Genomic DNA, 113483 nt, shown 5'->3' with positions numbered 1-113483 from the left:
CTTGTCCCAACGTGCACGCGGCCGACGATCAGTCCGTCATGGAGACGAACGAGGCGCTGCCCTACCAGATACTGTCGACGCGCTCTTTCATGGGCGACATGCCGTATCGCATCGGCCCAAGCCAGCTTGCATGTCGGGAGAATCCCTATGGCAGATCGACGACTCCCAATCCTGACAATTCTCGCCTCTGCCTCAGCGCCATCGACCCGCGCCAACGCGGCATTTTCAATGCCGCATGGATGATCGCCTACGTCGCGGCATGCGCCCGAGGCGGGGTCGAGGCGGTGGCGTTCGGATCGCCCACCGGTCCCATGGGGCACATCCACCGAACAATGGATTTCCGGCAACCCTATTTCGACGACCGGCCAGAAGCGGTGATCTATCCAGGATTCCACGTGATCGCCGGCCTCGCTCGACTTTCGGGCCAACCGTTGCTGGAGGTCAACCTCTCGCCGCGAAGCAAGATCGAGGCAATTGCCGCAGATGAAGATGGCCGACCTGTTCTGTGGCTCGCCAATCTCACCGGCCGCACAGTAGAGGTCGCCCTCCCCGATCAATTTCGGAGCGACGCGAACATGGCCGTCCTAGACGCGGACTCCTTCGAGAATATCGCCGCCAGACCGAACTATCTGGACATCTCGGCACAAAGCATCCGCTCGGCCACGGTTGCACTGGACGCATACGCCGTAGCCAGAATTCGGAGAAACTGACCGGGGGGCCCTCAACATTCGGCGCGCCCTATTGGCGCGCCGAATCATTGCCATTCGTTATTCCGGCAGCTTGCGCACGGCCCCGTAGGCGGCGCTCGTCGCGAATGCAGCATAGGCTTTGAGGGCCGTCGTCACGTTTCGCTGCCGCTTGACCGCCGGGTTCCAGCCCGCCTCGTCCTGCGCGGCACGCCGGGTTTCCAACTCCGCATCGTCGACCAGGAGCTGGATCGTGCGGTTCGGAATGTCGATCTCGATCGTGTCCCCGTCGCGTACCAGGCCGATCAGGCCACCTTCGGCCGCTTCGGGCGAGACATGGCCGATCGAGAGGCCCGAGGTGCCGCCGGAGAAGCGGCCATCCGTCAGGAGCGCACAGAGCTTGCCCAGGCCTTTCGACTTCAGATAGCTCGTCGGATAGAGCATTTCCTGCATGCCCGGCCCGCCGCGCGGCCCCTCGTAGCGGATAACCACTACATCGCCGGCCTTCACCTCGTTGCCGAGGATCCCCTTCACCGCAGCGTCCTGACTTTCGAACACCCGCGCCGGGCCGGTGAACTTCAGGATCGACTCGTCGACGCCTGCCGTCTTCACCACGCAGCCGTCGAGCGCGAGATTGCCCTTCAGCACCGCAAGACCGCCATCCCTGGAGAAGGGGTGCTCGGCATCGCGGATAACGCCTGCCTCGCGATCGAGATCCAGCTCGTCCCAGCGGGCATCCTGGCTGAAGGCGACCTGTGTCGGCACACCGCCGGGCGCAGCCCGGAAGAACTCCCGCACCTTGTCGCTCTTTGTGCGGGAGATATCCCAATGATCGAGTGCTTCGCCGAGGGTCGCACTGTGCACGGTGGGCAGGTCCCGATTGAGGAGACCCGCTTTGTCGAGCTGGCCAAGGATCGCCATGATGCCCCCGGCCCGGTGCACGTCCTCCATATGGACATCGTTCTTGGCGGGCGCGACTTTGCAGAGGACCGGCACACGGCGCGACAGGCGGTCGATGTCGGCCATGGTGAAATCGACGCCCCCTTCCAGGGCGGCAGCAAGGATGTGGAGGACGGTATTGGTCGAGCCGCCCATGGCGATGTCGAGCGTCATGGCATTCTCGAACGCGGCCCTCGAGGCGATGACGCGCGGCAGCGCCGTTTCGTCATCCTGTTCGTAATAGCGCTGGGCCAGGTCGACGATCAGGTGACCTGCCTCGACGAAGAGCCGCTTGCGGTCGGCATGGGTGGCGAGCGTCGAACCATTGCCGGGCAGCGACAGGCCGAGGGCCTCGGTCAGACAGTTCATCGAGTTCGCGGTGAACATGCCCGAGCAGGAACCGCAGGTCGGGCAGGCCGAGCGCTCGATAATCTTGACGTCTTCATCGGAAACATTGTCGTCGGCAGCGGCCACCATCGCGTCGACCAGATCGAGCGCGTGGGTTTTCCCCTTGAGCACGACCTTGCCGGCTTCCATCGGCCCGCCCGAAACGAAGACCGTCGGAATGTTGAGGCGCAACGAAGCCATCAGCATGCCCGGCGTGATCTTGTCGCAATTCGAGATGCAGACCATGGCGTCGGCGCAATGCGCATTGACCATGTATTCGACGGAGTCTGCGATGAGCTCTCGCGACGGCAGCGAATAGAGCATGCCGTCGTGACCCATGGCGATGCCGTCATCGACCGCGATGGTATTGAACTCCTTGGCCACACCGCCTGCCTTCTCGATCTCGCGGGCAACCAACTGGCCGAGATCCTTGAGATGGACATGACCGGGAACGAACTCGGTGAAGGAATTCACCACCGCGATAATCGGCTTGCCGAAGTCAGAATCCTTCATGCCGGTGGCGCGCCAAAGGCCGCGGGCTCCCGCCATATTGCGACCGTGGGTGGTGGTTCTGGAACGATAGGCTGGCAAGTTCGGATCTCCGTCATGGCGGTACAGGCTGGCTTGGCCTACCCAATGCCCCATGGGCAAGCCAAGCACAAGGCTTCGCAACGTGGCTCAAACATTAGCGGCACCTTTGCGAAAGCGCCACCACAGCAGCACCGCGCAGGCCAGAGCCACACAGACAAGCGCCAGGGAGAGTTGCAACGCGACTTTCTCGCCGGCGGCTTCAATGACAGCGGCATAGACGACCGGAGCGAGCGCCGAGACGAAAAAACTTGGCGCCAGCAGCTTTCCGGACAGCGCGCCGTAGCTGGCCGGATCGAAGAGCACCAGCGGCTGCGTGCCCCGCGCGATCGTCATCAGCCCGTTGCCGGCGCCATAGGCCAGCGCAAAAATTGCCCCGGCTAGAACGCTTGCCCCGCTGAATTGACCGAAAAGGAAGGCTGTCGCTAGGCCGCCCCCTGCCACGATGCCAAGCGTAAGCTCGCTCACCCGGCTGCCGAAAAGCACCTCCCACAGCCGGGCGGCAGACTGACCGACCCCGCGGAGGGTCGAAAGCCAGACGGATAATCCCGCGCCCATACCGAGGCCGGCCATGATGCCGATCATGTGCGCCGACATGCCGGAGTTCAGGAAAGCCACGGCGGTTACGAGACCGACATAAAGGGCACCGGCGAGCACGCGTTCCATCCTGGTGGACGCCAAGGGCGGCCGCTGAACGGACGCGAACCGATCCGGCAGGTCAGTTTGGCGCCGGGCGGGAAGTGACCAGTGCAACGGAGCAGTCAGCAGCGCAAAACCTCCGTAGATCAGCAAAGCGTCCCGCCAGCCGAACGCCGAAGCCAGCGCATGGCCAATCGGCCAGAACGCCGTAGACGCGAGGCCTCCGAGCAGCGTGATCTGAGACATGGCCCGCCGCGCCGACCGGCCGCCGATCCAGGCCAGCGTGGCGAAAGCTGCTTCGTAGAGGGTCATGCGCATGGCAAGCCCGAGACAAGCCCAGGAAGCATTGTAGGTGAAGAGATCCCACGACCGGCTCAAACCGACACAAGCCAGCGCCATCAGCACGGAGCCCAGCGTCATCACCATTCGTCCGCCGTGGCGATCGATCAGGCGCCCGATGAAGCCGGAGGTCAGCCCCATGACCACCAGAGCGCCGGAAAGGCCGGAATAGGCGAGCGTGATCGACCAGCCGAAATCGGTGGCGATCCGCTGACCGAAGATACCGATCAGGTAGTAGGAGGTGCCCCAGCAGATAAGCTGAGCCGTGCCGAGGCGTATGACGAGGCCAGGCGCTATCATCGGGGAGTCCTGTCGCCAGGGCCTAGCACGCGCTGCATAAGCACCGTATCGAGCCAGCGGCCGTGTTTCCAGCCGACGGAGCGCAATGTGCCGACATGGGCGAAGCCCTGCCCCTCATGCAGCCGGATGGAGGAAAGATTGGACGAATCCCCGATTACCGCCACCATCTGGCGGAAGCCGCGCACTTCCGCTTCTGCGATCAACCCTGCGAGAAGAGCGCGGCCGACGCCCCTGCCCTGTCGGCGCGGATCGACATAGACGGAGTTCTCCACGGTAGCGCCATAGGCCGGTCGTGGACGATAGGAACCGGCATAGGCGTAGCCCACGATTTCCCCCGCGATTTCGGCCACGAGGTATGGAAAACCCGAGCCGACCAGCGTCTCGAAGCGCGCCGCCATTTCCTTCTCGTCAGGGGGATCCAGTTCGAAACTCGCGCAGCCATGGCGCACCGCATCGCCATAGATGGCTGTGATTGCCGCGATGTCCTTTTGCTCGCCGGGACGCAGCTCGCACTCTCCTATTGTGGCAATCACGATCGGCTCCGCTTTCGAGAATGAACCGATCCTGCGCCATCGCTTGATCAAATTGAAGATTATGCTTCTTATGCATCAGATAAGGGATTCTTTGATGAAGGATTTGAATCTCGGCCAGCTCCGAACCTTTGCCGATGTCGTTGAGCTGGGCAGTTTCTCGGCGGCAGCGGAGCGTGCCGGCATCAGCCAACCGGCTGTCAGCCTGCAGATACGCCAGCTGGAACGCCAGCTCGGCGTTCGTCTGGTCGAGCGCGTCGGCCGCCGGGCGCAAGCGACGCCTGCTGGCCACGACCTGCTCGCCCATGCGGCACGCATCCAGGAGGAGGTGGCAAGAGCCATCGAGGCAACCGTCCCCCACAGACGCGGCGCCGCAGGCCGCATCCGTATCGGCACAGGCGCCACGGCCTGCATCTACCTGCTGCCCCGCGTTCTCAAACAGCTCAAGGAGGATATGCCTGGGCTCGAGATCATTGTGCACACAGGGAACACGGCCGACGTGCTGAAACTGCTCGAGGCAAACCGCCTCGATGTAGCGCTCGTCACCCTGCCCGCTTCCGGGCGCGCCTTTGTGGTGGACGAGATCTATCGGGACGAACTCGTGGCGGTTGTTCCTGATGGCGAGGACGCACCCTCGCAGGCCGTGTCGCCGGCATTCATGGCCGGCAAGCCGCTGCTCCTTTACGAGAGCGGCGGCAATACGCGTCGCCTCGTCGACCGGTGGTTTCTGCGGGCCGGCTTTGCACCCAAACCGGCAATGGAACTGGGCAGCGTCGAAGCAATCAAGCAACTGGTCGGAGCAGGCCTCGGCTGGGCCATCCTGCCGAAACTCGCCGTCGATCGGGCTCCCCTGTCCGAGGAGATCGCGTGGCGATCGTTGTCGCCACGCCTTTCCCGCTCGCTCGCGATAATCATGCGTCGCGACAAGCATATGAGCCGTGGTATTCGCGAAATGGTTGCGGCGCTCAAGGGCGCAGCGAGGTAGCGGACGGGATCAGAATATCTCGGTCTTGGCGATGCGGATGCCGAAGCCTTCCAGCCCGACATAATGCCGCTCCCGCGAGGTGATGAGATTGATGGAGGAGATGCCGAGGTCCCTGAGGATCTGGGCGCCGAGGCCGATCTCCCGCCATTCGCTCTCGCGGCGCTTGGCCTCGTCGTGATCCTCCCTATCCGATGCCTGACGGCGGTTGCGCGCCTGATGGCCGACGCCCACCGATCCTTCGCGCAGATAAACGATCACGCCGCGCTTTTCCTCGCCCATCGACTTCATGATGGCGCGAAGCCGATCGTCGGTGCCGAAGACATCGTCCACGACGTTCTCCGGATGCAGGCGAACAGGCACATCGACACCGTCGCGGATGTCGCCGAACACGATCGCCAGATGATGCATGGTGTCCCAAGGCAGAGTGTAGGTAAAGGCCTTGGCCTTGCCGCCCGGGGTTTCCAAGTCGAAGCAGGCGATGCGTTCGATGAGCGTCTCCTGCCTCTGTCGATAGGCGATGAGATCTGCGACGGAAACCTGCTTCAGCCCGTTTTTCTCCGCGAAAGCCTGAACCTGTGGCCCGCGCATCACTGTACCGTCGTCATTGACCAGTTCGCAGATGACGCCGACCGGGGGCAGACCCGCCAGCTTGCAGAGGTCGACGGCCGCCTCCGTATGCCCCGAGCGCATCAGCACGCCGCCTTCGCGGGCCACGAGGGGGAAGATATGGCCGGGCCGCACGAAATCGGAAGCGCCGACATTGCCGTTGGCGAGATTGCGCACTGTCAGCGTGCGATCGTCGGCCGATATGCCTGTCGTCGTGCCGTGCTTGAAATCGACGCTGACGGTAAAGGCGGTCGAGTGCGGCGCATCATTGTCGGCCACCATCGGAGCGAGGTTCAGCCGCCTCGCATCATCCCGCGTCATCGGCGCACAGACGATGCCGGAGGTGTGACGGACGATGAAAGCCATCTTCTCGGGCGTGCAATGCACGGCCGCAACGATCAGATCCCCTTCGTTCTCGCGACCGTCGTCATCCATCACCACGACGATCTCACCGCGCTCGAAGGCACGCAGGGCCTCGACGATTTTCTTTTGATCGTATGCCATTGCTTCCTACCAGTCCAAAATGTCAGCCTAGACGCGTCCCGTCTGCCCGCGATGGCGCAGATAATGATCGGCTATGGCACAGGCAACCATGGCCTCCCCGATCGGCACCGCCCGAATACCGACGCAAGGATCGTGGCGTCCCTTGGTCATGACGTCGACATCGCTGCCCGACTTGTCGACCGACTTGCGTGGCGTGAGGATGGACGAGGTCGGCTTGACGGCGAAACGGGCGACGACAGGCTGGCCGGTAGAAATACCTCCCAAGATGCCGCCGGCATGATTCGAGAGAAAGAACGGCTTGCCGTCATTGCCCATCCGCATCTCGTCGGCATTCTGCTCCCCGGTAATGCGGGCGGCCTCGAAACCGTTGCCGATCTCGACGCCCTTCACGGCGTTGATCGACATCAGATTCGACGCAATATCCTGATCGAGCTTGCCGTAGATAGGCGCCCCAAGCCCTGCGGGCACGCCTTCCGCAACGATCTCGATCACTGCCCCCACCGAAGAGCCGGCCTTGCGAACGCCGTCGAGATACTCGGCGAAGGCCGTGACCGATCCGCGGTCCGGCGTGAAGAACGGGTTCTCGGCATCGCCGATGAAATCCCAGTCCCAATTGGCGCGATCGATCGACTTCTCGCCCATGGCAACGAGCGCGCCACGCACAACCATACCGGGCACGACCTTTCGCGCGATGGCACCGGCGGCGACACGGGCCGCGGTTTCACGCGCGGAGGAACGGCCACCGCCGCGATAGTCGCGCAAGCCATATTTCATGTCATAGGTGTAGTCAGCATGGCCAGGACGGTATTGCCGCGCGATCTCACCATAATCCTTCGAACGCTGGTCCACGTTTTCGATCAGCATGGAGATCGGCGTGCCGGTGGTCACGAGCGTGACGCCATCCTCCTCGGTGAGAAAGCCGGAGAGCAGCCTTACCTCGTCCGGTTCACGGCGCTGAGTGACAAAGCGCGACTGTCCCGGCCTCCGCCGATCAAGCTCGTCCTGAATATCTTTCAGGGTGAACCTTATGCCCGGCGGGCATCCATCCACCACGCAGCCCAGCGACGGCCCGTGGCTCTCACCCCAGGTCGTCACCCTGAAAAGATGACCGAACGTATTATGCGACATCGAAGCCTATCCTGCCGGGCGGCGCCGGTTTTTACGCCGCTTCTATTGGCGTTTTCAGGCTGGGTCAAATAGCGTTCCGCGCCGGGAAACCAGACATCGGCCGATCTGCACGACATGTCGGTAATTCCTTTTGAGTTGACAGGAATCCGCCTCGGCATGCTACGTGAGCCACGCCGATTGCTGCAGCGCAGCATGATAACTGAGACAATGCATATCGTAGCCTACGGAACGGGTCCGAGGCCAGCATTCGAAGCGTCCGCAGTGTGCAAGCACCTGAGACGCAACAGGAGCAGATTTGAAGAGATGCATGTTGTTGTCGAAAATACTGTGTGCCTCAACACCGGGGATGCAGCAATTCTCCTTGCGATCAAGAAAATTCTGGAAGCCGCCTACGGAGATGACATCAAGATCTATGTATTCGATAGCGATCCTGAAACTTCGTCTCAATTATACAAGCAATACCAGACTCTGAATTTCAGGAAGCTTCTTGCGGAATCCGTCTTCAAGCAGAAATACAAGGGGTTCCCACTGAAGAATCGCGTAAAGCGCCTTTACAATCGGACGGTCCTGCAATCCCTCGACATGCTCGGACGAGGCAATAATCTGCTCGCCAACCTCTTGCTCGACAAGGAGAGCCGCCAAGACATCGCACTCTACCAGAGCGCAGACGCGATCATAACGACGGGCGGAACCTATCTGGTCGAGAACTACAATCTAACCAAGCGGATCCTCCAGTTCCGGATCGATGAATTCCTGGGGAAGGCGCCAATTTTCTTCACACAGTCGCTGGGCCCCTTCGACAATTCATACAATCGCGAACATCTGACACGGATCTTCGGCAAAAGCCCGCTCATCCTGCTGCGCGACGACAAATCGGCGGGCCACATCGCCGACATAGTGGACGACAAGGCGAAATGCCACGTCGTGGCGGATTCCGTTTTTGCCCTGGCTGACACGTCACGCATCGAAAACATGCTGGCTTCGCCGACACCGCCTGCCGAGACCGGGCGGGTCGGCGTGTCCGTCCGGAACTGGAACTACGTCAAGGACGGCCAGGATGGCATGCGCCGTTACGTCGATGCCGTCAGGCAGATCGTCGTTTCTCTCGTGGAACAGGGCAAGCAGGTCACCTTCGTTTCGACCTGCCAGGGCGTTCCGGAATATGCCCACGATGATTCCAAGACGGCCGAGATCATCGCCTCGGAACTCGCCCCCGCCATTCGCGACAAGGTGACGATCGACGCCTCCTTCCATACGCCCGATGAACTGATGGATTTGGTCAAGGGTTTCGACTTCGTGGTGGCGACACGCATGCATATGATGATCATGTCGCTGTGCGTCGGCATACCCGTGCTGCCGATCGCCTACGAATTCAAGACCAAGGAACTCGCCGGCCGGATCGGGATTTCGGACGTGCTCATGGAGATCGACACGATTTCGGGTGACGAAGCCACGGCCAAACTGGCGCGGTTCACGCGGGATCTGGACCAGTTCCGACGAACCAGCCTGGAAGCTGTCCTGAGGGAAAACGCATCGGCAATGTCGTCCGTCGAGCTTCTTAAGAAGGCCCTTCACAGATAGGGAAGTGACGGCTACTCGATAGGCGTTCGGCGGGCCATCAATACGCCCTCTGCAAGTCCGGCGATCGCCAGCAGTTCGGAATCGCCATCGATCGCCCCGCTCATCATGATGCCGACCGGCAGACCCGAGCCCGAGAAGCCGCACGGTATGGTCACTGAAGGTTGGCCGGTCAGGTTGAAAACCGTCGCATTCTTGGAAGCGTGATGGTCGTACTCGTCCGGCCTGTCATCGAACAGGGCTGGCATTGTCGTCGCAGCGGGGGCGACGAGAACATCGCATTGCTCCATCAGCCTGCTCATGCGCGCACGAAGGAGAAGACGTTGATGACAGGCGCCGATATATTCGGCGGCCTTAATTCGGGACTTCCTTTCAAGCTTGGCCTGGAGTTCCTCGCTGAAGGCTTGGGGATTGGCCGCAAGGTCGTCGGCATGAAACGCGTAGGCTTCGGCGAACAGATCAGCCGATATGGCCAGGCTGCTTTCCAGCCCGGTGCTGTCGAGTTGTACAACGACGGCGCCTTGCGCCTCCAGCGCTTCGATCGCGCAGTCGACCAGATCCACGATCTCCGGATCGCCGTCGAAGAAGAAATCGCGAGCAATTCCGAGCCGCACGCCGGCAATCCCGCCCCGCCCTTGCACGGGCCACGAAAACTGCCGCCCGGACGAATATGGATCAGCTTCATCAGGCCCGGCTATCACCGCGGTGACGAGAGCGGCGCACTCGGCGCTGCGCGTTAACGGCCCAACATGATCCATGGTACGCACCAGCGGGAAGACACCCGCCGCACTGACCAGGCCGAAGCTTGGCTTGAAGCCGACCACGCCGCAACAATGGCCGGGATGACGGATCGAGCAAGCGGTGTCCGTGCCAAGGGCGGCAAAGGCAAGGCCCGCGGCAACCGCGACTGCCGAGCCGCCGCTTGAACCGCCGGGATCACGCCTCATGTCCCATGGATTGGCGATCCGGCCGAAAAAAGGATTTATCGAGGTCGTTCCGTAAGCGAGTTCGTGAGTTCCGGTCTTGCCAAGGATGACGGCTCCAGCCGCCCTCAGCTTCCCGACCACCGTCGCGTCCTGGTCAGGCATGAAATCACGATAGAGCGCCGAACCGCCGGTGGTTCGTAACCCCTTGGTCGCGATGTTGTCCTTGATCGCGACGGGCACGCCGTCCAAAGGTCCAAGCCACCGTCCGGCATGACGCCTCCGATCCGCGGCCTGCGCATCCGCGAGCGCCGCTTCGGCAGCTACGGTCACGTAGGCGTTGAGCTTGGGATTGAGCCGTTCAATGCGCTCCAGCAACCGTCTGGTGAGCTCCGTGGAGCCAAGCTCCCCGCTTCGCAGGAGCGCTGAAAGCTCCGCGATGCCGAGATAATGGGGATCCACGCTCTCCCCGCGCATCAGCGCAGCCAGTCGGCAAGGGACGGCCGATGACGCCCTGCACGCCCGGTCATGGCCTCGGCCGCGCACATCGAGTTGAGGACGGATTCTTGCGTCGCTTCCGCCGCGGCGCGGAAAAGCAAGTCGATGCGGCTTTCGTTCAGCATCTCGGTCACAACGAAGTCGTTGGTTTCGTCGTGATCGAAGGTCGTGGCCGTGTTGAAACCGACGGCGATGTCGCCGCTGCCATGCCCCCAGAAGGCGCCGAGTCGCGCCAAGCCAGCACCGCAGCGCAGCGTCACGCGCTTGAGCTGGCGGTGATCCATCGGGACGTCCGTCGCCAGGATGATGATAACCGACCCCTTTTCCTCGTCCTTTGCCTTCCCGGGATCGGGACGACGCCCGTCGGGCAGCACAAGGTCGCCGGCACGGCCGAAATTCGTGAGCGCCAGCACCCCAACACAGTGCGCGCGTCCGCCGAGTTCCAGCATCCTCGAAGCGGTGCCGATCCCGCCTTTAAAGCCGAAGCAGCTCATGCCGGTTCCAGCGCCGATGTTGCCCTGCTCCACCGCGCCGCCGCGGGCATCCGCCAGGGCCAGCCGCGCATGCTCCTCGGTGACGGCCATAGCCTGGATATCGCTCAACGGACCGTCGTTGCATTCACAGACCACAGGATTGACGGTGGCGGTCCGCCGGCCGATGTCGGGGTTGGCCGCGATGGCCTCACGGATCAGCGCATTCGCGCAGGCTCCAACGCTGAATGTGTTGGTCAGCAAGATCGGCGTTTCGAGCGTGCCCAACTCTTCAATCTGCATTAGACCCATGCTCTTTCCGAAGCCGTTGATCACCTCGCAAGCCGCGGCGACTTTCCGGCGGTAGAGATTGCCGGAATGCGGCACGATGGCGGTAACGCCTGTATTGATGTCGCCCTCACGTATGGTGTGATGCCCAACGGTCACACCCGGAACGTCGGTAACGGCGTTGTTCCCGCCAGTGGGCAGAATGCCGCAGACGATACCAAAATCCCGTGCGTTCACCGCTCGCCTCGCCTCTTTCCGGAACGACTCACAGGCGACCGGCCTCGATGATCCGTTTGAGGAACGCCTGGGTCCGCTCGCCCTGCGGCTTGCCGAAGATCTGCTCCGGCGGACCTTCTTCATAGACCACGCCGCCCTGCAGAAAACAGACCTTGTCGGCGACTTCGCGCGCAAAGCCCATTTCGTGGGTGGCAAGCACCATGGTCATTCCCTTGGCGGCGAGATCGCGGACAATGTCGAGGACTTCCGAAACCAGTTCCGGATCGAGAGCCGAGGTGATCTCATCCAGGAGCAGCAGCGTCGGATCCATCATCAAGGCGCGCACGATGGCGACGCGCTGCTGCTGGCCGCCGGAAAGACGGTCGGGATATTCATGGGCCTTGTGCTCGAGCCCAATGCGGGCGAGCAGCATCTTTGCTTTTTCCGCGGCCCCCCGCCGGGGCGTGCCCAGCACTTTGGTGGGACCCAGCGTGACATTCTCCAAGACGCTCATATGCGGGAAAAGGTTGTAGCCCTGAAACACGATGCCGATCTCGCGGCGCAATCCATCGAGATCGACCCCAGGCCCTGTGATACGGTCGCCATGCAGCCTGATCTCACCTTCGTTGATTGTCTCCAGCCGGTTGATGCAACGCAGGAGCGTCGACTTTCCGCAGCCGGACGGGCCGATCAGGCAGACGACCTGGTGCTCCTCGATGTCCAGCGACAGTCCCGCGAGGACCTCGACCGGTCCGTAGCGCTTGTACGCCTTGTCGATTTCGACCAGTGCCATCTCTTGGTTCCCGTCTAGGTCGAGCGCATGCGCTTGCGATCACGTTCGACAAGCCGGTCGACAAGCCTGGCCTGCGGGATCGTGATCAGGATGAACAGCAGAGCGACGGTGGTGACCGCCGACAGGTTGAAGTTGTTGCTCGCGATGATCTTCGACTGATTGAAGGCGTCGATGGTCCCGATGATGGCGACCAGCGCGGTATCCTTCTGCAAACTGATGAAGTTATTGAGGAGCGGTGGGATGATGCCGCGTATGGCTAAGGGAATGGTCACGTAGCGCATCGTCTTGAGATAGGACAGACCAAGGGAACGCGCAGCCGCGATCTGGCTTGGGTGCACGCCTTCGATGCCGGCGCGGTAGACCTCGGACGTATAGGCGCCGTAGGTCAGCGTCAGCGCTATGATGGCATAGGTGTTCGAGGAAAGGTCGCGAAGGATCGGAAGCCCGGTCAGGGGCAAACCGAACCCAATGAGATAAATAGTGATGATAGCCGGCAAGCCGCGGAAAAGATCTCCGTAGACGATGGCCAGCATTCGGATCGGCCTGCCCGCCTTCCCGGGCAAGGTCCTGGCTATCGCCACGACGAGAGACCACATCAGGATAAGCACGCCGGCGACGAAGAAGATGTAGATGTTCGTGCCGAAAGCCTTGAGAATCGTCCCTGCTGATCTGGAGATCAGACCGATATCGAAGAACGTCCTGCTTACGGCGGCATCATTGACCACCATGAACCACGCCAAGGCGCAGACGATGAACAACGCCACGGCATATGAAATGGCGCTCCAAGACGCATCGGATGCTTTGGCTCCCAGTTCGCGCCCGTCATAAATGGACGATGCCCTGCCGGCGCGAATCGAATGAGACATTGCGCGCAGCGCAACTGTCAGAACCAGCAGGGGCAGAATCGCCGCGACGATCGCGACAATCGTGACTGGCGCTGTCGACCAGCCCTCCGCCAGCACCAGTGCGCTGACATGACGGGCTGTCAGGGCCATCACCGAGAGGGTCAGGACTGCAATCGCCACTGCCGCCAGCGAGCGGCCTCGGTAGGTTCGGACCTGATTGCGAGCGCGCCAGTCACTGGCGCGCTCGCTCTTGGCTTCGAGAGCCGATACGGACATGGAGGACCTATCCTTGGATCACGGCTTCCAGAGGGGAACGGTGTCCGGTGATACGCCCCAAGACGGCAGGAGATAGGCAGCTTCGAGCTTCTTCAACGTGCCATCCGTTTTGAGCTCCGTAATGATCTGGTCGATGACGGGCCCGTTTTCGGATCCCTTCGGATAGATGCCGGCGGTCTGGCCGCCGGCTTCGTATTTACCGACGACGGCGAGTTTGCCGCCGGAATTGTGCACCTGCCCCAGGATGATGGACAGTTCGGTCATGATCGCATCGACCTTGCCGGCGACCAGCGCGGTGACCATCGAGGCCGTGTCGTCGAACACGTCGACCTTCTCGGCCTTGAGCGTCTCCTGCGCAAAAGGCACGAGGATAGTCCCCGCCTGCACGCCGATGCGGCCGGTCTTGACGCTCTCCTGGGTCACGGGCTTGTCGGCCCGTGCGGCCACGCCGTGGTCGGACGCCGCATATGGCACGGAGAAGTCGACCACCTTCTTGCGCGGCTCGGTGACGGAGATCAGCGCCAGGGCGATGTCGTAATCCTTGTTCTGGCCCGCCACGATCGAATCGAAGGAAGCGTTGACGAGCTTGACCTTTTCGAGACCGAGGCGATGGGCGATGTTGACGGCCATGCAGAATTCGTAGCCGTCCTTGATGCTTTCGGGCGTGTCACCGTTGAACTGACCGACCGCTGGCAGGTTGATGAGGACCGTGAACTGATCGGCTACTGCCGGCGTGATCTTGTGGCTCCCCTTCTCACCGGTAAGTGGACAATCGCCATAGCCTTCCGCAGCATTCGCCGCGCCTGCGGCAAAAACAACGGCGCTCGCCAGCAACGCGCCCTTGGTAAATCGCGCCATGATCCTGGAAATCAATTTAGTCCCCTTTCTCTGATTGGTAGTGTTTCTAACGAACCGGATCGGCGCTTTGCGCGGCCAGTTCCAGATACCTTTCCCGGAGGCGGGCCGTCACCGGTCCCGGCTTTCCGTCGCCGATCACGCGATCCGCTATCCTGATGACCGGCGTCACAAGGCTCGACGCGCTGGTGAGCATCGCCTCTTTCGCCTCCAGGGCTTCTTCGACGGTGAACAGCCGTTCCTCCATGCGGATTCCCAACTCCTCCACGATTGTCATTACGGCGCGCTTCGTGCAGCCCGGCAGAACTGAACGGGAGTTCGGTCGCGTCACCAGAACATCGTCCCTGGTGAGGATGAGTGCCGTCGAGGAAGCCCCCTCCGTGACGAAGCCGTCTTCAACCATCCAGGCTTCATGGAAACCCCGCGCCTTGGCCGACTTCTTGGCCAGGACCTGCGCAAGCAGCATGGTGGTCTTGATATCGCGGCGAGCCCAACGACTGTCCGGCACGATATCGACCGCGACGCCTTCCCTTTGGGACTTTGCATCGACCAGGTTCTTGTGTTGCGTGAAGGCGACGAGAGTCGGCTCGATATCGTCGACAAAAACGAAGTCCCGCTCCGCGACCCCGCGACTGATCTGGAGATAGACGACCCCCTGGTCGAGGGAGTTGCGTCTGATCAACTCATGCTGGACACCAATGATCCGTTCCCTCGGTATGGGCATGGGAATCGAGAGTTCGCCGACCGAGCGCTCCAGACGATCGAGATGAAGATCGTTGTCGACCAGCCTTCCATCGATGACGGCCGAGACTTCGTAAATGGCGTCGGCAAACAGAAATCCGCGATCGAAGACGGAAATCCTTGCCTCGTTCTCCGGGAGATAATCCCCGTTCACATAAATTATTCTGGTCAAGTCACGCCCCGAAACCGCTGACTCGCGGACGCTAGGAAATCTCCCCTGTCCCGTCCAATGCATTGTTTTTTCGACGTTATGCATATCTTTCATAACGCTGGTTGCGCCAAACGCGCCCAGATGGTTGATGACATCGACGACCCAGCGCGGCTGTAGAACCCGAGAGGCAGGTGATGGAATTGAAATGGCTCGAGGATTTTGCGGCCTTGGCGAATACGCTGAGCTTCTCACGAGCCGCTGAGGAGAGGCGCATAACCCAGTCGGCTTTCAGCCGCCGCATCAGGCAACTCGAAGCATGGCTGGGCGTGACGCTCGTCAGCCGCGCCACCTTTCCCGCAGAACTGACCAGAGAAGGCAAGGCATTCCTGCCGGTGGCGCAGGATGCGATCAGGAATTTCTACAGCACGCGCGAGGCGCTTCAGCCACCCAGGCCCCCGCAAAACAAGGTTCTGACCTTCTCCGCGCTCCACACGCTCACCGTGATTTTCTTCCCGCATTGGCTGCACGAGATGCGGGAAGAATTCGGCGAGTTTCATTCGCGGATGAGTCCCGACAAGGGCGGGATCGAGGACAACATCACCACGCTGGTGGACGGCGAAGCGGATTTTTTCCTCACCTATGCCCACCCTTCCGTCCCGCTCCTCCTCGACAGCTCGCGCTTCCCATACCTCGTGCTTGGGACCGAGCGGGTCATCCCGGTGTGCAGCCCGGCGCTCGGGGGATCGGCTCTCGATCACGCCATCAGGAGCGACACTCCTATTCCCTATCTCAGCTATGGAGACTTTTCCTTCTTCGGACAGGCGCTCGCGAAGCTGTTCACGAAGCGGCCATCCTTCAAACGCAAGGTCGTGCACGAGAACACGATCTCGATCGGCCTGAAGGCGATGATGATGGCCGGATGGGGGCTAGCCTGGCTGCCGGAGAGCCTGGTCAGGGAAGAACTGGACAGCGGCGTTCTCCGGCGGGCAGCACAGGACCCCGATTGGGTGCTGGAAGTCGAGATCCGGATCTACAGGCATGCGACCTCGGAGCATCCAAGCGTCGACGCATTCTGGCGGGCGGTCGGATCCCGACTTTCGCACAAGCCCGATCGGTGAGGCTTACGGGCCCATATAGAAAGTGAACGGTATCCCCGATTTTTCGTTGGGGGAAAAAGCGTGCGGCATCTTGGTGGAGATTCTTGCGTGCCAAAATTGACACATTGACCATATTACCTCTTGGTTCGTCGCCATCCTTGAAAGGATTGCCGTGCCCACGCACGGAGCAGAACGACAAGAGGGACCATCATGCGAAGCTTGTTTGGCGCGGTTGCCGCCGCCCTGATGATTACGACCGCCTGCTACGCAGCGGAGGCGGAGGGCCGCATCAAGTCTATCGACAAGGATGCCCAGACAATCACGCTGGACAATGGAAAGTCCTACAAGCTTCCCGGCGAGTTCGACGTGACCTCTCTCAAGGAGGGCATGGAAATCCTTATCGCCTATGACCAGGTCGGGGGAGAAAATCTCATCACCGACATGGAACTGCCCGAGTAGGTCGCTCCGTCGGGAGCATCAGACCCACTCCAACTCGCCTTTCTCGAGCCTCAGGATACGGTCCTGCGGCACGGCAAGCACGGCGGCTTTCTTCTGCGGCAGGTCGGCAGCCAGGCGGAAAACCGCCCGGAAAATGCCGCCATGCGTCACGCAAACGGTCGGCCTGGTTACGTCTGAAAGCCACGAGGATACCCGCTTCTTCAGCATCTCGTAGCTTTCCGCCGCGGCGCCGGGAGGCCGGAAGTTCCATTTGTCGACCGAGCGACGCGCCTTGGATCCGGGCTCACGCAGCTCAAGCTCATCATAGGTGAACCCTTGCCAGTCGCCGAAATGCAGCTCCAACAGGCGCGGGTCGGTTCTGTAGGCCTGGGGCTCAAGTCCCATCGCGGTCCGGATACGCTCCATCGTCTCGCGGGTTCGCCGCGAAGGGCTCGCCACGAAATCGAAATCAGCGGGATCGGAGATCAACCCCTTCAGCGTCTTGCCATTTTCGGTCGCCTGCGCCCGACCGGTCGGATTGATGTCGGTCTCCGCCTGCCCTTGCAGGCGGTTCTCGACGTTCCAATCCGTCTGTCCATGCCGTACGAAATAGATCAGCGGCAGGGTCGAGATCGATCGCATTGACACGGGCTGCCGGTGTCAGTCCTTGACCACCGAGATATCCGGAGCGTCGACAGCCTTCATGCCGACAACATGATAGCCCGAATCGACATGGTGCACCTCTCCGGTGACGCCACGAGACAAGTCGGACAGCAGGTAAAGGCCGGAATCGCCAACCTCCTCCAGCGCCACCGGGCGCTTCAACGGGGCATTGTATTCGTTCCAGCGCAAGATGTAGCGGAAGTCCCCGATGCCCGACGCGGCAAGCGTCTTGATGGGTCCGGCCGAAATCGCGTTGACGCGAATGTTCTTCCCGCCGAGATCGACCGCGAGATAGCGCACGCTTGCCTCGAGCGCAGCCTTGGCCACGCCCATGACATTGTAATGGGGCATCACCTTCTCGGCGCCGTAATAGGTCAAGGTCAGCAGCGAACCGCCGTCCGGCATCAGGGCCTCAGCGCGCTTGGCGATGGTGGTGAAGGAATAGACCGAGATATCCATTGTGCGCAGGAAGTTGTCGCGCGTGGTCTCGATATAGCGCCCGTCAAGCTCCTCCTTGTCGGAGAAAGCAATCGCGTGGACCAGGAAGTCGATCTTGCCCCATTTGCGGGCGACATCGTCGAACACGGCGTCAAGGCTCGCCATGTCCGTCACATCACAATGACCGGCGATATGCGCTCCAATCTCCGCCGCAAGCGGCTCGACGCGCTTCTTGAAAGCCTCGCCTTGATACGTGAGAGCGATTTCTGCGCCTTGCGCCGCGCAAGCCTTGGCAATCGCCCAGGCGATGGACCGATTATTGGCCACGCCGAGGATGAGGCCACGCTTGCCGGCCATCAGGCCATTTCCACCCGCCATTGAACATTCTCCGCGACCTGTGACTCCGCACAGCCTATTGCACAGGCCAACGGAGCCTTCAAGCACCAGCCGGCATGCTCACGGGGGAAGACCAGCCGCCGCCGTGCCGGCACGACGGCGCAGGCCTCAGGCCTTGGACCTCATCAAGGCTTCGAGCTCATGGTCGCCTTGCGGTAGCATGACCTGAACATGGGCATAAAGATCGCCATTGCCGGAAACCTTCTCCGGCAGGCCCCGGCCCTTGATGCGCAGCACCTTGTCCGAGCTGGACCATGCCGGGACGTTCACCGCCAGCCGGCCAGTCGGCGTTTCGACGGCAACCTTGGCTCCCAGCACGGCATCTCGCAGCGATACGGGCAGGTCGACGTGGAGATCGCGGCCCTCGGCCCGATAACGCGGATGCTTGCGGAACCGCACTTTCACGAGAGCATCCCCGGCCTCGCCCAATCCCTGTTCGCCCTGGCCTTTCAACCGTATCGTCTGACCATCCTCCACATAGTGGGGCAGCTTCACCGAGATCCTGCGGCCATCGGGCAGAACCGCCGCCACTTTGGCACCGGTCGCAGCCTCTTCGATGGATACGTCCATGGTCACGTTTATATCCCGGCCGGCGGGCGCGCGCCGGCCGCCCGTCCCCGCTCCCATGCCGGGGCCGCCGCGCTGGCCGAATCCCTGACCGAAAAGCTCGCTGAAGATGTCCTCGGCTCCGAACGCGTCGGCGCCCGGACCGCCGGAACGGAACTCGAAGCGCATGCCGCCAGGGCCCTGCCCGCCATGCTGCGCGCGCCGGAAAGCCGCGAACGGATCGCCATGCGCCCCGGCCTCAAAGCCCTGGAATCTCGGCTTGCCTTCGGCATCGATCTCGCCGCGATCGAAAGCGCCGCGATTTTTCTCGTCGCCGATAATCTCGTAAGCTTGGTTCGCTGCCGCAAAATTCTCCTTCGCCTTCGGATCGTCCGGATTCTGGTCCGGATGATACTTCTTGGCGAGCTTGCGATAGGCCGCCTTTATGTCTTTGGCCGAGGCGTTCTTGGCAACGCCCAGCACGTCATAGGGATCACGCATGCTTCTGCCTGCCGGTAAATTATGGAGTGCTCGGGACTTATATGCGGGTGGCTAGGAAGAAATTCCAGAGCAGCCCCTTGATCTTAGCGTGGTTCCCCGTGCCCGTGAACCACAGTCGTCAGGACTCGACGAAAGCAAGCATCCGCCACGAACCGTCGCCGGCGCGGCAGGCATCGCCGGCATAAAGCCTGACGCCGTTGAAGCTTTCTCGAGAGACACTGAACTTGCGGCATAGCAAGCCCTTGTTGTCGTACTCGACGAGGTTCGTGATGGCGCCGCGAGAACCCGTATCGACATTCGCCCAGGGAAGACCGTTGTCGCTGACGGCCGCAAGATCGGCCGACGATACGGCATTGCGGATGGTCGCCTCGTCGGAAACCCGCATCGCATCGGGCTGCGGACGCCCGTTGCCGGCCACGGAGCCGGTGGTCAGCGTATCGTCGACACCGGCCTTGTCGAGATCAAAACCGCCGGCACAGCCGGCCAGCGGCACGACGGCAAGACCGGCCAAGACAGCGTTCCGCGCGGCTTTGAACCAATAACCTGTCAGAGCCTGTCCTTGCGCTTCTCGCGACAATCGGCCATCTCCCGTTCCAGTCACACCATTGCGAGCGGAAACTATGAGCGACACCGGGTTAACAAGCGGTAATGACTTTACCACCGCCGAGGAACCGTTCCGTCTCTTCGCGACATGGCTGGAGGACGCAACCAAGAGCGAAATCAACGATCCGAACGGCGTCGCTCTAGCGACGGTCGATTCGGACGGCTTTCCCGATGTGCGAATGGTGCTTCTCAAGGGCTTCGACGAGGCCGGATTTGTGTTCTACACGAATTTCGAGAGCGCGAAGGGTCGAGAGATCCTCGGCAACATGAAGGCTGCCATGTGTTTCCACTGGAAATCCCTGCGTCGTCAAGTGCGCGTGCGCGGACCTGTTGAAATCGTCAGCGACGCCGAGGCCGACGCCTATTTCGCCAGCCGCCCGCGCGGCAGCCGCATCGGCGCCTGGGCGTCGAAACAGTCGCGGCCGCTGGAAAGCCGCTTCGCGCTGGAAAAGGCGGTCGCGGAATATACGGCGCGCTATGCCGTCGGCCAAATTCCCCGGCCACCTTATTGGTCGGGTTTCCGCATCGTTCCGAAGACGATCGAGTTCTGGCACGACCGCCCCTTCCGCCTGCACGACCGACTGCTCTTCACCCGGGATGAAGGCGGCAAGTGGGGAACGCAAAGGCTTTATCCTTAGTCCCGGTTCTCCGGGGCCCGTCGCACACTGAACTGCGCGCCCACGCCAGCGCAGCGATCGCTTGTCTGCTGAGCACGGCCGCCTTCATCAAAGGCGTTCCGCCGCTTGAGGCCACCGCTTCGGCAGAGCCGACGCTTCTGGGCGATTATCTGCACGTCCTGAACGATTTGGAGCCGAATACCTGTTCGGGGCAGCCGTTGGGGCGGATTTGCTCTAGTTTCGGGCGCTGAATCTGGCGCTGGATCATCTGGCGATCCTGCTCCCGATATTGACGCTGCTGGTTCTGGAAGCGCTCCCGACTTTCGATCCTGTTCAGCTCTTCCAGATCGTTCCAGCGGTGCTGTTGGATGATCGTGTTGCGGTCCCTGCCATCGAGGGTGGCGGCAATGGTAGGACCGACCGCGGCAACCGGCAGTGCCGCAACCAGCACAGCCGGTAGCATACGCACCATTCGACCGCTCATTCCCAAGCCTTTCGTTCCGGGATCATGCCCCTTCATATAGGAACGGAAGGCCTCGCCGTCATCGATATGGTGCGCAAAACGCGATCAGCCGGCGCTTTTCCTCGCCATGAAGGCCATGAAGGCAGCCCGCGCCTCGTCCGATTTCAGTCGGGCTGCGAAATGAGTACCCTCTTCCTTGATGCGGGCGATCAGCTCCGAACGGTCGCCGCGCATGAGATCGCGCGCGATCCGCAGGGCTTCCGGCGGCTTTGCGGCGATCTCCTCGGCTGCCTTGAGCACGGTCTGCTCGAGTTCGCTTTCATCCACCACAGCATAGATCAGCCCTGTCTCTTTCGCCTTTTCGGCCGAAAAGCCCTCCCCGAACGCGAGCAGCGCGAATGCCTGTTGTCGTCCGAGGATGGCCGGCGCAAGCAGGCTCGATCCGGCTTCGGGCACGAGACCCAGCTCGACGAAAGGTGTCCTGAAGACGGTCCGGGGCGTGGCGAAGGTCAGGTCGCAATGGAGGTTGAGCGTGGTGCCGATGCCTACGGCGATGCCATCGACGCCCGACAGGATCGGCTTTTGCGACCGTGCCAGCGCCATCAGAAAGTCGAACACCTCCGTGCCGCCTTCGCCGCCCTGGGCCACCGCCAGGAAATCGGCGAGATCGTTGCCGGAGGAAAAGGCGCCGGGCACCCCCAGGAAAACGCTTGCCCGGATGGACGGGTCGGAGTCCGCTTCGGTCAGCGCCGCGGCCATCGCGCCATACATGGCGCGGGTTATCGCGTTCTTCTTGTCCGGACGGTTCATGCGGATGATCTGCACGGCCGCATGCCGGTCGACGAGGACATGATCTATCACGTCTGCCCCTCCCGGCCTCATGCGACCAACGCTGCGCCGGCGGCAGCCAAGCTGTCGGCTCCGGAAACCGCGCGATCCTTGAGTGCCGATGTCTCCCCGGCGAGATTCTCAGCGAAGAAGCGGCAAAGGGCGATGCGGTCCGGCGAGCGGTCGGCGAGAGCCGACTGGACGAGATAGGTCCCGCCCGCTGCAAGGGCAAACAGCCTCAGATAGGGCGTCGCCCCTGCAAGCGCCGTTTCGCTGCGCCCTTCTTCGACCGCCGCTTGAAGAAAACGGGTCGTTTCGGCCAGGTCGTCCAGCGAGCGCTCGATACGGTCGGCCGACTGGCCGAAGCCCTCCGCATTGGACCGGCGGAGATTCTCGACGACAGTCCTAAGCTCGGCGATGTAGGCATGGACGTGCTCGCCGCCGGAGAGCGGCAGCTTGCGTATCACGAGATCGATAGCCTGGATGCCGTTCGTGCCTTCGTAGATTGGCGCGATCCGGGCGTCGCGCAGGAGGCTGGCCGCGCCGGTTTCCTCGATAAAGCCCATGCCGCCATGCACCTGGACACCGAGCGAGGCGACCTCGACCCCGACATCCGTGGAGAAGGCCTTCGCGATGGGGGTCAGGAGGCCGGCACGATCCTGCCAGTGGCGCCGCTGCTCGTCGTCGCCGACGCGGCCCATATCGATCGCGTGGGCGCAGGCGTAGGAAATCGTCCGCGCGATGCGGGTCAGCACCTGCATGGTCAAAAGATTGCGCTTCACATCCGCGTGGTGAACGATCGGCGCCATCCCCTCGCCGGTCCAGGACGGCGCCTTTCCCTGGCGCCGCTCATTCGCGTAGGCGATCGCCTTCTGCGTCGCCGTCTCAGCGACCGCGACGCCCTGCATGCCGACGGCAAGGCGGGCATTATTCATCATGGTGAACATGCAGGCGAGCCCCTTGTTCTCCTCGCCGATCAGCCAGCCGATGGCCCCCGGCTCCCCGCCCTTCGCGAAGCCATCGCCATAGATCATGGTGCAGGTCGGGGAAGCGTGGATGCCGAGCTTGTGCTCGATAGACGCACAGAACACGTCGTTCCGCTCGCCGAGGACGCCGTCGTCGCCGACGAAGAATTTCGGCACGAGGAACAGCGAAATGCCGCGCGTGCCCGCCGGCGCATCGGGCAGACGCGCCAGGACGAGGTGGACGATGTTGCCCGTGAAATCGTGCTCGCCATAGGTGATGAATATCTTCTGACCGAATATGCGATAGGTACCGTCGCCGACAGGTTCTGCGCGGGCGCGCAGCGCGGCGAGATCCGAACCGGCCTGCGGCTCGGTCAGGTTCATCGTTCCCATCCACTCGCCCGAGACGAGTTTCCCTAGATACTTCGCCTTGATCTCGTCGGAGGCGTGCTTCTCGATCGCCTCGACCGCGCCCATCGTCAAGGTCGGGCCGATGCCGAAGGCCATCGAGGCCGAATTCCACATTTCGAGCGCCGCGACGCCGAGCATCGTCGGCAAGCCCTGACCGCCGAATTCCTCGGGACCCGAAAGCGCGTTCCAGCCGCCGTCGATCCAGCGGCGATAGAGGTCCTTCCAGCCCGGCGGCATGGTCACTACGGCGTCCTTCAGCACCGCACCCTGCTCGTCCCCGATCTTATAAAGCGGCGCGACCTCCTCCGTGGCAAACCGCCCCGCCTCGCCCAGGATAGCGTCGACGAGGTCGTCACTGAGATCGCCGAGGGCGCCCGATTCCAGCGCGGTTCGCAGGCCGGCGACGTGTTTCAGAGTGAAGGCGATCTCGTCGACCGGTGCGCGATACATGGCTGACTCCCTTACGGCAGCGCGGAGGTCCGCGCATGCGGACTAAACCGTATTCCCGGTTCGACCGCTAGTGCCTTTTGACGTAAACGTCAAACATCCCCACTGGAGCGCGGCAGCCGCCTGACGATTGAGAACCTTGAGATCGGCGCCATCCTGATCCGCAAAGGAATTCTTAACCACGTTCCACCATCATCGTGGGCTTGCACGGCCCGTCACGGAGTCTCCCCGCCAGTCTCGGAACGACTTACGATCGGGACGCGCCGAATTTGATTCGCGGTTTCCATCGGCGTCGAATCGCGAACGCCGGCAATGGAGGGGAGTGTCGGGCAGGTGATGTCTTTCTCGACAGCGAGCTGGAGAGCCGGCGTCGTCGCCGCAGCAATCCTTTCGGTTCCCTTCTCTGCAATCGCAGACCAGTCGGAGTTTTCCGCGCCCTGGAAACGGGACGATCGCGCGCTCGTGATCGACGCTTATGAGTACAACGCTATCGACTGGAAGGCACTTGCCACTGACAAGCGGATCGTCGGCTTCATCGGCAAGGCATCGGACGGTCTGCCGGCGCCCTACTCCTGCACGGGCAACGAAACGGAGGTCCGTCTTTGCAAAGCGCTCTTCAAGCGTCATGCCGTGGCCCGCGAGCTTTTCCATACACGTCGCACGGTGGCCAAGTCGCTCGGCCTGAAATGGGGCGCCTACCATCTGGCGAGACCCGGCAATCCGATCGATCAGGCCAACAACTTCATCGATTTCGCGCAGCCCGAACCGGACGATCTTCTCGCCATAGACATCGAGGACAACGACCCGGAAAAATGGATGTCGCTGTCGGATGCCGAGGAATTCGTCCGGCATGTCAAGCGGCGCATTGGCCGATTCCCGATCCTCTACACCAATGGCACGACGGCGAAGTACATCGCCGACAATCGGAAGCTCTACCCGCTGCTTTCGCGCCTGCCGCTCTGGTATGCCCGTTACAAGCCGGAGATCGGCGAGCATTTCCCGAAAGGCAATTGGCAGAGCTACACGCTCTGGCAATTCGCCTCCCAAGCCAATTGCAATGACCGGAGCTGTCCCTATCGGGTGCCGGGCACCGATACCGACATCGACGTCAATGTCGCCTCGGTGAATGCCGAGCAGCTCCGAAACGCCTGGCCATTCGGAGGATTGCTCGACGTGCCGGTCGACTTGATCGCCAGCGTGCCGATCCCGATCGGCAGGGAGGCTGGATTGGCAGGGGACGTCACGCTCGCCTACGCTCCAGTCGAGAAGGCGCCGGCCGCGGAGGCCATCGAAGCCGTCCTCCATCCCGACAGTGAAGGGCAGGCATCCCTTTACGAGGCAGCGATGGTCGTGCCTCATGTGCAGCACTCACTGTTCCAGGCGCTGGCCGCCTATGTCGCCGGGCTGAAAAACGACGTGTTCGCCTGGTTCGGCGACGGGCCGCCTGCTCCGGTCGGGATCGACCCCATTACCACCGCCACTGTTCCGGGCAAGGCCGAATTGGACGAGACAGCCAGGCGCTAACTGGTACCTGCCTCGCGCGCGACTGCCTGCCAGCCGATGTCACGGCGGCAAAAACCCTCCGGCCAGTCGATCTTGTCCACGGCCGCGTACGCCCGGGCCTTGGCGTCGGTCACGTTTCGGCCAAGAGCCGTCACATTGAGCACGCGCCCGCCATTGGCGACTATATTGCCCGCAGCGACGGCCGTGCCGGCGTGGAATATTTCGACGCCGTTCGATGCCGCACTTTCCAGACCGCGGATCGCAGAGCCTTTCTTGGGCGTACCAGGATAACCCTCCGCGGCAACAACCACCGTCAATGCGGCTTCGTCGCGCCAACGGACCGACATGTGACCGAGCTGCCCCTCAGTGGCAGCCTTCATCAAGACGAGAATGTCATCCTTCAGCCGCATCATGAGAACCTGGCATTCGGGATCGCCGAACCGGACGTTGTATTCGATAAGCTTGGGCCCGTCGGCAGTGATCATCAGCCCGGCGAAAAGCGCGCCGGAGAAGGGCGCGCCCATTTCGGCCATGCCGCGCAAGGTCGGCTCGACAATCTCCTTCATCGTGCGCTCGATCAGGGCTTCCGTCATCACCGGAGCCGGCGAATAAGCGCCCATGCCACCGGTATTGGGTCCGGTATCGCCGTCGCCGACGCGCTTGTGGTCCTGCGCCGTGCCGAAAGGCAGCGCCGTCTTCCCGTCGCACAGGCAGAAGAAACTTGCCTCTTCGCCGGCCAGGAATTCCTCGACGACGACCTCCGCGCCGGCGCCGCCGAAAGCTCCGTCGAAACAGGCGTCGACCGCCTCGAGAGCCTCATCGAGCGTCGTCGCCACGGTCACGCCCTTGCCCGCGGCGAGCCCGTCGGCCTTCACTACGATCGGCGCGCCCTCGGCCCGGATATAGGCCTTTGCCGCTTCAGCCTCATCGAAACGGCGATAGGCGGCGGTCGGGATTCCGTATCGTGCGCAGAGATCCTTGGTGAAACCCTTGGAACCTTCGAGTTGCGCGGCCTTCGAGCTGCAGCCAAAGACAGAGATCCCATTGGCTTCCAGGCGATCCGCCAGTCCGGCGACGAGGGGCGCCTCCGGACCGACCACGACGAGATCGATCGCCTTCTCCTCGCAAAAAACCGCGACCGCCGCATGATCGTCGATCGGAAGTGCGACGCATTCCGCCTCCCGCGCTATGCCAGGATTGCCGGGCGCGGCATAAAGCTTTGTGAGAATCGGCGACGCCGCGATCTTCCAGGCCAGCGCGTGCTCGCGGCCACCCGACCCGATGAGGAGAACGTTCATGCAAGGAGCCTCGGCGCTCGTGGGATCCAAAGCCCTCCGCTATTGCCCGCCGGCCACGAGGTCAAGCCTGCCTAAACTCGTCAAACGATCACGATTATCTGCCGAGCGGGACGATCCGTCTTCTTGACGGCTGCGCTCGGCGCTGCCACTCCAGGACTATGGAAACCATCCAGTCGAGAACCACCCAGGGCCGTGTCGCCGATGCGCCGAGCGGCCATTGGGTCTACCGCGCCCTGCCCCGCTGGCTTTGGCCCTATGCCCAACTTGCCCGCTGGGACCGGCCGATCGGCTGGTGGCTGCTGCTTTGGCCCTGCTGGTGGTCGGCCGCACTGGCCGCCGTGAGCTTTGCCGCGCCGGGAGAACCTCTTACCACGCTGCTCCCGCCGCCCAGCCACATCGTTCTGTTCCTGATCGGTGCGATCGCCATGCGTGGCGCCGGCTGCACCTATAACGACCTGGTCGATCAGGGCATCGACATGAAGGTCGAGCGCACCCGTTCGCGCCCGCTCCCCTCAGGCCAGGTCACGCGCCACCAGGCATGGGCATTCCTGGTGATCCAGGCTTTGGCAGGCCTTGCCGTCCTCCTGCAGTTCAACGATTTCGCCATCCTGCTCGGCATCTCTTCGCTGGTCGTCGTCGCAGCCTATCCGTTCATGAAGCGGATCACCAACTGGCCGCAATTCGTGCTTGGACTTGCCTTTTCATGGGGGGCGCTGATGGGGTGGGCGGCGGCCTTCGCCGACCTCGATCCGCCTGCCCTCCTACTTTATTGCGGCTCGATCCTCTGGGTGATCGGCTACGACACCATCTACGCCCACCAGGACAAGGAGGACGACGCCATCGTCGGCGTCCGCTCCACGGCCAGGCTGTTCGGCGACAACACCAAGTATTGGCTCGTCGGCCTTTACGGCGGCGCGCTGGTGCTGTTCGCACTCGCTTATGCCGCCGCCGAGGCGCCGATGCCGGCGCTCGCCGGCCTCGTGGCCGCCGGTGCGCATATGGCGCGCCAGATCGCCGTGCTCGATATCGACGACCCCGACCAGTGCCTCAGGTTGTTCAAATCCAACAGCGTGGTGGGCTGGCTGATCTTCCTCGGCCTGATCGGCGGCGGGGTGTGGATGGCGGTCAAGCCGCTCCTTTGAAGCGGGATCGCTTCCGCCTCAGCGTCGGGCGATGATCTCCTCGCCCGCGACGACCAGCCGCAGCCCGAGATCACCGGATTTGCGGCGCGCCAGGAAACGAGGGCGCCGGTTGAAGGGGACGCGCCCTTTGCGGCGCTCCCGCACCGGCGCGGTCTTCACGCCCCCGAGCGATTCCTCCAGGGTCCGGGCCACGCCGTCCGCCTCGATCAGCAGCATCGGCAACCCGAAGGCTTCCGCCCAGGCGCGCCAGTCGGCGGCAACGTCGTCGAGATTATGGGCGACCAGCAAGGGCACGCAAAGCATCGGGTCGTTGTGAAAGAGCTCCAGCGTGACGGTGACATTGCCGTCGCCGTCCTCAATGGCACGGGCGGCCACGCCCCGGAACGCTTTCGACGGCAGGACGACCGTCGCCGGCAGGCCGCTCAGTTGCAGCGTCCGTCTCACGATGGCGCCGCGCTTGTCGACTGTGAAAGTGACGTCTCCGAAGTCGTCGCGCGTCGCGTAGCTCACCACTTGCGGCAAGCGGAATGGGTCGAGCCGCATGTTGCGGCCCGCCCAGACTGGCTTCAGTCCGGTCTGCATATGTGCCTTCCTGTTAATTCTGAGAGCCGGTATTTCCGGTTCCTCACGGGCCGGTTTTCCCGGCCTCGTTATGAGCAGGAAGGTAGCGCGGCATTCTTACCGCCGGGCTTAAGGAGTTCGGTTAAATTTTGCTGATCAAGGGAATGGTTATCGAAATCAAACCGACCACAATATCTTGGAAAGCTGTGTGAACAACAGCTTACCCGTTCGCTGGAGCGCCGCGCGTCCGTTCGGACGCGCAAAGGACGCTCTCTTTGAATCTACGCATCCTGCTTTGAGAAAATTTTCGGGCCGATGCTGTAGCCGTGGCGGCTCAGATCACTTTGCCGGGGTTCATGATCCCGGCGGGATCGAAGGCCGCCTTGACGCGGCGCATGAGGTCGATGGCAAGGGGTGGTGCGGTATCCAGCAATTCTTCGCGCTTCAGCCGGCCAATGCCGTGTTCGGCCGATATCGAGCCGCCATAGGCCCGCACGATGTCGTGCACCGCTTTATTCATCGGCCGGTAGAGCTTGAGGAAAGTCGCCGGGTCGGCGCCCGCCGGCTGCGAAACGTTGTAGTGCAGATTGCCATCCCCCATATGGCCGAAACACACCACACGCGCATCGGCCGAGACAGTGGCCACCGCCCGTCCAGCCTCCTCGATGAAAGCCGGAATCGACGCGACCGGCACGGAGATATCGTGTTTGATGGAAGCTCCTTCGGGACGCTGCGATTCCGAAAGGGATTCCCGCAGCCGCCAGAAGACCGACGCCTGGGCAAGGCTCGCGGCGATAACCGCGTCGCCGGCACAACCTGCCTCCAGGCCGTCGGACAGGATGTGCTCGATCAGGTCGCGAGCATCCTCGGCCGAACGGCCCGACGAGATCTCGACCAGCACGTACCAGGGCCATCCCTCGATCGGACGAACGACGCCCGGAATGTGTCGCGCGGAGAAATCCATCGCGATGTCGGCGACCAGTTCGAAGGCGGTCAGGCCCGTGCCGGCGCGGTCGGTGGCCAAGGTGAACAGGTTCAGCGCCGCCGATGGAGACTCGACGCCCACCCAGGCCACTTCCTGGCCCTTCGGCTTGGGAAAGAGCTTCAGCACCGCCGCCGTGATGACGCCGAGCGTGCCTTCGGCCCCGACGAAGAGGTTCTTCAGGTCGTAGCCGGTATTGTCCTTCTTCAGCTTCCTGAGATCGTCCAGCACTTCGCCCGTCGGCAGAACAACCTCTACCCCCAGGCAGAGCTCGCGCATGTTGCCATAGGCGAGCACGCCGGTGCCTCCTGCGTTGGAGGACAGATTCCCGCCGACCTGGCAGGAACCTTGGGATCCGAGCGAGAGCGGGAAAAGACGATCGGCGCCATCCGCCGTCTGCTGCAGCGTTTCGAGGATCACGCCTGCCTCGGCGGTGACGGTGTTGGACAAAGTGTCGATCTCGCGAATACGATTCAAGCGCGACAGCGACAAAACGATCTGCCGGCCCGAGCGGTCCGGCGTCTGCCCCCCGACAAGTCCGGTGTTGCCGCTTTGCGGCACAATCGCCGTGCGCGTTTCGGTCGCCAGCTTCAATATGCGGCTGACCTCGTCCACGGTTCCCGGCCGAAGCACCACCGGCGTCGTACCGTCCGACCAGAGTCCGCGGGGCTCCGTCAGGAACGGCATCACATCGACCGGATCGCGCAATGCGTGGTTCGGCCCCACGATTTCCACGAAACGGTCGAGGGTGACGGAATCGAAACCATCCATACCGAAAGCCTATGACCGCGCCAGCGGCATGTCACGCGGCGCAGCGGCGCGCGACAGCCGGTCATTGATCGCCTCCCCGAGCCCTTGCATCGGTATGGGCTCCACGGCAATCACCTTCGCTCCGCTGGCATCCAGCGCCTTCAAATAGGAGAAAAGGTTCGTCGCCGCCTCCCGAAGATCACCTCCATCGGAAAGGTTGAGAATGGCAAGCGCCTTGTCGGCATCCTTTGCGCGGATCGGTCCGAAGGCAAGCAGCGCCTCTCCGGGACCGACCTCGCCCGCACACAACCGAACAGCGGCGCCCGGCGCATAATGGGACGCCAGCATGCCCGGCGATTCGACATTACCCCTGCGGTGGCGGTCGACAGGGCGGCCAGCGACACGCTCGATCTCCTCCGCAGGGACGCCGCCGGGTCGAAGCAGCCGAAGCCCGCCATCCTCCACCTTCAGAATAGTCGATTCCAGTCCGACCGGTGTCGAGCCGGCATCGACGACCAACGGAATCTTCTCGCCGAGATCGGCCCGCACCGCCTCGGCGCTGGTCGCGCTGATCTTGCCGGAAGAATTGGCGCTCGGTGCGGCAAGCGGCCGACCCAGCGCCGCGATGAGACCAGCGCCGAAGCCGCGTGGCATGCGCAAGGCGATCGTCGAGAGCCCTGCCGTAGCCAAGGGATGGATGCCGGCATCGGGGCGGAGCGCCACGACAAGTGTCAGCGGCCCCGGCCAAAACGCTTCGGCGAGCTTTCGCGAGAGAGGATCGAAAATTCCGATGCTCTCTGCCATCGACATGTCGGCGACATGGGCGATCAGCGGGTTGAAACGCGGTCTCCCCTTGGCCTCGAAGATGCGCGCTACGGCAACGCCGTTGGTCGCGTCGCCCGCCAGGCCGTAAACCGTTTCGGTGGGAATGGCGATCACCTGGCCGGCGCGCAAGAGGGCGAGCGCAGGGTCCTGGGCATCCGTGGCCGGGAGGATCTCACATATGGTCATGTCGTCGTGGTGCTATCTTGCCAGCCGCCGGACGGCAAGTGCAGAGACGGCCGCATTGCTTTGAATTTGCTTAACGGTCACGCGATAAGCTCGCCGAATTGGCATAGCGACCGAGCGGCACGTCATGCGTTTTTCTGCGGCTGTTCTTCTCTTCTTTACGACAGGCAACGCCGGGGCCTCGTCCCTGGTCGCACTCGAACCGATGGAAGCCCGTGTCGGCCCATCCATGGTGGAGTTGGCCAATGGTGGACCAAGTCGCCCGAGCCGGTCGGTCATCGCATTGGACGAAGCCGTGCCGGCAGTCTCTCACGAAAAGCTGTCGGCCATCGGCAAGGACCCGGCTCCCGCGAGCAAGGCCCCTCTTGTCATCCGTGGCGGCATGACCGGCCAGGATCGATAGGTGATTCAGCCGGCGATCCTGGAGAAGTCCGCCACCTGATCGGTCGCCGCGCGGATGCGGGCGAGCAACGCAAGGCGATTGGCGCGCACCTCCAGATCCTCGTCATTCACGAGAACACGCTCAAAAAAAGTATCAACCGGTTCGCGCAACGCGCTAAGGGCGCGCATGGCGGCAGAAAAATCTTCATTTTGAATCGCTTGCCCGGCTTCCTTCTCAGCACGGTTCACCGCTTCGTGGAGGCTGACCTCGGCGTCGTCGCGTAGCAGCGCGGGGTCGACGGCCGGCGCGATGCGCGTCTCCTTCTTTTCCTCGGCGGCCAGGATGTTGGCCGCTCGCTTGGTGCCGGCCAAGAGATTTCTGCCGTCGTCAGTATCGAGGAAGGAGCCGAGCGCCTCGACCCGACGAACGATCATCAGCAGATCGTCATTGGCCGCGCCTGCCCCGCTGCTGGCGAGGACCGCGTCGATCAGATCATGCCGGGCGCCCTGGTCACGCAGATAAACCTTGAGCCGATCATGGAAGAAGGCCAGAAGGTCGCGAATGACGGGCTCGGCACGATCGGCAGCCTCCTGCCGGATCCGCTTCTCATAGCCGCCAAGTGCGTTGTCCAGGTCTTCCTCGCCATCGACATCGCCGGTTTCCAGCGCCTCCTGGCGTTCCTCGAAGCTGGCCAGGCTGTTCCGGATCTCCGGCTCGTTCAGGCCGGCAATGGTCTTGGCTGCGACGGACAGAAGCGAAAGCCGTCTCTCGCCGCCAACGAGAATGCGGATGACACCCAGCGCGGCACGGCGCAATGCATAGGGGTCTTTCGAGCCCGTCGGCTTCTCGTCGATCGACCAGAAACCGACCAGCGTGTCGAGCTTGTCAGCGAGCGCCACCGTGATCGATACGGGATCGGCCGGCACGCGGTCCGACGGGCCCTGAGGCTTGTAGTGCTCTTCGATGGCAGCCGCCACTGAAGGAAGTTCGCCCTGGAGAGCGGCGTATTTGCGGCCCATCGCGCCCTGCAACTCAGGGAACTCGCCGACGACCTCCGTCTGCAGATCCGCCTTGGCGAGCACAGCCGCACGCCGCGCAACTTCCGGAACGGCCCCGACGAGAGGAGCGATCTCACCCGCCAGTCGAACGATGCGCTCGACGCGATCGCCCTGGGTTCCGAGTTTTGCATGGAAGGTGACACCCAGATGATCGAGTCGCGCCATGCGCTGGTCGAGCGGCTTGTTGATATCGAGCCCGAATTTTTCCGCGGACATCCTCAGCGTCTCGAGATCCGGCAGATCGCCCTGGTCCGTCTGCCAGAAATAATGCGCATCCGAGAGGCGCGCCCGCACCACCTTGCCGTTGCCATGTGCGATTTCCTTGCCGCCGTCCTTGGCTTCAATATTCGCGGTAAGGATGAAGCGGTTGGAAAGGGCCGTGCCGTCGCCTCCGGCCGGCCGCGTCACGAAGCATTTCTGGTTGGCGCGGATTGTCAGCCGGATCACCTCGGAAGGAATTTCGAGAAAATCCTCCTCGAAGGCGCCCATCAGCACGACCGGCCACTCGACGAGACCGGAGACCTCATCAAGCAACGCCTCGTCTTCGAAGAGTTCGAGCCCGCTGGCGAAGGCGATGTTGCGGGCGTCCGCCAGGATGATCTCCTTGCGGCGCTCGGCGTCGACCACCACTTTCGCGGCCTCCAGCTTGGCGGCATAGTCGTCGAAGCGACGCACGGTGATCGGATCGGGCGCGTGGAAACGATGGCCGTAGGTGACATTGCCGGACCGGATGCCGTCGACTTCGAAATCAATCACCACGGGATCGGCGGTTTCCGGGCCGAAGGTGCAGACGATCGACTGGAGCGGCCGCACCCAGCGCAGCGAACCTGGTTTCGCGGAGGCAGGCCCCCAGCGCATGGACTTGGGCCAGGGGAAAGCGCGGATCACCTCGGGAAGAAGCCCTGCGATGATCTCCTCGGCGGCCCTGCCCGGCTTCGAAATATGGGCGACGTAAAAATCACCCTTCTTCGGATCGGAATGGACGTGCGCGTCCTCGATGGACGACAGGCCTGCGGCACGCAGGAAGCCCTGGATCGCCTGCTCCGGCGCCTTGACGCTCGGTCCCTTGCGCTCCTCGCGTATGTCCTTGGAGCGAGCCGTCAGCCCGCGGACGTCAAGCACCAGGCGGCGCGGAGTCCAGTATTCCCGCGCGGCCTCGTAGGTCAGGCCTGCTTCTACCAGGCCGTCCGTGACCATCTTGCGCAAATCGCCCGCCGCTTTCCTTTGCATGCGGGCCGGAATTTCCTCGGAACGGAGTTCGAGCAACAAATCCGGCATCAGCGTGTCTCCGCCCGCATGCTCTTCTTAGGTTTGCGCGTCCTCGCGCCCCCGGCGCTGCGGGCGCGCGGGCGGGCCGGAATTTCCTCGGAACGGAGTTCGAGCAACAAATCCGGCATCAGCGTGTCTCCGCCCGCATGTCAAACCCACCGGCCTCAGTTTGCAGGAAGGCCTCCCCGCATGCCTTGGCGAGATTGCGCACACGGAGGATATAACTCTGCCGCTCCGTCACCGAGATCACGCCGCGGGCATCGAGAAGGTTGAAGACGTGGCTCGCCTTGATGCATTGGTCATAGGCTGGGAAAACCATCTTATGATTGCCTGAACCCGCCGCTGCACCGGCCTCAAGCAACGCCTTGCATTCGGCTTCGGCATCGTCGAAGTGCCGTAAAAGCATGCCGGTATTGGCAAACTCGAAATTGTAGCGCGAATACTCTTGCTCGGCCTGCAGGAAGACTTCACCATAGGTCACCTTGCCGTCGCCCGAACCGCCGTTGAAATTCAGGTCGTAGACATTGTCGACGCCTTGCACATACATGGCGAGCCGCTCAAGACCGTAAGTCAGCTCGCCGGCGACCGGCGCGCATTCGATGCCGCAGACCTGCTGGAAATAGGTGAACTGCGAGACTTCCATGCCGTCGCACCAGCATTCCCAGCCGAGCCCCCAGGCACCAAGCGTCGGGCTTTCCCAATCGTCCTCGACAAAACGTATGTCGTGCAGCAGCGGGTCGATGCCGATCGCCGCCAGCGAGCCCAGATAGAGCTCCTGAAGGTTCGACGGATTGGGCTTCAGGATGACCTGGTATTGATAATAGTGCTGCAGGCGGTTGGGGTTCTCGCCGTAACGTCCGTCCTTGGGCCGTCTGGAGGGCTGCACATAGGCCGCGTTCCACTTGCGCGGCCCGAGCGCCCGCAAAGTCGTGGCAGGATGGAATGTTCCCGCACCGACCTCCATGTCATAGGGCTGCAGGATCACGCAGCCGTAGCGCGCCCAATAGTCATGGAGCGTGAGGATGAGCCCCTGGAAGGAATGCTTGGGGTCGAGATGGTCGGGCAAGGTCTTGTCGGCCACGGTTTGGTTCTCGGCGCGATGTTCGGAATATGCGGGCACGTGGTAAAGCGGCGACCCCCGAGCGTCAAGCCGAACGGGGATCACCGAACCAACGGAGGATGTCAGCCCATTTCGCCGGGAAGCCCTTGCGTAGCCATATCGTTCTCTCACAATCTGAAGCGACGATATCGGAGCCGACCATGCGCAACGCAACACGGACGATCCTCTTCAAGCGCTACACCGCCCGATGCGGCGCGGCCGTTCTGACGCTTCTCCTGGGGACTGGGCTGTCGGTCGCCGGCAATTTCCCGAGCGGCCAGGGCGACGGCTTCAACGAACGGGACGAAGTGACCGGCTACCTCTGCGTCACGCCAGGTTGCGACGTGCTGCGTCCGCCAGGCATTTCATGCATCTGCACCAAGGACAATCCATGGGAAAACAGGCTGAGCAAGCTAAGGCTCACCTGCCGCAAGAAGGAGCGGGGCCAGTGGGTGGCCTGCCCGGTGCAGCCGAAACACGGGAGATAGCGGGTAGGCGATGGGGACTCGGGCCAGTCGCCGTGCAAGCCCTATTTTCGCCGTTCGCTATTCGCTCAATTGGAAGGCGGCATTCTCAACGACTGGCCCGGCACGATCCGGCCGGGATCGCCGCGCAATTCCGGATTGAGGTTCAGGATTTCAAGGTAGCGATTGCCGTTGCCGAGCTTCTCGGCTGCGATCGACCATAGTGACTGACCGCGCTGGACCGTATAGGCGGCCGGAACAGCCTCCACAGCGGCCTGTGCCCTTGGAGCGGCCTCGCTTTTCTGACCGTCCTGCTCCGGTGCGGCCGGCTTCTGCTCGGTCTCCGGCTGCCTGGGCGGCGTCTTTTCGGCAGTCGCCGTATCCGGGAGCGCGGGCAAACCCTCCTTGAGCTTCTTCTCGACGCTTTCCAGAACATTGGGCTCAGGCTTCATGTCGCGTGCATGGCTCCACTGGAACGTCGCTTCCAGGCGACGTCCGACGCGCCAATAGGCATCCCCCAAGTGGTCGTTCAGCACCGGATCGTCCGGCTTCAGAGACACGGCGCGCTCGAGCTCGCGCACCGCATCGTCGAAACGGCCAAGACGATAATAGGCCCACCCCAGCGAATCGACGATGTAGCCGTCGCTCGGGCGCAGGTCGACGGCCTTGCGGATCAGTTCAAGCCCTTCGTCGAGGTTGATGTTCATGTCGACCCAGGAATAGCCGAGATAGTTCATCACCTGCGGCTGATCCGGGAAAAGCTCCAGGGCCTTGCGGAAATTGGGCTCCGCCTTCGGCCACTGCTTCAGGCGCTCATAGGCGATACCGCGCTGATAGAAGACGTTCCAGTTCTCCCGTTCCGGCTCGGCAAGCCGGGCCACGGCCTTGTCATAGATTTCAGCCGCGGATTTGAAGTCCTCCTTCGAAGCGTAGACGCCCCCCAGTGCCAGGTAGGCGCGCATATCGTCCGGCTCGGACTCGAGCAGAGCCTTCAAATGCACGATCGCTTCATCGTGGCGGCCGAGATCGGCAAGGTTGAGACCGAGCTGGAGTTCCGACACCCGCTTCATGGGCGAGCTGTCGGGAATGCGCCGGTAAAGGGCGATCGCCTGCTCGGCTTCCTGCTGCTGCTCTGCGACCGCGGCGAGCTGTAGAAGCACCTGATCGTTGTTGGGTTCGAGGGCCATCGCATATTGCAGGTAGAGCTTGACGAAAGCCTCCCCGCCACCGCGATTCAGCGCCGAGCCAAGGTTCAGCAATACTTCCGTGGAGCCGGCAGTGGGACCGTCCACCAGTTTCGGCACAGGCTTGCCTTGTTCAATGGCGTCGCGAAGTGCTGCGATCGGCAGACGCCCTTGCGCGAACTCGTCCGCCTTGTCGAGCACGCCGCGCGCCTTGTCCCTTTCGCCCTGACGCGCCAGGAACCCCGCATAGGCTTCCGCCGCACGCATCCAGGTTTCGGGCGCGGCACTTCCGGCCGACACATTGTCGAGCGCCTCGGCATAGGCAGCCTCGGCCTTGTCCTTGAGCCCGGCATTGTCGGCGATCAGCGCTCGATGGTAGGTCGTGAACAGTGTGTACCACTCCGGTCCCTTGAGCTGTTCCACATAGGAGAGCGCCTCGGAGGCGTTGCCGCCTCCCAGCTTGGCCCAGCCAGTCATCAGAGCGGTGATCAGGCGGTCGAGGTCGGATTCGAGCGCCAGCTTCAGCCAGGTCTCGGCTTTCGAATAGTCCTTCTTCCGGATGGAATCGACCGCCAACGCCAGCCGTGAGAAACGCTCGATCTCCGGCTCGGTCTTGAGCTTGTCCGCCAATGGGAGGGCCGCATCGAACTTACCTTGCGAGATGAGCGCCAGCATCAGGCTCTGCTGAAGCTGCTTGTTATCCGCATCAAACTCGAGCGCGCGGCGGTAATAGGCAATGGCGCCGTCGAGGTCGTTGTCGCTCTCAGCGACACGCGCGGCCAGGTAGGCGCCGGAGAGGGAACCTATTTGCACCGGCTCCGCGGATTCCTTCGCGCCGACGGGCTGGCTTGCCAGGATCGCCAGGCCCGCAATTCCTGCAAGCCATTTGCTGCGTGTCGATGGCATCAAACTTCCTTCCTGCCTCCTGAAGGGAAACCATACTCTACAGCATCGTGCCCGATTTTAGAATCGTCCGATGCTGCAGCCTCTTGCTTCGCATCGTGGCTGCCGAAAACCGGCGTCCACTTTTCGGCACGATGCTTGCGGCGGCATGTTCCCAAAGCATGGCCTTTTTGGGGTCGCGCTTCAATCCGCGCCGCTTTCACGTTCCGGTCAAAGCGCTGGCCATGGCTGCCGCCCGTTCCAAGCTCAATCGAGCGGCGCTCTGCATCCCGTGGTCAATTCACGCGACTGATGCAGAAATCGATGACATCGAGCAGCGCCACCTTCTGCGGGGAGGCGTCAAGCGGCGCGAGCGCGTCGCGAGCGATTTCCCCGAAATGGCGAGCGCGCCCTATGGTGTCGGCGATGGCTCCGTGGCGCTTCATCAGCCCGACCGCCTTTTCCAGCGCGGCGTCGTCCGTGGCATTGTCTTCGATCGCCGCCTTCCAGAAACCGCGCTCGGCCGCGCTCCCGCGGCGATAGCTCAGGATGACCGGCAATGTCACCTTGCCCTCGCGGAAATCATCACCGACATTCTTGCCGAGATCCTTGGAACTGCCTCCATAATCGAGCGCGTCGTCGATGAGTTGGAAAGCAAGTCCGAGATTCATGCCGTAGGAACGAAGAGCCGCCCGGTCGGCGCGGCCTGCCTTGGCGATCACCGGCCCAACCTCGGCAGCAGCCGAGAACAGCGCGGCCGTCTTGGCTTTGATCACGGCGAAGTGCTCGTCCTCCGTGGTCTCGAGATTCTTCGCGGCGGCGAGTTGCATGACCTCGCCCTCCGCGATCACGGAAGCCGCTGTGGAAAGGATGTCGAGGGCATCGAGCGAGCCGACGTCGACCATCATTCGGAAAGCCTGGCCGAGCAGGAAATCGCCGACCAGCACGCTGGCCTGGTTGCCCCAGATCGTGCGAGCGGTTTTCTTGCCCCGGCGCATGTCGCTTTCATCGACCACGTCGTCGTGAAGCAGCGTCGCCGTGTGCATGAACTCGACGCTGGTCGCCAGTTTTACATGGCCGTCGCCCGAATAGCCGAACATCTGGGCCGCCGCGAGTGTCACCATCGGCCTCAGCCGCTTGCCGCCCGACGAGATCAGGTGGTTGGCGATCTCCGGAATCATCTCGACATCCGAGCCGGCCTTGGAGAGGATCAGTTCATTGACACGCGCCATATCCGACGTCGTCAAACTGATCAGGCCTTCGATCGAGGCTGTTTCCCGCTTTCCGCTTCCGAGGTTGAGAACGACGCCCACCACGCACTCCATGTCCGACGCGCCGGCGCGCCTTCTTCCTAGGGGCATGATTCTAGCGGCAACGCAAGTCGCGGCAAGCGGCGAATTGGCGCGGCGGAGACCGTCCGGCGATTGCCTGTGCCGTGACGACCTGTCAATCTCCCTCACCCATGAGTAGTGAAAAACAGCCGCTACCAAGAGGTTGCCCCGATGAAAAAAAGCTGGCTCAGCAGGCTCTGGGAATCCTTTTCCGCCGTCGGTCTGCTGACCGGTACCCTGTTCTTCGCCGCCTCGCTCACGCCGAGTCTCGTGCCGCGAACCTTTGCGACGCAGGGGGTGCTTTCGGGATGCTCGCTGGCGGCGGGCTACGGCATCGGCGTCTTAGGCCTTTGGCTCTGGAACTACCTTCAGTTGCCGAAACCCGGCCCTCGCGTGGCCAGGGCCATCAGGCTCGGCGCGACCGGCCTCTTCGCGGTCGTCGCGATCGCATTCCTGTGGCGGGCCTCGGAGTGGCAGAACTCGATACGGCTCCTCATGGAACTCGAGCCTGTGGACAGCGCGCACCCGACCAAGGTCGGCCTGATAGCAATGCTTGTCTTCGTCGCGCTCATGGTCGTGGCACGCGCCTTTCAGCTCACTTTCAGGGTCTCGTCCAGGAACATTGGCCGTTTCGCTCCGAGGCCGGTCTCGAACCTTGTCGGCGTGGTGATTGCCGCGCTTCTGTTCTGGTCGATCGTCGACGGCGTGATTTTCCGCGCCGCCCTTCATATGGCCGACTCCTCCTTTCAGCAGCTCGATGCCCTGATCGAGGACGACACGAAGCAGCCGGCCGATCCGAGCAAGACCGGCAGCGCGGCATCGCTGTTGGACTGGAACGGGCTGGGCCGCGCAGGGCGGCAATTCGTGGCGACCGGCCCGACCCGAGCGGACATCGGCACCTTTCTCGGCCGCGATGCGCTCGAACCCATCCGCGTCTATGCCGGGTTGAATTCCGCCGAGACCGCGGATGAGCGCGCACGGCTTGCCCTCGACGAGTTGAAGCGCGTCGGCGGCTTCGACCGCTCCGTGCTCATCATTATCACGCCCACAGGCACCGGATGGGTCGATCCGGCCGCAATGGACACCGTCGAGTACCTGCTTGACGGCGATGTCGCCAGCGTCGCTCTCCAATACTCCTATCTCACGAGCTGGCTTTCGCTGCTTGTCGAACCCGACTATGGCCGCGATGCAGCTCACGCGCTTTTCCGCGAAGTTTACGGGTATTGGAGGCAGCTCCCACATGACCGCAGGCCGAAGCTCTATCTGCACGGGCTGAGCCTCGGCGCCTTGAATTCCGACATCTCAGCCGACCTTTTCGATGTGATCGGCGATCCCTTCCAGGGCGCCCTCTGGAGCGGCCCGCCGTTCCTGAGCAAGACGTGGGGTTCGGTCACAAGGGATCGCGACCCCGGTTCGCCGGTCTGGCTGCCGCGCTTTCGCGACGGGTCGATCATCCGCTTCACCGCCCAGGAGAATGCGCTCGCGATTCCGGGCGCTACCTGGGGCCCGATCCGGATCGTCTTTCTTCAATATGCAAGCGATGCGGTCACCTTCTTCGACCCCTTGTCCTTCTATCGCGCGCCGGCCTGGATGGCAGAGCCGCGCGGGCCAGACGTTTCGCCGCAATTGACATGGTATCCGGTCGTGACCTTCCTGCAGATCCTGCTCGACATGGCGATGGCTACGACCACGCCGATGGGATACGGCCACGTCTATGCACCCGAGCACTATATCGACGCCTGGGTCGAGGTGCTGGGCGTCACCGACTGGCCTGCGGAGGAGATCGCCCGCCTGAAGACATCTTTCAAACAATAGCCGAATCTGGCGCAGCTTCGCTCTCCCGTTTACAGGGGGGCTACAAACTGCGACTGTCGCGCCCATGATCGAGCTCATCCGCACCAACGACGCCGTCGTCATCTCATTCGTGGAAGCGCTGATGCGCGATGCCGGCATCGCCTATTTCGTCGCCGACCAGAATATGAGCGTGCTCGACGGATCGATCGGCATCCTGCCGCGACGGATCATGATCGACGAGGAAGATGCCGAGACGGCACGGCGTATCCTTACGGACGCGGGCATCGCCCATGAGATCCGGAGCGCCTGACGTCGCTGATGCCCGTCGCCTTCACGATCGACGCCTTCCATCGCGGCAATTTCTGGCTGGTGCAGCCAGACGGCAAAGGACATCGCGCCGGCATGGACGCCATGATGCTGGCAGCCGCCGTTCCCTCGAATTTTTCCGGTCGTCTGGCGGATTTCGGCGCTGGCGCGGGCGCGGCTGGCCTCGCGGTCGCATCGCGCTGCGATCAATCCAAGGTCGTTCTCGTCGAACGGTCGCCGGAAATGGCCGACTTCGCCGAACGTTCGCTGGCCTATTCCGGCAATGCCCATCTCGCCGATCGCGTGTCGGTGCTCGTCGCCGACGTCGCCCTTTCAGGACGCGAACGGGTGGCGGCCGGCCTGGCGGATTCGTCCTTCGACTACGCGATCATGAATCCGCCTTTTAACGCACGTCATGACCGCAAGACCCCGGACACGCTGAAGCAACAGGCCCATGTCATGGAAGACGGCCTGTTCGGCCAATGGATCCGCAGCGCGGCCGCCGTGGTCCGGCCGCGCGGCGGGCTTGCCGTCATCGCCAGGCCGCAATCGCTTCAGGCGATCCTCGACGCGCTCGTCGGGAGGTTCGGCAATGCCGAGGTCGTGCCCGTCCACGCGCGAGCCGACACGGCGGCCATCCGCATTATCATACGAGCGGTTCGAGCCTCCCGGGCCGGGCTCACGCTCTGCCCGCCACTGATCCTGCATGAAGCGGGAAACGACCTTTTTTCGCCACGGGCCGATGAAATCAACAACGGGCGGGCGTCGCTTTTCGCCGATTAACCGAACCTGGAAGATGCCACGGCATTGCGCGACGCGGCTGAATTCCTACATCGATGCCAGAAATGATCGGAGAACCCACCCTGTGAGACGCCTGTTCAACCGCCTCCTGCCGAAATCCATGCGATCGGAGGCGATAACCATTCCGGTTATCCGCCTGCAGGGATCGATCATGGCCGGCGGCGGCCAGTTCCGGCAGAACCTGTCACTTGCCTCGACGGCAGGGCTGATCGAGAAGGCGTTTTCCTTCGGCGACGCGCCAGCGGTTGCGATTTCCATCAATTCTCCCGGCGGCTCGCCTGTGCAGTCGCGCCTCATCTACAAGCGCATCCGCGACCTCGCGGCGGAGAAGAACAAAAACGTTCTTGTATTCGTCGAAGACGTGGCGGCGTCCGGCGGCTACATGATCGCGCTCGCCGGCGACGAGATCATTGCCGACCCCTCCTCCATCGTCGGATCGATCGGGGTGGTTTCCGGCACTTTCGGCTTCACCGACCTCATCAAGAAGATCGGCGTCGAGCGCCGCGTCCATACGGCCGGCAAGAACAAGGTGACCAACGACCCCTTTCAGCCGGAGAAGCCCGAGGATGTCGAGCGGCTGAAGGTGCTGATGGAAGAGATGCACGGCACCTTCATCGACATGGTCCGGGAGCGCCGTGCCGGCAAGCTCTCGGACGATCCCGACCTGTTCACCGGCCTGTTCTGGTCGGGCAAGAAGGGTATGGAGCTCGGTCTGGTCGATGCGCTCGGCGACATGCGAACCGTCCTGAAGGATCGCTACGGCCCGAAGACCCAGCTCAAGCTCATCAGCGCTCCGCGCGGCCTTTTCGGCCGCCGGCTCAGTCTTTTCGGCGCTCTCGGCGCCCCTTCGCCGGCCGACATGGCCGGTGCGCTGGTGGACAATGTGGTCGAAGCGGCAAAAGACCGCGCGCTGTGGGGCCGTTTCGGGCTTTGAACTGGAGCCCGAAGACGGCTAGACTTGATTGGGACGCATGCTGGCCGGCAATGCCGGTCGCGAAGGAAGGAGCTCGGACATGCCACAGTTCATCTTCTTCGTTCTGATCGGCATCCTGGCCTATATCGGCTACCGCTCGTTCCTCCGCGAGGCCGAGCGCGTCACGGCCAAGGTGCGCCGAGCTGAAAAGCAGGCCGCCACCGGCGCGACCGGAACGCTCGTCAAAGATCCCAAGACCGGCGAATACAGGCTCGCCAAGGACTGACGCCTCCAACGTGGTTTCAGCTTCGATCGCGCGGGACGCGCCCGCCAAGGTCAATCTCGCTCTCCATGTGACCGGCCGGCGCGCCGACGGCTTTCACGAACTCGAAAGCCTGGTCGTCTTCACCCGTTTCGGAGACCGGATTTCGGTTGCCACGGACGACGCCGATTCCGTCGCCCTGTCCGGTCGTTTCGCCGGAGCCGTGCCAAACGACGGCGACAATCTCGTAGCCCGGGCGCGCGACCTGTTGCGCGCCACTTTGCGCCGTGACGGCCCCGTATTTATCGCTCTGGAAAAGAACCTGCCGGTCGCCTCCGGTATCGGGGGCGGCTCGAGCGACGCGGCTGCTACCTTGTCGGCTCTTGCAAGCCTCTGGGGAGCGGTGGCCCAAGATCAGATTTTTCGGATCGCCGGAGAACTGGGCGCGGACGTGCCGATGTGTCTTGCCGCGAGGCCTCTCCTGGCCCGTGGCATCGGCCACGATATCGAGCCTGTGGCGAGGTTTCCCGCGCTCGCAATGGTTCTCGTCAATCCCGGTATCGCCGTTTCGACGCCCGCCGTCTTCCGCGCCTTGGCTTCGCGCGAAAACCCGCCGCTTCCGGCGCTTCCCGAGGATCCTGATTTCAGCGCGGTGATTTCGTGGCTGGGCACGACCCGCAACGACCTGCAGGTGGCGGCAGCGAGCACAGCACCAATGATCGGCACGGTGCTCGACGTGCTGGCAGACAGCGGTGCTGCCTTCGTGCGAATGTCGGGCTCCGGTGCTACATGTTTCGGAATCTTCGAAACCGATGACGCCGCTTCGCGCGCCGCTGCCGCGATCAATAAGGAACGGCCGTCCTGGTTCGTGGTAGCGACAAGGAGTACGGCCTCGGGAGAAAGCTTCGATGGTTGAGAATGTCCGCCCCTTCATTCCAGTCAGGATCGCGGTGCTGACAGTATCGGACACCCGTACCCTTGCCGACGACAAGTCCGGTCAGACACTAGCCGATCGCGTCAGGGAAGCCGGTCATATCCTGTCGGACCGCCGGATCGTTCCGGACGACAAGGAAGAGATCCGGTCCTGTGTGCTCTCCTGGTCCAAGGATCCGGGGATCGACGTGGTCATCACCACGGGCGGAACCGGCTTCACGGGTCGCGACGTCACGCCCGAGGCGCTCGAGCCGATCTTCGAGAAGCGCATGGATGGCTTCTCCCAGGTTTTTCACGGCATCTCTTACGACAAGATCGGAACATCGACGATCCAGTCGCGCGCCACCGGTGGCGTCGTCAACGCGACCTTCGTCTTCGTGCTGCCCGGATCGCCGGGCGCCTGCAAGGATGCTTGGGACGGTATCCTCAAGGCCCAACTCGACTATCGGCATATGCCATGCAATTTCGTGGAGATCATGCCGCGGCTCGATGAGCATCTGAAACGCGGCGGCGAAAAGACAGCTTAAGGAAACCGGCTACCCTCGTCTTTTCGGGAGGGCGACAGATATCTCTCCCTCCAGGCGCTTCGCGGAGAGCCCTCGCGCGAGCGAACCGGCGTCTCGGGCCCTGCTCGCCAATGCCGCTGCTTGTCTCTTGGTGATCACCAGGCCACAGGCCAATGGCCGATCGCGCCGGAAGAGGCGCGACAGGAACGATGGTCCCGCCCCTCGCGATCTCGAGAACCGGGCGGCCGTAGTCGATGTCGCCATGTGCTCCATCGCGGCTTCTGTCCATCCGTCGGCGAGTTTCGCCCCAGGCTCGATCAAAAGAAGCCAATCGCCTTTCGCCTGGCGTATCCCCGCGGCTATGCCGCCGCTCGCGACAAAATGGCAACCGGCATGTTCCGCCACTCGATCCGTCTGGTCTGACGAACCCTGATCACAGACGATCACTTCGCGCACGACACCCTCGACCGCACCTGAAACCAGCGAGCCCAGCGTCCTCGCCAGCCCTTCCTCGTCGTTCCTCGTTTCGATCAGCACGCTCAGCATACCGGCGCAATAGCGGAAAGACGGGCGCAGAGCCAGATGGACGAGCTCGACCGCAAACGTTCGCAAACTGAAAGTTCTTGATTTGTTCTCATTTGCCGAATAGGAATAATTTCATGAGTATCGCGATTCGACGGAGCGCCGAAAGGCCGTGGGAAAAGGCGAAAGTGGAACAGATCGCCCGCGCTGACATTGCAGCCTTCGGAACAGGAAGGGCTGAAATGGCGAATGCAGTGATCGAGGAAAGCGGCATCCGCGTCAGACCGGAGCGCAATCGTGGCCGCTCGGCGGGGATCAATCCGTCGGGCCGCTTCGAGCCGCTCAGCCGTGATGTCTTCGACGACGGCTGGAATTCCATCGAAGAACTACCGCCGTTCAAGACGGAAGTACAGGTCGAGAAGCCGCGCACGATCATCACGCGCAATGAATCGCCCGACATCTCCTTCGATCGATCAATCAATCCCTACCGCGGCTGTGAGCATGGCTGCGTCTACTGCTTCGCGCGGCCTACCCACGCTTATATGGGGCTTTCGCCGGGGCTCGACTTCGAATCGAAGCTGTTCGCCAAGCCCGACGCCGCGCGGCTGCTCGAGCGCGAGCTTGCCAAGGACGGATACCAGCCCCGCACCATCGCGATCGGCACCAATACGGATCCCTATCAACCGATCGAAAAGCAATACCGCATCATGCGCGAGGTGCTTGAAGTCCTCGAAGCACGCAAGCACCCCGTCGGCATCGTCACCAAGTCGGCGCTCGTCACCCGCGATATCGATATCCTGTCGCGCATGGCGGAACAGGGCCTTTGCAAAGTCGCGCTCTCGGTGACGACACTCGACCGCATGCTCGCCCGCACGATGGAGCCGCGCGCATCCACGCCGACGAAGCGACTGGAAGCCATCAAGCAACTCAGCGAAGCCGGGATCCCTGCTTCCGTTATGGTCGCACCGATCATACCCGGGCTGAACGATCCGGAGATCGAGCGTATCCTCGATGCGGCGCGGGCCGCCGGTGCGCGAAGCGCGGGTTACGTCATCCTGCGGCTGCCGCTGGAGGTGAGCCCGATTTTCAAGGACTGGCTGCTGCGGCACTATCCGGACAAGTATCGACATGTCATGTCGCTGATCCGCTCCATGCGGGACGGCAAGGATTACGATTCAGAGTGGGGCAAGCGGATGAAAGGCAGCGGCCCCTATGCATGGCAGATCGGCCGCCGCTTCGAGATCGCCGCGCGCAGGCTTGGTCTCAACGCCGAGCGTTCGCCGCTCAGGACGGATCTCTTCATCAAGCCCAAGAAGGAAGGCGAGCAGCTGATGCTGCTCTGACGACTTCACTCGCATTCGCAGTCCCGTCTGGCTCCCCTCCCCAGCCGACGGTGCCCTCCCCGACCCGCCGCAAGACGTCCGGGAGGGCTTGCGGAGAATCGGAGCCGATGCGAGCATCGCCGTATTATGGCTCGCCCGCGTTCCGATTCTCCGCTTCTTTTCGAAATCGCCGAAAAGCCCGACTTCTCGATCGAGAGGCGGGCTTTGGCATCCGGCGAATGGCCGGTGGCGGGTCTCGACGAGGCCGGGCGCGGTCCGCTGGCCGGGCCTGTCGTGGCGGCCGCCGTCATCCTCGATCCCGATCGCATCCCCGATGGTCTTGACGATTCCAAGCGTTTGACGGCGCTTCAGCGTGATCAGCTTTTCGACAACATCCTGGCGACGGCCCTTGCCGTATCGCTGTCGTCGATCGCAGCCTCCGGGATCGACCGCATCAACATATTGAGAGCAAGCCTTGAAGCGATGCGCCGCGCGCTGGCCGGATTGAGCGTGACGCCCAGGCTCGCACTCGCCGACGGGCGCGACGTTCCGCCGGGTCTGTGCTGTCCCGGCCGAGCGCTCGTCAAGGGCGACCAGCGCTCGCAGTCCATTGCCGCCGCCTCGATCGTCGCGAAGGTCACGCGCGACCGAATGATGGAACGTTGCGGTCTAGCCGACCAGCGTTATGGATTCGAGGCGCATATGGGCTACGCCACCGAACGCCATCGCGAAGCGATCGTGCTCCACGGGCCGATTGCTCGTTGGCATCGCGTGTCGTTCGCGCCCTTCAAGGAGGGGATCCAAGAAAGCGTTCAAGCCGTTTTTCCCTCTCCGGCGGAATAGAACTGGTGCAACCCGTGCCGGTCCTGGGTTAGTATCGCGCGAACCTCCGGTAAGGGCGACAAGGCATGTCCGATACCCGCCGTAAGCTGACCACCATTTTTTCCGCCGACGTCCAAGGCTACTCCAGACTGATGGAGGCGGACGAAGAGGGTACCCTTTCCACGCTCAAGCGCTACAGGGACGCCATGGCACGGCTGATCGAAGCCCATGGCGGACGGGTCATCAATACCTGGGGCGACGGCCTGCTCGCGGAGTTCCCGAGCGTGGTCGAGGCGGTGCGCGCGGCCATAGACGTGCAGAACGAATTGGCGGGCTACAATGCGAACCGTGCCGCCGAGGCGCGCATGATGTTCCGCATCGGCATCAATCTCGGCGACGTGATGGTCGAGGGCGACGATATCTATGGCGACGGCGTCAACATCGCCGCGCGCCTCCAGGCCTCGGCGGCTCCCGGTGGGGTCGTGATCTCGAATACGGTCTATGACCAGGTTCGCAACAAGCTTGCCGTCGGCTTCGAATTCCTAGGGCAACTTCCTGTCAAGAATATCGAGGAGGGCGTGCCGAGCTATGCCGTGCGCATCGGCGAGCAGAGCGAGCGCCCCGAGCAGCCGAGCCAGCAATGGGGTCGTCAGCCTCCGGTCCAGGAAGCGTCCCAGGCGCGCGCGCCCATGCCTCCGGCGTCTATGCCATGGGGATCACGCAACAGAACTCTCGGTATCCTGGGGGTGGTCGCGCTGGGCCTCATCGCCATCAACCTTCTCTCCTGGGAGGGCGAGTTCTGGGCACGATGGCCCGCCTTCGTCTTGGCTGTGACAGCCGCCTCACTATGGCTTCGCGCCAACAGCCACTTCGACCGAACCATCACCATGCTGGCGCTGGCCGGACTCACGGTCATAGGGATCAATCTCCTCTCCTGGCATGGGGAATTCTGGGCGCGGTGGCCCCTGCTCGGCCTGGCGATCGCCGCCGGCATCCGCTGGGCGATGCGCCAACGGGCCAGTGAGGGCGGACGCTGATAGACCGCTCCGCGCTTAATTTCCGAAAAGCCAGCGCCGCCCCACCCCCCTCTGCCCTGCCGGGCATCTCCTCCGCAAGGGGGATTGGCTGTCAGGCATGTTCTTGCCAATCGTCGACGCCATGAAGAGGGTGCCGACATCAAAGCTGCCAATCTCCCCCTTGTGGGCTACGACATTCACACATCTCATGTATCGTTGGCGGTCTCTGGAACACCCCTCATCCGACCTCCGGCGCTTGTGCCGCGGCTTAGCCGCGTCACAAGCTTGTCGGCCACCTTCTCCCACAAGGGAGAAGGCAAGACGGCCGCAGCGCCAATGCCAATCGCCAGCATTCGCGACTGGCAGAAGCGCTTCTGCAAAAACTCCCCCTTCTCCCCTTGTGGGAGAAGGTGGCCGCGCGAAGCGCGGTCGGATGAGGGGTGTTCCAGAGACCGCCAACGTTCCGTGAAATGTGTGAACTTCGTAGCCTTGTGGGGGAGATGTCCGGCAGGACAGAGGGGCGCGAACGGTTAATCACCGACACCCGGCATTACGCCAGCCGCATCAGGAGCCCCGCCACGAGTTGCGCCCGCTCCACGAGGCTGTCGATCTCGATATGCTCGTTGAGGGTGTGGAGGCCAGCGCCGCGAACGCCGATCGAATCGAGCGTCGGGATGCCCAGTGCGCCGGTAAAATTGCCGTCGGATCCACCCCCGGCACTGGCATGGGTGAGCTCGAAGCCGATCTCCCCCGCGATCTGCTTCGCGATCTCGTAAACCGCCATCGTGCCGGCATCGGGTTCCCAGACCGGCCGCGTGACGCCTCGTGTGACCTCGGCGACCACGTCGTTCTCCTCTCCCGAAAGCGCCAGCATGCGCCTGACACCCTCATCGAGGTCGGCTTGCCGCTTGGCCATGGACAGCACTTCCGCGTCGCAAAACGAGGAGACGCAATTGACCCATTGACCGGCATGAACGACACCGACGGAAAACGTGCAGTCCTCACCGGTCATCCGCTCGATTTCCAGGATCTTGCGCGCCATGGCGGCGATCGCCGAGCGGCCCTCCCTGAGCGCCCATCCGGCATGGCTCGGGCGCCCGGTTGTCTTCACATTGAAACGGGCAATGGCATAGCGGCCGGTGACGGCCCCGCCGTCGGGACGCGCGGGCTCGGGTACAAGAACGATCTTGTTCTTGCGCGCCTCCATCTCGATCAGCTCGCGTGTCGAAGGCGTACCGACCTCCTCGTCGGGCGTGAAAAGCACCGTCACGGGCAGCGGCGTCTCGGAGCCGGTCAACGCCAATTGGCGCAGGGCCTCGACGCTCACATAGTTGCCACCCTTCATGTCCTGGATGCCCGGGCCATAACAGCGGCCGCCTTCGATACGCCAGGGATTCTTCGCCAGCGTGCCGACCGGGTGGACGGTGTCGAGATGGCCGGAGATCAATATGCCGGGCTTGCCGAAGTCCTTGTGGGGAAAGCGTGCCCGTACCGAGCCGCCGAACCCCCTGCGGCCAGGGATGTGCTCGATCTCGGCGCCTGCCGCAGCAAGGTCGTAAGCTGCAAGATCCATCATGCGGTCGACCGCGGCAGCGTCGAAGGTCGGGCTTTCGCATTCGACCCAAGGCTTGAGCCCGGCAAGCATCCTATCGGTATCGAACGGGAGTTGCTTAAAATCCATGTAATCGATCCTGATCCTGATAATTTTTGGCCGTAGCGAGATTATATCGGAGGGCAGGCGCTTTTGGATGGTGCTGACTGTCGAGGCGGCCGGCACGATCAACCGGCTGAGGACGATCTGAATTTTAGGGCCATGCGGCAAAGGAGCCAACCGGGCGGCCATTCCGTCGCAAGATCTCGCGGCGCTGCCGATTGGGCGGCTGGCCGGTATGGCGCTTGTAGAATCGACTGAAATAGGCGGGATCGTGGAAGCCGAGCTCCTCGGCAATTTCGGATATCTGCAAGCGGGAATCATCGAGCAGGGCGTCGGCCTCAAGGATGAGCCGCGCATGGATGAGCGCCAGTGGGGAGCGCCCGGTGGTACGCCGGACCGTCGCATTGAGGCGGTCCGAGGTTACTCCGACCTCGGCCGCGTAACGCTCTATCGTCCAATGATCGCGCAAGTGGAGCTCGATCGCATGCAGGAAGCGATGTACGATTGTGCGGGGAAGCGGTTGCGTCTCCCTCAGGACGGGACCCGACAAACGCCATGCCGCGATGACGAACAGGGCAAGGTGATGTCGCACACATTCCTGGGCGCCCGGCCAGTTACTCGAACCTTCCTCGGTAATGGACTCCAGCGTGTCTGCCAGGCGCCGTGCATTGCGCATGTCCAACCGGGCCTGGATGATAGGCCGCATCAGCGCGGCACGTATCTGGCCCGCATTGGGTCCGACCGGGATCGCGCGAGCCAACCCCACTTCCGTGACGGCAAGGGCCATGCCACGCGACCCCGCATCGACGCGCAACCGTGTCCCCTCCCCTGCTGGCAGCCAGATCAGGCATGGCGCGACAAAGGGTATTTCCCCGTCCGCGACCTTCGCACGACCACGCCCGGCCTGCAGCACGAAACCGCGATGGCGGGCGTCGCGAAACGTCCATTCGCCATCCGTCAGTTCGCTCTTGATCGGTGATACCTCCGTCTCGGGGAGTGCGGAGCCAGCATCGGCAACACGATCGGACACAGGAATTTCGACTCCGGCAAATATATTCCTGAAAAGTACAATTATTGCCAGAAAATGTCTATTATCGTTGCATCGCGGCTGACCTACCGTTTCTTACGCTGTGCGAAGGAGTGCCGTTCGGCTGAGGCTCGAACGGCGTCCAGATGCGAGCCAAATGGAAGAGATTGTCACGAGCGGAAAGCGCATGCCCGCGCCGCTCCAAGATCCAGTCGAACCCCGGAGGAACCCATGCCCGAGACACCGACGACCGAATTCTGGCGCGACCTGAAGCCGATCACCAAGGTCTTCCAGCCCGACGCGCTGCCGGAGGTCTATACCAAAAATGCTCCGACCGACGACGAACGCTACTACGTTCCTTTCACCGACACCGTCTCGTCGCGTCCGCTCTGGATCTCGCCCGCGCAGAACAAATGGTGCGACATATTGATGGCCAAGAAGGCAGGACTGGTGAATCGCCATTACCATCCGCATGAGGTGTTCGCCTATACGATCTCGGGCAAGTGGGGTTATCTCGAGCATGACTGGACGGCCACGGCCGGCGACTTCGTATATGAGACCCCAGGCGAAGGGCACACGCTGGTCGCCTATGAGAGTGACGAGCCCATGAAGGTGTTCTTCCAGGTCAAAGGCCCGCTGATCTGGCTTGACGAGGCCGGTGAGCCGGACGGCTATTTCGACGTGCACAACTACATCGCCATGTGTCGGGCGCATTACGACAAGGTCGGCATCGGCGCCGACTTCGTGAATACGCTGTTCCGCTAAACCATCGCGCGGATTGGGATTCGCACGATATGCTTCAGCTGTTGTTCTATGCATGTCGCTTGCCCAAACCGCTGCATGCTTTTGGGCGACATGCATTTGAGCAGGCTCCTGTTGCTCCGCTTCTGATCGCCGGTCAGGCGCCCATGCCGCCGTCGACCATGAGCGTCGTGCCGGTGACGAAGCTGCTGTCGTCGCAGGCGAGATAGAGCACGGACCGCGCCACCTCCTCTGCCGTCGCGTGACGCCCGAGGGGGATCATTTCGTTGAAGAAGGCCGTGCCGTCGCGTTCGATAGCCTGGCCAAGCCCCTCTTCGACCGCCGATTGAAAGTCGTTGTCGATCGGCCCTGGATGGATCGTGTTGACGCGGATGCCGCGCGGCGCCAGTTCCTTCGCAAGGCAGCGCATCAGGCCAACCTGCGCATGCTTGGCGGTTATGTAGGCATAAACGCCAGCGTCGCCGCGCATGCCGGCGACGCTGGAGGTGATGACGATCGAACCGCCTTTCCTCATATGCGGTGCCGTATGCTTGGCGGCCAGGAAGGCGCCCTTCACGTGCACGGCCATCACGCTGTCGAAGACATCGTCGGGATATTCGGCGATCGGTCGCACCGTGCCGAAATTGCCTGCATTGGAGAACAGCACATCGATGACGCCAAAGCGCGACACTGTCCGTTCGATATAGGCCGCGGCGTCGGCAGCTTCGGAAACATCGGCCACCATCGCCTCGACGCTCCCGAAAGGCAGGCTACTTGCTATACGTTCCAGAGCCGCCTCGTCGCGGTCGACCAGCATGACGCGTGCGCCATGCTCCACGAAGAGGCGTGCCGCGGCTCCGCCAAGGCTCCCCCCGCCTCCGGTGACGAGGCACGTCCTGCCTTCGAGCTTGCCCAAGCCCGCCTCCTCAGATCGGATAGTTGATCGGGCCGTCCTGGATCGTGATCCAGCGAAGATCGGTGAACTCCGCAATGCCTGCCTTTCCACCGAAGCGCCCGTAGCCCGACTCCTTGACACCTCCGAACGGCATCTGTGCCTCGTCGTGCACGGTCGGACCATTGATGTGACAGATGCCGGACTCGATGCGTCGCGCGACAGCCAGAGCGCGATTGACGTCGCGCCCGAATACGGCCGAGGAGAGGCCATATTCGGTGTCGTTAGCCACGCGGACTGCCTCGTCCTCACTGCCGACCCGAACTACGGATACCACCGGTCCGAAGGATTCCTCGCTGAAAATGCGCATCGAGGACGTGACCCTGTCGAGCACCGTTGGCTGGACGATCGTGCCGTCGATTCCGCCTCCGGCCACCAGCGTCGCACCCTTGGACACGGCGTCCTTGATAAGCTGGCCGATGCGGTTTGCGGCGGTCGCGTCGATCACACTGCCGAGCGGCGTCTCGCCCGCGGTCGGGTCTCCGGCCTTGAGGCTCTTAGCCTTGGCAGCAAGCGCGGCGACGAACTGATCCGCGATCTTCTCGTCGACAACGATACGCTCCGTCGACATGCAGATTTGCCCCTGGTTCATGTAGGCTCCGAAGGCGGCGGCGGCGACAGCGGCATCTATGTCGGCGTCGTCGAGAACGACGAGGGGAGCCTTGCCACCGAGCTCCATGAGCGCAGGTTTCAGATGACGACCAGCAGCCGCGGCGATGATGCGGCCGATGCGGGTCGACCCGGTGAAGTTGACGCGGCGCACGGCGGGCTGCGCTATCAGCGCTTCGACGATCTCTGCGGCATCATCCGGTGCATTGGAGACGGCGTTGAGCACCCCCTTTGGCAGACCGGCCTCATTGAGCGTGTCCACGATCAGCCGATGCGTGCGCGGGCAGAGCTCCGACGTCTTCATCACAACGGTGTTGCCGCAGGCAAGCGGCGTGGCAAGCGACCGGACACCGAGAATGACCGGCGCATTCCACGGCGCTATGGACAGGACAACGCCCGCGGGCTGCCGCACGGCCATTGCGAGTGAACCCGACCGATTGGAGGGGATGATCTCGCCGGTGATCTGCGTCGTCAGCGCCGCCGCCTCTCGCAGCATGTCCGAGGCCAGCATGACATTGAAATGCGCCCAACCGGGCGTGGCACCGATCTCTGCGGCCATGGCCTCGGCAAACTCCGCCTCTTTCGCGGAAAGGATGTCCGCAGCCTTGGAAAGAATGAGCCGACGCTCGCGTGGAGTGGAACGCGACCACGAAGGAAAAGCCGCGGCCGCCGCATCGGTCGCAGCAATCGCATCGTCGATCGTGGCTGCGGCCGCGCGCGTGGCGACGATGCCGGAAATAGGGTTGCGACGATCGAAGGTTGCGCCGTTCGACGCATCCATCTCCTCGCTTCCGATCATCAGTCCAATCACGTCCATTGGAGTCTCCGTTGCTTCAGGCGTCCGACGCCACACCCAGGAAGGCATGCTGGACCGATGGATCGTCGGCGAGAGTCGCTGCCGATCCTTCGCCGACGATCCGCCCGGCTTCCAGAAGGTATCCCCTGTCCGCTATGGACAGGCTGATGCGCACATTCTGCTCGACGATCAGCAGGCTGATGCCGCTTTCGCGAACGGTGGCCAGCACCTCGAACAGCTCGCCGACCAGGACCGGGGCCAGACCGAGGCTCGGTTCGTCCAGCATCAAAAGCCTTGGCGCCGACATCAGGGCGCGACCGATCGCCACCATCTGCTGCTCGCCTCCGGACATGGTGGCGACGGGTTGGCGCCGACGTTCCGCAAGGCGTGGAAAGAGGTCGAAAACCTTGGCAAGATTCGCTGCTTCGTCGGAACGCGCACGCCTGGGATAAGCGCCGAGGAGGAGATTCTCGGCCACCGTCAGTTCGGGAAAAATGCCGCGGCCCTCCGGGACGAGCGCAACACCCCGTTCCAATATTTCATGCGCCTTCCGACCAAGGAGCGGAGCGTCGAGAAAACCGATCGACGCTCCTTCACGCGGGCGAACGAGGCCGGCGATCACCTTGAGCAGCGTCGACTTGCCGGAGCCATTGGCGCCCAGCATGACTACCGTTTCGCCTTCCGCGACATCGAGCGAAACGCCCTGCAATGCAACATGCTTGCCGTAGTCCACCGCGAGATTTCGGATCTCAAGCATGAGCCGCCCCTAGATAGGCACGAACGACCTCGGGCTCCTTGAGCACTGCCTGGGTCTCGCCGTCGGAGATCTTGATGCCTGCATTCATCACGACGCAGCGGCCACATAGGGCGCGCACTGCTTCCATGACGTGCTCGACCAGGAGGATCGTCGTGCCGGTGTCGCGCAACTCGGCGATAAGGTCTATGCCCACGCGCAATTCTGTCGGGTTCAAACCCGCCAGCCATTCGTCCAGCAGAAGCAGTTGCGGGCGAGCAGCAAGCGCGCGTGCGAGTTCGACCCGCTTCTGATCGATATAGGTGAGCTGCTCGGCCTGTTCGGCACTCCGCCCTGCAAGGCCCACGCGCTCCAGCAGCGTGGCGGCGGCTTCATACGCTTCGTTGCCCCAGAGCGCCTCTGTACGAAAGGCGAGCGCGGCAACCACGTTCTCGACGACGCTGAGCGACGGAAGGATGCGCACGAGTTGGAATGTGCGGGCAATGCCTTTTCGTGCGATGCGATGCGGGCTGAGGCCGCCGATGGCGTCACCGCGCAAGCGAATGTTTCCCGCAGTGGGCTTCAGGCTGCCGGAGATCATGTTGAGCACCGTTGTCTTGCCCGAACCGTTGGGACCGAGCAGACCAACCACCTCACCGGCGGCGATCTCAAAAGATACCCCATTGACCGCGACGAGCCCGCCAAAGCGCTTGGTCAGGCCGGAGATCTGAAGCAGCGCGCTCATGGGCGCACCTCCTCCCGGAAACGCTTCGATGAACTCGCAGTGCCGGATGGGGCGACTTGTCGCCGAGGGAAAAGGTCTTCGATGAAGGCGACCACTCCCTTAGGCAAAAGGAACACGATCACGATGAACAGTACACCGAGCAGGATGGAATAATGGTTTGGGAAATTGGCCGACAACCATTCGAAAAGCAGGAAGAGCGGGACAGCGCCCAGAGCCGGACCCCAGAGTCGCGACGCCCCGCCAAGCAGTGCCATGATGAGCGTCAGGAAGGAAACCGTCGGATTGAAGACGATCGCCGGCTCGACATAGGTCCAGCGCGGGGCCTGAATTGCGCCGACCAGCGTAATGACGACGGCGCTGACGGCGAACAGGGCAAGTTTGGTGCGGGCGATGTCGATGCCCAGATGCGAGGCGACCACCTCGTCGTCGGCTATGACGCGTAACGCCAACCCCAGACGCGAACGGCCGACCCACCAGGTGAAAAGCAGGGTCAGAGTGCCGAGCGCAAGCAGTTGCCAATAGATGTGCTCCGGCCCGATCGGCAGGAAGATATAGCGTCCGAGCGTGCCTGTGACGTTGATTTCGTACCAGGTGACGAGCTGGCGGATCAGTTCGGCGAGGCCGAACGTGAAGATTACGAAATAGACGCCGGCGAGCCGCAGCGTCGAAATCCCGACCACGAGGGCGACAGCGAGCCCGATCAGCGCAGCGATCACCAGAACGAGCGGATAAGGCAGCGTCTCGTTCAGAGCCGCGACTGTATAGGCGCCCAGGCCGAAGAAGGCCACGGTCGCAAGCGAGATGTAACCTGTGCGGCCCGAGAACAGCGCCCATGCAGAGGCAAGGGTGACATAGCCGGACATGCCAACCAGCAGTCCCAATCCATAAGGTCCGACATAGAAGGGAGCGAGCGCCAGCGCGACCAACACCACGGCCGCGCAAAGCCATCCGAGCAACGTTCTCATCGCCGGGCCTTTCCGAAAAGCCCGGCGGGACGCCAAAGCAGCACGCTCAGAAAGATGAGATAGACGGCCGCCAAGGTCAGGCCTGGGCTGACATAGGTCGCCACGAAAGTCTCAACGAGCCCGAGGATCAGCCCGGCGCTCAGCGCACCGGCAAGATTGCCGACGCCACCCATGATGACGACGATCAACGCCTTCATGGTGAACACGACGCCCGAGGAAGCGGTGAAGGTTTGGTACATCGAAATGATCACGCCGCCGCAGGCTGCCAGCGCACCGCCCAGCGCGAAGGCGAAGCGGGCCGCACGATCGGCATCGATGCCCACCAGCGGCGCCGAGCCCGGCGCCACCGCCACAGCGCGAAGAGCTGTGCCCCAACGGGTCCGCGTCAGCAGAAGATACAGACCGCCGCCGATGACAAGCGCCAGAACGAACGCCAGCAATCGGTTAGCGGCAACGCTGGTGCCAAGGACGTCGACGCCGAAATTCATGTAGTTGTAAGTCATGTAGTTGCCGCCGAATGCGACGAGCATGACGCCCTGGACAACGAAGAGGAGCCCGAAAGTGGCGAGAATGGAGTCGATCTCCAGCGCCGCGCCACCTTTCGAACGCGCCACCAGCGGCCGCAACAGCAGGCCGTAAATCAACCAGCCGAAAAGAAAGCCGGCCGGCGCCACGACGACCAGACCGAGAACCGGGCTGGCGCCGAGGAAATTGTGGATAAGATAAGCAGCGAAGGAGGCAGCAATGACGGTCTCGCCATAAGCGAGATTCATGGTGCGCGCGATGCCGTACTGGATGGTGAGCCCCATCGCCACAAGCGCGTAGCTTCCACCGAGCACAAGCCCGGCAATCAAAGTCGTGACCATCGTCCGCCTCCCCCGGGATCCGCAGGCGAACGCCTTATTGTGCCTGCCAGGACGGCTTGGGCAGGATAACGGGGGTGACGCCCTCACGATCCTTCGGCGCCACTGCCACGAACTGGCCATTCTGCCACTGACCGCCGAACCAGAGCTTGCGCAACTGGTTATTCTCGAGCTTTACCTCGCCAAGCACGGTCTGGAAGGTGCCATTGGACAGTTCGTCGGCCACCGCGTCTTTGTCGAGACCTCGCCGCTTGATCGCTTCCTGCAGCATCTGCAGGCTGTTGTAGGTGACGACCGAACCCCACAGATCCGGAGCCTGGCCGGTGACCTCCTCATGGCGCTTGCGGTAGGCCATGTTGGCCTCGTTCTTCGGGTCGATGCCTCCGAGGCTCATGATACCTTCGGCGTTCTGGCCATTGTTCTTGCCATAGACGGGAAAGCCCGTGCCGACGCCGAGATAGAGAACCTTCGGATTGAATTTCGCCACCTGCGCCTGCTGCGTGAGCGCGAATGTTTCCGGCGGATAGGAGAAGGCGACGAAAGTGTCGGCCCCGCTCGCCGCGGCCTCGTTGATCATCGGCGTGAAGTCGGTCGTGCCAGCCGGATAAGTTACGTCGTAGACGACCTCGAAGCCGGCGTCCTTGAAAGAGGGACGGGCGGCGGTCACCAGATCGATGCCGAAACCGTCGGCAACGGAGATCATCGCGACCTTCTTGTTGATCTTGCCTTCGCCGGCGGCCTTGTCCAGCAGGCCGGCCAGCGCCTCAGTATAGTCGTGACCACCACCGAGCAGCCAATAGCTCTTCTTCCACCGCTTGACGAATTCAGGAGCCTTGTCTGTGACCGCCGAAACCGCGAGTTGCGGATAACCGAAGCGATCGAAGAGCGGGGCAGCGGCGAGGTTGAAGCCCGTACCCCAGGGCGGAAGGATGAAGTCGACCTTGTCCTGGGTAGCCAAGCGCTCGACTGCACGCACGACTTCCTCGGCCGAGGAACGGTCGTCATACTCGATCACCTCGATGGGCAGACGCTTTCCGTCGGGCAGTTCAAGGCCGCCTGCGTCGTTCACCTCCTTCACCCAGAGCTGATAGTTGGGCAGCGTGGTAAGGCCGGCGCCGCCGGCGTTCGGGCCCGTCTTCGAGATGGCAAAGCCGATCTTCACCGATGTCTGGTCCTGAGCGGGCGCAGGAAATGCCGCCAACACGGTTGCAAGAGCGACAGACACGCCAAGACAGCGCAGGGCTTGCCTGCGGTTCGCAATGGTCATCAGAGTTCCTCCCTCATGGGGCACAGGACTCGCTGCGCCCGCTATCGTGAGCGGCCCACCTATCCTCCCGGTGGCCGCCACTTTCACAAGCTAGGCTCACTCTCGGGGAAGCGAAATAGACATTCTCGGGGAAGACTTGTACTTTTCACGGCCGCCACAGCTCTCGGACCGAGCGGCCGTATCGTTTACACGCCCGGAACCCACCAAGCCGCTCATCCACCTCTGACCGCCCTTCGGCGTCCGATGGAAAGAGGCGCAGGCGAAAGGGCGCAGTCCCGCAACATCGGAGCTTTGGCAATGCGGGCCCAAATCTCGGCCAAGCATCGCTCCAACAAAAAAAGCCACCGGAAACGGCGGCTTTTTTTGGTTGTCGGTGCAGCCCGGTTCAGTTGAGCTTCGACTTCAGCTCCTGGACCGACGCCTTGAAGAGATTGGCGTCAGCCTTGGCGTCGACTTTGCCGGCGAGCACAGCGCGCGCCGCCTCGACCGCTATGTCCACGGCGCTGGCCCGAACCTCGGTTACGGCGTCACGCTCGGCCTGGGCGATCTTCTGCTCGGCCAGCGCGGTGCGGCGCGCGACATAGTCTTCGGTCTTCTTATGCGCCTCTTCGACCAGATGGCCTGCTTCACGCTTGGCCGCGGCGACGATCTCGCTCGCCTCCTGCTCCGCCTCCTTGCGCTTGCGCTGGTACTCGGCAAGCAGCTGCTGCGCTTCCTCGCGCAGGCGGCGGGCTTCGTCCAACTCGTTGCGGATGCGGTTGGCGCGCTCGTCGAGCGATTTGCCCAGCATGCCGGGTACCTTCAGGTAGACGACGATCGCCAGGAAAATGATGAGGCTGACAAAGGCCCAGAATGTTGCGTCCATAGCCTTATCCCCTTGCCGCCTTTACGGCGGCTGCAATGGCGGCCTTGTCGCCCTTGCCGCCGACGAGTTGCTCGACGATCGCGACAGCAGTGTCCTCGGCGATGCTGCCGACTTCCTTCATCGCTGCGGCCTTGATGGAGGCAATACGCCCCTCTGCCTCGGCAAGTTTCGTTTCGAGCCCCGCCTCGACTTCTTTGCGAGCAGCCTCGGCTTCGGCTTTGGCGTTGTCGCGAGCATCCTGGCCGATGGCATTGGCCTTGTTCCTGGCTTCCGCCAGTTCCTGCTCATAGGCGGCGACAGCCGCGTCGGCCTCTTCCTTCATACGCGCGGCCTGATCGAGGTCCTGGGCGATACGGTCGCGCCGGACCTCCAGGATGCTGCCGATGCGTGGCAACACGGCCTTCTTCAGGAACAGGTAGAACAGGCCGAAAGTGATCGCCAGCCACAGCAGCTGCGACGGGAAAGTCGAGCTGTCGAACGGCGGGAAGCCGCTCGAGCTGTGGTCAGGGCCTGCTTCGCTATGGGCTTGGCCTTCGACGGCCTGGGTGCCTGCCGCTGCCGGCGCGGCTTCTTCGGCATAACCCGGTGTCACAAACATCTTATTCCCCTGTTCGCTCCACCCGGCCGCAAGTCTCTGCGGCCGGTTCTATCGGCTGATCGGCCGGCTCTTACGTGAAGAGGAGCAGGAGCGCGACGAGCAGCGAGAAGATGCCCAGAGCTTCGGTCACGGCGAAACCGAAGATCAGGCGGCCAAACTGACCATCGGCAGCGGACGGGTTGCGCAGCGCGCCCGCCAGGTAGTTACCGAAGATATGGCCAAGGCCGATGCCCGCACCACCCATGCCGAGACAGGCGATGCCCGCACCGATTGCCTTTGCTGCTTCAACTTCCATTGTCCAACTCCTTGTGGATCGAGAATAGGATTGAATTTCAGTCTGACGGAAGACCCGCCGGCGGAAGGTCCCTAGTGGCTCGGATGCAGGGCGTCGTTGAGGTACATGCAGGTCAGCACCGCAAAGACGTAGGCCTGCAGGAAGGCCACCAGAAATTCGAGAGCGGTAATCGCCACCGTCATGACGAGCGGCAGGACGGCACCAAAGATGCCAGCGGCGCCGAACGCGCTAAGCGAGGCGACGAAGCCGGCGAAAACCTTGAGCGTGATGTGCCCGGCCAGCATGTTTGCGAAGAGACGGACGGAAAGGCTGATCGGCCGCGACAGGAACGAGATGATCTCGATCAGCACCACGAGCGGAATGAGAACGCCCGGCACGCCCTCTGGCACGAAGAGCTTGAGGAACTTGAAGCCATGCTTCCAGAAACCATAGACGACAACGGTGCCGATCACGAGCAGCGCCAGCGCGAAGGTTACGATAATATGGCTGGTGACCGTGAAGAAGTATGGAAAGAGGCCGAGCAGATTGGCCGTCAGCACGAACATGAAGAGCGAGAAGACGAAGGGGAAGAACTTCATTCCATGCGAGCCGGCCGCATCGCGCAGCATGGAGGCCACGAACTCGTACGACATTTCGGAGACGGACTGCATGCGGCTCGGGATAAGTCCGCGGTTCGACGTCGTCAGGAACAGGAACGCACCAGCCGCGGCGACCGTCGCCACCATGAAAGCCGACGAGTTGGTGAAGGACAGATCCACCCCGCCGATGTCAATCGGAATCCATTTCGAGATCTGGAACTGGTGGATCGGATCGTTGGCCACTTACGAACCCTCGCAGTCATCTGCGCCGCACGGCGCGGTTTCATTTCGTATTTGGCTCGTCGCTGCCCTTGTCGGACTGCTTCGAACCAGCCTCGGCGACCATTCCCGCAGAACGCAGGACATTGAGCACGCCGGCGCCGAAACCAAGGAACAAGAAGACGATCAGCCCCCATGGCGATGTGCCCGCCAAGTAGTCGATGATCCAGCCGAGCCCAGCACCAACCACGATCCCCGCGATAAACTCGCTGGATAGTTTCAGTGCCTGCCCATAGCCGGACGTTGCGTCCGGCCTGGCGCCTTCGCTCCCGTTCCGTCGTTCCGGCATTCTTGTTGCAAGTGAAGCTTCAAGCTCGCGCCGGCGGCGTTCCAGGTCGTCGTCGCGGAGATCGGGTTTGTCTGTCCCGGGCCCGGATTTTCCAGTTCCGTCTGGCCTTTTTTTACTGGCCATCGCAACCTCCATGCCCGGCCAGCAGTGCACCTACTGTCCGCTTCAAAGTCGGGCGCAACATAGTTAGGCCGCATTCGCCAGTCAAGCCGCCGAAGAAGGACTTGCCACATGTATTTTCTGAAAGAAAATCAAACGGTTGGCTAAGTGCGACATAGTGCGCCCGATGCGGGGGCGCCAGCATTGGCCCGAATCCCGCGCGGGAATCTCCAGCGATGACGCCGAGAGCCGCGCGGAAAATGCCTAGCTCCAGCCGCCGCCGTGGGTCCTATAGAAGATGTGGAGGCCGATCTTCTTCATCTTCTCCATCGTCCGCGACCATCGCGGCCGGACGTAAGTTGCGTGGTAGTGGGTCGACGATCCGACCTCGGGAATGAAGATCTTGCCCGCCGTCACCGCCATGGCGACTTCCTGGGCAAGCTTGTAGTGATAAGGACTGGTGATGCGGTCCTTGATGCCGTCGCAAGCGAAGGAGAACTGACAGGCGTTACGCCAATTGTCGTTCTGGTAGACGACGCCGCAGACCGTCTTGGGATAAGCGGGGTTGCGCACACGGTTGAGTACCACCTGCGCCACTGCGGCCTGCCCTCTCGGATTCTCTCCGCGCGCCTCGAAATAGACGGCGGTCGCCAGGCATTTCTGCTCTTCCTTGCTGAACACGGAGGCCGGCAAAGGCGTGGCCATCCAGTCGTGATCGCCGCTGGCGACCGGCGGAATGAAACGTCCGTTGTCCGGGTCGTCCTGCAACAGCGTCTCGAAGGGCGAGGCCCTGGCATAGTCAGGCGCGGCCGGGGCGTAGGCCGTTGCGAGAACGTCGGGCTTGTCGTTGGTCACGAGGTCGGCGATCACCGACGAGATGCCTGGATCGCGCTGCTTTTTCCGCTTTACGTAGAAGGCCGTGGCGATCTCGATTTCCTTGCCTTTGATCGTCGGTGTGGCAAATGCCATCTTGAGACCGCCGTCGAAGCGGGGCTCCATCAGTGAACTGCTGCGCTCAAGCACGGAGCCGGCGCTGAAGGCTTTCGGAGGCGCCACCGGCGCGATCTTGACGACCCGTCCTTTCTTGTCGGCACGGGTTATGCGCTCCTCGTCGGGCGTATTTTCCGAAGCGGCGCCCTTGCTCCGGAACGCGATCTTGCCGACGCCGGGCGCATTCACGCCCGCCCCGGAAATCGCACCCGCCTTGAGATCACCGTCGGCGAAAGGCATCTCGGCGGAATGAACGGAACCCGCCACCGCCTCTTCGACATAGGCGCTCCAACGAGCGGCGGGGTTGTCCATGCCCAACACCATGCTCGTCATGTCCTGATAGGCCGCAACGGTCGGAAAACCGATCCAGATTCCAAGCCCAACCACGATTGTCGAAAGAGACGGCTTCTTCAGCTCAGCGACCGAAAACGGCCGCGCAAAAAGTCGTCGATGCACGAGCACTCTCCAGAACGCAGCACAATCCCGGAGAGGACAATGGTGCATTAACCTTGATGGAGCGTTAATGCGACCGAATGGGGCACGATAATGACGACGGGATGTGCTTTCCGCTCGTCAACTCCGCTTCTTCGCCTTTCCGGCGAATGGATTCTCCGACGCGCGTAGCGCCACGCGGATGGGCACACCCGGGATGTCGAACGCCTCGCGCAGGTTATTGACGAGATAACGTACGTAGGACTGAGGCATCGCCTCCGGCCGCGAGCAGGAGAGGACGAAGCCGGGCGGCCTAGTCTTCGCCTGCGTCACGTATTTGATCTTCAACCGCCGTCCCGCCACTGCCGGCGGCGGGTGATGCGTCAACACACGCTCCAACCAGCGGTTCAGCCGCCCGGTGGAAACACGGCTGTTCCAGACCTTGTGGGTCTTCAGCACGGCCTCCATCAGCCGATCCAGTCCGCGCCCCGTCTCAGCCGACACGGGGACGGCCTGAACGCCGCGTACCTGCGGCAAAAGCCGCTCCGTCTTCTCGCGAAGATCGGCGAGCACTTCCTGCGGATTGTCGATCAGGTCCCATTTGTTGAAGGCGATCACCGGAGCCCGCCCCTCGCGGATGATGAGATCGGCGATCTGCAGGTCCTGTTTCTCGAACGGAATCGTCGCATCGAGCACGACGATGACCACCTCGGCGAACCGGACAGCCCGAAGCCCGTCGGCGACGGACAGTTTCTCCAGCTTCTCCTGGACCTTCGCCTTGCGGCGCATGCCGGCTGTGTCGAAGAGCTTCATCCGGCGCCCGCGCCATTCCCATTCGACGGAGATGGAATCACGGGTAATGCCGGCTTCCGGGCCGGTCAGCAGGCGCTCCTCGCCTATCAGCGTGTTGATCAGCGTCGATTTACCGGCATTGGGGCGGCCGACGACAGCGATGCGCAAGGGCTTGGTGTCGTCATAGGGCGTCTCGACATCGGGATCGGCGACGTCTTCGCCTATCAGCGGCTCGCTTTCGGCGGGCAAGCTCTCGCCTTCATCCTCCTCGCCAAAGGCGCGGGCTTCCCCGAGCGCGCCGATGACGGCGTCGCGCAGGTCAGGCATGCCCTGGCCGTGCTCGGCCGAGATCGGCACCGGCTCGCCAAGGCCGAGTTCCCAGGCCTCGAGCAGGCCAGTTCCGGCACCACGCGCCTCCGCCTTGTTGGCGACGAGCACGACGGGCTTACCCGAACGGCGAACGATCTCGGCGAATGTCCTGTCGTCAGGCAAGAGCCCTGCCCGGGCATCGACCATGAAGAAGATGAGATCGGCTTCGTCGATCGCGATCTCGGTCTGGGCACGCATGCGGCCCTGCAGCGTGGCTGCCGCGGCATCCTCGAACCCAGCCGTATCGATCACCTCGAAATGGAGATCGTAGAGCTTCGCGGGATGCACGCGCCGGTCGCGCGTCACGCCGGGCGTATCGTCGACAAGCGCCAGCTTTCTTCCCGCAAGACGGTTGAAAAGCGTTGACTTGCCGACGTTAGGCCTGCCGGTGATGGCGACTTTTATACCCATGGCTCACGACGCGGGGCCTGAACCACGGATCAGTTCGATCATCAGCGTAGCGCGTTCGCGCACGTCACGCGGCGCGGCATTGTCAGCCGAAATCTGCTCGAAGAGCTTCAGCGCATCCTGGTTCCTGCTTTCCTTCCAGGCAGACAGACCGAGCGCCTCGCGCGCGGAGTGGCGCAGCGGATTGGTGTCAGCGCTGAGTTGTTCGACCCGCTGGGAAACATCGGCGTAGGAACCATGGTCCACGAGCACGAAGGCAGCACGCAGCCGGGCCATGTCGCGTATCGACATCGCAATCGAGCCGTCATTCGCAATGGCGTCGAAGCCGGCCACGGCTCCCGCGAAATCGCCCTTCTCGGCCATGACCGTCGCCGCGCGCAGGCGCGCCAGCACCGGATAGGCGCCGTATCCGTCGGCCTCGAGCGCCTTCAGCGCGGCAAGCGCCTCGTCGTTCTTGCCTTCGTTGGCCAAAGCCAGCGCCTGCGCGAAGTCGTCACCGGAACGGCTCGCCTGCGACCCCGTCCAATATTCGTAGACGACGAAAGCCGCCGTGCCGAGCACGATCGCAACGGCAAGGCCGATGACCAAAGCGCCGTAGCGGTCCCAGAGAGCCTTCGCCTTGTCCTGGCGAATCTCCTCGTTTACCTCGCGAAAAAAGCTGTCGTCCGACATCAGAATCCAACCGTAGACATCCCGCTTCCCGTCGCGGGATCGGTGACGGCCGCCGTTTTAGCGGAATTTCGCCGGCATGGAAGGGGGAGCGCGGGAAATTCCGGGTTATCTCGCTCGGCCGGTCACGCGAGCGGCGGTACGCCGATGAGCCAAAGATGCAGCCTCCAGACGAAAAGGGCATAGAGCACCGCGCCCGACAGGACCGCGAGCACGTCCCACTTCGCCGGCCCGGCTTTCGGGAGGGGGGCTTTCCGGCGTTTTAGCGCAATGCGATCCGCCACTGCCCAGGCGAGGAAAGCGCCGAACAGGATGACGGCTGCGAGATCGCCATTGGCGAGAAGATGCGCGAATGCCCAGATCTTCACGGCAAGAAGGAGAGGATGCTTGAGAGCGGGCTTGAGGCGGCCCGCCGGAAAGGCCGATACCATCGCCGAAACGAAGGAGAAGAACATCAGCAGCGCCGCCACGTGCTTCAGCCATGTCGGCGGCTCATAAAGTACCGGCGCCACCGCCCAGGCCTTGCCATATCCCCAGACAATGAGCACGAAGCCGACAAGGGAAACGAGCGAATAGAGGCCTTTCCAGGGTCCTTCGCCCATAGCCGCAACGCGACCGTCGCGCCATGCAGGCGTGACCATGCGGACGGAGTGCATTCCTAGAAAAAGGATCAGTCCCAGGATCAGCGGCAGCATCGATTCCTCCAAGAGAACAGTCGACCCATCCTATCGTCCCGCCCCGCGATTGCCTATGAGCAGCCGGCATCGCATCCCTCGAATCCAATCTCGCCACATTCGGGCATTAGGTCCCGATCGTTTCCCGCCCTGCAAATCCGGTCCCCATGAATATTGCCTCCCGCGTTCTTGCCGTCGTCTGCGCCTTGCTTTCACTGTCCCCCATCGCGTTTGCTCGGCCCGTTGAGCCTACGCAGTATGTGATCATTTCCTTCGATGGAGCCCACGACCTTGCGCAATGGCGGCGCAGCCGGGTGCTTGCGCAGAACACCGGCGCCACCTTCACCTACTTTCTGTCCTGTGTATTTCTGCTGTCGCCCGAGACGCGCCGCGACTACCAAGCGCCCGGCAGGGCCGCCGGAAGATCGAATGTCGGGTTCGCCGCCACGACGCGGGAGGTTGCCGACCGCCTCGCCGAGATCTGGAACGCACATGCCGAGGGCCACGAGATCGCCAGCCACGGCTGCGGCCATTTCGACGGCAAGGAATGGAGCAGAGCGGATTGGGACAGGGAGTTCGACGCCTTTTCCATGATTCTGCGCGACGCCTACACGATCAATGGCATAAGCGGGGAACCGGAAGGCTGGAAAGCTTTCGCGACCGGCGCAATCCATGGTTTCCGCGCGCCCTATCTGTCGACGAACAAGGCTCTCTTCGCGGCGCTCGCCAATCGCGGTTTCACTTACGACGCCAGCGGCGTTTCGCGTGGACCAGCCGAGCCAAAGGAGAATGGCGGCATGATGCATTTCGCGCTGCCGCAAATCCCCGAAGGCCCATCGGAGCGCAAGGTCATTGCGATGGACTACAACCTCTTCGTCCGCCATTCCGGCGGCACGGAGAAGGCCGACAAGGATGCCGTGTTCGAGAACCGCACATACAAGGCCTTCCTCGCCGCCTTCGAAGCTCAATATGCAGGGAAACGAATTCCCCTTCAGCTCGGCTTCCATTTCACGCTGATGAATGACGGCGCCTATTGGCGCGCGCTCGAGCGCTTCGCAGAGGATGTCTGCAGGCGCCCGAACGTCGCCTGCGTCAGCTATCTCGATTATCTCAAGCGCGCCGCGCCCTCGACGGGCGCGGCACCTGCAGCCGGTCTCGGCGGTTAGCTCACCGCCTGGTCTTCCGCCGGCAGGCCTGCCCGCTGCCGTTCGATGTAATGCCGGTCGAGATCCGGCAGCGGCGCTCCCTCGAGCGTGGCTTCGAACGCACGCAGGCGCTTGAAGATAGAGAGGAGCTCGACGATCGTCGGCCAGGACATTACGAGATACTGGAAGGACGAACTGACCTGGCTGAAGGCCGTGGCGATCTGCTGCCAGACGCCCAATGTGATCTTGCCCGCCGCGATGGTGGGGATGAGGATCAGGTTGGCGAATATCGCATCGGCCTGAAGGTAGCCCGACCGGACGATATTGAAATAGGCGTAGTGAAAATAAAGGTTGAAGTAGTTGCGCCGAACATTGGCGAACAGCTCCGCCACGGTCGGCGGCTGCGCCCGATCGGCATCGTCTTCACCATAGACGAGTTCCTTACGGTAGGCTGCCTCCACACGCTGGTTCTTGAACTCTAGCCCGGGCAGCTTGATGCCTGCGACGACGAGCAGCACCGTTCCGAAAACGGACCAGAAGATCGCGGCGAACACGAGCGAATAAGGAATCTCGCCGACGATGGGCAGGACAGTGACGTGGCTCGACAACTGCGCGAGCAGCGGCAAGAAGGCGATCAACGTCATCAAGGCGTCGACGAGCTGCACGCCTAGCCCTTCTACCGTGGTTGAGAAACGCATCGTGTCTTCCTGTACACGCTGCGACGCGCCCTCGATATGCCGGAGCTTGGCCCAATTGGCCATGTAGTAATCGTTCATCGCCGTGCGCCAGCGGAAGATGTAGTGGCTCACGAAAAAGCGCGTGATAACGAAATTCGCAATAGACGTGAACGCAATCCCCGCGAAGACCCCGAGCAGGCTATAAAGTTCGCCTGGAGATACGGATCCGGGGGTGGAAATGGCCCTCTGGAACAGGTCGAAGAATGGGCCGCGCCAAGTGTTGAGGGCGACGTAAAGCTGCACCGACGCATAGGTCGAGAACAGGATCGCCGACGATCCGAGGATCGACCAGTTCTGCCAGGGATGGGGAGAATAGAGCGCCCAGAATGCGTAGAACGCTCCCACCAGGAAAGCGAAGTAGATATAGAACCACAGGAAGGGCTTCGACCAGAAGATCGGAATCCCCAAGATCGGAGGCTCGCCCGCCGGTGCCGGCGGCATGCCGAAATAAGCCCCGAGGCGCTCTCCAACGAAGAACCAGAAGAGCACACCCGCGAGGCTCCACAGGGCCGCGGAAATGAAGAAGAGCTTCGGCTTCGGGAAGAAGGATACGAACACGTCTGCAGGTCCCTTTTTGCGGTCGGTTCAGCAGCGGACTGACTCGGCGCATAAGGTCATACTTCGTGTCGAAAGGGAACGACACTTGATCGCGACGCCTGCGCGCCGCTCCAGCGCGTTGCGTGAAAAAAGGTTCACGCAACGCGCTGAAGCGTCTTGATTAACGCACTGTCTTTTTCCCGAAACCGCTGAACATTTTCGGAAGACGTGCTTTAGCCGGATCTGGCCCGCGAATTGGCCGACCAGGCAATGGCGGCCGAGAGCAGCAGCACTGCGGCCGCACCGAGGGAAGGGACGAAAAAGCTTCCGGTCCTGTCCGCGGCGATGCCGGCGACGATCGGTCCCAGGATCTGCCCTACACCGAAGGAGGCTGTCATGAGAGCGAAGGTGCGGCGCGGCGCTTGCGGCGCGAGAAGCCTGCCGGCCTGGAGCCCGATTGCCGTGATGGCGATGAAGGTGCCGCCGAGCAGAACGCCTCCGAGCAGCGGCCCTGCCACGCCACCAAACCCGACGCTTATGAGAACGCCAAACGCCTCGACGCAGCAGGCTGCCGCATAGGCGGCCGTAAGGCTCCAGCGCTTCACGAACACGTTCCAGAAATGGACGGAGGGAATGCCGGCAAGTCCGGTCGCCAACCACACGCACGCTTCGAGCAAGCGGCCGCCTTCCCCTTCCCGCACTATGGCGATCAGGAAGGTGGCCGTCACGATGTAGCCGAAGCCAAACATGCCGTAGGCCAGGATCATTTTCATCAGGGCCCGGTCTTTTGGCAGAGGCGCCTCGCGCAGCCCGATGCCCGCCATCGCGGGGCCGCGATCTATGAGCGGCAGGACGGCCATGAAACCGATCAGGGAAAGGACGCCGGACCACAACCAGCCAGCCGGCCAAGCCGCTCCTACAAATACCAGCGCGCCGATCGTCAGCGACGAAATGGCAATGCCCCATCCGACGCCGGAAAAATGCACCGCCTGGAGATCCGCGCGACCCGCCACCGCAAGGTGGCTGAAGACGACGGTCGAGGCGAAGATCATCGCAAAGGCGCTGGCGATACCGGCAAAGAAGCGGATAATGACAAAGGCCGTCAGATCCGTGGTGAGGCCCATCAGCGCGGCGAGAGCGGCACTGGCCGCCAGCCCAGCCAGCATGATCCGGCGTTCATGACCGCCAGCCCAGGCACCCGCCGCAACCAAGGCACCGAGCAGATAGCCGAGAAAGTTGGCCGAGGCGATCACCCCGGCGTCCGACGCGGAAAGCCCGATTTCCTCCATCATGCCCGGAAGAATCGGCGTGTAGACGAAACGGCCAATGCCCATGGCGACAGCCATGGCGATCAGGCCGCCGAGCGCGAGGCGGAAGGGCGAGGCCGGGCAGGTCATTGCCCGACCATAGGGTGTCCCGGCAATGATGCAATGCAGCACAGCACGACCGTTCGTCTGGTCCAGCCACTGCGTGCGGCAGCCGGCTCACCTGCAGCAATGCTGCGGCGCAAAGCTCCGCGATGCGAGCCCGCGACTGAACGGCAGGTCGGCCAGCTCGCGGCTCGTCATGGTTTCCAAAGCCGGATGGGACAGGGGATCGCGCAGCCAGGCTGCCTTTTCCTCTTCCGATGGAACCGGGGCGTCGGTGCGGAGCGCTTCCAAGACAACTGAGAAAATCTTCATTTTCAATCTCCTCAATGGCTGAGAGCTGCCTTACCTTCCTCTTTTGAAAATACGTTCTCAATCAAGAAATTGCGGGTCCCGCCTTTAGAATATCTAAAATGAGAAGCCTGAACGCCTTTCACCTCAATGGATTGCGCGTCGTCGAAGCCGTCGCGCGTCGCGGTTCGCTGCAAGCCGCAGCGGCAGAACTGGGCGTTTCGGCAAGCGCAGTGAGCCAGCAGGTCCAGCGCACGGAGAAGCGGCTCGGCCGGCCGCTCTTCGAGCGCACTCGTGGCGGCCTCGTTCCGACCGATTTCGGGCGCCTGTTCTCGGCCCGCCTGTCCGCGGGCTTCCGCGAACTGGCCCAGGCGATCGCGCTAGCCGAGACCGAAAGATCCGATACGCTCGTTATCTCTGTGGCCCCGGCCTTCGCCTCGAAATGGTTGCTCGCTCGCCTTTCGCGTCACTTCGCCCGACACCCCGGTGTCAGGCTGCGCATCGACGCCACGGCTGGACTTGTCGATCTCGACCGATCCGATGTCGAGGTCGCTATCCGTCTCGGCAGCGGCAATTGGCCGGGCATGCGCGCCGAATTGCTGCTCGCCCAGGAGATCTTCCCGGTCTGCGCTCCTTCGATTGGGGCGAAGCTGAGGGAGATCAGGGACCTTGCCACGTCCTGGGCGATCGAGGACGAGAACGCGATGATCACCTGGGACAGCTGGTTCGAGGCGGCAGGCGTGCCGCCCGTGCCGATGCAGTCGGGCGCACGCTTCACCGACCCCCTGCTTTGCCTCGAATCGGTGATCGCCGGTCACGGCGTCATGCTGGCTTGGCAATTGCTGGCGGCGGACGCGTTGGCCGATGGCCGCCTCATTGCCCCATTCGGCGTGCGAGCGCAAAGCGGCCTCGGCTACTGGCTGGTCACGTCCGCCGACCGGCAGGAGAGCCGGAACGTGCGGAACTTCAAGGCGTGGATCCGCGAGGAGATCGAGGAGACCATGGCACGCTTCGGATCGACCACGGTACGCAACAGAAATTCCGATGCGGTAGCAAGCGGCGGGACGACCCAGGTGTAGAATATCCCTTGTCCGTGCGAATGGACGCGCGGCGGTCTCGCGTCTATCTATGAACCGCACTTCAATCGTTCAGGCAGGCAGGATCATGACCTCACATCCGCGCGGTGTTTCCGCTTCCATCGATCCCGTGAAGCTCGACAGGCTGGCAGAGGTGGCAGTCAAAGTCGGGCTGCAGCTCCAGGCCGGCCAAGACTTGATCATGACCGCTCCGGTGGCCGCACTGCCCCTTGTGCGCCGCATTGCCGAACACGCCTACAGGGCCGGAGCCGGTCTGGTCACCCCATTCTTCTCCGACGAGGAGCTTACTCTCGCCCGCTACCGTTTCGGACCGGACGCGAGTTTCGACCGCGCTTCCGGCTGGCTTTACGAGGGCATGGCAAAGGCCTTTGAAGGGGGCGCGGCGCGGCTCGCCATCGTCGGCGACAATCCGATGCTTTTGTCCGGAGAGGATCCGGCCAAGGTGGCGCGCGCCAACAAGGCGAATTCCATCGCATACCAGCCCGCGCTGGAGAAAATTGCCGGCTTCGACATCAACTGGAACATCGTCGCCTATCCCACTCCCTCCTGGGCGAAGCAGGTCTTCCCCGGTGAGGAGGACGATGTTGCGGTGGCCAAGCTCGCGGATGCGATCTTCTCCGCGTCCCGCGTCGATTTGGACGATCCCGTCGCGGCCTGGAAAGAGCACAATGCGGCACTCGCCCAGCGAACTGCCTGGCTCAACGACAAGGCATTCCATGCCCTGCATTTCAGCGGACCCGGGACAGATCTGACGGTTGGCCTCGCTGATGGCCACGAATGGCACGGAGGTGCTTCGGTCGCCAAGAACGGCATCACCTGCAATCCCAACATCCCCACCGAGGAGGTTTTCACCACCCCGCACGCCCTGCGGGTCGAAGGACATGTGACCAGCACCAAGCCGTTGTCGCACCAGGGCACGCTAATCGAGGGCATCGCGGTGCGCTTCGAAGCCGGCCGCATCGTTTCGGCCAAGGCGACACGTGGCGAGGAAGTGCTGAACAGGGTTCTCGATACGGACGAGGGCGCAAGGCGGCTCGGCGAAGTGGCACTCGTGCCGAATTCTTCGCCGATCTCGAAGAGCGGCCTCCTGTTCTTCAACACGCTCTTCGACGAGAACGCCTCCAGCCATATCGCGCTCGGCCAGTGCTATTCGAAGTGCTTCGTCGACGGCGCCTCGCTCTCGCCGGAGGAGATTGCGGCGCGGGGCGGCAACAAGAGCTTCATCCATATCGACTGGATGATCGGTTCCGACAGGATCGACGTCGACGGTATTCACAAGGACGGCCGCCGCGAGCCTGTCATGCGCGGTGGGGAATGGGTGTAATACCTACGGCCAAAAGATTGACCGTTCGGGCAAGCCCCTCATCCGCCTGCCGGCACCTTCTCCCCGTCAAGGACGGGGAGAAGACCGATGTCGTCTTCGCTTTCGCCAATCACGGCCGTTGGCGATTGGCGAAAGTCAAGCGGCCGTCGTCTCTCTCCCCGCGAATTCGCGGGGAGAGATGTCCGGCAGGACAGTGAGGGGCAACTCGCGACCGGTCAAAGATCAACGCCCGTGGCATAGCCGGCGGAACGCCCCTTATGCCTCCTCGACGAATTTTTCGTAGAGATCCGGCTTGAAGCCCACCATGAAGCGGCCATCGACATCGAGCACCGGCCGCTTGATCATGGTCGGGTGCGCCAGCATCAAGCCCGTCGCCTTGTCGGCGTCCAGGCCCTCCTTGTCTGCCGCCGGCAGATCGCGGAACGTAGCGCTCGACTTGTTCAGGAGCTTCTCCCAGCCCAGCGCATCACGCCAGCGGGCGAGAGTCGGGGCATCCAGCCCATCCACCCGGTAGTCGTGGAAATTATATCCGATCCCCCTGCCCTCGAGCCAGACGCGCGCCTTCTTGACGGTGTCGCAATTCTTGATGCCGTACATGGTGATGGTCAAAGCGAAGCCCCTTCCTGATGGACTTTCGTCCGCATGAACGAGCGACGACTTCAGGTCAACCCTGGAGGGCATATCTGTCAGCCTTTCCGATGGCCTCGACCAGGATCCGGTTCTGGCGCCGGATGGCGGCGCGAAGTTGGGGCGTGCCGGCATCTTCGCGCTTCACGAATTCGATGAACATCATGTTCATGTTGTTGAAGACGAGTTCGCCCACCGAGTGCCCGTCTATGTCGGCGCGGACAAGGCCCAACTCCTGCAAACGGGCGATCAGAGCGCAGATTTGGTCCGTCAGCGCCCGGTCGAGTTCCCCGTAGGTCTGGCCGAAGGGACTGTCCGGCTGCTGCGTGGACGTGGCCATGGCCTGCCGCCACATCCCTTTGTCGAGATAGATCAACGAGTGCTCGATGTAGATGCCGATGAGTGTATCGATCGCGTCGCCGACATCGGCCGGCGGCTGCGCGACCACGCCCCGCCCGGCATTCAGCACCTCATTGACCTCCATCGACACGATGGCGACGAGGACGTCGCCCTTGTTCCGGTAGTAGTTGTAGATCGTGCCGACAGATACCTCGGCCCGCGCGGCGATGGCCTCGATCTTGGCTCCCTCATAGCCAACGTCGCGAAACAGCGCCGTCGCGGCCTCCAAGATGCGCCGTTGTCGATCCGCCTTGTGCTTGGCTCGCAATCCGCTCATGGGGGCGTATGTGGCACGAAATCGGAATTGACTCAATTTTGGAATTGGTTCAATTTTTTCGTAACGAGCCGGAAAAGGCAGGGGAGAACACTCGATGACGACGACTCTGATTTCGACAGTCGCAAGGCGCATCTGCTGCCTGGCCACGGCGAGCGGCCTCGCGCTCATGATGGGCGGCGGCGCCTTTGCCCAAGAGCTCAACGCGCTGATCTGGTGCGATCACGCCGACCCGGCCCTGCTTCAGCCCTTCGAGGAAGCCAATGGCGTGAAGGTCAATGTCAAGGAGTTCGAAGGCACGGGGGCCGGCCTCGCACTTGTGGAACAGTCGCAGCCAGGCGATTGGGACGTGATGGTGATCGATTCCATCGACGTGCCGCGCGGCGTGGAGAAAGGGCTGTTCGAACCGTTGCCGGAAGACAAGCTGCCGTTCGCCGATCTTTTCCCCGAGGTGAAGATGGACGCCTCGACGGTCGTCGACGGCAAGCGCTACGCGATCACCGAGAAGTTCGGATACAACACGATCGGCTTCAACAAGGAAAAGGTCGACCCGGCGGACATGCAGTCGATGGCGGCGCTGACCGGCGACAAATACAAGGGCCGGATCGCGATCTACGACTACTACCTGCCCGTAATCGGGATGGCCGCGCTGGCCGCCGGCAAGAAGACCGCCGATCTGACGGAGGCCGATCTTCCCGTTATCAAGGACATCCTGCTCAAGATGAAGGCGAACGCCAAGCTCGTCGGCGAAGTGACGGCCAGCCAGACCGCGCTCGCCACCGGCGAGGTCGACATCCTGGTCGGCGGCGGCGAATGGGTGACCGCCGGATTGGCCAGGGAAAACCCGGCGCTCGACTTCTCGATCCCCCAGGAAGGGGCTGTGCTGTGGTCCCAATCCCTGGCCATGTTCAAGGACAGCAAGAACAAGGATCTCGCGCTCAAATTCATCCAGTATGTGCTGAGCCCGGAAGGCCAGGCGCGGCTCGCCACCTCCTCCTGCTACTGGGGCATGCCGTCGAACAGCAAGGCGGCCCTGACCGACGAACAAAAGAAGACTTTGCGTTTCGACGAACAGCCGCAGTTCCTCGCCCGCGCGCAGCCCTACCCTGCACCGAAAGCCGATCTCGACAAGAAGTTCCAGGATCTGTGGACCGAAATGCTGCAGGCGCAGTAGATATTTCGTACGTGAGCACTGCTCCGCCTTCTGAGCGCATAATGCCCTGGGCGCTGGTCACGCCGGCGCTCGGCTGGACGTTGCTATTTTTCGTTTTGCCTTTCATCGCGATGGCCGCGATAAGCCTGACCACGCAGGAAGGCGCTGGCTTCACCCTGGCCAACTACACGGGCTTCTTCGCCAATCCATCCTATTGGAAGGCCCTCGTGAACTCGCTCGAGGTGACCGGAATCGTGACGGTGGTCTCGATCCTCCTGGCCTACCCCTTCGCCTGGATACTGGCCGAGATCGTGCCCCACCGATTCCAGCGGTTGGCGCTTGTGCTGGCCGTGCTGCCGTTCTGGACCTCCTACGTCGTGCGCTCCTACAGCTGGCTGCTGGTGCTTGCCGAAAACGGAATCGTCAACCGGACCCTGATGGCGACCGGCCTCTTCGCCGATCCGCTCCAACTCGCCAATACGAGGTTCGCGACCGTCACCGGCTTCGTCCATTTCTTCGTCATGCTCCTGACACTCACCATCTTCGCGAATCTGAAACAGCTCAGCCCTAGCTACCACAAGGCGGCGGCCGATCTGGGAGCGGGACCGGTACGGACTTTCCTGCATGTCGTCCTGCCGCTCACCCTTCCCGGCATCATGGTCGGAGCTTTCTTGACCTTCGTGCTCGCCATCGGCGACTACATCACGCCGCAGATCCTCGGGGGCAACAACGAGCTCCTGATGCCGCAACTCATCATGATGCAGATCGGTCGGCGCGGTGACTTTCCGCTGGCCTCCGCGCTCGCAATCATCCTCATGGCGGTGGTCACCGTTGCCTATCTCGCCTGCGCGCGCTGGCTGAAGATCGAGCGGGCGTGATCATGCGCGCGGCCCCGAAAATCCTGATCGTTGCCTACGCGCTTTTCATCTACGCCTTCATCTTCCTGCCGGTTGTCGTGCTGGCGCTCTTTTCCCTGCAATCGACGTCCTTCCCGATTCCGCCTTTCACCGGACCGTCGCTGCGCTGGTATGCGGCCGTGATTTCGGACACGCGCCTCGTCGCCGCGCTCGGCAACTCGGTCCTGGTCGCCGTCCTCTCCTCCCTTGTCGCCACCATTCTGGGCTTCCTCGCCGCCTGGGGATTCGCCCGTTTCCATCTGCCGGGGTCCGCCTGGTTGCGCGCCCTGCTGACCCTGCCGCTGACGGTGAGCTACCTCGTCATCGGCATGGGCCTGCTGATCCTGTTCAACTGGACGGGAGTGCCGAAATCGCTCTGGGCTGCGGGAATCGGCCACGTCGTCATCAACCTGCCGCTCTGCTTCGCAATCATCTACAGCCAGATGGGCGACCATCAGATCAACATAGAGCGGGCCGCGCGCGACCTTGGCGCCCCCGAATGGAAGGTACTGACGCTGGTCACGGTGCCGGTGATGGTGCCTGCGATCTTCGCCAGCTTCTTCCTTTCCATGACATTCTCCTGGGACGAGTTCGTGATCTCCTTCCTGCTCACCCGTTTTGACACAACCTTGCCCGTCGAGATCTGGAACCTTTTGCGCGCGGGTCTCAACCCCAAGACCAACGCGGTCGGGTCGCTGGTCTTTGCCGTCTCGATCGCGATGGCCTTCGCCCTGGAATTCATCCTGTTCCGCAAGAGGCGAGCATGAGCGCGCTCGTCGACATCTGCGACGTCTCGCACAGCTTCGGTCATCTGCCAGTGCTCAAGAATATTTCGCTCGGCATCGAGGCCGGCAGCTACACGGTCCTTCTCGGCCCATCGGGCTCCGGCAAAACCACGCTTTTGTCCGTGCTCGGCGGCTTCATCACCCCAAGCCGGGGCAAGGTTCTCATCAGCGGCCAGGATTGCACCACGACGACGCCGGCCAAACGCCCGACGACCACCGTTTTCCAGGACTACGCGCTCTTCCCGCATATGAGCGTCGGCAACAACGTAGCCTTCGGGCTGCGCATGCGCGGTATCGGCAGGGCCGCGCGAAAGGCCCGCGCCCAGGATGCCCTGGCGCTGGTCGGCTTGGCGGAGATCTTCAACAAGAAGCCGCACCAACTTTCGGGCGGGCAGCGGCAACGCGTGGCCTTAGCCCGCGCGCTGGTCGTCGAACCGGCCGTTCTGCTGCTCGACGAGCCGCTCGGCGCACTCGACCTCAAGCTGCGCCGCCAGATGCAAGACGAATTGAAGGCGCTCCAAAAACGTGTCGGGACGGCCTTCGTTCACGTCACTCACGACCAGGAAGAAGCCATGGCGCTGGCCGACCACTGCGTCGTCATGAACGACGGCCGCATCGAAGACAGCGGTGCTCCAGAACGGGTCTATTCCCGTCCGGCAACGCGCTTCGCCGCCACCTTCATGGGCGAGAGCACCCTTTTCCCAGGAAGGGTGTCGGACAGCGGCGGTGGCAGGATCGGAGTGCAGACCAGGCTGGGAACGACCATGCTGCCGGGGAATGCGCCGATCGGCTCGGACATCTGGCTGGCCGTCAGACCGGAGCATGTCAAGATCGGCCAGGGCATTGGTTTCGATCTCGGTGAAGCCGATATCGGATCGGTGGTCTTCCAGGGGAGCTTCAAACGTGTGCTGGCGAGGTCATCACGCGATCCATCGATCGAATTCATCGCCAAGCTGCCCGCTCACGCAGCGGTACATCAAGGCGAACGGGTTCCCCTGCACTGCCTCCCGACCGATCTCATCGTGCTGAGGGATTGATCCATGCCGAAGCTTCCCGTCGTCGAACACCGATCCTGGTATGAGACACTGAGGATGGCGGATGACGTGACGCTCATCCACGAGCCGTGGATAAAGCCTTTCTTCCGCTGCAACATCTGGCATGTCCGAGGGCGCGACCGGGATCTCCTGTTCGACAGCGGCCTCGGCCATGTAAGCCTCAGCCGGCATGTGGCGCTGGTGAGCGAGCGCCAACTGGTCTGTGTTGCGAGCCATACGCATTTCGACCACATCGGGTGTCATCACGAATTCCCCGACCGCTGCGTGCATGCGGCGGAGGCGCACATTCTAGCGGACCCGCGCAACGAATGGACGCTGGCCGACCGCTACGCGACCGAAGAGATGTTCGATGCCCTGCCCTGGGGGTGGGACACGTCGCGTTACCATGTCCAACCCGCGCCCGCCGGCCGAATCCTAGGGGATGGCGACGTGATCGATCTGGGCGACCGCGCTTTCGAGGTGATCCATACGCCCGGCCACTCGCCGGGCGGCATAGCGCTTTTAGAGAAGAAGACAGGCACGCTGCTTTCTGGCGACATCATCTATGACGGACCGCTGATCGACGACGCCTACCACTCCGTGCTGGACGATTACGTCGCGACGCTGGAACGCATGCGCATCGTCCAGCCGTCGATCGTACACGGCGGACACTTTCCGAGTTTCGGCGGGACGCACTACCGGCAGATCATCGACGAGTATCTCGCGGGCAAGCGCCGTCCGGGCTGCCATCTCAAATGACGGCCCCGCCGAGGCCATAGCATTACGGGATCACGTAGAGCGCGACCTCACTCGCAACGCCCCGCAGCATGGCTCCCTGCGAGACCGGAGCCAGCTTCGCCGCCTCCAGCACTTCGGCCGCTCGCGTATCTTCCACGACCGCATCCGTGGCATAGATCGATTGCGAATTGGCGAGGCCCTGGACGCGCGAGGCGATGTTGACGGTTTGGCCGAAATAGTCCTGCCGCTCGTTCATCGAAACGGCGATGCAGGGGCCCTCGTGGATGCCGATCTTCAGGAGAAGGTCCTCGCCGCCGCGCTCCCGGTTGAGCTCGCGCATTGCTTCGCGCATGCGCAATGCTGCCGCTACCGCGCGGTCGGGTGTGGGGAAAGTCGCCATGACGGCATCGCCGATGGTCTTGACCACGGCGCCGGCCTCGGATGCGACAATCTCGTTCAACACGCGGAAATGAGCGCGGACGAGATCGAAGGCAGCGAGATCGCCAACCCGCTCGTAGAGCTCGGTCGAACCTCGCAGGTCGGTGAAAAGGAAGGTGAGGCTGGTGATCTTGAGGCGCTGGTCGACGTCCAGCGTGTCGGTCCGATAGAGATCGCGGAAGGTCTGGTTGGTCAGCAGCCGTTTGGCGGTGAGGAAGGGCCGCCGCTTGGCAAGCATCTCGTGGAGCGCCTCCGCGGCGACGCAGACCGACGGCAAGGTGCGCGTATCCGTTCTGTTCTCGAAGGAGATCCGAAGCGGCCCCGGATGCATCTCCAGCGTCTGGTTCAGCGTATGCTCGCGGTCGATAACGATCGACAGGCTCTGCCGCTCGCGCGTGGGCTCCCCTCTCACGTCGAGGAACTGCACGGCATGAGTCACCGGCTCGAAGACGATGACGAACTCGGCCGGAAGCTGGATCGAAAGGATCGCCTTTTCCCCCGGTGGGAGTTCGATGGTTTCCAGCATGAAATCATCGAGCAGTTCGGCAAAGCCTTCGTCGGGTAAGTCTACCCCCGACCCCCAATAGATCTGACGGAAATACTCGGCCGGCGGCAGTTCGTGCGGATTGTGTGCTCCGATCTTGCGGATACGCGGGTCGACCGTGAAGGTGACTTCGACCATCTCGTCGAGCGTCGGCTCGTAGCCCGCCGCGCAGAGCGCGCAGACATATTGTTCCTTCTTCACGGTCTTCAGAGTTGCGTTGGAGTCGAGCACGCCCCCGCATCCCGGGCAAAGCACGTTCCAAGAGATGTCGAACAGGCCGAGATGCGCGGCGTGCAGCATAGCGGCGAGGACGTCCTCTTCGTCGAGACCGTTCCTTGCAGCGAATGCCAAGGCATTGATGCGGCACAAGTGGTGGTCGGGCGCCTCCGCGATCAGCCGCTCGATCGCCGCGACCGCGGCCGGATCGGCGGATCGCTGCAGGATGGGAAACAGATCCTTCGCGTCGCTCATGGCATCGCCTCCGAGATCAGGGGCGGCCACGATACACCGACCGCACCGGACCGAAAATCGAAATCCATCCCTTGAAAGCATCATGGTGACAGAACGCGTTCGACACCGGTGCGCGGAGGCGTCGCACTCCCGGTGTTGTCAACGCGGCGCGCGCCCACGATTCTGGACTGTTTCCCATTCCGCTAAAATATCTATGATGGGTTATGGCGCTCTATCTGCTACTTCTCCTGACCGGCTTCCAGATCAAGCACTTCGTCGCGGATTATCTGTTGCAGACGCACAAGATGATCATGGAAAAGGCTTCGTTCTCCAAGCCTGGCGGCTATGTGCATGTCGCCATCCATGCTGCCGGAACCCTGCTGATCCTGCTCCTGGCCGGCGTTCCGCTTTCCCTGACAGTCCTGCTTATCGCGGGTGAGGCAGTAGCCCACTATCTTATCGACTATGGAAAGGCCAACTGGTCGTGCCGGCGGCCTCCGGATATCGCGAAGGCTTCTTTCTGGGCCGCCCATGGAGCGGACCAGTTGTTGCATCAGCTGACCTATACGCTGATGATCTACATAGTCCTGGTGAACCGCATCGGCTAAAGCCGCTCAATGCGGTTTCCTCGACTCCAATGCAGCCGTCAGATCGCTCGTCGTGTTGGCAAGGCGCTCCGCCAGAACACGGATGATTTGCAGGGCAGCGGTGGGGGTCTCCGCGATCAGTTCCAGGAAGTGGTCCTTGCGGATGCGCAGCGCAACGAGATCGCCGCTCGCCCGGACGGTTGCGGTGCGCGGCACTTCGCAAAAAGCTGAAATCTCGCCAAACAGCGAATGCTGCGGCAGATGCGCGACGATCAGCTCATGACCATTGGCTTCGGTGAGTACATCGGCAGCGCCCTGCAGGATGAAATAGGCGTCGCCTCCGGCCGAGCCTTGCCTGAAAACCACCTCTCCATCCTCGAAGCCCTGCTTCTCGGAGGTGTAGGCGAGCAGCTTGAGCTTTCCGTCCTCCATCGAGGAGAAGAACGGGACGGACCGTAGCAATGTCACTTCTTCATTGAGCGATGTCATTCGAGACCTGCCAGAACGTTAGAGCCTGTCGACAGGCCCCTAGCCTGAGACGAGCTTAGCGAATTGCGCATTGGTTTCCACAAGGTTTTTCGGTGAACCGTCGCCCGAAACACGTCCGTATTCGAGGAACAGCGCACTATTGAACAGCATCGCATGGCTGCGTTCGGCCGGGGCGCACAGGACGCCAGGGCGTCCACCCGTGCTGTCCTCGGCTTCATCGAGCACGGCCTGCAGGATCGACCGCTGCTCGGCGACCGGCAGGGCCGCGCAGGCGCGGTTGAGCACCAGGAAATCGGGTTTCTTCATGAGCGCGCGCGCCAGCCGAAGCTTCTGGCGCTGCGCCTCGGAGAGCGCTCGTCCGCCAACGCCGACGTCGAAGGCAAGGCCCGCCCTGAAAGCCGTTTCGGAAAGACCGAGCTCGGTCAGCACCTCCGTGACCGCAGCCATGATGCGCGTGCGGCCGCCGACCAGATTGGTCTCGATGCGGCCGAACAGGATGTTGTCGACGATCGTCATCGACGGATTGTAGGTTTCGAAGTCGTTGAAGATGACCTTGGTCTCGGGAAACCTGGCCAGTGTATCATGCAGGCGGTTGCGCGCTTCCAGGATCTTCTGCTTCAGGTCGTCGTCGAGGAGACCGAAACGATAACGCGGCTCGACATAGCTCATCGACAATGCGATGAGTTCACCCTTGTCTTCGTCGTCCAGCGCATCAATGCCGCCCCTCTCCGACCGTGTGACGATCTCGCGGAAGCGTGCGATGCGCTCGGGCGTCATGCCGGCTTGGCCGAACAGCGGGCTGGCCGCGGAGAGATCGGCGAACATTTCGGTGAACATGCGCGCGGTTTCGAGTCCGAGGCCGAGCAGCCGATCGCGCAGACCGGCCTCCTGCAGGATGCCTGCGACCACCGGATTGCCGGCCAGGGCCTGTGGAGCGAAGGCCGGGTCGACCGGCATGCCGAACAGGATGTTCTCCGCGACGGAGGCTTGCGCATTGTAGCGCGCGACATCGAAGGGCTCGACCAGACGCTCCAGCCCCGCGCCGGCAAGCTTTTCCTGAAGAAGGTTGCGCGCCTTGGCGATCACCGGCTGAACACGCTCGACATCGTCCGCCCGCATACGGCTGTTCAGCCCGATCTCATTGATATCCGCCCGCAGGCCGGCAATCCGCGTCGTGCGCTGGATGTGATCGAGCAGTGCGGCGTCGGTCGACGCCGAAATTCGATCGCGATCCACCCAGTCGTCCAAAAAGTCGAATTCGGAGTTGCCGGAAAGCCGTGCTTCCGACACCTCAATCTCGGTTCTGACACGCGAGCTCGGGCCGATCGGCCGGTTCTTCAAGACCTCGAGCAGACATTCCTCGATGGTACCGCCAGGAAGGAAAACGCCGCTGTCTACATAGCCTATGCCGCGCCCGACGACCGCTTCCGGAATGTATCTCAGATCCTCTCCGTCAATAAGGATCTGACCGCTCGGCGGGCCGATCAGGCGTCCGCACAGTTCCAGCAGCATCGTGGCGCCTTGTGGCGGCTCGGACACCAGGGCAAGGTTCTCTCCCACCGATATCTTCGCTGAAACATCTTCGAGGCGGACGGAGCTACCTTCGTCCTGATAGGCGAGATTGCGGATATCGATCTTTTCTATCCGCTCGGCGGGTATTTCGGGATCCTGCAGCTTCGCCGGCATGAGATCGTCCGGGGCGAAATCTTCGATGGCATGAACATAACGCTGTTGGGCCATCAACCGTTGCTGGTCCCAATCGATCAGCCCCTTGACCGGTGTCGGAAGATCCTTGTAGGCGGCGATCGAGGCGACCAGCGCGCCAAGATCCATCCGTCCCGTAATCACGAAGTAGCCGCCGATCACGTAGTACACGACCGACAGGAGCTGCATCATAAGATTGTTCAGGAACTTCACCGAGAACTTGCGTTTGAACAGCTCGAGCCGGATGAAGAAGATGGTGCTCAGCCTGTTGGACAGGTCAGCGCGCGCAAGGTTGGACGTGTCGTTGAGGTGCACGTCGTCTATCCCCTGAACGACTTCGCCGATCCGCCCGGCCATGGCGCGCGCCGTCAACTGCCGTTCCCTGCCGAGTTCGAGCAGCCTGCGTCTGAGCCGGGGGATGATCCACACCTGCAAGGCGATGACGGCAAGCGTCAGGATGCCGAAGAGCTCGTTCTGGGCGAAGAGGAAGATAAGCGCGGTCAGCGCCTGGCCAGCGAGGAACAGTGGGGCCGAGAACGCGTCGCCGATGAATTCGGAAAGCGGATCGACCTCGTCCTTGATGATGCCGGCGACCTCGGAAGGTTTCACCTGCCTGGCCCGCCAGACAGGAAACCGCAGCACGCGATCGAACATTTCGTAGCGCATGCGGCGCAGCACGCGCTCGCCGGACTTTCCCTTGTAGGTGTTGATGTAGAGCTTGGACCAGCCGTTGATGACCAGAAGCAAGGTATAAAGGGCACATAACGCCGCCAGCATGCCCGTGCGATCCAGTTCGAAGCCCTGGAAAAGGACAATGGGTGCGCCTGTCAGGCCTTCCGAGAAGGGCACCCTGATCTGGAGGAAGGTCTGGGTATCGGTCGGCGCGCCGAAACCGTTGCCCTGGATAGGGCCGTTGACGATCATCTTGGGCAGGTAAAGCGAATAATAATAGATCGGCATCGAGGCCACGACGACCACGAAGATCCAAATCTGCAGGGCCCTGCTATGGACCCAGGTATATCTGAGGAGACTCTTCTCCATCATCGCTCCGCGAATGCGCCCGTAAGGGGACGCTAAATCCCGCACAGGGATTCGTCTACGCTGTTTCAGTGACGACGATGGGCATCAGATCCGCTTTCCCCCTTCATCGAACCAATGGAGTTTCGACGCGTCCACGGAAACATGGAGACGATCGCCGGGCTGCGCCGCCGCGCGTCCGGGAACCCGCAATACGATCCGGCCGCCCGGCGTGCCGCAATAGAGGAAACTCTCGGCGCCGACCGGTTCGATGCCCTCCACCGTGGCATCGAGGGCCAAGCCGTTACCGGCGGAGGCCGCGTCGACCTCCGCGTCTTCCGGCCGGAAACCGATCGTTGCGGCAGCCTGCCGGGCATTCGCCTTTTCGAGCCGATCCAGGGGAAGGAGGTTCATCGGAGGGGCTCCGATAAAGGAAGCGACGAAGGTCGAGGCCGGTTTTTCGTAGACGTCGAGCGGCGCGCCGGCCTGTTCGACAAGGCCGGCATTCATGACCACCAGCGTATCGGCCAGCGTCATCGCCTCGAGCTGGTCGTGCGTGACATAGACGCTGGTGACGCCCAGCGACCGCTGCAGGTTACGGATCTCGACGCGCATCTGGCCGCGCAGCTTGGCGTCCAGATTGGAGAGCGGCTCGTCGAAGAGATAGACCTTGGGATTGCGCACGATCGCTCTTCCCATGGCCACGCGCTGCCGCTGGCCACCGGAGAGTTCGCGCGGCCGGCGTTCCAGCAAGTGCGCAAGCTCCAGCGTCTTCGCCGTCTCGCGCACCCGCCGGTCGATTTCGTCCCTGGGCGTGCCGCGGTTGCGCAGGCCATAGGCCATATTGTCGTAGACATTCATGTGGGGATAAAGCGCGTAGTTCTGGAACACCATGGCGATGTCCCGCTCTGCCGGCCCGATTGTATTGACCACCGCCCCGTCGATCGCCACGCTGCCAGTCGTGATGGACTCCAGCCCCGCAATCATGCGCAGCAGCGTGGACTTGCCGCAGCCCGAGGGCCCGACGAGCACGCAGAGCGCCCGGTCGGGAATGGCGATCGAGACACCTTTCACCGCCTCGACGCCGCCATGATAGACCTTCCTCACATCCTTCAGCTCGACGGTCGCCACGCGATCATTTCTCCGTTTCGACAAGGCCGCGCACGAACCAGCGCTGCATCAGGACCACCACCAGGATAGGCGGGACGATGGCCAGCATGCAGGTGACCATGACCAGATGCCACTCCGTATCGGCATCGGCGAAGGAGATCATCTTGCGAAGCGCAATGACGATCGTATTCATGTCGTTGCGGTTGGTCACGAGCAGCGGCCACAGATATTGCGTCCAGCCATAGATGAAGAGGATGACGAACAGCGCCGCGATGTTGGTCCTCGAGAGCGGCAACAGGATATCCTTGAAGAAACGGAACGGCCCAGCCCCGTCGACGCGCGCCGCCTCGACCAGCTCTCCGGGAATAGTGAGGAAGAACTGCCGGAAAAGCAGCGTCGCGGTGGCGGACGCCATCAATGGCAGCGTCAGCCCTGTATAGGTATCGATAAGCCCGAAATCGACCATAACCTTGTAGGTCGGCAGGATGCGCACTTCCACTGGCAGCATCAGCGTGATGAAGATCAACCAGAAGAAGGCCATGCGGAAGGGGAATCGGAAGAAGACGATGGCGTAGGCCGACAGGATCGAGATGACGATCTTGCCGACGGCAATCGCCAGCGCCACCACAACGGTGTTGAAGAGCAGCGTCCCAACGCTCACCCCGCCGATACGTCCGATGCCTCCGAACAGCGCCATCGAATAGTTCTCGACGAACCGGTCCCCCGGCAGAAGCGGCAGCGGCGGGCGCAATATGGTCTGCAGCGACTGCGTCGAGGCGACGAAGGTGTAGTAGATCGGAAAAGCCACGATCAGCACGCCCAGCACCAGCACGAGATGCGCGATCGCGGTCCGGATCGGAGTGTTCTCGATCATGGCGCCACGCTTCGTTGGCGATGCGGCAGCCGGTCAGCCATAGTGCACCTTCTTTTCCACATACCGGAACTGGATCGCGGTGAGCGCGATCACGATGGCCATGAGGATCACCGACTGCGCAGCGGAATCGCCGAGGATCAGATTGACGAAGCCGTCATTGTAAACCTTGTAGACCAGGGTCTCCGTCGCCTTGCCCGGACCGCCGCCGGTGACGGCATGGATAATGCCGAACGTATCGAAGAAGGCGTAAACCGTGTTGACGACGAGCAGGAAGAAGGTGGTCGGCGCCAGCAGCGGGAACACGATGGTCCAGAAACGCTTGGTCGGGCCGGCGCCGTCGATCGCGGCGGCCTCGATCAGCGTCTTCGGGACGGCTTGCAGGCCGGCGACGAAGAACAGAAAATTGTAGCTGATCTGCTTCCAGGCCGCGGCTGCCACCACGAGCGTCATCGCTTGCGGACCATTGAGCAGCGGATCCCATGAGACGCCGAGCAAGCGCAGGCCGTAAGCCAGCGAGCCGATCGAAGGATTGAACAGGAAGAGCCACAACATGCCCGCGATCGCCGGCGCGACGGCATAAGGCCAGATCATCAGGGTACGGTATATGCCGCGGCCGCGGATCACCTTGTCGGCCATGACGGCCAGCAGCAGCGCCACGCTCATGGCCAGAGCCGCCGTCGCCACCGAAAAGACGATCGTGACATTCACCGAGTTCAGGTAATTCGGATCCGACAGCACCTTGGAGAAATTGGCGAACCAGACGAAGCGGGTCTTCAGCCCGAAGGGATCTTCCTTCAGGAGCGACTGGTAGAGCGCCTGGCTCGCCGGCCAGTAGAAGAACACCAGCGTGATCGCCAATTGGGGCGCCAGCAGCAGGTAAGGCAGCAGCTTGTTCGGGAAGACGACGCGTGGCGACAAGCAGGGCTCCTATGGCGAGGCGGCCACTCGAAGAACGCCTCGCTTAGGGGAGAGAGTTTGGACCTGAGGTCCCCGCAATAGGCAAAAGCGGGGAACCAGGCCGACCGAACGGAAAACGTCAGTTGGCGAGCGCTTCCTTGATCGCGGCGTTGCCGCGCGAGACCGCATTGTCGAGAGCCTGCTGGGCCGTCTGTTGCCCGGCCAGCATCTTCTCATATTCCTCGTTCTGGATGTCCCGCACCTGCGGGAGGTTGACGAGACGCACGCCCTTGGAATTCTCTGTGGGCTCCTTGCCCATCATCTGCTTGATCGGAATCTCGCGGGCCGGGTTCTTTTCATAAAAGCCGGACTTCTTCGTTGCCTCATAGGCTTCCATCGTCACCGGCAGGTAGCCGGACACCTGATGGAGCTTGGCCTGGACCTCCGTCTGCGACAGGAAGTCGAAGAAGGCGGCGACGCCCTTGTACTGTTCGTCCGACTTGCCGGCAAAGACCCAGAGGCTCGCGCCGCCGGGAATGGTGTTCTGCGGGGCACCCTGTGCCTCGGATTCGTAGGGCAACGAGCCTGTTCCGTAGTTCATGCCCGATTTCACGATATCGCCAAGGCCGCCGGAGGATTCGGTGAAGATGCCGCATTCACCGGCGAGGAAGACCTGCTTGGCCTCGGATGTACGGCCGCCATATTTGAATGTCCCGTCCTTGGCGAGATCCGCCAGTTCCTGGAAGTGCTTCACGAAAAGTGGCGAATTGATCTTCAACTCGACATCGGTGCCCGCGATGCCGTTCTCGTTGGTACCGTAGGATATATTGTTCCACGCCGCATAGTTCTCGGTATGGATCCAGGTGAGCCAGGTCGAGGTAAAGCCGCAGGGTGCCGCGCCGCTCGACTTGATCTTCTTCGCCGCTTCCCAGACCTCCGCCCATGTCTTGGGCGGATTGTCGACGTCGAGGCCCGCCTTCTGGAAGATGTCCTTGTTGTAATAAAGGATCGGCGAGGAGGAGTTGTAGGGGAAGGACAGCATGGTGCCGTCAGGCTTGGAATAGTAGGCCACGATGCCCGGCAGATACCTGCTCTTGTCGAATGCGGTTCCGCCCATCGACAAAATCTCGGCAACCGGCTTGATCGCCTGCTCGGCCGCCATCATCACGCCGGTGCCGGCGTCGAAGACCTGGATGATGTCGGGAGACTGGCCGGCGCGGAACGCGGCGATGCCCGCATTCAGCGTCTCGGGATAGGTGCCCTTGAAGACGGGAACGACCTTGTAGTCGCTCTGGCTCTCGTTGAATTCCTTTGAAAGCCGCTCGACCACCTCGTTGTTGGCGCCGGTCATTGCGTGCCACCAGGAGATCTCGGTGACGGCATAGGAGGCAGTGGTGGAAAGCAGCGTAAGCGCGATAGCGGCCGCAAAGCCTTGAATCTTCATGTCTCACTCCCGTTCTTCGTTGGCGAAAGGGTCACTTTCGCGGGTAGGAGTATGGGTCGAACGGCGGGATCCGACAATGATTTTTGTCTGGATGCCAATGTTCTCGCTCGGCCCGTGACGGGATAAGCAGAAAACCCCGCTTGAAATCGATTTCATTTTGGGCTTACATCGCGCATCATTTGTCCCAGGGAGGCTTATTCATGAAAAAATTGACCGCGCTTGCACTGTCGACCGTGGCGGCAATCGCCATCTCGGTGTTCTCGGCCGAGGCGAAGGATCTCAAGATCGGGCTCTCGAACGGCTGGGTCGGCTCGGAGTGGCGCACCCAGATGATCGACGAGGCCAAGGCCGCCGCCGAGGCGTGGAAAGAGAAGGGCCAGAATGTCGAGGTCGTGGTGCAGAGCGCCAATGTCGACGTGCCCGGCCAGATTGCCCATGTCCGCAACTTCATCAACGAAGGCGTCGACGCGATCATCATCAATCCCAACAGCCCGACGGCTTTCGATCCGGTTTTCGCACAGGCCAAGGAAGCCGGCATCCTGGTCATCTCGACCGACGCCGAAGTGTCGTCGCCCGACGCGATCTATGTCGGCATCGACCAGAAGGCCTGGGGGGCGGCCGGCGCCAAGTGGCTGGCCGAAACGCTCGGCGGCAAAGGCAATGTCGTGGCGATCAACGGCGTCGCCGGCCATCCGGCCAATGAAATGCGTGTCGCCGGCTACAAGGAAGTCTTCGGCCAGTATCCCGACATCAAGATCGTCAATGAGGTGAACGCGAACTGGGATCAGGCGCAGGGCCAGCAGGCCATGCAGAACCTGCTCGCCACCTATCCGGACATCAACGGCGTCTGGGTCCAGGACGGCATGGCCGCGGGCGCCTGGAAGTCGATCATCGATGCCGGCAAGACCGGCGACATCGCCGCCACCGGCGAAATCCGCAAGGACTTCATCGATCTCTGGACCAAGGACAAGCTGAATTCCGGCGCCTCGGTCAACCCTCCCGGCGTCATGGCCAGCGCTCTCAATGTCGCGGTGCTCATGCTGCAGGGCAAGGAACTGAAGGAGCCGGCCAAAGCCGGCCAGTACGGCAACGCCCTCTACTTGCCGATCCCGTTCATCGACAGCAAGAATCTCGCCGAGGCCGCCAAGGCGGTCGAGGGCAAGCCCGGCTACTACTCCTATACGAGCCAGCTTTCCATCAGCGACGCCGAGGCGCTGTTCAAGTAAGGTTCTTTCAGGCTTCGGGCGTCGTGCGGCACCCGCCGTCGGCGCCCGATCTGTATCGAACGGGACGGGTTCCATGTCTAAGCTCAAGCTCGGCGGCGTAAGCAAGGCATACGGCGCGACGGTCGCTCTGCGCCGCGGCGATCTCGAGGTCGCCGCCGGCGAAGTGCATGTCCTGATAGGCTCGAACGGATCGGGCAAGAGCACGCTCTGCAAGATCGCCGCCGGCACCGTACGTCCCGACAGCGGCGAGATCCTGCTGGACGACAAACCTGTGGTCGTCTCCGGGCCGCGCGGCGCCAAGGCGCTCGGCATCGGCATCTTCTACCAGGAGCTCAGCCTCGCCGCCCACCGCACCGTCGAGGAGAATATCTGCCTTCCCGACCTTCCGCTCAAGGCGGGGCTGTTCATAGACCGCTCCGAGCTCACCGCGCGCGCCGCCCGCTACATCGCCCTCTTCGACGGCGTGACCGGCGAAGGCTTCGCGGCGGAGACACCCGTCGGCGAATTGCGCCCGGATCAGCGCCAGCTAGTGGAGATCATGAAGGCGCTCGCGACCGAAGCTCCGATACTCATTTTCGACGAACCGACATCGGCGCTGGACAGCGCCCAGGTCGAGCGCTTTTTCGACATTCTCAGAAACCTCAAGGCCATAGGCCGCGCCATGGTCTTCATCTCTCACCGGATGGACGAGATTTTCGCCATCGGCGACCGGGTGACCGTCATCCGCGAGGGCGAAACGGTCGGCACGTCGCGAATCAGCGAAACCGACCAGTCGGCGATCATCCATCTCATGGTCGGCAGCCGCGAGGACCTCGCCCCGCCAGCGGTCGCACCTGCGGCCTCCACGACAGCGGCCCCTTCCCTCCTGTCGGTTCGCGGGCTCTCCGGGCAGGGCTTTGCCGAAGTCAGTTTCGACATCGCCCGCGGCGAGATCCTCGGGTTCGGCGGGCTGCACGGGCAAGGGCAATCGGCTGTGCTGCGGGCGCTGTTCGGCGCACGGCAGGTCTCATCGGGCGAGATCAGGCTCAATGGCGAAAGCCGCAAGGTCTCCTCGCCACGCGAGGCGATCCGCCAGGGGTTCGCCTACGTTTCGGGCGACCGCGGCCGCGACGGCGTCATCCAGGGGCGGCCGATCCTTGAGAATGTCACGCCCATCCACTATCTCCGCAAAGGGCTGCTGCTTGCCCGCCCCGCCGCGCTTGCCACCAAGGCGACGCCGGCCCTGGAAGCACTCCGCACCAAATATGCCGGCCTCTCCGCTCCGATCAATTCGCTGTCCGGTGGCAACCAGCAGAAGGTCGTCATCGCTCGCTGGCTGATCAACCGCCCCGACATCCTGCTCCTCGACGACCCCACCAAGGGCATCGACCTCGCCGCGAAATCGGATCTCTTCACCCTTGTCCGCAAGCTCGCGGACGAGGGCGTGGCGATCGTGCTCTATTCCTCGGAGGACGCCGAGCTGCTCAACAATTCCGATCGCATCCTGGTTTTCAACGGCGGCTCGGTGACACGTGAGCTGAAGGGCGCGGAGCGGACACGCTACAACCTCTACCACGCCGCATACGAGGCCGCGTGATGACCCTTGCCACACCGACACGCAGCGCATCCCATGGCGGCTTCAAGCGCGTCATCGAGCGCTTTCCCTTCGTACCGGCTCTCCTCATCCTGGTCGCGCTGCTGGCGCTCAACGGCTTCTTCTCGCCAAACAGCCTGAGCTTTCGCGCACTGACGGGTCTGATCAGCACCTATCTCGCACTGATGATGCTCGCCGTGGCGCAGACCTATGTCGTCTATGCCGGCGACATAGATTTGTCCGCCGGAACGATCGTCTCGCTCGTCAATGTCGTGATCGTCGTGCTCATGGAGAAATGGGGCGGCGGCACGCTGTCGGTGTTTGCTGCTCTCGCCGTCGGACTGCTGACCGGGCTCGCTTGCGGCATCGTCAATGGGGTGGTCGTGGCGGCGCTCCGCCTGCAGGCGATCGTCGCGACCTTCGCGACGAGCATCTTCTTCACCGGTCTTGCGCTTTACGTGCTGCCGGTTGCCGGCACGCCTGCCCCAGCCGCCTTCTGGCGCACCTACGGCGGGCGCATTCTCGACATTCCTTTCGTGCTGTATGTCGTGGTCGTCCTGGCGGTGGTGCTGTTCCTGGCGGCGCGCACCCGCCTTTCCACGCAATTGCTGGCGGTCGGCGACGACAGTCAGGCAGCTTTCCAGAGCGGCTTGTCGGTGACCGCGATCCGCATCAAAGGTTATGCACTCTGCGGCTTGTTCGCCGCGCTCGCCGCCTTCTGCATCACCGGTGACACGGCAAGCGGCGATCCGCTGGTCGGCGGCAAGATGACCTTGTTCAGCGTCGCAGCGGTGGTGCTCGGCGGGAGCGCGCTCTCCGGCGGCTACGGCACCATGGTCGGATCGGTGTTAGGCGCGCTGATCATCGGGCTCATCAATTCGCTGGTGTTCTTCGTCGGCACGCCGTCGGAATGGCAGAACCTGGTTCAAGGCCTTGCCATCCTCGTCGCGCTGATGGCCGGCATCGTTGTCGGACGGAAGGCTCGCGCATGACAACGCCAATCCTGATCGAGTACGTGAAGAAGCCCTTGGTGGTCGCCCTGGCGTTGATCGTCGTGCTGCTCGTTATCGGCGAGACGCTCTCCCCAGGCTTCGCCTCCGGCCAGCAGATCCTGCGGCTGCTGATCGTCGCGGCGCTGCTCGGCATCGTCGCCGCCGGCCAGAACCTGGTCATCCTCGGTGGACGCGAAGGCATCGACCTCTCCGTCGGCGGCGTCGTGTCGCTGTCGGCGATCGTCGCGGGAAACCTGATGAACGGCACCGATAGCGGCATCCCGCTCGCGATCCTTGGCTGTATCGCGACCGGTGCGTTGTTCGGCCTGATCAATGGGCTCGGCGTCACGCTGCTCAGGATCCCTCCTTTGGTCATGACGCTCGGCATGCTGGGCGTGTTGCAAGGCCTCCTCGTCGTCGTGCGCCAGGGCATTCCTTCCGGGCGCGCCGCGCCGGGCCTGTCGCAATTCGTCACTCAGCCGATACTCCTCGGCTTGCCTGGCATCATCTGGCTCTGGATCGCCATCGGCCTGTTCATGGCCTTCCTGCTTGCGCGTACCGTCTTCGGGCACCGCATCTACGCGATCGGATCCAACGAAGCGGCGGCCTTGATGGCGGGCGTACCGGTCAGAGCCGTGCGCATCGCGCTTTTCGTCCTGTCGGGCGTATTCGCGGCGATCGCCGGCATCTGCCTGCTCGGCTATTCCGGCTCATCCTTCGCCAATGTCGGCGAACAGTATATGCTGCCTTCCATTATTGCGGTCGTGTTCGGGGGCACGCCGCTGTCAGGCGGCAAAGGCGGATATACCGGCACCATGGCGGGCGCGGTGCTGTTGGTCATTCTACAGAGCATCCTGACGACGGTGAATATCGACGAGTCCGGCCGGCAGATGGTGTTCGGCGCGACCTTGCTGGTGCTGATGCTGTTCTACGGACGCGGGCGGGCGCTGCGCGCATGAGCGACCGGCCCAGGATCAGGGACATCGCCGAGCAGCTCGGCGTTTCCCCGGCGACCGTCTCGCGGGCGCTCTCCGGCTCCAATCTTGTCGCGGAGCCTACCCTCAGCCGCATCCGCGAAGTGGCGCAAGCGCTCAACTACCGGCCCAATATCAGCGCCCGGCGTCTCAGGACCCAGCGCGCCATGACCGTGCTGATGGTGGTGCGCGACGTCGGCAACCCTTTCTATCTCGACATCTTCAAGGGCATCGAAGCCACGGCACGCGAGGCCGGCTATTCCGTGCTGATGGGCAACACCGAAAACGATCCGGGCCGCGAGGTCGAATATTTCGACATGCTGAGCGACGGCCATGCCGACGGGATGATTCTGATGACCGGCAAGCTGCCGCAAGGCATCAGGAACGTGCCGAGCGATGCACCGGTCGTGGTGGCGCTCGAAGCCATCGACGGCTCCGGCCTGCCGCATATCCAGATCGACAACGAGGCCGCGTCGCGCATGGCCGTGCGGCATCTCATCGATCTCGGCCACCGACGCATCGCGCATATTGCCGGACCACTCCCCGAGATTATGGCGACGCTCCGTCGCGACGGCTATCGCCATGCCATGGCCGATGCCGGTCTTCCGATCCTCGACGGTTACGAACAGCGCGGCGACTATCTGCTTCAATCCGGACAGGAGCTTTGCCGCCGGCTCTTCGCGCTGCCTCGGCCGCCGACGGCAATATTCGTGGCCAATGACGAGATGGCGTTCGGTGCCATACATGAATTGCGCCGCCTCGGCCGGGATGTGCCCGGCGAGGTCTCCGTCGTCGGCTTCGACGATCTCTATCTGAGCGCCGCCTTCTTCCCGGCACTGACGACAGTGAGCCAGCCGCGCGCCGAGATCGGCCGACAGGCAATGACCATGCTGCTTGCCATGCTTGCCGGCGACCCTGTCCCAGCCGAACCGGTGGTGATGCCGGTCACCTTGCAGATCCGGGGCACCACCGCTCCCCCACCGACCGACGATTTAAAGAGGAGTCCTGACAGATGACGACGAGCCCAGGGGAAAAACTGCGCGTAGGGTTCGTGGGCAGCGGCTTCATCGCCCATTTCCACCTGAAGTCGATGGTCGGCGTGCGCAATGTCGACGTTACCGGCGTCTATAGCCGCAGCGCCGAGAACCGCGCGCGCTTCGCAGAAGCGGTCGGCGATCTCAGTCTCGGCGCATGCACGAGCTACGACAGCCTCGAAGCGATGCTGCGCTCCGGCGACGTCGATGCAATCTGGATCCTTTCTCCGAATTACACGCGCCTCGACACGATGCGGGTGATCCATGCCGAAGTGAAGGCGGGGCGGAGCAAGATTTTCGCCGTCGCCTGCGAAAAGCCGCTGGGGCGAACCGTCGCCGAAGCGCGCGAGATGGTGCGGCTGGTCGAGGATGCCGGCCTGAACCACGGGTATCTCGAGAACCAGGTGTTCAGCACGCCCGTGATGCGGGGCAAGGAGATCATCTGGCGGCGCGCCGCTTCGACCACCGGGCGCCCGTACCTTGCCCGCGCAGCCGAAGAGCATTCCGGTCCGCACGAGCCTTGGTTCTGGCAGGGCGACAAACAGGGCGGCGGCGTGCTGTCGGACATGATGTGCCACAGCGTGGAGGTGGCGCGTCATCTCCTCACCAAACCCGGCGCGCCGCGCGGCTCGCTCAAGGTGAAGGCGGTCAACGGCACCGTGGCCAACCTCAAATGGACACGGCCGGCCTACGCCGATCAGTTGAAGGCGCGCTTCGGCGTGGAGGTCGACTATCGAAATCGCCCGTCGGAAGATTTCGCGCGCGGCACCGTCACCCTCGAGGACGAAGACGGCAACGAACTGATGATCGAGGCGACGACGTCCTGGGCCTATGTCGGCGCCGGCCTGCGCATCCAGCTCGAGTTGCTCGGACCGGAATATGCGATGGAATTCAACTCGCTCGGCACGGGACTCAAGATCTTCATGTCCCGCGCCGTGACCGGCGCCGAAGGCGAGGATCTCGTGGAGAAGCAGAATGCCGAGCAGGGCTTGATGCCCGTTCTGGAGGACGAGGCCGGCGTCTACGGTTACACGGACGAGAACCGGCACATGGTCGAATGTTTTCGCAAGGGTGAGACGCCACTGGAGACCTTTCATGACGGCCTCGCGGTGGTCAAGATCCTGATGGGCCTCTACAGGTCGGCCGAAACGGGAGAGACCATACGCTTCCCCGCCCCCGAACTGGAGACCTACGTCCCGGTGGTCGCCCGCAAGTGACGGGCCCGGATATACTTCTGCTCGGCAACGCCAATGTCGATCTCGTGCTCGGCGAGATCGACGGCTGGCCGGCAATCGGCACCGAGATCATGGTCGAACGCAGCGAGATGCGGCCGGGCGGCTCGGCCGGCAACATGGCGCTGGCGCTTACAGGAATGGGCCTGCCCTATCTGTTCGTCGCCTCGACCGGCGACGACCCGAACGGGGCATGGTTGCGCAGCCAGTTCGACGCGCGCTCCTGCCGGTGGATCGTGGACGAGGGGCAGACCACTGTGACGGTCGGCATCGTGCACAAGGGCGGCGATCGCGTCTTCTTCACCACGCCGGGGCACCTCCAGACGGCCCGAACGCAGGACCTGCTCGACGCTCTGCCGAAGGCGCCCCACGAGCGCGCCATAGCGGCAATCGCCGGCGGCTATCTCATGCCCGACGTGGCCGCCGGGACCGGCCGCCTGCTCCGCGAGCTTGCCGCGCGAGGCTGGCGGACAGCCATCGATCCCGGCTGGCCACCTTCCGGATGGAACGCCACGACGCTTGGGCAGATGTCGGAATGGCTCGGCCTCGCCGACTTCGCACTGCTCAACGCGGAAGAACTAAAAGGCATTACCGGCGCCGACGACGTCGATCGGGCCGCGTCGCTTCTTGCGCAGAGATCGAGGCCCTCCCAGACACTGGTGGTGAAAACCGGGCCAGAAGGCGCCCGCGCCTATCGGGCCGACCAACATGCGACGGCCGCCGCGCCCGAGGTGCGGGTGATCGACACGGTCGGAGCGGGAGATACGTTCAACGCAGCATTCCTCACGGCGTGGGTCCGCGGCGACGGTCTCGACGAAGCGCTATCCTTCGGAGTCGATACGGCCGCGCGCGCCATCTCGACCTTTCCCCGCCGCTACGACACGCTCTGATCCCTCGTTTCGCGAACCACTGATTTAGCCGCCGGAATGGGGCGGAGACACGACGAAATAGTCGTCTCCGAAGTCACCGCTTTCGCAAAAGATCGGTGGACGCGATGAGATGACAACTCGGCGAAGCACCCCATAGACAGGGTCGTAACGGTGTAACCTACCGTAAACTACGTTCATCGGCCCTCGGTATCAGCTATTCTGACATTCGGGGGGCATCAACGCAGCAAAGCTTTATCGAGAGCCAGACTGGAATCGCAGTTGGAGCAAGTCACCGATGCTCCGCCGCGCTCCGGGCTTCAGCAGCGTCGGCTTTGGTGCAAGCCATGACGTGATGCGCCGAGAGTAGTCGAACGGGAGGGAAGACGTGAGATTAAAGATAATTTGCTTCGCGCTTTGCATAATCGCTTCGTCTTACAATACGCATCCGGCTACCGCCCAGACCATGAGCTTTGGGGATTCAGTCGAGCTGTGGGCGCAGGCCTGCCGGGCCGATGTCGACAAATCGTGCAGAGGCATAAGGCCAGGCAGCGGCAAGCTGGCTTCCTGCCTTCAGTCAAAGGGCTCTTCTTCCTGCAAGTCCGCCACGTCGACATTCATCGCGAACATGGATGCTCGCCTTGCCGCAGAGCAGGCCGCACCGGAACTCTGTGCCTTCGATGTAAAACAATTCTGCGCAAGCCAGGGGACCGGGCAGGCCAGGAAACTGCATTGCCTGATGCGGCCGGACAATTTCCGGAGGCTGATGACACCCTGCAAGCAGGCTCTGCAAGCCGCGGGTTGGCTCGATCACATATCCACCAGGGCCCAATAGAAGGGCGGCGTTCAGGTGAAAGGCAGATTTGGGGACCGAAGATGAATTTAAAATCAGCGATACTCCTCGCAACGGCATTTGCTTTGGGCGCGGTCGCGGGCCCGTCTTACGCGCAGGAAAAGATTACATATGGCCAGGCGATTGCAGAGTTACGTCAGACCGGCAAATCCGCCAAGAAAATCGGTATCGATACGGATGCCATCCGGCGCGATATTGAAGCGCGCATTCAGGCGGATGGCGCGGAAAATGCCACCGGTGCGCCCCCGATAGCGGACGTGCTGAAGAATCTTCCGAATTTCACCGTTCAGATCCAGTTCGATCTTGGCTCTGACGTCATCAGACCGGAATCTTGGGTCACGGTGGGACGCATAGCCGATGCGCTTCACAATCCGCTTCTTCTAAGCGACCGCTTTCTTGTCGTCGGTCACACGGACGCCAAGGGAACACGGACCTACAACCTCGAGCTGAGCCAAAAGCGCGCCGACGCGGTCGTGGAAATGCTCGTTAACACGTTCCGTGTCTCGCCCAGCCAACTCGTTGCGTTGGGCCTGGGGGAAGAACAGCTGTTCAATCCGAAGGACCCGTTCAGTGGGGCAAACCGGCGTGTCGCTATCCTCAACGTTGGACCACTGTGAGGCGACGCGCGCACCGGCAGCACAGGCTGCGCGCGGGCGCTCTCCCGCATCGGATCGAAATCGGAAACGATTCTTGCTGGCCTAATCGTCGGCTCGGAAGGCACGATGCGTGATTCAAAGAGATAGAGTATCGAGATAGAGCATCCTTTGCCCACCCGAATGGATGCGTGCCGCTCCAAAGCGTGTCACGCGAATTGAGATTCTGTAGCCGGGCTTCTTCACATGACGAGAACGGCGCCGTGCCCGGTTCGGGTGGATTTCGACGCCGTGCGCGCCCTGACCGCCGAGGACATTCAGCTCGAGGTCATCAGTCGCACGCGGATGCGGAGATCCGCATGCTGGGCGGCACCACAGAAAATCCGCCTCGATATGTCGAATAGAGCGAACACCTGCGACTATGTTCAGACGAGCAAGGGAGGTTCGCGATGAGATTTGTATGCCTGGTTCATGTCGACGGCAGCGCCATGGCTGCCCTATCCGGAGAGGAAATGACGAGGCTGAACGACGAAACGATCGACTTCGATTGGGACATAAGGCAGCGCGGACAACTGATCCTGGCGCAGCCGTTGCAACCACCTGAAACCGCTGTGATCGTGCGCAGCCGTGGCGGCAAGGTATCGCGGACCGACGGGCCGTTCATGGAAACCAAGGAAGTGCTGGGCGGCTTTTTCCTGATCGAAGCGGAAACCATCGATCAAGCGGTGGAGATCGCAGAGCTCAGTCCGATGGCTCGCATGGGAAGCATCGAAGTCCGAGGGGTTCCCGACCATACGCACAGCGTGACAGGCAAGAAACGGCCAGGAATGTGAGCCGGCGGCTCAGGGGAGCCGGCCTTCGAACAGTTCGCGCTCACGAGCTAAGCCGTCTCCGCTGTGTGGAAAAAACGCGGCCTCTCGATGATGGCGGCGCTCGGACTGGCTGCGCGTCCTGCCCGCTAGCGGTTCAGCATCAGGCGCCCGCGCTTGGTCGGTTTCAGCAGCAACGGTGATATTCTCTCCTCGAACGGACTCTGAGCGATCACAACCTTGGCAGGCTGCAACTGCGATTTCGCCGCTCAACAGACTAGAACGGTTCTAAAGAATCCTATAGTTTGACTAGGTTAAACTTGCGAGGAGACCGGGCATGGGAAACGTTTTGGGAAGAACAACCAGAGGAGTGCACGCTTTTAAGCAGGTAAGAGGATTGGAGGCGATCAATCCCGAAGTAAGACTTCATTATATTTTGCGCTGGAAGTATAGGGGCTACAAGATTACCGACAAAATTGAGGTAAGAAGATCCACTCTAAGTGGATATATTAAATATATAGAGAAAACTCCTGAGTCAGAGGGGATTGATAAATTTTTGGAACAACTTGAAAAGGATGCTCGCGATACGAAATGCAAACAAATTCGAGTAGAATTCGATCAATGCTCGAAGAAAATGCAAGAGAAATTGGAGAAACACGCGAGGCAAAAGGGATTTGATTGTTCGGAGGTTCCAGTATTTGATGAGGGTATGACAGAATTGAATCGCGCAACCGGACCCAATTTGCAGGTCTATAAGGAGATACAAGAAGAACTTTGATCTCTGCAGTGGCGATCGCCGCTGTTGGTAACCATTAACTGTACGCTTATGCGCGCGACGCGAGCGAGCGACTATGGAAAGAGTGGCGGTGGCTTGACCGACAGGTTATCGAGAATACCACCCCTCGGGCTCGTTTCCCCTCCAGCGCTCGCATGGCCGCCATCCTGGCCCGATTCGCTGCTGTCCACATCAGAAGCTTGAATCATGGACCGCCTCAAACCGCCACCCCGTCTTCAAACGGCCCCTGAGAGGCTGCCCGGGATCTCAGCCAAAACGTGATCGTCGCGCCTGGCTGTGTTGCAGTCGGGCGCGCCGGCACAATAGAGAAGGAGAGACACTCAACTCTGCCTGCCGTTGAATTTATTCATCTTCCGCTAGACAACTGAAGGTGTACTTTCAACCTCCTTGCGCTGACATATGGCACTGGATAGGTTTTTCCGGCCTGCGCCGGTGGAGGACCGGCGAACATCCGGCAATGGGAGGAGTTGTTGATGAACAGACGTGAGTTTCTGCTGTCGTCCGCGGCAGCCGGCGCATTGGTGATCGCGCCTGCCGCGCTGGCCCAAGACAAGCTGACCGTTCTCGGCTCGGTGCCGAGCCTGAGCTTTCCCTTCTTCGTGCACATGCTCAACCAGATCAAGGCCGAGGCGGAAGCCCAGGGCGTCAATCTGATCGAAAGCGACGGCCAGAATGCCGCGCCCAAGCAGACCGCGGACATCGAGGCCGCAGTCGTCCAGAAGGTCAATGCGATCGTCATCTCGCCGCTCGATGTCAACGCCCTGGCGCCCGCCGTCGAACAGGCGGTCCAGGCCGGGATACCTGTTGTCACGATCGATCGCCGTGTCGACGGCGTGGAAGGGATCCTGGCCCATGTCGGCGCCGACAACGTCAAGGGTGGCGAGGCCGAGGCGCAGGCGGTGGTCGATGCCTTTCCCGACGGCGCGAAGATATTCCACCTCCAGGGCCAGCCGGGCGCCGGTCCGGCAATCGATCGCAACAAGGGCGTCCACAACGTCATCGATCCGGTCAAGGACAAGTACCAGATCATCTTCGAACAGACCGCCAACTTTGCTCGTGCCGAGGGATTGTCTGTCACGGAAGCCGGCCTTGCGGCGAACGGCAAACCGGACGCGATCATCTGCGCCAATGACGACATGGCGCTGGGCGCCATGGAAGCCTGCGCCGCGCGCGGTTTCACCGACGTGAAGATCTACGGCTTCGACGCGCTGCCCGAGGCGATCGCCGCGGTTCGCGAAGGCAAGCTTGCCGGCACTGTGGAGCAGTTCCCCGGCGAACAGTCGCGCACGGCGGTCCGCATCGCGGTTGCCTACGCCCGAGATAAAACCGAGCCTAAGGAGAAAGTCGTTCTTCTGACGCCGATCGTGATCGGCAAGGACAATATCGACAAGGCCGAGCGTATCGGTGAAGTCAAATAGTCCCAGCGTCCAGAGTAGGGGCGGCGTAATTCCGACCCTGATGCCATCGAGCGTTGATCTTTGACCGGTCGCGAGTTGCCCCTCACTGTCCTGCCGGACATCTCTCCCCGCGAATTCGCGGGGAGAGAGACGACGACCGCATGGATTTCGCCAGCCGCCAACGGCGGGCGACTAGCGAAGGCGAAGACGACATCGGTCTTCTCCACGTCCTTGACGGGGAGAAGGTGCCGGCAGGCGGATGAGGGGCTTGCCCGAACGGTTAATCCTTGTAGCGGCTGGTATGAGCTATCGATCTGGCATGTGATACCTTGCTGCGGCGTCCACGGCCGCCGCAACCATCCAGCACGAACCTCCTGGGGAGACTGACATGTCGTCACCGGATTCTGCCGGAGAAGCCGATGTGCTCCTGTCCGTCGAGGGACTGACGAAACACTTTGCCGGCGTGACGGCACTGAGCGACGTCTCCCTCGACGTGCGTCGCGGCGAGGTTTTGGGACTGCTTGGCGAGAACGGCGCAGGAAAGTCGACCCTTCTCAAGATCCTATCCGGCGTGCAGCCGCCCTCGAGCGGCCGCATCGTTTTCGATGGCGGAGAGTTCAGCCCGTCAGATCCCAACGACGCCAAACAGCGGGGCATCGTCACGATCTATCAGGAGCTCAGCCTCGTCCCGACGCTGACGGTCGCCGAGAACATCTTCATCGGACGCGCCCCGCTCGGACCTTTCGGGCTGGTGAACTGGCGCCGGATGGAACGGGAGTCGCGTGCCATCATCGCGCGGGTCGGTTTGAACATCGATCCCAAGACCCCTGTTTCCGCGCTCTCGGTGGCGGAGCAGCAGCTCGTAGAAATCGCACGCGCTTTGTCGCTCAGGAGCCGCCTCATCATCATGGACGAGCCCACATCGGCGCTCACCGAAACCGAGGTCCAGAGGCTCCTGTCGATCATGGACCGGCTGCGCCAGGACGGGGTGGCCGTCATGTTCGTCACCCACCGCCTCGAAGAGGCGTCAGCCATTTGCGATCGCATGACCGTGCTGCGCGACGGCAGGCTGGCCGGCCATCTGACTCGGGAAGGCCGACCGATCGGCATTCCATCCATCATCGAGCGCATGGTCGGACGTGCCGCATCCGAGCTCTATTCCAGGCCGAGCGAGCGCAACAATGCCGGAGATGTACGGCTTTCGGTTCGCGGCCTGCGGACCGTACGCGATCCGGAAGCGCCACACGCCATCGTGCTGGAGGGCGTGGATCTCGACCTCAGGGCCGGCGAAATCCTGGGCATTGCCGGTCTCGTCGGATCTGGCCGCACAGAGCTTGCCCGCGCCATCTTCGGCGCCGACCGCATCGCCGCCGGCACCATCAGCCTAGACGGGGTGCCGATAGTCCCCGCCTCTCCCGCCGACGCCATCGAACTGGGCATCGGCCTCGTGCCGGAAGACCGCAAGCAGCAGGCTATCTTTGCCGCTTTGGGCATTCTGAACAATTTTTCGATCGCAACCCTCGGCACCTATAGCAACGGGCTGGGCTTCATGACGGAGCGCCGCGAGCGCGAGGCCCTGGCCAGTTACAAGAAGATGCTCGCAATCCGGATGGCTTCGCCGGAACAGGCGATAGAGGGGCTTTCAGGCGGCAATCAGCAGAAGGTCATCCTTGCCCGCTGGCTGGCGCGCGACCCCAAGGTGCTGATCGTCGACGAGCCGACACGTGGCGTCGATGTCGGAGCGAAGGCGGAGGTGCATCAAATCCTCGTCCAGCTCGCGGCACGCGGCATCGCGATCATGATGATCTCTTCCGAACTGCCGGAAGTGCTTGCCGTCAGCGACAGGATCGTCACGATGAGGCGTGGTCGCGTCACGGGCGAGATGCCGGCAATCGATGCGAATGAGGAGAAGTTGATGGCGCTGATGGCGCTCGATCGTATCCAGGCGGAGGAAGCATGAGCACGGTTGCCCGGGAAGAACGCAGTGGACCGGATCTCGCACGCCTGCTCGTCAATTTCGGCCCGCTGCTGTTTCTTATCGCGCTGATGATCGTCTTCACCTTGATGAAGCCGAGCTTCATCGATCCGATCAATCTCTTCAACATCACCAGGCAGATCTCGATCACCGGCCTCATCGCGCTCGGCATGACCTTCGTCATCCTCACGGCCGGCATCGATCTCTCGGTCGGTTCCCTGCTTGCCTTTTGCGGCATGGTGGCTGCCGTCGTCGCCAAAGGCGGCACTGCCAACACGCTCTCTCTCGACCCCTCGCAGGCGGCCGGCTACGGCTGGTTCGCCGCCTTGCTCGCCGCGATCATCGTCGGCGCGGCCTGCGGCGGCATCCAGGGCCTAGCGATCACGAGGCTCAAGGTGCCGCCCTTCGTCGTCACGCTCGGCGGCCTTACCGTGTTTCGGGGCCTGACGCTGACCATCTCCAACGGTGGTCCGATCTCGGGTTTCGATGCTTCCATGCGCTGGTTCGGCACCGGTCTCATCGGACCGGTGCCGGTTCCGGCGATCATCTTCGTCGTCGCAGCCATCCTTTGCCACATCGTGCTGCGCTATACGCGTTATGGACGCGCCGTCTATGCGGTGGGTGGCAATGCCGAGGCCGCCCGGCTCTCCGGTTTGCGCGTCGACCGGATCCTGGTCTCGGTCTATATCATTGTCGGATTCTTCGCGGGCCTCGCCGCCTTCGTTCTTTCGGCCCGCCTCAACTCGGCTGAGGCGGTGGCCGGCATCGGCTACGAACTCACCGTGATTTCGGCCGTCGTGATCGGAGGAACGTCGCTGTTCGGCGGCGTCGGCAGCATCAGCGGAACCGTCGTGGGCGCAGCCCTCATCGGCGTGTTGCAGAACGGGCTCCAGTTCAACAATGTCTCGTCCTACACGCAGAGCATCGTCATCGGACTCATCCTTATCGCTGCGGTCGCCTTCGACCGCTGGCTCAAGCTTCGGGTACGCCGGTAGGCCATTCGCTGCTTTTGGTAATACTTCTCATCACGACAACTGATCAGCAGAGGGAAGCCCAGCATGCCTAACGTCATCCGACAAGCGGAGCTAAAGCCGGGTGCGAGCCGTACCGTGCGCTTCGAAGGACAGGAGCATGGCTCGCAAATATCCTTCTTCCTCGTCGATAACGATCCAGGCCAGGGACCTGGCCTCCATGTCCATCCCTACACGGAAACCTGGATCGTCCAGACCGGCGAAGTCGAGTTCACTGTCGGAGCGGAAAAGATCCGTGCCCGCGCGGGGGATATCGTCGTCGCCCCCTCGGGCATTCCCCACAAGTTCCGGAATATCGGTTCGGGCCGGTTGCAAGCCGTCTGCATCCACGCCAGCGAGAACATCGTCCAGGATTGGGTCGAGGAACTCTCGGTCACGGAAAGACCGGGAGACGCCTGACGGAACACCTTCAGTCTTCGAGCCGCATGCGCCGGGTCGGGTTTCTCTCCATAGCAACGCGGTCAAGCGGGCGGCAATACAGCCTCGACGCGCTGTGCGGGCAGATGAAGATAATGCGCCGCCTTGCGCTTGGCGGCAATATCGGCCCACACGAGCGCGACCTGCTCCTCCGTGAGAGAAGCCGCCTGTGCGACTTCCTTGGCGGGAACATCGTTGTCGAGTCCATAAAGGCACAGATCGAGCTTGTCGTAAGGCAGAGAGAAATAAAACTCCTCCTGCGTCTGCGGGAGCGAGTAGGTGTCCGTGGTCGGAGGGCGTCGCCGCACCTCCTCAGGTACACCGAGACATTCGGCAAGCTGATAGACTTGCGATTTGTAGAGATGGGCGATCGGCTTCACGTCCGCCGAGCCATCGCCATTCTTGACGAAAAAGCCCTGGTCGTCCTCAAGGCGATTGGGCGTGCCGAGCACCCCATATTTGAGGCGGTCGGCATGGAAGTATTCGAGCTGCTTGCGCGTGCGCTGCTTCATGTTCGTGGCGGCCACGATCCCCAGATAAGTGCGCGCGGGAAGACGAATCTTTCGCGTCTCACCTGCGGGGTCTTCCACAACCAGCGAGGAAATATTGTAACCGGCCGTCGTGACCCCATTTGCGATGACGAGCTTGGAGCGCCAGCCCTCGCCGTATTCCGGCACGACTTCCCGGATCGATGCATCGCGGCGCGCATAGCAGCCCATAGCCTCCAGCATGGGGCCAATATTCTCCACCTCTCCTCCCAGGCCAAACGTCGTTGCCACCAATTGACCGAGGCGCAAGCTTTCCGGGTCGGAATCATTCTCCGGCATGAAAAGACAGAACACGTTCTCAGGCCCGACCGCCCGGGCGGCCAATGCGGCGCAGACGCTGGAATCGATGCCGCCGGAAAGGCCGAGGACAAATCCGCGCCGGCGCATGGCGCGAAGCTGAGCGCGCATGGCAGCGACGATGCGCTCCGTTTCCGCCTGCGCATCGATCGTGAGCGTCCGCGCCGAAAAGGTTGTTCCTAGCGAGGTCATTCCTTTTCTCCTGCTTCCGTGACGAGCCGCCGGCTCACTTTCCCGCTCGCCGTCAGAGGGAGCTCAGCGCGAAATTCGACGGACTTCGGCACCATGGATTCCGGCAGAATTCCAGCGCAATGCCGCAGGACATCACGTTCTGTGAGGGTCGGATCGGACACGACGGCCACCGCCCGAAGCGCCATCCCCAGAACCGGATCAGGCACGCCAACGACAACCGCCGCCACGACGCCACGACAGGCATGAAGCGCCGCCTCCACCTGGGACAGCGCAATTTTCTCGCCGCCGACCTTCACGATGTCGTCTTTGCGACCGACGAAATAGAGAAAGCCGGCCGCGTCGGTACGGAACAGATCCCCTGTGTGGAGCCACCGCTCGCCCGGTTTCGGTCCGGGGCGAAGCACGGCGCCGGTCGACGCCGGGTTTTCCCAATAGCCCTGCATGACATGAGGTCCCCGTACGACCAGCTCGCCGACGGTGCCCGCCGGCAGCGACCGTCCGGTTTCGTCGACGACGAGCACCTCGGTTCCCGGTATTGCCTTGCCGACAGAATCCGGCCGCTGATCCACTTCCTCGGGGGGCAGGAAGGTGGCGCGTGCGCATTCGGTCAGGCCGTACATGAGGTAGAGGCACGCCTGCGGAAAGAGCTCCGTCAGCCCGGCGACATGTGCGGTCGGCAGCGCGGCCGCGGCATTGGTGATGTAGCGCAAGGTGGGTAGCGGCTCGACATCCTTCATGGAGAGGATCATCGCCGCCATGGTGGGCACCAGAGGCAGGCCGGTGATGCCCTCCGCGCGCGCTGCCGCGAGCACGGCATGGGGGAAGGCGAAGTTCTTTTGCAGCACCAACCGCGCGCCAACTCGCACGGCGACGAGCAACTGGTAAAGACCATAGGTGAAGGAGAGCGGCAGGATGCCGAGGATGACGTCGTCGGCAGAGTTTTCGAGATAGGCGGCGATCGAGCCGGACGCGGCGACGATGTTCGCATGGGTCATCATCACGCCCTTGGCGTTTCCGGTCGAGCCCGAGGTATAGATGATCATCGCCAGGTCGTCACCGGTACCGGCTTCGGGCAGCCCATCCGGCTCTTCCGCAACGCAATCATCGAAGGCGAGTACCCCGGGGATGGCGACTGCTCCTCGCGCCACCACGGTGATCAGGGAGACAGGCACGTCTCTGCCAGCTTCTTCGCACAGGCGAGCATATTTGGCCTGTGTCAGTATCGCCGAGGGCCGGCAATCCCCGAGCACGAAGCGGAGGCCGTCGGCCTTCAGAGACGGATTGACCGGGCAGAGAACCGCTCCCGCCTTCAGCACGGCGAAAACGGCGACAGTCATCTCCCAGATATTTTCCATGAAGACGACGACACGGTCGCCGCGTCGCACCCCACGGGCCAGCAAGGCGCTGGCGAGCCGATCCGACTTGTCGTCGAGTACGCCGTAGCTCAACCGCGTTTCTTCGGCCGTCACGGCAATCCGTCCGGGATTTGCGGCAGCAGTGTTTCGCAGCAGGGTTTCGACGCGCATCTGGATCAGCTCAGTTCACGGCCTCGCGCTTGCACGCTACGAAATTTGCGATCCGGGCGATGGAATCGAGATTGTCCGGCACGATGTCGGCGTCGGCAAGAGAGATGCCGAAGGTCTGCTCGACGAAAGCCACCAGTTCCAGAATTCCGGTGGAATCGACGAGGTCGCTCTCGACTAGCGAAAGTTCGTCCGCAAGCGGATAGGCGTCGTCGCCGAACAGAAAGTTCTCGACGATGAAGGTTCGAACCTGGCTCTTGATCGCGTCAGACATGGACAGCTCGTTCTTTGAAGGAAACTTGCGGTTGGCTGGGTGGTTCTCTCCGGCCGTCACCGAGAAATTCACGGGCCCAGAGTTGCGCCGAGATAATGCCGACCAGCGCGGCATTATCCCGGAAGCCGGTGACTGCGCCACGGTTGAACTTCTCCATAAGCTTGCTCACCGCCCGAGGATTGAAGAGCCCTGCGGAAGCGACGGGCCCGGCTTGCAAGAGTTCCCCGACATAGGAAGCTGCAGGCCCGCGAAAGGCTGCGCTACCCGGCGCGCGATAGGGTTGCTTGCCCCGCTGGGCGATGGCAGGCGGAAGGAGATCGGCTGCCGCGCTGCGCAGGATGCGCTTTTCACGCAGGCCACGGAGCTTCATACGAGCCGGAATGCGTGCGGCAAATTCGACAAGGCGATGGTCGAGAAAAGGAAAGCGTGTTTCGACGCCATGCGCCATCGCCATCCGATCGCCCTGGCTCGACAATATATATCCCGGTAGGAGGAACCGGGTCTCGATATATTGCGCGAGATGGAGCGGGTGCCATCGCCTGGAGGATTCGGGCAGCGCAGCAACGATTTCCTCTGTGGCGTCGTAGCCCGAGAGCGTCTGGCGCAGATCGCTCGAAAGGAACATCTTTGCGCCGGCTGTCGTGCGAAACCTGGGACGATGAGAAGCGAGCCGATCGTGCGCATCTCCTCCGATACCGAAGAACGCGGCGAGATATTCCGGTGTCTGCTGCTGCAGCGAAGGAAGGTAGGGATAGAGCTTGCGAAAGAGCCGGGGCCTGAGTTGCGAGGCAGGCTGTCGTCCGCAAAAGCGACGAATCCCGGCTTCCTTGAAAAGATCGTAGCCGGCGAAGATCTCGTCCGCCCCCTCGCCGGATAGGACCACCTTCAGGCCCCGCTCGCGCGCCAGCCCGGACAAGAGATAAAGCGGCGCCGGAGCCGTGCGCAGCACCGGCTGTTCCATGTGCCGCACGACCGTGGGAAAGGCGCCGGCGATATCGTCCGAGCCGCAGGTGACAGAGTGATGGAGCGTTCCCAGTGCCCTGGCCATGACGTCCTGCTGCGCACTCTCGTCATATTCTGCATCCGCGAAGGCCACCGAGAAGGTGTGAAAGTCACTGGCCGCCATACGGGTCCCGAGTGCCGAGACAATGGAAGAATCGAGGCCTCCGGACAGGAATGCACCGACTTCGACATCGGCGCGCAAGCGGATGCTGACGGCATCCTCGAGGAGCGCTCTCAGCTCCCCGCCGAGCTCACGCTCGTCCCTCGGATCCTCGTCGCCCAGGTCGGGAAAATCGAGGGACCAGTAGCGCCAGGTGCGGCACCCGCCATTCTCCACAAGCATTGCCTCGCCTGGGGCGAGCTCGGCGATGCCCTTGAATGCTGTGCGCGGTGCAATTGGCGTCCACAACGTGAAAATCTGGTCGAGCGCGATGGGGTCGAGTTCGGGCCGCAGTCCAGGCACCTGCATCAACGCCTTGACCTCGGAAGCGAAATAGAAGGCCCCGCGGTGGTGTGAGTAAAAGAGTGGGCGGACCCCCATTCGATCGCGGGCAAGCAGCATGCGGCGGCGGCGCCCATCCCAGATGGCAAACGCAAAGTCGCCGTTGAGCATGGACACGAAGTCCGGCCCGTTCTCCTCGTAGAGATGCAGAAGGACTTCGGTATCGCTCGACGTGCGGAAGCGACGTCCGCGCGAGACAAGCTCGCTGCGCAGTTCGAGATAATTGAAGATCTCGCCGTTGTAGGTGATCCACACCGTCCCGTCGGCATTCGACATCGGCTGCCCCCCGCCGGACAGATCGATGATGGACAACCGTCGGTGAACGAGCCCGGCACCCTCGTCGACATGGGCCCCTTCGCCGTCTGGCCCCCGGTGGGCGATCGCGGAAGCCATGCGCCGCAGCAGCGCAGTAGCCTCGTCGGCGGCCAAATCCGCTTCGCAGAAGCCGGCTATTCCGCACATGGTCCGCTCCCGCTAATCAAAACGGTCCCCGATGAGCCGTGACCAGGATTCTCCGGCAAAACCGTTGAAGAAGGCCTTACCCGTCCGGAATGGCTCCACCAGGGCCGGATCGCGGGCGTGCACGATGCTCGATGCGGCATTCATGAACAGGAAAGGCTGGCCAAGCATGGCCTCGATCAGCGCTGGCATGGTTCGCCCGCGCAGCGCGACCAAACCCTGATCACTGGCGTGGGCGATCATGCAGTCGATCACCGCTCCACTCTGACCGGGTGCGGCGAGGATTTGGATGACGCGGCCGATGCGGCCCGGATAACCGTAATATTGGAAGAGCCCGACGGCTCGGCCGTCGCGCGTTGTTACCATGCGCCGGACCATTTCGCCGTAAAGGGCTTTGCGGTGGGATTCGGCAATCATGCAGCGCAAATTTTCCCCCTTCCATTGAGGGCGCGCCGCGAAGGTCTTCGTGAAACGTTCAAGAAGGGCGGCAGTCATCTCGTCGTCGGCCTCGCTGGTCGGCAAGGTCTTGCCGGGCAAGCCGAAGAACCGCGACTGGATTTTCCTCTGCCGAAGGAGCCTGTCGAAGGGCTTGGCCAAAGGCGAAATGATGCGCACGGCCCGAGAGACATGCGCAGCCATCTCAATCAGGAATTCCGTTGGGCGCAGCACACGCAGCCACTCGAGGCTGTAGCCGGGCAGCATGGTGGCGTTGACCCCGCGCCACATGGCGGTGGATATGTCGTTGGCCGTTTCGGTAAGCGAAATGTCCTGGGGGCCTGCGAGAAAGGCCCGCATCAGCCGCGCACCGGCGAATGGATCGTCGGAGTGCCGGTCCACCATGAACGAGCCGCACAGAGCACCGCGGACCGCCCTTCCCTCGACTTCCATCGGCAGCGCCAACGCCCCGATAAAGCCCGCCACGGAGCCGTCGCCGCGAAGATAGACGTGAGAATTGATATCCGGATCGCGATGAGCGCCATCCAGGAAGAGCTCACCCAGATAGGCCTCGAGCGAAGGCATCGCCGGCTCGCTCGTCTTGCGCAGAATGCGCTGCAGCAAGGCGGCGACCGCCGGCACATCCGATCTGATCAACGGTCTGATGCTGCCCATGCAACGGTCTCTCCAAACCTCGCGCCAGCTGGGCGCCAACGCAGGAAATGGTCGCAAGCAGATCGGATATAGTTGTCGGGTTAAGTTTCGGTATCGGGCGGCAGTCGTCTACGCCTGAAAGATCTCCGGTCGATCTTACTGCCCCTCGCGGCACTCAGCGGGGGAAGAGAACTTCGCCGAGACCCAGGACAGCATTGTCGCCTCCATAGCGGCGGGGCGCGATCCCGAGCAGCGGCCGCTTCAGGATGCCTTCGCCGATGAGATGGCGGTCGATCAGGGCGGCGAAGATGCTTTCCGGCGCCCCGCATTCCACGAAGCTCGGCGACAGGCTCTTCGGCGCGCGGTCGAGGAGGATCGAGCCCCGCCGCATCAGATAGCCTGGCATTTCCCCCGCGCCGCCCGCCACAGCGAGCGTACCGGCGATCATCCGGCATCCTGGAAAATCACCGCAGCCCTTCAGCACGACGACCAAACCACGCCGCATGCGATCGCCGGCATAAACGCCCGCCCCTCCCCGCACGATCAGCACGCCGCCATTCATGCCCGCAAGCTCTCCCGCCAGGGGAGCGCCGAGATGATCACCGGCCCGACCCAGGATCTCGAGCCTGCCGCCGCGCATGGCCGACCCGGCATGCGGACCGGCGCTGCCTTCGACGACGACTTGCCCGCCTCGCATGGCGCGGCCTGCAAGCGCGCCGACATCCCCGATGACGCGTACCGTCCCGCCGGCCAGCCCCTCGGCCACCCGGTCGAAGCGATTGCTCCCGCCGTCGAAAACGATGGTCTCCAAGTCATTACCTGCAATGCGGAAGATATCGCCGACGAGCGCGGGGCGTCGCGAGGTGCCGATCCGGATTTTCTCGATTTCATGCCTTTCCAAACCGGCCAGGCGAAGCGCAGTCAGCGGGGACAGATCCAGCCGCTCGCCCGGCTTCGCGACGAGCGTGAAGGTCAGCGGCTTCATGGCAGCAGGTCCTTCAGATGGTAATGGAACTTGCCGAGCTTGCCACCGTAATTACCCGCGCTGATGCGCGTCGCGCCTTTGTCCGGCCCAAGCTTGCCGACTGCCTCGATCCCCGCCTTCATGGCGGCGGCCACCGCGTTGCTCGTCTCGCCGTCGATGACGATCTCGAGCACCGCATTGACTTCCGGACCGATCGCGCTTTTGGTCACGCCGCGCAAGGTCGGCGCGAAGGCTTCGTTGGTCGAAGCCGACATGCCCTTGTATTTGCCGCCCACCTTCGAGCCGGACCGCACGACACCGCCGGGAAATGGCATGATCGCCCCCGGAACCCTGTCGATCGCCGCGACCGCCGCTTCCGCCGCGGCAAGCGCCCTGCCGCTGCTTTGCGCAAGCAGTAGGAGGTTGCCGCCGCCGACCGCCTCCTTGGTCATGCCGGTGGTGGCCTCGCATAGGAACTCTCCGTCCATCACGGGGACCCGCCAGTAGTGCCTGTCGCCGAATTTCTTGGAGATCTGCCAACCATCGCCGAAGTAGCGCAGGGCGGCGCCGAGCTTCAACTCGTTGGGTCCGTCCAGTCCGGCAAAGCACGCGCTGCCGGGTGAGGTCAGCACGCACTGCCCGATGCGGTTCTGCAATTGTTTCTGCAACTCGTCCGTGCTGATCGCGAAGATCATCACCCGGCAACCCGGGCGACCGTCCGGGGTCTGCGCCGGCGACAGCTCGATATCGATCGCTGCCTCGCAGCCGCATCCGATGACCGACGTCGCGAAGCCGGTCATGGTGATTGCGGCCTGCCTTGCCCATTTTCGGGTCGGCGCGGTGATGACGACAGCCGTCGCGCGCATGCCGAAAGCTTCCGCGAAGGTATCGTCGACGGCGACACCATTGACCTCTAGCTTCGGCATGACACCTCGCCGAACGGATGCTCGCGCCCAATGGCGGAATCGGGAAAAGTGAACCAGTCGAGCGATAGCCCGTAGCGTTGCTGGTGATAGGCTTCGAGCCGTTTTTTGATGGCGCCCTCCACGGGAGGATCGAGCCGCAAGGCCTTGCCCCAACGATAATGCGTGACTTCCCCGTCGCGCACGACAAGGTCACCATTCTTGAACACCAGGGCCGCCGACCCGAGCATCTGCGCGATGTCCTTGTCCCTCCGGTAGACCGCGATGTCGGCGATCGCACCCGCACCGAGATGGCCGCGATCGGAGAGGCCGAGGAGGCGTGCGGGCGCCGCCCGGGTCATGATGGCGATCTCCTCGAACGTATATTCGCGTGCAATCGACGCCAGCGTCGTCAATTCGAGTCCCTTTCGAGAAAGCCCGGAGGCCATTCGCTCTCGCGCATCGCGGCTCATCAGCAGCTCGAAGAGCTGGGGATAGACCGTGAAAGGTGCGCCGTTCGGGTGATCGGTCGTGAAGAAGACCCGCCAGGGATCGGTGATGAGAAGGAAGAGCTCCAGCCCTGCCGCCCATTGAACCGTGCCGTAGAAATCCGGTCGATAACGATAGGGCACGATGCCGCCGCCATTGCCGTCGCTCTCGTGGATCACCGTCTTCCTGGGATGTGCGCTTCCCCTTGCGGAGAACTGGCGCAAGACGTCGCCCGAGATGGTCACCGTTTGTCCGAACATCACCTGGCCGATATCGATGGTGACTTCCGGCGTCTGGTTGACCAGCTCAGCGAGCCGTGCGGCAGCCGAGGAAAACTTGCGCTTCCCCTCCGTGCCATAGCCGTAGAACTGGAGATGGGCGAGATGGAGAGGCACACCTTCGGCTGCGGCGATGGTCGTGGCGGCGGTATCGGCCGAACCGGCCGCGCCGAGATTGTTGCAATGGACGTGCAGCGGATGGGGAACGCCAAGCCTTGCCACCGCCGACTGCAGCGTCTTGACGATCCGGCGCGAGCTGACGCCATAAAGGGGTACGACATCGTCGAACGAAAAGCTGCGTACATTCTCGCGGAAGGCCGCAGCCGCACCCGCGTTGATGACCTTCACGCCGAGCGCCCTTGTCGATGCGATGGTCCAGGCGACATAGTCGTCGATCATGGCCGGCGAGGAGCCGTCGCGGATCAGCGACAGGAGGAAATCGTCATTGCCGAGGATGACGAGTGTCGCCTTGTCGATGATGGGAATATCGGCAAGTTCAAGATGTGTGTGGAGAGCACCCCCGGGCGGCATGGCAGGCTCCACCACAGTGGTGAAGCCCATCCTGGCGTAGAGGCATCCGGTCTCGAAGGTCGACCAGCCGGCGTTCGACAGCGGCGTCACCGCCGGTCGGGACATATGCGCGGCGTGGTGTTCCGGCAGCAAGAGCCGCGCCGTGTTCACGTTGCCCCCGCCGATATGGGAATGGATGTCGATGCCACCAGCCATGACCACGCAGCCGCTCGCATCGAAGGTTCTGTCGGCCTGTCCGCCGGACGGCGGATCGACGATCATCTCGTCGCGGATCCAAACGTCCCCCTTACCCGCCCGGCCATTCACGGGATCGATGACTTCCCCTCCAGCGATGCGCGTCAGCATGGCAACTCCGCCGACACGAGATCAGCGATCGCGTGGACGATTGCCGCCGACGTCGGAAGGTCTGACTCCTCTCTCGCGCGGAGCGAAACCAAACCTCCCGTTCGCGCGGAGTAGACGACGCCGGGATGGTCGGCACCCACCTCGCCGATCGCGATCGTCACCGCCGCTCCGGGTATGGCGCGCGCCGTCCGGGCAAGCGCGATCGTCCTGGTGCCGTTCTTGCGGACTGGTCGCCCGCCGACATGCCCCGAGATCCAGAGATGAAGGTCGGCCTCCCCTCCTGCGATCATCCTTTCGGCGTCGAAGCGCCAGGGATCGAATTCGGGAAAGCCGCGCGCAAACCCGGTGCGCAGCGGAAAGCCGGTCATCCAGGTGGAAGCAAGCACGCCGCCCCAACCATTCTCGCTCGCTGTCAGATGAAGCGTCGACGCTCGCTTTCTGCGATTGAGGTCCGCGACCAGCCCTTGCAGCATCTCCAGGGCGAGAGCATCGGCCGAGTAACCCGAAAATACGAAGACGGGAAAACGCGCCACAGACAGGGCCTCGGCAAAGCGGCCGAAATTGGAGACCGGGATCGTCACCTGGCGGCCCGCGCATTGAGCCCGAAGTGCGGCCAGCGTCGCTGCCAGCCCGGCATTGGCCACGAATAGCTGGATCGCCTCCCCGCCCCAGGGCAAGCCCTTCGAGCGGCCCCTGCCGACACGGAAAACATTGCGCCCGCCCTTCTCTGCCAGGTCGGGGACGGAATTCGTGAGGTCCGCCAGGAAGGCATGATAGGCTTCCGGCATGGTGCCCACCAGCACCAGAAGATCGGCGCGGCCCCGCGCCTCGCCGGGGGAAACGGTCATGGCCCCCTTGTCGGTGAAAAGTGCCGTCTCGGCGGCA

At 62.6% G+C, this 113483-nt stretch carries 110 protein-coding genes (2 of these 110 running past the window's edge); 44 read left to right on the top strand and 66 right to left on the bottom strand.

The features are described from left to right. A protein-coding gene (locus ACCO56_RS04020; RefSeq protein WP_433637826.1) for a hypothetical protein crosses the window boundary here: on the top strand, positions 1 to 710 show its 3' end. The gene continues 1246 nt to the left of window position 1, outside the view; 710 of the gene's 1956 nt are visible here — the last part of the coding sequence; its start codon lies off the left edge, out of view; the stop codon is at positions 708 to 710. 57 nt (positions 711 to 767) lie between these two features. On the opposite strand, the gene ilvD is transcribed toward ACCO56_RS04020, so the two are convergent. The 3 genes from ilvD to ACCO56_RS04005 form a co-directional block, all read right to left on the bottom strand. After that, complete coding sequence (gene ilvD / locus ACCO56_RS04015; RefSeq protein ID WP_433637824.1) at positions 768 to 2603, bottom strand: dihydroxy-acid dehydratase; 1836 nt, start codon at positions 2601 to 2603, stop codon at positions 768 to 770. Positions 2604 to 2690: 87 nt separating this feature from the next. After that, complete coding sequence (locus ACCO56_RS04010) at positions 2691 to 3878, bottom strand: MFS transporter (RefSeq protein WP_433637821.1); 1188 nt, start codon at positions 3876 to 3878, stop codon at positions 2691 to 2693. Beyond that, positions 3875 to 4414, bottom strand: a complete 540-nt coding sequence (locus ACCO56_RS04005) for an N-acetyltransferase family protein (RefSeq protein WP_433638333.1) — start codon at positions 4412 to 4414, stop codon at positions 3875 to 3877. The genes ACCO56_RS04010 and ACCO56_RS04005 overlap by 4 nt, the downstream gene beginning before the upstream one ends. Before the next feature lie 91 nt (positions 4415 to 4505). On the opposite strand from ACCO56_RS04005, the gene ACCO56_RS04000 reads away from it, so the two are divergent. Next, complete coding sequence (locus tag ACCO56_RS04000; RefSeq protein ID WP_433637819.1) at positions 4506 to 5393, top strand: LysR family transcriptional regulator; 888 nt, start codon at positions 4506 to 4508, stop codon at positions 5391 to 5393. Positions 5394 to 5402: 9 nt separating this feature from the next. On the opposite strand, the gene ribB is transcribed toward ACCO56_RS04000, so the two are convergent. Together ribB and aroC are read right to left on the bottom strand one after the other, a co-directional pair. Then, positions 5403 to 6503 carry a 3,4-dihydroxy-2-butanone-4-phosphate synthase gene (gene ribB, locus ACCO56_RS03995; protein WP_433637817.1) on the bottom strand — a complete coding sequence of 367 codons (1101 nt, stop codon included), beginning with the start codon at positions 6501 to 6503 and terminating at the stop codon, positions 5403 to 5405. 27 nt (positions 6504 to 6530) lie between these two features. Further along, complete coding sequence (aroC, locus tag ACCO56_RS03990) at positions 6531 to 7631, bottom strand: chorismate synthase (protein ID WP_433637815.1); 1101 nt, start codon at positions 7629 to 7631, stop codon at positions 6531 to 6533. 303 nt (positions 7632 to 7934) lie between these two features. Between aroC and ACCO56_RS03985 the strand changes: the two genes are divergently transcribed. Next, positions 7935 to 9212, top strand: coding sequence for a polysaccharide pyruvyl transferase family protein (locus ACCO56_RS03985; RefSeq protein WP_433637813.1), 1278 nt, complete (start codon positions 7935 to 7937; stop codon positions 9210 to 9212). An 11-nt stretch (positions 9213 to 9223) separates the two neighbouring features. Here the strand turns inward: ACCO56_RS03985 and ACCO56_RS03980 are convergent, their stop codons facing one another. From ACCO56_RS03980 to ACCO56_RS03955, 6 genes are read right to left on the bottom strand one after another with little or no spacing between them, the layout of a single operon-like run. Further along, positions 9224 to 10609, bottom strand: coding sequence for an amidase (locus tag ACCO56_RS03980; protein WP_433637811.1), 1386 nt, complete (start codon positions 10607 to 10609; stop codon positions 9224 to 9226). Further along, positions 10609 to 11625: a P1 family peptidase gene (locus ACCO56_RS03975; RefSeq protein WP_433637809.1), complete on the bottom strand. Its 1017-nt coding sequence runs from the start codon at positions 11623 to 11625 to the stop codon at positions 10609 to 10611. Before ACCO56_RS03975 ends, ACCO56_RS03980 begins: the two co-directional genes overlap by 1 nt. 28 nt (positions 11626 to 11653) lie before the next feature. Next, positions 11654 to 12397, bottom strand: a complete 744-nt coding sequence (locus tag ACCO56_RS03970; protein ID WP_433637807.1) for an amino acid ABC transporter ATP-binding protein — start codon at positions 12395 to 12397, stop codon at positions 11654 to 11656. A gap of 14 nt (positions 12398 to 12411) precedes the next feature. Then, complete coding sequence (locus ACCO56_RS03965; protein WP_433637805.1) at positions 12412 to 13518, bottom strand: amino acid ABC transporter permease; 1107 nt, start codon at positions 13516 to 13518, stop codon at positions 12412 to 12414. Positions 13519 to 13536: 18 nt separating this feature from the next. Next, positions 13537 to 14391 carry an ABC transporter substrate-binding protein gene (locus tag ACCO56_RS03960; RefSeq protein ID WP_433637803.1) on the bottom strand — a complete coding sequence of 285 codons (855 nt, stop codon included), beginning with the start codon at positions 14389 to 14391 and terminating at the stop codon, positions 13537 to 13539. 31 nt (positions 14392 to 14422) lie between these two features. Continuing rightward, complete coding sequence (locus tag ACCO56_RS03955; RefSeq protein ID WP_433637802.1) at positions 14423 to 15286, bottom strand: D-amino-acid transaminase; 864 nt, start codon at positions 15284 to 15286, stop codon at positions 14423 to 14425. A 173-nt stretch (positions 15287 to 15459) separates the two neighbouring features. Here ACCO56_RS03955 and ACCO56_RS03950 point away from each other — a divergent pair, with 173 nt between their 5' ends. Then, positions 15460 to 16383 (top strand): LysR family transcriptional regulator, encoded by a 924-nt coding sequence (locus ACCO56_RS03950; RefSeq protein ID WP_433637800.1) that lies wholly within the window; start codon positions 15460 to 15462, stop codon positions 16381 to 16383. 189 nt (positions 16384 to 16572) lie between these two features. After that, positions 16573 to 16821 (top strand): DUF1344 domain-containing protein, encoded by a 249-nt coding sequence (locus ACCO56_RS03945; RefSeq protein WP_433637798.1) that lies wholly within the window; start codon positions 16573 to 16575, stop codon positions 16819 to 16821. A gap of 18 nt (positions 16822 to 16839) precedes the next feature. Here the strand turns inward: ACCO56_RS03945 and ACCO56_RS03940 are convergent, their stop codons facing one another. The 4 genes from ACCO56_RS03940 to ACCO56_RS03925 form a co-directional block, all read right to left on the bottom strand. After that, positions 16840 to 17442 carry a histidine phosphatase family protein gene (locus ACCO56_RS03940; protein WP_433637797.1) on the bottom strand — a complete coding sequence of 201 codons (603 nt, stop codon included), beginning with the start codon at positions 17440 to 17442 and terminating at the stop codon, positions 16840 to 16842. An 18-nt stretch (positions 17443 to 17460) separates the two neighbouring features. Beyond that, entirely contained in the window at positions 17461 to 18279 is an 819-nt protein-coding gene (fabI, locus tag ACCO56_RS03935; protein ID WP_433637795.1) for an enoyl-ACP reductase FabI, read from the bottom strand. Positions 18280 to 18405: 126 nt separating this feature from the next. Further along, positions 18406 to 19344 (bottom strand): DnaJ C-terminal domain-containing protein, encoded by a 939-nt coding sequence (locus tag ACCO56_RS03930; protein ID WP_433637794.1) that lies wholly within the window; start codon positions 19342 to 19344, stop codon positions 18406 to 18408. A gap of 118 nt (positions 19345 to 19462) precedes the next feature. Then, positions 19463 to 19855, bottom strand: a complete 393-nt coding sequence (locus ACCO56_RS03925; RefSeq protein ID WP_433637792.1) for an RT0821/Lpp0805 family surface protein — start codon at positions 19853 to 19855, stop codon at positions 19463 to 19465. Positions 19856 to 19964: 109 nt separating this feature from the next. Here ACCO56_RS03925 and pdxH point away from each other — a divergent pair, with 109 nt between their 5' ends. Further along, positions 19965 to 20585 carry a pyridoxamine 5'-phosphate oxidase gene (gene pdxH / locus ACCO56_RS03920; protein ID WP_433637791.1) on the top strand — a complete coding sequence of 207 codons (621 nt, stop codon included), beginning with the start codon at positions 19965 to 19967 and terminating at the stop codon, positions 20583 to 20585. Between the two features lie 145 nt (positions 20586 to 20730). On the opposite strand, the gene ACCO56_RS03915 is transcribed toward pdxH, so the two are convergent. The 3 genes from ACCO56_RS03915 to ACCO56_RS03905 all read right to left on the bottom strand — a co-directional run bounded on the left by ACCO56_RS03915 (position 20731) and on the right by ACCO56_RS03905 (position 23681). Further along, positions 20731 to 21048, bottom strand: coding sequence for a hypothetical protein (locus ACCO56_RS03915; protein ID WP_433637790.1), 318 nt, complete (start codon positions 21046 to 21048; stop codon positions 20731 to 20733). Positions 21049 to 21132: 84 nt separating this feature from the next. Beyond that, complete coding sequence (locus ACCO56_RS03910; RefSeq protein WP_433637788.1) at positions 21133 to 21888, bottom strand: crotonase/enoyl-CoA hydratase family protein; 756 nt, start codon at positions 21886 to 21888, stop codon at positions 21133 to 21135. A 17-nt stretch (positions 21889 to 21905) separates the two neighbouring features. After that, the gene (locus ACCO56_RS03905; RefSeq protein WP_433637787.1) at positions 21906 to 23681 is read right to left on the bottom strand and encodes an acyl-CoA dehydrogenase; all 1776 of its coding nucleotides are present in this window, start codon (positions 23679 to 23681) and stop codon (positions 21906 to 21908) included. Positions 23682 to 24014: 333 nt separating this feature from the next. Here ACCO56_RS03905 and ACCO56_RS03900 point away from each other — a divergent pair, with 333 nt between their 5' ends. Next, a complete protein-coding gene (locus ACCO56_RS03900) occupies positions 24015 to 25202 on the top strand; it encodes a glycoside hydrolase family 25 protein (RefSeq protein WP_433637785.1) in 1188 nt (395 codons plus the stop codon). Here the strand turns inward: ACCO56_RS03900 and purD are convergent. Then, the gene (gene purD, locus ACCO56_RS03895; RefSeq protein WP_433637784.1) at positions 25199 to 26479 is read right to left on the bottom strand and encodes a phosphoribosylamine--glycine ligase; all 1281 of its coding nucleotides are present in this window, start codon (positions 26477 to 26479) and stop codon (positions 25199 to 25201) included. The genes ACCO56_RS03900 and purD overlap by 4 nt on opposite strands. A gap of 158 nt (positions 26480 to 26637) precedes the next feature. Here purD and ubiA point away from each other — a divergent pair, with 158 nt between their 5' ends. Next, positions 26638 to 27621, top strand: coding sequence for a 4-hydroxybenzoate octaprenyltransferase (gene ubiA, locus ACCO56_RS03890; protein WP_433637781.1), 984 nt, complete (start codon positions 26638 to 26640; stop codon positions 27619 to 27621). A gap of 18 nt (positions 27622 to 27639) precedes the next feature. On the opposite strand, the gene ACCO56_RS03885 is transcribed toward ubiA, so the two are convergent. The 3 genes from ACCO56_RS03885 to ACCO56_RS03875 all read right to left on the bottom strand — a co-directional run bounded on the left by ACCO56_RS03885 (position 27640) and on the right by ACCO56_RS03875 (position 30925). After that, the gene (locus tag ACCO56_RS03885) at positions 27640 to 28203 is read right to left on the bottom strand and encodes a DUF6101 family protein (RefSeq protein ID WP_433637778.1); all 564 of its coding nucleotides are present in this window, start codon (positions 28201 to 28203) and stop codon (positions 27640 to 27642) included. Positions 28204 to 28516: 313 nt separating this feature from the next. Further along, entirely contained in the window at positions 28517 to 29935 is a 1419-nt protein-coding gene (locus tag ACCO56_RS03880) for an FAD-binding oxidoreductase (RefSeq protein ID WP_433637776.1), read from the bottom strand. Between the two features lie 9 nt (positions 29936 to 29944). Further along, the gene (locus tag ACCO56_RS03875; protein ID WP_433637774.1) at positions 29945 to 30925 is read right to left on the bottom strand and encodes an L-threonylcarbamoyladenylate synthase; all 981 of its coding nucleotides are present in this window, start codon (positions 30923 to 30925) and stop codon (positions 29945 to 29947) included. A 124-nt stretch (positions 30926 to 31049) separates the two neighbouring features. Here ACCO56_RS03875 and ACCO56_RS03870 point away from each other — a divergent pair, with 124 nt between their 5' ends. Further along, on the top strand, positions 31050 to 31325 hold the full coding sequence (locus ACCO56_RS03870; protein WP_433637773.1) for a hypothetical protein: 276 nt from the start codon (positions 31050 to 31052) through the stop codon (positions 31323 to 31325). A 5-nt stretch (positions 31326 to 31330) separates the two neighbouring features. On the opposite strand, the gene glyS is transcribed toward ACCO56_RS03870, so the two are convergent. Together glyS and ACCO56_RS03860 are read right to left on the bottom strand one after the other, a co-directional pair. Then, a complete protein-coding gene (gene glyS / locus ACCO56_RS03865; protein ID WP_433637771.1) occupies positions 31331 to 33640 on the bottom strand; it encodes a glycine--tRNA ligase subunit beta in 2310 nt (769 codons plus the stop codon). Between the two features lie 118 nt (positions 33641 to 33758). Then, on the bottom strand, positions 33759 to 34712 hold the full coding sequence (locus ACCO56_RS03860; protein ID WP_433637769.1) for a glycine--tRNA ligase subunit alpha: 954 nt from the start codon (positions 34710 to 34712) through the stop codon (positions 33759 to 33761). Positions 34713 to 34891: 179 nt separating this feature from the next. On the opposite strand from ACCO56_RS03860, the gene ACCO56_RS03855 reads away from it, so the two are divergent. Continuing rightward, positions 34892 to 35218, top strand: coding sequence for a hypothetical protein (locus ACCO56_RS03855; RefSeq protein ID WP_433637766.1), 327 nt, complete (start codon positions 34892 to 34894; stop codon positions 35216 to 35218). A gap of 65 nt (positions 35219 to 35283) precedes the next feature. On the opposite strand, the gene ACCO56_RS03850 is transcribed toward ACCO56_RS03855, so the two are convergent. Both ACCO56_RS03850 and ACCO56_RS03845 read right to left on the bottom strand, forming a co-directional pair. Beyond that, positions 35284 to 37284 (bottom strand): tetratricopeptide repeat protein, encoded by a 2001-nt coding sequence (locus ACCO56_RS03850; RefSeq protein WP_433637764.1) that lies wholly within the window; start codon positions 37282 to 37284, stop codon positions 35284 to 35286. A gap of 272 nt (positions 37285 to 37556) precedes the next feature. Next, positions 37557 to 38573, bottom strand: coding sequence for a polyprenyl synthetase family protein (locus ACCO56_RS03845; protein ID WP_433637762.1), 1017 nt, complete (start codon positions 38571 to 38573; stop codon positions 37557 to 37559). Between the two features lie 189 nt (positions 38574 to 38762). Here ACCO56_RS03845 and ACCO56_RS03840 point away from each other — a divergent pair, with 189 nt between their 5' ends. The 7 genes from ACCO56_RS03840 (at position 38763) to moaB (ending at position 44127) form a co-directional block, all read left to right on the top strand. Next, positions 38763 to 40406, top strand: a complete 1644-nt coding sequence (locus ACCO56_RS03840; RefSeq protein ID WP_433637760.1) for an alpha/beta hydrolase — start codon at positions 38763 to 38765, stop codon at positions 40404 to 40406. A 64-nt stretch (positions 40407 to 40470) separates the two neighbouring features. Beyond that, positions 40471 to 40695 carry a DUF2007 domain-containing protein gene (locus ACCO56_RS03835; protein WP_433637759.1) on the top strand — a complete coding sequence of 75 codons (225 nt, stop codon included), beginning with the start codon at positions 40471 to 40473 and terminating at the stop codon, positions 40693 to 40695. 8 nt (positions 40696 to 40703) lie between these two features. Further along, a complete protein-coding gene (locus tag ACCO56_RS03830; protein ID WP_433637757.1) occupies positions 40704 to 41474 on the top strand; it encodes a tRNA1(Val) (adenine(37)-N6)-methyltransferase in 771 nt (256 codons plus the stop codon). 82 nt (positions 41475 to 41556) lie between these two features. Continuing rightward, positions 41557 to 42426, top strand: a complete 870-nt coding sequence (locus ACCO56_RS03825; RefSeq protein WP_433637756.1) for a S49 family peptidase — start codon at positions 41557 to 41559, stop codon at positions 42424 to 42426. 79 nt (positions 42427 to 42505) lie between these two features. Continuing rightward, on the top strand, positions 42506 to 42691 hold the full coding sequence (locus ACCO56_RS03820; RefSeq protein ID WP_433637754.1) for a hypothetical protein: 186 nt from the start codon (positions 42506 to 42508) through the stop codon (positions 42689 to 42691). Positions 42692 to 42701: 10 nt separating this feature from the next. Then, entirely contained in the window at positions 42702 to 43583 is an 882-nt protein-coding gene (locus ACCO56_RS03815) for a 4-(cytidine 5'-diphospho)-2-C-methyl-D-erythritol kinase (protein WP_433637752.1), read from the top strand. After that, complete coding sequence (gene moaB, locus ACCO56_RS03810; RefSeq protein WP_433637750.1) at positions 43576 to 44127, top strand: molybdenum cofactor biosynthesis protein B; 552 nt, start codon at positions 43576 to 43578, stop codon at positions 44125 to 44127. The genes ACCO56_RS03815 and moaB overlap by 8 nt, the downstream gene beginning before the upstream one ends. A 9-nt stretch (positions 44128 to 44136) precedes the next feature. On the opposite strand, the gene ACCO56_RS03805 is transcribed toward moaB, so the two are convergent. Beyond that, entirely contained in the window at positions 44137 to 44652 is a 516-nt protein-coding gene (locus tag ACCO56_RS03805) for a glycosyltransferase (RefSeq protein WP_433638330.1), read from the bottom strand. 164 nt (positions 44653 to 44816) lie between these two features. Here ACCO56_RS03805 and ACCO56_RS03800 point away from each other — a divergent pair, with 164 nt between their 5' ends. The 3 genes from ACCO56_RS03800 (at position 44817) to ACCO56_RS03790 (ending at position 47809) form a co-directional block, all read left to right on the top strand. Then, a complete protein-coding gene (locus ACCO56_RS03800; protein WP_433638328.1) occupies positions 44817 to 45971 on the top strand; it encodes a PA0069 family radical SAM protein in 1155 nt (384 codons plus the stop codon). A 126-nt stretch (positions 45972 to 46097) separates the two neighbouring features. Further along, positions 46098 to 46793, top strand: coding sequence for a ribonuclease HII (locus ACCO56_RS03795; protein ID WP_433637749.1), 696 nt, complete (start codon positions 46098 to 46100; stop codon positions 46791 to 46793). Positions 46794 to 46858: 65 nt separating this feature from the next. After that, positions 46859 to 47809, top strand: coding sequence for an adenylate/guanylate cyclase domain-containing protein (locus tag ACCO56_RS03790; protein WP_433637747.1), 951 nt, complete (start codon positions 46859 to 46861; stop codon positions 47807 to 47809). A gap of 529 nt (positions 47810 to 48338) precedes the next feature. Here ACCO56_RS03790 and ACCO56_RS03785 read toward each other — a convergent pair. Then, on the bottom strand, positions 48339 to 49469 hold the full coding sequence (locus ACCO56_RS03785; RefSeq protein ID WP_433637745.1) for a M20/M25/M40 family metallo-hydrolase: 1131 nt from the start codon (positions 49467 to 49469) through the stop codon (positions 48339 to 48341). Positions 49470 to 49593: 124 nt separating this feature from the next. Further along, entirely contained in the window at positions 49594 to 50472 is an 879-nt protein-coding gene (locus ACCO56_RS03780) for a helix-turn-helix domain-containing protein (protein ID WP_433637743.1), read from the bottom strand. Positions 50473 to 50700: 228 nt separating this feature from the next. Here ACCO56_RS03780 and ACCO56_RS03775 point away from each other — a divergent pair, with 228 nt between their 5' ends. Continuing rightward, entirely contained in the window at positions 50701 to 51234 is a 534-nt protein-coding gene (locus ACCO56_RS03775) for a 2,4'-dihydroxyacetophenone dioxygenase family protein (protein WP_433637741.1), read from the top strand. Positions 51235 to 51367: 133 nt separating this feature from the next. Here ACCO56_RS03775 and ACCO56_RS03770 read toward each other — a convergent pair whose 3' ends face one another. The 16 genes from ACCO56_RS03770 to ACCO56_RS03695 all read right to left on the bottom strand — a co-directional run bounded on the left by ACCO56_RS03770 (position 51368) and on the right by ACCO56_RS03695 (position 65498). Next, positions 51368 to 52126, bottom strand: coding sequence for an SDR family NAD(P)-dependent oxidoreductase (locus tag ACCO56_RS03770; RefSeq protein WP_433637740.1), 759 nt, complete (start codon positions 52124 to 52126; stop codon positions 51368 to 51370). 10 nt (positions 52127 to 52136) lie between these two features. Then, positions 52137 to 53588, bottom strand: a complete 1452-nt coding sequence (locus ACCO56_RS03765; RefSeq protein WP_433637739.1) for an aldehyde dehydrogenase — start codon at positions 53586 to 53588, stop codon at positions 52137 to 52139. 16 nt (positions 53589 to 53604) lie between these two features. Further along, complete coding sequence (locus ACCO56_RS03760) at positions 53605 to 54324, bottom strand: ABC transporter ATP-binding protein (protein ID WP_433637738.1); 720 nt, start codon at positions 54322 to 54324, stop codon at positions 53605 to 53607. Beyond that, entirely contained in the window at positions 54317 to 55045 is a 729-nt protein-coding gene (locus tag ACCO56_RS03755; RefSeq protein WP_433637737.1) for an ABC transporter ATP-binding protein, read from the bottom strand. Before ACCO56_RS03755 ends, ACCO56_RS03760 begins: the two co-directional genes overlap by 8 nt. After that, the gene (locus ACCO56_RS03750) at positions 55042 to 56010 is read right to left on the bottom strand and encodes a branched-chain amino acid ABC transporter permease (RefSeq protein WP_433637735.1); all 969 of its coding nucleotides are present in this window, start codon (positions 56008 to 56010) and stop codon (positions 55042 to 55044) included. Before ACCO56_RS03750 ends, ACCO56_RS03755 begins: the two co-directional genes overlap by 4 nt. Continuing rightward, on the bottom strand, positions 56007 to 56876 hold the full coding sequence (locus ACCO56_RS03745) for a branched-chain amino acid ABC transporter permease (protein ID WP_433637733.1): 870 nt from the start codon (positions 56874 to 56876) through the stop codon (positions 56007 to 56009). The genes ACCO56_RS03750 and ACCO56_RS03745 overlap by 4 nt, the downstream gene beginning before the upstream one ends. 34 nt (positions 56877 to 56910) lie before the next feature. Beyond that, positions 56911 to 58140, bottom strand: coding sequence for an amino acid ABC transporter substrate-binding protein (locus tag ACCO56_RS03740; protein WP_433637732.1), 1230 nt, complete (start codon positions 58138 to 58140; stop codon positions 56911 to 56913). A 385-nt stretch (positions 58141 to 58525) separates the two neighbouring features. Beyond that, on the bottom strand, positions 58526 to 59005 hold the full coding sequence (locus tag ACCO56_RS03735) for a F0F1 ATP synthase subunit B (RefSeq protein ID WP_433637730.1): 480 nt from the start codon (positions 59003 to 59005) through the stop codon (positions 58526 to 58528). 4 nt (positions 59006 to 59009) lie between these two features. Then, the gene (locus ACCO56_RS03730) at positions 59010 to 59603 is read right to left on the bottom strand and encodes a F0F1 ATP synthase subunit B (protein ID WP_433637728.1); all 594 of its coding nucleotides are present in this window, start codon (positions 59601 to 59603) and stop codon (positions 59010 to 59012) included. A gap of 70 nt (positions 59604 to 59673) precedes the next feature. Next, the gene (locus ACCO56_RS03725; RefSeq protein WP_008595464.1) at positions 59674 to 59898 is read right to left on the bottom strand and encodes a F0F1 ATP synthase subunit C; all 225 of its coding nucleotides are present in this window, start codon (positions 59896 to 59898) and stop codon (positions 59674 to 59676) included. 71 nt (positions 59899 to 59969) lie between these two features. Continuing rightward, on the bottom strand, positions 59970 to 60719 hold the full coding sequence (locus ACCO56_RS03720; RefSeq protein ID WP_433637726.1) for a F0F1 ATP synthase subunit A: 750 nt from the start codon (positions 60717 to 60719) through the stop codon (positions 59970 to 59972). A 40-nt stretch (positions 60720 to 60759) separates the two neighbouring features. After that, positions 60760 to 61167, bottom strand: a complete 408-nt coding sequence (locus tag ACCO56_RS03715) for an AtpZ/AtpI family protein (protein ID WP_433638325.1) — start codon at positions 61165 to 61167, stop codon at positions 60760 to 60762. Between the two features lie 240 nt (positions 61168 to 61407). Then, positions 61408 to 62589: a cell wall hydrolase gene (locus ACCO56_RS03710; protein WP_433637724.1), complete on the bottom strand. Its 1182-nt coding sequence runs from the start codon at positions 62587 to 62589 to the stop codon at positions 61408 to 61410. Between the two features lie 117 nt (positions 62590 to 62706). After that, entirely contained in the window at positions 62707 to 64137 is a 1431-nt protein-coding gene (gene der / locus ACCO56_RS03705; RefSeq protein ID WP_433637722.1) for a ribosome biogenesis GTPase Der, read from the bottom strand. 3 nt (positions 64138 to 64140) lie between these two features. Beyond that, positions 64141 to 64806: a tetratricopeptide repeat protein gene (locus ACCO56_RS03700; RefSeq protein WP_433637720.1), complete on the bottom strand. Its 666-nt coding sequence runs from the start codon at positions 64804 to 64806 to the stop codon at positions 64141 to 64143. Between the two features lie 122 nt (positions 64807 to 64928). Next, on the bottom strand, positions 64929 to 65498 hold the full coding sequence (locus ACCO56_RS03695; protein ID WP_433637718.1) for an NnrU family protein: 570 nt from the start codon (positions 65496 to 65498) through the stop codon (positions 64929 to 64931). A 146-nt stretch (positions 65499 to 65644) separates the two neighbouring features. On the opposite strand from ACCO56_RS03695, the gene ACCO56_RS03690 reads away from it, so the two are divergent. Continuing rightward, positions 65645 to 66643: a polysaccharide deacetylase gene (locus tag ACCO56_RS03690; RefSeq protein ID WP_433637717.1), complete on the top strand. Its 999-nt coding sequence runs from the start codon at positions 65645 to 65647 to the stop codon at positions 66641 to 66643. Here the strand turns inward: ACCO56_RS03690 and sbmA are convergent. From sbmA to ACCO56_RS03675, 3 genes are all read right to left on the bottom strand, one after another. Continuing rightward, positions 66640 to 67917 (bottom strand): peptide antibiotic transporter SbmA, encoded by a 1278-nt coding sequence (sbmA, locus tag ACCO56_RS03685; RefSeq protein WP_433637716.1) that lies wholly within the window; start codon positions 67915 to 67917, stop codon positions 66640 to 66642. The two genes, ACCO56_RS03690 and sbmA, sit on opposite strands and share 4 nt — an antisense overlap. Before the next feature lie 212 nt (positions 67918 to 68129). Continuing rightward, positions 68130 to 69293, bottom strand: coding sequence for a YbfB/YjiJ family MFS transporter (locus ACCO56_RS03680; protein WP_433637715.1), 1164 nt, complete (start codon positions 69291 to 69293; stop codon positions 68130 to 68132). An 87-nt stretch (positions 69294 to 69380) separates the two neighbouring features. Next, positions 69381 to 69578 carry a hypothetical protein gene (locus ACCO56_RS03675; protein ID WP_433637713.1) on the bottom strand — a complete coding sequence of 66 codons (198 nt, stop codon included), beginning with the start codon at positions 69576 to 69578 and terminating at the stop codon, positions 69381 to 69383. Between the two features lie 98 nt (positions 69579 to 69676). Between ACCO56_RS03675 and ACCO56_RS03670 the strand changes: the two genes are divergently transcribed. Further along, complete coding sequence (locus ACCO56_RS03670; RefSeq protein ID WP_433637712.1) at positions 69677 to 70633, top strand: LysR substrate-binding domain-containing protein; 957 nt, start codon at positions 69677 to 69679, stop codon at positions 70631 to 70633. An 85-nt stretch (positions 70634 to 70718) separates the two neighbouring features. Then, a complete protein-coding gene (locus tag ACCO56_RS03665; protein ID WP_433637710.1) occupies positions 70719 to 71975 on the top strand; it encodes an aminopeptidase in 1257 nt (418 codons plus the stop codon). Between the two features lie 255 nt (positions 71976 to 72230). On the opposite strand, the gene ACCO56_RS03660 is transcribed toward ACCO56_RS03665, so the two are convergent. Together ACCO56_RS03660 and ACCO56_RS03655 are read right to left on the bottom strand one after the other, a co-directional pair. Further along, positions 72231 to 72584, bottom strand: a complete 354-nt coding sequence (locus ACCO56_RS03660) for an ArsC family reductase (protein WP_433637707.1) — start codon at positions 72582 to 72584, stop codon at positions 72231 to 72233. Positions 72585 to 72639: 55 nt separating this feature from the next. After that, positions 72640 to 73278 carry a TetR/AcrR family transcriptional regulator gene (locus ACCO56_RS03655; protein ID WP_433637706.1) on the bottom strand — a complete coding sequence of 213 codons (639 nt, stop codon included), beginning with the start codon at positions 73276 to 73278 and terminating at the stop codon, positions 72640 to 72642. Between the two features lie 94 nt (positions 73279 to 73372). On the opposite strand from ACCO56_RS03655, the gene ACCO56_RS03650 reads away from it, so the two are divergent. Genes ACCO56_RS03650 through ACCO56_RS03630 form a run of 5 tightly spaced genes read left to right on the top strand, consistent with a single transcriptional unit; the run spans position 73373 to position 77902 of the window. After that, the gene (locus tag ACCO56_RS03650) at positions 73373 to 74449 is read left to right on the top strand and encodes a polyamine ABC transporter substrate-binding protein (RefSeq protein ID WP_433637704.1); all 1077 of its coding nucleotides are present in this window, start codon (positions 73373 to 73375) and stop codon (positions 74447 to 74449) included. 41 nt (positions 74450 to 74490) lie between these two features. Next, the gene (locus ACCO56_RS03645) at positions 74491 to 75306 is read left to right on the top strand and encodes an ABC transporter permease (protein WP_433637701.1); all 816 of its coding nucleotides are present in this window, start codon (positions 74491 to 74493) and stop codon (positions 75304 to 75306) included. A gap of 2 nt (positions 75307 to 75308) precedes the next feature. Continuing rightward, complete coding sequence (locus ACCO56_RS03640) at positions 75309 to 76091, top strand: ABC transporter permease (protein ID WP_433637699.1); 783 nt, start codon at positions 75309 to 75311, stop codon at positions 76089 to 76091. Further along, positions 76088 to 77146, top strand: coding sequence for an ABC transporter ATP-binding protein (locus tag ACCO56_RS03635; RefSeq protein WP_433637697.1), 1059 nt, complete (start codon positions 76088 to 76090; stop codon positions 77144 to 77146). The genes ACCO56_RS03640 and ACCO56_RS03635 overlap by 4 nt, the downstream gene beginning before the upstream one ends. A 3-nt stretch (positions 77147 to 77149) precedes the next feature. Then, the gene (locus ACCO56_RS03630) at positions 77150 to 77902 is read left to right on the top strand and encodes an MBL fold metallo-hydrolase (protein WP_433637695.1); all 753 of its coding nucleotides are present in this window, start codon (positions 77150 to 77152) and stop codon (positions 77900 to 77902) included. 22 nt (positions 77903 to 77924) lie between these two features. On the opposite strand, the gene ACCO56_RS03625 is transcribed toward ACCO56_RS03630, so the two are convergent. After that, entirely contained in the window at positions 77925 to 79334 is a 1410-nt protein-coding gene (locus ACCO56_RS03625) for an adenylate/guanylate cyclase domain-containing protein (protein WP_433637693.1), read from the bottom strand. Positions 79335 to 79537: 203 nt separating this feature from the next. Between ACCO56_RS03625 and ACCO56_RS03620 the strand changes: the two genes are divergently transcribed. Further along, the gene (locus ACCO56_RS03620; RefSeq protein ID WP_433637691.1) at positions 79538 to 79921 is read left to right on the top strand and encodes a DUF3307 domain-containing protein; all 384 of its coding nucleotides are present in this window, start codon (positions 79538 to 79540) and stop codon (positions 79919 to 79921) included. 6 nt (positions 79922 to 79927) lie between these two features. On the opposite strand, the gene ACCO56_RS03615 is transcribed toward ACCO56_RS03620, so the two are convergent. From ACCO56_RS03615 to ugpB, 6 genes are all read right to left on the bottom strand, one after another. Then, positions 79928 to 80389 (bottom strand): cyclic nucleotide-binding domain-containing protein, encoded by a 462-nt coding sequence (locus ACCO56_RS03615; protein WP_433637690.1) that lies wholly within the window; start codon positions 80387 to 80389, stop codon positions 79928 to 79930. A 39-nt stretch (positions 80390 to 80428) separates the two neighbouring features. Next, entirely contained in the window at positions 80429 to 83137 is a 2709-nt protein-coding gene (locus ACCO56_RS03610) for an ATP-binding cassette domain-containing protein (RefSeq protein ID WP_433637687.1), read from the bottom strand. A gap of 81 nt (positions 83138 to 83218) precedes the next feature. Further along, positions 83219 to 84241 carry a sn-glycerol-3-phosphate ABC transporter ATP-binding protein UgpC gene (gene ugpC, locus ACCO56_RS03605; protein WP_433637685.1) on the bottom strand — a complete coding sequence of 341 codons (1023 nt, stop codon included), beginning with the start codon at positions 84239 to 84241 and terminating at the stop codon, positions 83219 to 83221. Between the two features lie 4 nt (positions 84242 to 84245). Further along, positions 84246 to 85094, bottom strand: coding sequence for a sn-glycerol-3-phosphate ABC transporter permease UgpE (ugpE, locus tag ACCO56_RS03600; RefSeq protein WP_433637684.1), 849 nt, complete (start codon positions 85092 to 85094; stop codon positions 84246 to 84248). A 33-nt stretch (positions 85095 to 85127) separates the two neighbouring features. Beyond that, positions 85128 to 86012: a sn-glycerol-3-phosphate ABC transporter permease UgpA gene (gene ugpA / locus ACCO56_RS03595; RefSeq protein WP_433637683.1), complete on the bottom strand. Its 885-nt coding sequence runs from the start codon at positions 86010 to 86012 to the stop codon at positions 85128 to 85130. Positions 86013 to 86130: 118 nt separating this feature from the next. Then, on the bottom strand, positions 86131 to 87435 hold the full coding sequence (ugpB, locus tag ACCO56_RS03590) for a sn-glycerol-3-phosphate ABC transporter substrate-binding protein UgpB (protein WP_433637682.1): 1305 nt from the start codon (positions 87433 to 87435) through the stop codon (positions 86131 to 86133). A gap of 200 nt (positions 87436 to 87635) precedes the next feature. Between ugpB and ACCO56_RS03585 the strand changes: the two genes are divergently transcribed. From ACCO56_RS03585 to ACCO56_RS03520, 14 genes are all read left to right on the top strand, one after another. Beyond that, the gene (locus ACCO56_RS03585; protein ID WP_433637679.1) at positions 87636 to 88661 is read left to right on the top strand and encodes an ABC transporter substrate-binding protein; all 1026 of its coding nucleotides are present in this window, start codon (positions 87636 to 87638) and stop codon (positions 88659 to 88661) included. Between the two features lie 73 nt (positions 88662 to 88734). Continuing rightward, entirely contained in the window at positions 88735 to 90237 is a 1503-nt protein-coding gene (locus tag ACCO56_RS03580; RefSeq protein WP_433637677.1) for a sugar ABC transporter ATP-binding protein, read from the top strand. Then, a complete protein-coding gene (locus tag ACCO56_RS03575; protein WP_433637676.1) occupies positions 90237 to 91226 on the top strand; it encodes an ABC transporter permease in 990 nt (329 codons plus the stop codon). Before ACCO56_RS03580 ends, ACCO56_RS03575 begins: the two co-directional genes overlap by 1 nt. Next, on the top strand, positions 91223 to 92185 hold the full coding sequence (locus ACCO56_RS03570) for an ABC transporter permease (RefSeq protein WP_433637674.1): 963 nt from the start codon (positions 91223 to 91225) through the stop codon (positions 92183 to 92185). Before ACCO56_RS03575 ends, ACCO56_RS03570 begins: the two co-directional genes overlap by 4 nt. Beyond that, on the top strand, positions 92182 to 93216 hold the full coding sequence (locus ACCO56_RS03565; RefSeq protein ID WP_433637673.1) for a LacI family DNA-binding transcriptional regulator: 1035 nt from the start codon (positions 92182 to 92184) through the stop codon (positions 93214 to 93216). The genes ACCO56_RS03570 and ACCO56_RS03565 overlap by 4 nt, the downstream gene beginning before the upstream one ends. Continuing rightward, the gene (locus tag ACCO56_RS03560; protein ID WP_433637672.1) at positions 93213 to 94451 is read left to right on the top strand and encodes a Gfo/Idh/MocA family protein; all 1239 of its coding nucleotides are present in this window, start codon (positions 93213 to 93215) and stop codon (positions 94449 to 94451) included. The genes ACCO56_RS03565 and ACCO56_RS03560 overlap by 4 nt, the downstream gene beginning before the upstream one ends. Beyond that, positions 94448 to 95356, top strand: coding sequence for a carbohydrate kinase family protein (locus tag ACCO56_RS03555; RefSeq protein WP_433637671.1), 909 nt, complete (start codon positions 94448 to 94450; stop codon positions 95354 to 95356). The genes ACCO56_RS03560 and ACCO56_RS03555 overlap by 4 nt, the downstream gene beginning before the upstream one ends. 708 nt (positions 95357 to 96064) lie before the next feature. Continuing rightward, on the top strand, positions 96065 to 96802 hold the full coding sequence (locus ACCO56_RS03550; protein WP_433637669.1) for an OmpA family protein: 738 nt from the start codon (positions 96065 to 96067) through the stop codon (positions 96800 to 96802). A 425-nt stretch (positions 96803 to 97227) separates the two neighbouring features. Then, complete coding sequence (locus ACCO56_RS03545; protein ID WP_433637668.1) at positions 97228 to 97611, top strand: YciI family protein; 384 nt, start codon at positions 97228 to 97230, stop codon at positions 97609 to 97611. Between the two features lie 313 nt (positions 97612 to 97924). Further along, entirely contained in the window at positions 97925 to 98365 is a 441-nt protein-coding gene (locus ACCO56_RS03540) for a hypothetical protein (protein WP_433637666.1), read from the top strand. A gap of 491 nt (positions 98366 to 98856) precedes the next feature. Beyond that, positions 98857 to 99801, top strand: a complete 945-nt coding sequence (locus ACCO56_RS03535; protein ID WP_433637665.1) for a substrate-binding domain-containing protein — start codon at positions 98857 to 98859, stop codon at positions 99799 to 99801. 367 nt (positions 99802 to 100168) lie between these two features. Beyond that, positions 100169 to 101740, top strand: coding sequence for a sugar ABC transporter ATP-binding protein (locus ACCO56_RS03530; RefSeq protein ID WP_433637663.1), 1572 nt, complete (start codon positions 100169 to 100171; stop codon positions 101738 to 101740). After that, the gene (locus tag ACCO56_RS03525; RefSeq protein ID WP_433637658.1) at positions 101737 to 102750 is read left to right on the top strand and encodes an ABC transporter permease; all 1014 of its coding nucleotides are present in this window, start codon (positions 101737 to 101739) and stop codon (positions 102748 to 102750) included. Before ACCO56_RS03530 ends, ACCO56_RS03525 begins: the two co-directional genes overlap by 4 nt. Positions 102751 to 102813: 63 nt before the next feature. Next, positions 102814 to 103185, top strand: a complete 372-nt coding sequence (locus ACCO56_RS03520) for a cupin domain-containing protein (protein ID WP_433637657.1) — start codon at positions 102814 to 102816, stop codon at positions 103183 to 103185. 62 nt (positions 103186 to 103247) lie between these two features. Here ACCO56_RS03520 and nadE read toward each other — a convergent pair whose 3' ends face one another. The 9 genes from nadE to ACCO56_RS03475 all read right to left on the bottom strand — a co-directional run. Further along, the gene (gene nadE, locus ACCO56_RS03515) at positions 103248 to 104240 is read right to left on the bottom strand and encodes an NAD(+) synthase (protein ID WP_433637655.1); all 993 of its coding nucleotides are present in this window, start codon (positions 104238 to 104240) and stop codon (positions 103248 to 103250) included. After that, on the bottom strand, positions 104237 to 105766 hold the full coding sequence (locus ACCO56_RS03510) for a class I adenylate-forming enzyme family protein (protein ID WP_433637653.1): 1530 nt from the start codon (positions 105764 to 105766) through the stop codon (positions 104237 to 104239). The genes nadE and ACCO56_RS03510 overlap by 4 nt, the downstream gene beginning before the upstream one ends. Positions 105767 to 105776: 10 nt before the next feature. Continuing rightward, positions 105777 to 106037, bottom strand: coding sequence for an acyl carrier protein (locus tag ACCO56_RS03505; protein ID WP_433637651.1), 261 nt, complete (start codon positions 106035 to 106037; stop codon positions 105777 to 105779). Then, on the bottom strand, positions 106030 to 108003 hold the full coding sequence (gene asnB, locus ACCO56_RS03500) for an asparagine synthase (glutamine-hydrolyzing) (protein ID WP_433637649.1): 1974 nt from the start codon (positions 108001 to 108003) through the stop codon (positions 106030 to 106032). The genes ACCO56_RS03505 and asnB overlap by 8 nt, the downstream gene beginning before the upstream one ends. A gap of 12 nt (positions 108004 to 108015) precedes the next feature. After that, complete coding sequence (locus ACCO56_RS03495; protein ID WP_433637647.1) at positions 108016 to 109110, bottom strand: hypothetical protein; 1095 nt, start codon at positions 109108 to 109110, stop codon at positions 108016 to 108018. 154 nt (positions 109111 to 109264) lie between these two features. Continuing rightward, positions 109265 to 110074: a formylmethanofuran dehydrogenase subunit C gene (locus ACCO56_RS03490; RefSeq protein WP_433637646.1), complete on the bottom strand. Its 810-nt coding sequence runs from the start codon at positions 110072 to 110074 to the stop codon at positions 109265 to 109267. After that, on the bottom strand, positions 110071 to 110979 hold the full coding sequence (gene fhcD, locus ACCO56_RS03485; protein ID WP_433637644.1) for a formylmethanofuran--tetrahydromethanopterin N-formyltransferase: 909 nt from the start codon (positions 110977 to 110979) through the stop codon (positions 110071 to 110073). Before fhcD ends, ACCO56_RS03490 begins: the two co-directional genes overlap by 4 nt. Further along, the gene (locus ACCO56_RS03480; RefSeq protein ID WP_433637642.1) at positions 110967 to 112598 is read right to left on the bottom strand and encodes a formylmethanofuran dehydrogenase subunit A; all 1632 of its coding nucleotides are present in this window, start codon (positions 112596 to 112598) and stop codon (positions 110967 to 110969) included. The genes fhcD and ACCO56_RS03480 overlap by 13 nt, the downstream gene beginning before the upstream one ends. After that, on the bottom strand, positions 112592 to 113483 hold the 3' portion of the coding sequence (locus tag ACCO56_RS03475) for a tungsten formylmethanofuran dehydrogenase (protein WP_433637641.1). Its footprint extends 188 nt past the window's final position; only the last 892 of its 1080 coding nucleotides appear in the window; its start codon lies beyond the right edge, outside the window; it ends in the stop codon at positions 112592 to 112594. The genes ACCO56_RS03480 and ACCO56_RS03475 overlap by 7 nt, the downstream gene beginning before the upstream one ends.

It is taken from the genome of Mesorhizobium sp. 1B3, from assembly GCF_050958605.1.
Classification (GTDB): Bacteria; Pseudomonadota; Alphaproteobacteria; order Rhizobiales; family Rhizobiaceae.
This window is presented reverse-complemented; position numbering and strand designations above follow the sequence as displayed.

Coding starts and splice junctions, on each gene's coding strand:
- ACCO56_RS03625 (WP_433637693.1), bottom strand. CDS start 79,334: ATGAGCGACGCGAAGGATCTGTTTCCCATCCTGCAGCGATCCGCCGAT.
- ACCO56_RS03765 (WP_433637739.1), bottom strand. CDS start 53,588: ATGGACGTGATTGGACTGATGATCGGAAGCGAGGAGATGGATGCGTCG.
- ACCO56_RS03640 (WP_433637699.1), top strand. CDS start 75,309: ATGCGCGCGGCCCCGAAAATCCTGATCGTTGCCTACGCGCTTTTCATC.
- ACCO56_RS03745 (WP_433637733.1), bottom strand. CDS start 56,876: ATGGTCACGACTTTGATTGCCGGGCTTGTGCTCGGTGGAAGCTACGCG.
- ACCO56_RS03635 (WP_433637697.1), top strand. CDS start 76,088: ATGAGCGCGCTCGTCGACATCTGCGACGTCTCGCACAGCTTCGGTCAT.
- glyS (WP_433637771.1), bottom strand. CDS start 33,640: ATGCCGGATTTGTTGCTCGAACTCCGTTCCGAGGAAATTCCGGCCCGC.
- ACCO56_RS03610 (WP_433637687.1), bottom strand. CDS start 83,137: ATGATGGAGAAGAGTCTCCTCAGATATACCTGGGTCCATAGCAGGGCC.
- aroC (WP_433637815.1), bottom strand. CDS start 7,631: ATGTCGCATAATACGTTCGGTCATCTTTTCAGGGTGACGACCTGGGGT.
- fhcD (WP_433637644.1), bottom strand. CDS start 110,979: ATGCCGAAGCTAGAGGTCAATGGTGTCGCCGTCGACGATACCTTCGCG.
- ACCO56_RS03585 (WP_433637679.1), top strand. CDS start 87,636: ATGAAAAAATTGACCGCGCTTGCACTGTCGACCGTGGCGGCAATCGCC.
- ACCO56_RS03915 (WP_433637790.1), bottom strand. CDS start 21,048: ATGAGCGGTCGAATGGTGCGTATGCTACCGGCTGTGCTGGTTGCGGCA.
- pdxH (WP_433637791.1), top strand. CDS start 19,965: ATGAGCGACACCGGGTTAACAAGCGGTAATGACTTTACCACCGCCGAG.
- ACCO56_RS03630 (WP_433637695.1), top strand. CDS start 77,150: ATGCCGAAGCTTCCCGTCGTCGAACACCGATCCTGGTATGAGACACTG.
- ACCO56_RS03565 (WP_433637673.1), top strand. CDS start 92,182: ATGAGCGACCGGCCCAGGATCAGGGACATCGCCGAGCAGCTCGGCGTT.
- ACCO56_RS03730 (WP_433637728.1), bottom strand. CDS start 59,603: ATGTTTGTGACACCGGGTTATGCCGAAGAAGCCGCGCCGGCAGCGGCA.
- ugpB (WP_433637682.1), bottom strand. CDS start 87,435: ATGAAGATTCAAGGCTTTGCGGCCGCTATCGCGCTTACGCTGCTTTCC.
- ACCO56_RS03525 (WP_433637658.1), top strand. CDS start 101,737: ATGAGCACGGTTGCCCGGGAAGAACGCAGTGGACCGGATCTCGCACGC.
- ACCO56_RS03880 (WP_433637776.1), bottom strand. CDS start 29,935: ATGGATGGTTTCGATTCCGTCACCCTCGACCGTTTCGTGGAAATCGTG.
- ACCO56_RS03855 (WP_433637766.1), top strand. CDS start 34,892: ATGCGCAACGCAACACGGACGATCCTCTTCAAGCGCTACACCGCCCGA.
- ACCO56_RS03805 (WP_433638330.1), bottom strand. CDS start 44,652: ATGCTGAGCGTGCTGATCGAAACGAGGAACGACGAGGAAGGGCTGGCG.
- nadE (WP_433637655.1), bottom strand. CDS start 104,240: ATGACCTCGCTAGGAACAACCTTTTCGGCGCGGACGCTCACGATCGAT.
- ACCO56_RS03945 (WP_433637798.1), top strand. CDS start 16,573: ATGCGAAGCTTGTTTGGCGCGGTTGCCGCCGCCCTGATGATTACGACC.
- ACCO56_RS03735 (WP_433637730.1), bottom strand. CDS start 59,005: ATGGACGCAACATTCTGGGCCTTTGTCAGCCTCATCATTTTCCTGGCG.
- ACCO56_RS03970 (WP_433637807.1), bottom strand. CDS start 12,397: ATGGCACTGGTCGAAATCGACAAGGCGTACAAGCGCTACGGACCGGTC.
- ACCO56_RS03620 (WP_433637691.1), top strand. CDS start 79,538: ATGGCGCTCTATCTGCTACTTCTCCTGACCGGCTTCCAGATCAAGCAC.
- moaB (WP_433637750.1), top strand. CDS start 43,576: ATGGTTGAGAATGTCCGCCCCTTCATTCCAGTCAGGATCGCGGTGCTG.
- ACCO56_RS03750 (WP_433637735.1), bottom strand. CDS start 56,010: ATGAGAACGTTGCTCGGATGGCTTTGCGCGGCCGTGGTGTTGGTCGCG.
- ACCO56_RS03505 (WP_433637651.1), bottom strand. CDS start 106,037: ATGTCTGACGCGATCAAGAGCCAGGTTCGAACCTTCATCGTCGAGAAC.
- ACCO56_RS03715 (WP_433638325.1), bottom strand. CDS start 61,167: ATGGCCAGTAAAAAAAGGCCAGACGGAACTGGAAAATCCGGGCCCGGG.
- ACCO56_RS03940 (WP_433637797.1), bottom strand. CDS start 17,442: ATGCGATCGATCTCGACCCTGCCGCTGATCTATTTCGTACGGCATGGA.
- ugpE (WP_433637684.1), bottom strand. CDS start 85,094: ATGATCGAGAACACTCCGATCCGGACCGCGATCGCGCATCTCGTGCTG.
- ACCO56_RS03665 (WP_433637710.1), top strand. CDS start 70,719: ATGACCTCACATCCGCGCGGTGTTTCCGCTTCCATCGATCCCGTGAAG.
- ACCO56_RS03740 (WP_433637732.1), bottom strand. CDS start 58,140: ATGACCATTGCGAACCGCAGGCAAGCCCTGCGCTGTCTTGGCGTGTCT.
- ACCO56_RS03575 (WP_433637676.1), top strand. CDS start 90,237: ATGACCCTTGCCACACCGACACGCAGCGCATCCCATGGCGGCTTCAAG.
- ACCO56_RS03540 (WP_433637666.1), top strand. CDS start 97,925: ATGGGAAACGTTTTGGGAAGAACAACCAGAGGAGTGCACGCTTTTAAG.
- ACCO56_RS03775 (WP_433637741.1), top strand. CDS start 50,701: ATGCCCGAGACACCGACGACCGAATTCTGGCGCGACCTGAAGCCGATC.
- ACCO56_RS03645 (WP_433637701.1), top strand. CDS start 74,491: ATGCCCTGGGCGCTGGTCACGCCGGCGCTCGGCTGGACGTTGCTATTT.
- ribB (WP_433637817.1), bottom strand. CDS start 6,503: ATGGCATACGATCAAAAGAAAATCGTCGAGGCCCTGCGTGCCTTCGAG.
- ACCO56_RS03830 (WP_433637757.1), top strand. CDS start 40,704: ATGCCCGTCGCCTTCACGATCGACGCCTTCCATCGCGGCAATTTCTGG.
- ACCO56_RS03510 (WP_433637653.1), bottom strand. CDS start 105,766: ATGCGCGTCGAAACCCTGCTGCGAAACACTGCTGCCGCAAATCCCGGA.
- ACCO56_RS03905 (WP_433637787.1), bottom strand. CDS start 23,681: ATGTATCGCGCACCGGTCGACGAGATCGCCTTCACTCTGAAACACGTC.
- ubiA (WP_433637781.1), top strand. CDS start 26,638: ATGGAAACCATCCAGTCGAGAACCACCCAGGGCCGTGTCGCCGATGCG.
- ACCO56_RS03790 (WP_433637747.1), top strand. CDS start 46,859: ATGTCCGATACCCGCCGTAAGCTGACCACCATTTTTTCCGCCGACGTC.
- ACCO56_RS03490 (WP_433637646.1), bottom strand. CDS start 110,074: ATGAAGCCGCTGACCTTCACGCTCGTCGCGAAGCCGGGCGAGCGGCTG.
- ACCO56_RS03930 (WP_433637794.1), bottom strand. CDS start 19,344: ATGCGTGATCCCTATGACGTGCTGGGCGTTGCCAAGAACGCCTCGGCC.
- ACCO56_RS03480 (WP_433637642.1), bottom strand. CDS start 112,598: ATGCTGACGCGCATCGCTGGAGGGGAAGTCATCGATCCCGTGAATGGC.
- ACCO56_RS04010 (WP_433637821.1), bottom strand. CDS start 3,878: ATGATAGCGCCTGGCCTCGTCATACGCCTCGGCACGGCTCAGCTTATC.
- ACCO56_RS03530 (WP_433637663.1), top strand. CDS start 100,169: ATGTCGTCACCGGATTCTGCCGGAGAAGCCGATGTGCTCCTGTCCGTC.
- ACCO56_RS03535 (WP_433637665.1), top strand. CDS start 98,857: ATGAACAGACGTGAGTTTCTGCTGTCGTCCGCGGCAGCCGGCGCATTG.
- ACCO56_RS03820 (WP_433637754.1), top strand. CDS start 42,506: ATGCCACAGTTCATCTTCTTCGTTCTGATCGGCATCCTGGCCTATATC.
- ACCO56_RS03950 (WP_433637800.1), top strand. CDS start 15,460: ATGGAATTGAAATGGCTCGAGGATTTTGCGGCCTTGGCGAATACGCTG.
- purD (WP_433637784.1), bottom strand. CDS start 26,479: ATGAACGTTCTCCTCATCGGGTCGGGTGGCCGCGAGCACGCGCTGGCC.
- ACCO56_RS03760 (WP_433637738.1), bottom strand. CDS start 54,324: ATGCTTGAGATCCGAAATCTCGCGGTGGACTACGGCAAGCATGTTGCA.
- ACCO56_RS03755 (WP_433637737.1), bottom strand. CDS start 55,045: ATGAGCGCGCTGCTTCAGATCTCCGGCCTGACCAAGCGCTTTGGCGGG.
- ACCO56_RS03655 (WP_433637706.1), bottom strand. CDS start 73,278: ATGAGCGGATTGCGAGCCAAGCACAAGGCGGATCGACAACGGCGCATC.
- ACCO56_RS03795 (WP_433637749.1), top strand. CDS start 46,098: ATGGCTCGCCCGCGTTCCGATTCTCCGCTTCTTTTCGAAATCGCCGAA.
- der (WP_433637722.1), bottom strand. CDS start 64,137: ATGGGTATAAAAGTCGCCATCACCGGCAGGCCTAACGTCGGCAAGTCA.
- ACCO56_RS03615 (WP_433637690.1), bottom strand. CDS start 80,389: ATGACATCGCTCAATGAAGAAGTGACATTGCTACGGTCCGTCCCGTTC.
- ACCO56_RS03965 (WP_433637805.1), bottom strand. CDS start 13,518: ATGTCCGTATCGGCTCTCGAAGCCAAGAGCGAGCGCGCCAGTGACTGG.
- ACCO56_RS03850 (WP_433637764.1), bottom strand. CDS start 37,284: ATGCCATCGACACGCAGCAAATGGCTTGCAGGAATTGCGGGCCTGGCG.
- fabI (WP_433637795.1), bottom strand. CDS start 18,279: ATGGCGGGTGGAAATGGCCTGATGGCCGGCAAGCGTGGCCTCATCCTC.
- ACCO56_RS03520 (WP_433637657.1), top strand. CDS start 102,814: ATGCCTAACGTCATCCGACAAGCGGAGCTAAAGCCGGGTGCGAGCCGT.
- ACCO56_RS03495 (WP_433637647.1), bottom strand. CDS start 109,110: ATGGGCAGCATCAGACCGTTGATCAGATCGGATGTGCCGGCGGTCGCC.
- ACCO56_RS03840 (WP_433637760.1), top strand. CDS start 38,763: ATGAAAAAAAGCTGGCTCAGCAGGCTCTGGGAATCCTTTTCCGCCGTC.
- ACCO56_RS03900 (WP_433637785.1), top strand. CDS start 24,015: ATGTCTTTCTCGACAGCGAGCTGGAGAGCCGGCGTCGTCGCCGCAGCA.
- ACCO56_RS03700 (WP_433637720.1), bottom strand. CDS start 64,806: ATGTCGGACGACAGCTTTTTTCGCGAGGTAAACGAGGAGATTCGCCAG.
- ACCO56_RS03670 (WP_433637712.1), top strand. CDS start 69,677: ATGAGAAGCCTGAACGCCTTTCACCTCAATGGATTGCGCGTCGTCGAA.
- ACCO56_RS03835 (WP_433637759.1), top strand. CDS start 40,471: ATGATCGAGCTCATCCGCACCAACGACGCCGTCGTCATCTCATTCGTG.
- ACCO56_RS03690 (WP_433637717.1), top strand. CDS start 65,645: ATGAATATTGCCTCCCGCGTTCTTGCCGTCGTCTGCGCCTTGCTTTCA.
- ACCO56_RS03695 (WP_433637718.1), bottom strand. CDS start 65,498: ATGCTGCCGCTGATCCTGGGACTGATCCTTTTTCTAGGAATGCACTCC.
- ACCO56_RS03580 (WP_433637677.1), top strand. CDS start 88,735: ATGTCTAAGCTCAAGCTCGGCGGCGTAAGCAAGGCATACGGCGCGACG.
- asnB (WP_433637649.1), bottom strand. CDS start 108,003: ATGTGCGGAATAGCCGGCTTCTGCGAAGCGGATTTGGCCGCCGACGAG.
- ACCO56_RS03650 (WP_433637704.1), top strand. CDS start 73,373: ATGACGACGACTCTGATTTCGACAGTCGCAAGGCGCATCTGCTGCCTG.
- ACCO56_RS03675 (WP_433637713.1), bottom strand. CDS start 69,578: ATGAAGATTTTCTCAGTTGTCTTGGAAGCGCTCCGCACCGACGCCCCG.
- ACCO56_RS03870 (WP_433637773.1), top strand. CDS start 31,050: ATGCGTTTTTCTGCGGCTGTTCTTCTCTTCTTTACGACAGGCAACGCC.
- ACCO56_RS03725 (WP_008595464.1), bottom strand. CDS start 59,898: ATGGAAGTTGAAGCAGCAAAGGCAATCGGTGCGGGCATCGCCTGTCTC.
- ACCO56_RS03545 (WP_433637668.1), top strand. CDS start 97,228: ATGAGATTTGTATGCCTGGTTCATGTCGACGGCAGCGCCATGGCTGCC.
- ACCO56_RS03885 (WP_433637778.1), bottom strand. CDS start 28,203: ATGCAGACCGGACTGAAGCCAGTCTGGGCGGGCCGCAACATGCGGCTC.
- ACCO56_RS03560 (WP_433637672.1), top strand. CDS start 93,213: ATGACGACGAGCCCAGGGGAAAAACTGCGCGTAGGGTTCGTGGGCAGC.
- ACCO56_RS03570 (WP_433637674.1), top strand. CDS start 91,223: ATGACAACGCCAATCCTGATCGAGTACGTGAAGAAGCCCTTGGTGGTC.
- ACCO56_RS03980 (WP_433637811.1), bottom strand. CDS start 10,609: ATGCGCGGGGAGAGCGTGGATCCCCATTATCTCGGCATCGCGGAGCTT.
- ACCO56_RS04000 (WP_433637819.1), top strand. CDS start 4,506: ATGAAGGATTTGAATCTCGGCCAGCTCCGAACCTTTGCCGATGTCGTT.
- ACCO56_RS03875 (WP_433637774.1), bottom strand. CDS start 30,925: ATGACCATATGTGAGATCCTCCCGGCCACGGATGCCCAGGACCCTGCG.
- ACCO56_RS03985 (WP_433637813.1), top strand. CDS start 7,935: ATGCATGTTGTTGTCGAAAATACTGTGTGCCTCAACACCGGGGATGCA.
- ACCO56_RS03785 (WP_433637745.1), bottom strand. CDS start 49,469: ATGGATTTTAAGCAACTCCCGTTCGATACCGATAGGATGCTTGCCGGG.
- ACCO56_RS03680 (WP_433637715.1), bottom strand. CDS start 69,293: ATGACCTGCCCGGCCTCGCCCTTCCGCCTCGCGCTCGGCGGCCTGATC.